The sequence below is a fragment of the Streptomyces poonensis genome (assembly GCF_014650915.1).
Lineage (GTDB): Bacteria > Actinomycetota > Actinomycetes > Streptomycetales > Streptomycetaceae > Streptomyces > Streptomyces poonensis.
On sequence record NZ_BMVW01000002.1, the window covers coordinates 1 to 115,343 of the forward strand.

The 115,343-nt window shown below is 70.7% G+C and carries 83 protein-coding genes and 12 pseudogenes (1 of these 95 running past the window's edge); 49 read left to right on the top strand and 46 right to left on the bottom strand.

Annotated elements, in window-relative coordinates; translation table 11 throughout:
* The 4 genes and pseudogenes from IE242_RS39530 to IE242_RS37405 all read left to right on the top strand — a co-directional run.
* Window positions 1-168, top strand: a pseudogene (locus IE242_RS39530) (DUF4097 family beta strand repeat-containing protein); the annotation flags it as partial.
* Between the two features lie 168 nt (window positions 169-336).
* Window positions 337-753, top strand: coding sequence for a serine hydrolase domain-containing protein (locus IE242_RS37395; RefSeq protein WP_229858364.1), 417 nt, complete (start codon window positions 337-339; stop codon window positions 751-753).
* 1 nt (window position 754) lies between these two features.
* A complete protein-coding gene (locus IE242_RS37400) occupies window positions 755-961 on the top strand; it encodes a hypothetical protein (RefSeq protein WP_308436757.1) in 207 nt (68 codons plus the stop codon).
* Entirely contained in the window at window positions 961-1,104 is a 144-nt protein-coding gene (locus tag IE242_RS37405; protein ID WP_229858368.1) for a hypothetical protein, read from the top strand. Before IE242_RS37400 ends, IE242_RS37405 begins: the two co-directional genes overlap by 1 nt.
* Before the next feature lie 265 nt (window positions 1,105-1,369).
* Here IE242_RS37405 and IE242_RS07015 read toward each other — a convergent pair whose 3' ends face one another.
* The gene (locus IE242_RS07015) at window positions 1,370-2,473 is read right to left on the bottom strand and encodes a serine hydrolase domain-containing protein (protein WP_189856518.1); all 1,104 of its coding nucleotides are present in this window, start codon (window positions 2,471-2,473) and stop codon (window positions 1,370-1,372) included.
* Between the two features lie 301 nt (window positions 2,474-2,774).
* Window positions 2,775-3,806 (bottom strand): saccharopine dehydrogenase family protein, encoded by a 1,032-nt coding sequence (locus IE242_RS07020; protein WP_189856520.1) that lies wholly within the window; start codon window positions 3,804-3,806, stop codon window positions 2,775-2,777.
* Between the two features lie 109 nt (window positions 3,807-3,915).
* Between IE242_RS07020 and IE242_RS07025 the strand changes: the two genes are divergently transcribed.
* The gene (locus tag IE242_RS07025; protein WP_189856521.1) at window positions 3,916-4,989 is read left to right on the top strand and encodes a GlxA family transcriptional regulator; all 1,074 of its coding nucleotides are present in this window, start codon (window positions 3,916-3,918) and stop codon (window positions 4,987-4,989) included.
* A gap of 465 nt (window positions 4,990-5,454) precedes the next feature.
* On the opposite strand, the gene IE242_RS07030 is transcribed toward IE242_RS07025, so the two are convergent.
* On the bottom strand, window positions 5,455-6,186 hold the full coding sequence (locus IE242_RS07030) for a dienelactone hydrolase family protein (RefSeq protein ID WP_189856523.1): 732 nt from the start codon (window positions 6,184-6,186) through the stop codon (window positions 5,455-5,457).
* A gap of 145 nt (window positions 6,187-6,331) precedes the next feature.
* On the bottom strand, window positions 6,332-7,165 hold the full coding sequence (locus IE242_RS07035) for an ABC transporter ATP-binding protein (protein ID WP_189856525.1): 834 nt from the start codon (window positions 7,163-7,165) through the stop codon (window positions 6,332-6,334).
* A gap of 304 nt (window positions 7,166-7,469) precedes the next feature.
* Here IE242_RS07035 and IE242_RS07040 point away from each other — a divergent pair, with 304 nt between their 5' ends.
* Genes IE242_RS07040 through IE242_RS07050 form a run of 3 tightly spaced genes read left to right on the top strand, consistent with a single transcriptional unit; the run spans window position 7,470 to window position 14,627 of the window.
* Entirely contained in the window at window positions 7,470-10,853 is a 3,384-nt protein-coding gene (locus IE242_RS07040) for an ABC transporter permease (RefSeq protein ID WP_189856527.1), read from the top strand.
* 1 nt (window position 10,854) lies between these two features.
* On the top strand, window positions 10,855-13,653 hold the full coding sequence (locus IE242_RS07045) for an FtsX-like permease family protein (protein ID WP_189856529.1): 2,799 nt from the start codon (window positions 10,855-10,857) through the stop codon (window positions 13,651-13,653).
* Window positions 13,650-14,627, top strand: coding sequence for an ABC transporter ATP-binding protein (locus IE242_RS07050; RefSeq protein WP_189856531.1), 978 nt, complete (start codon window positions 13,650-13,652; stop codon window positions 14,625-14,627). Before IE242_RS07045 ends, IE242_RS07050 begins: the two co-directional genes overlap by 4 nt.
* A 509-nt stretch (window positions 14,628-15,136) precedes the next feature.
* Here IE242_RS07050 and IE242_RS07055 read toward each other — a convergent pair.
* The gene (locus IE242_RS07055; RefSeq protein WP_189856533.1) at window positions 15,137-15,871 is read right to left on the bottom strand and encodes an alpha/beta hydrolase; all 735 of its coding nucleotides are present in this window, start codon (window positions 15,869-15,871) and stop codon (window positions 15,137-15,139) included.
* A gap of 98 nt (window positions 15,872-15,969) precedes the next feature.
* Here IE242_RS07055 and IE242_RS07060 point away from each other — a divergent pair, with 98 nt between their 5' ends.
* On the top strand, window positions 15,970-16,944 hold the full coding sequence (locus IE242_RS07060) for a helix-turn-helix transcriptional regulator (protein ID WP_189856535.1): 975 nt from the start codon (window positions 15,970-15,972) through the stop codon (window positions 16,942-16,944).
* 85 nt (window positions 16,945-17,029) lie between these two features.
* On the opposite strand, the gene IE242_RS07065 is transcribed toward IE242_RS07060, so the two are convergent.
* Both IE242_RS07065 and IE242_RS07070 read right to left on the bottom strand, forming a co-directional pair.
* Window positions 17,030-17,764, bottom strand: a complete 735-nt coding sequence (locus IE242_RS07065) for a DUF6461 domain-containing protein (protein WP_229858371.1) — start codon at window positions 17,762-17,764, stop codon at window positions 17,030-17,032.
* A gap of 410 nt (window positions 17,765-18,174) precedes the next feature.
* A complete protein-coding gene (locus IE242_RS07070; protein WP_189856537.1) occupies window positions 18,175-19,695 on the bottom strand; it encodes an MFS transporter in 1,521 nt (506 codons plus the stop codon).
* 854 nt (window positions 19,696-20,549) lie between these two features.
* On the opposite strand from IE242_RS07070, the gene IE242_RS07075 reads away from it, so the two are divergent.
* The gene (locus IE242_RS07075; RefSeq protein ID WP_229858375.1) at window positions 20,550-21,605 is read left to right on the top strand and encodes a pentapeptide repeat-containing protein; all 1,056 of its coding nucleotides are present in this window, start codon (window positions 20,550-20,552) and stop codon (window positions 21,603-21,605) included.
* A gap of 223 nt (window positions 21,606-21,828) precedes the next feature.
* The gene (locus IE242_RS07080; protein WP_189856541.1) at window positions 21,829-22,134 is read left to right on the top strand and encodes a DUF1330 domain-containing protein; all 306 of its coding nucleotides are present in this window, start codon (window positions 21,829-21,831) and stop codon (window positions 22,132-22,134) included.
* A gap of 123 nt (window positions 22,135-22,257) precedes the next feature.
* On the opposite strand, the gene IE242_RS07085 is transcribed toward IE242_RS07080, so the two are convergent.
* The 7 genes from IE242_RS07085 to IE242_RS07115 form a co-directional block, all read right to left on the bottom strand.
* Window positions 22,258-23,481 carry an ATP-grasp domain-containing protein gene (locus IE242_RS07085; RefSeq protein ID WP_189856543.1) on the bottom strand — a complete coding sequence of 408 codons (1,224 nt, stop codon included), beginning with the start codon at window positions 23,479-23,481 and terminating at the stop codon, window positions 22,258-22,260.
* Window positions 23,478-24,515: a DMT family transporter gene (locus tag IE242_RS07090; RefSeq protein WP_229858378.1), complete on the bottom strand. Its 1,038-nt coding sequence runs from the start codon at window positions 24,513-24,515 to the stop codon at window positions 23,478-23,480. The genes IE242_RS07085 and IE242_RS07090 overlap by 4 nt, the downstream gene beginning before the upstream one ends.
* A 41-nt stretch (window positions 24,516-24,556) precedes the next feature.
* Window positions 24,557-25,717, bottom strand: coding sequence for a saccharopine dehydrogenase family protein (locus IE242_RS07095; RefSeq protein WP_189856545.1), 1,161 nt, complete (start codon window positions 25,715-25,717; stop codon window positions 24,557-24,559).
* Window positions 25,718-25,723: 6 nt separating this feature from the next.
* Window positions 25,724-26,761 (bottom strand): saccharopine dehydrogenase, encoded by a 1,038-nt coding sequence (locus tag IE242_RS07100; protein WP_229858648.1) that lies wholly within the window; start codon window positions 26,759-26,761, stop codon window positions 25,724-25,726.
* 88 nt (window positions 26,762-26,849) lie between these two features.
* Window positions 26,850-28,595, bottom strand: coding sequence for a thiamine pyrophosphate-binding protein (locus IE242_RS07105; RefSeq protein ID WP_189856550.1), 1,746 nt, complete (start codon window positions 28,593-28,595; stop codon window positions 26,850-26,852).
* Between the two features lie 29 nt (window positions 28,596-28,624).
* Window positions 28,625-29,383 carry a class I SAM-dependent methyltransferase gene (locus tag IE242_RS07110; RefSeq protein ID WP_189856552.1) on the bottom strand — a complete coding sequence of 253 codons (759 nt, stop codon included), beginning with the start codon at window positions 29,381-29,383 and terminating at the stop codon, window positions 28,625-28,627.
* 851 nt (window positions 29,384-30,234) lie between these two features.
* Window positions 30,235-31,230: an aldo/keto reductase gene (locus IE242_RS07115; RefSeq protein ID WP_189856554.1), complete on the bottom strand. Its 996-nt coding sequence runs from the start codon at window positions 31,228-31,230 to the stop codon at window positions 30,235-30,237.
* 597 nt (window positions 31,231-31,827) lie between these two features.
* On the opposite strand from IE242_RS07115, the gene IE242_RS07120 reads away from it, so the two are divergent.
* The 8 genes from IE242_RS07120 to IE242_RS07155 all read left to right on the top strand — a co-directional run bounded on the left by IE242_RS07120 (window position 31,828) and on the right by IE242_RS07155 (window position 40,382).
* On the top strand, window positions 31,828-32,865 hold the full coding sequence (locus IE242_RS07120; RefSeq protein WP_229858381.1) for an NAD-dependent epimerase/dehydratase family protein: 1,038 nt from the start codon (window positions 31,828-31,830) through the stop codon (window positions 32,863-32,865).
* Between the two features lie 69 nt (window positions 32,866-32,934).
* Entirely contained in the window at window positions 32,935-34,002 is a 1,068-nt protein-coding gene (locus tag IE242_RS07125) for a UbiA prenyltransferase family protein (protein ID WP_229858384.1), read from the top strand.
* 201 nt (window positions 34,003-34,203) lie between these two features.
* The gene (locus tag IE242_RS07130; RefSeq protein ID WP_189856559.1) at window positions 34,204-35,232 is read left to right on the top strand and encodes a glycosyltransferase family 2 protein; all 1,029 of its coding nucleotides are present in this window, start codon (window positions 34,204-34,206) and stop codon (window positions 35,230-35,232) included.
* Window positions 35,229-36,578 (top strand): endonuclease/exonuclease/phosphatase family protein, encoded by a 1,350-nt coding sequence (locus IE242_RS07135; RefSeq protein ID WP_189856561.1) that lies wholly within the window; start codon window positions 35,229-35,231, stop codon window positions 36,576-36,578. The genes IE242_RS07130 and IE242_RS07135 overlap by 4 nt, the downstream gene beginning before the upstream one ends.
* Window positions 36,575-37,720, top strand: a complete 1,146-nt coding sequence (locus tag IE242_RS07140; RefSeq protein ID WP_229858386.1) for a glycosyltransferase family 2 protein — start codon at window positions 36,575-36,577, stop codon at window positions 37,718-37,720. Before IE242_RS07135 ends, IE242_RS07140 begins: the two co-directional genes overlap by 4 nt.
* Window positions 37,717-38,808: a lysylphosphatidylglycerol synthase domain-containing protein gene (locus IE242_RS07145; RefSeq protein ID WP_189856563.1), complete on the top strand. Its 1,092-nt coding sequence runs from the start codon at window positions 37,717-37,719 to the stop codon at window positions 38,806-38,808. The genes IE242_RS07140 and IE242_RS07145 overlap by 4 nt, the downstream gene beginning before the upstream one ends.
* Complete coding sequence (locus tag IE242_RS07150) at window positions 38,798-39,583, top strand: polysaccharide deacetylase family protein (protein WP_189856565.1); 786 nt, start codon at window positions 38,798-38,800, stop codon at window positions 39,581-39,583. Before IE242_RS07145 ends, IE242_RS07150 begins: the two co-directional genes overlap by 11 nt.
* Before the next feature lie 184 nt (window positions 39,584-39,767).
* Complete coding sequence (locus IE242_RS07155) at window positions 39,768-40,382, top strand: COG1361 family protein (RefSeq protein ID WP_189856567.1); 615 nt, start codon at window positions 39,768-39,770, stop codon at window positions 40,380-40,382.
* An 86-nt stretch (window positions 40,383-40,468) separates the two neighbouring features.
* Here IE242_RS07155 and IE242_RS07160 read toward each other — a convergent pair whose 3' ends face one another.
* Window positions 40,469-42,637 carry an MMPL family transporter gene (locus tag IE242_RS07160; RefSeq protein ID WP_189856569.1) on the bottom strand — a complete coding sequence of 723 codons (2,169 nt, stop codon included), beginning with the start codon at window positions 42,635-42,637 and terminating at the stop codon, window positions 40,469-40,471.
* A gap of 26 nt (window positions 42,638-42,663) precedes the next feature.
* A complete protein-coding gene (locus IE242_RS07165; protein ID WP_189856571.1) occupies window positions 42,664-43,212 on the bottom strand; it encodes a TetR/AcrR family transcriptional regulator in 549 nt (182 codons plus the stop codon).
* Window positions 43,213-43,555: 343 nt separating this feature from the next.
* Here IE242_RS07165 and IE242_RS07170 point away from each other — a divergent pair, with 343 nt between their 5' ends.
* The 4 genes from IE242_RS07170 (at window position 43,556) to IE242_RS07185 (ending at window position 50,497) form a co-directional block, all read left to right on the top strand.
* The gene (locus IE242_RS07170; RefSeq protein WP_189856573.1) at window positions 43,556-46,564 is read left to right on the top strand and encodes a 3-keto-alpha-glucoside-1,2-lyase-like domain-containing protein; all 3,009 of its coding nucleotides are present in this window, start codon (window positions 43,556-43,558) and stop codon (window positions 46,562-46,564) included.
* Between the two features lie 284 nt (window positions 46,565-46,848).
* The gene (locus IE242_RS07175) at window positions 46,849-47,544 is read left to right on the top strand and encodes a Crp/Fnr family transcriptional regulator (protein WP_189856575.1); all 696 of its coding nucleotides are present in this window, start codon (window positions 46,849-46,851) and stop codon (window positions 47,542-47,544) included.
* A gap of 149 nt (window positions 47,545-47,693) precedes the next feature.
* A complete protein-coding gene (gene hcp, locus IE242_RS07180) occupies window positions 47,694-49,361 on the top strand; it encodes a hydroxylamine reductase (protein ID WP_189856577.1) in 1,668 nt (555 codons plus the stop codon).
* Between the two features lie 107 nt (window positions 49,362-49,468).
* On the top strand, window positions 49,469-50,497 hold the full coding sequence (locus IE242_RS07185; RefSeq protein WP_229858388.1) for an FAD-binding oxidoreductase: 1,029 nt from the start codon (window positions 49,469-49,471) through the stop codon (window positions 50,495-50,497).
* A gap of 160 nt (window positions 50,498-50,657) precedes the next feature.
* Here IE242_RS07185 and IE242_RS39065 read toward each other — a convergent pair.
* Window positions 50,658-50,753 (bottom strand): annotated as a pseudogene (locus IE242_RS39065) (VOC family protein); the annotation flags it as partial.
* A gap of 254 nt (window positions 50,754-51,007) precedes the next feature.
* Window positions 51,008-51,508 carry a GtrA family protein gene (locus IE242_RS07190; protein ID WP_229858390.1) on the bottom strand — a complete coding sequence of 167 codons (501 nt, stop codon included), beginning with the start codon at window positions 51,506-51,508 and terminating at the stop codon, window positions 51,008-51,010.
* 283 nt (window positions 51,509-51,791) lie between these two features.
* On the opposite strand from IE242_RS07190, the gene IE242_RS07195 reads away from it, so the two are divergent.
* Together IE242_RS07195 and IE242_RS07200 are read left to right on the top strand one after the other, a co-directional pair.
* Window positions 51,792-52,094: an ArsR/SmtB family transcription factor gene (locus IE242_RS07195; protein ID WP_189856581.1), complete on the top strand. Its 303-nt coding sequence runs from the start codon at window positions 51,792-51,794 to the stop codon at window positions 52,092-52,094.
* Window positions 52,091-52,483 (top strand): VOC family protein, encoded by a 393-nt coding sequence (locus tag IE242_RS07200; RefSeq protein WP_189856583.1) that lies wholly within the window; start codon window positions 52,091-52,093, stop codon window positions 52,481-52,483. Before IE242_RS07195 ends, IE242_RS07200 begins: the two co-directional genes overlap by 4 nt.
* 150 nt (window positions 52,484-52,633) lie before the next feature.
* Here the strand turns inward: IE242_RS07200 and IE242_RS07205 are convergent, their stop codons facing one another.
* The 3 genes from IE242_RS07205 to IE242_RS07215 are packed head-to-tail and all read right to left on the bottom strand — an operon-like array spanning window position 52,634 to window position 55,207.
* Window positions 52,634-53,674, bottom strand: coding sequence for an NAD(P)-dependent alcohol dehydrogenase (locus tag IE242_RS07205; RefSeq protein WP_189856585.1), 1,041 nt, complete (start codon window positions 53,672-53,674; stop codon window positions 52,634-52,636).
* Window positions 53,675-53,721: 47 nt separating this feature from the next.
* Complete coding sequence (locus IE242_RS07210) at window positions 53,722-54,516, bottom strand: SDR family NAD(P)-dependent oxidoreductase (RefSeq protein WP_189856587.1); 795 nt, start codon at window positions 54,514-54,516, stop codon at window positions 53,722-53,724.
* Window positions 54,517-54,523: 7 nt separating this feature from the next.
* On the bottom strand, window positions 54,524-55,207 hold the full coding sequence (locus tag IE242_RS07215; RefSeq protein WP_189856589.1) for a TetR/AcrR family transcriptional regulator: 684 nt from the start codon (window positions 55,205-55,207) through the stop codon (window positions 54,524-54,526).
* 210 nt (window positions 55,208-55,417) lie between these two features.
* Here IE242_RS07215 and IE242_RS07220 point away from each other — a divergent pair, with 210 nt between their 5' ends.
* Together IE242_RS07220 and IE242_RS07225 are read left to right on the top strand one after the other, a co-directional pair.
* Window positions 55,418-56,404: a TIGR01777 family oxidoreductase gene (locus tag IE242_RS07220; RefSeq protein ID WP_189856591.1), complete on the top strand. Its 987-nt coding sequence runs from the start codon at window positions 55,418-55,420 to the stop codon at window positions 56,402-56,404.
* A gap of 567 nt (window positions 56,405-56,971) precedes the next feature.
* Window positions 56,972-58,597 (top strand): phosphodiester glycosidase family protein, encoded by a 1,626-nt coding sequence (locus IE242_RS07225; protein WP_189856593.1) that lies wholly within the window; start codon window positions 56,972-56,974, stop codon window positions 58,595-58,597.
* Window positions 58,598-58,819: 222 nt separating this feature from the next.
* Here IE242_RS07225 and IE242_RS07230 read toward each other — a convergent pair whose 3' ends face one another.
* From IE242_RS07230 to IE242_RS07245, 4 genes are all read right to left on the bottom strand, one after another.
* A complete protein-coding gene (locus tag IE242_RS07230) occupies window positions 58,820-60,907 on the bottom strand; it encodes a cellulose binding domain-containing protein (protein ID WP_189856595.1) in 2,088 nt (695 codons plus the stop codon).
* On the bottom strand, window positions 60,907-61,428 hold the full coding sequence (locus IE242_RS39070) for a hypothetical protein (protein WP_373299474.1): 522 nt from the start codon (window positions 61,426-61,428) through the stop codon (window positions 60,907-60,909). The genes IE242_RS07230 and IE242_RS39070 overlap by 1 nt, the downstream gene beginning before the upstream one ends.
* A gap of 117 nt (window positions 61,429-61,545) precedes the next feature.
* Window positions 61,546-62,181: a response regulator gene (locus tag IE242_RS07240; RefSeq protein ID WP_506417243.1), complete on the bottom strand. Its 636-nt coding sequence runs from the start codon at window positions 62,179-62,181 to the stop codon at window positions 61,546-61,548.
* Window positions 62,175-63,455 (bottom strand): sensor histidine kinase, encoded by a 1,281-nt coding sequence (locus IE242_RS07245; RefSeq protein WP_189857511.1) that lies wholly within the window; start codon window positions 63,453-63,455, stop codon window positions 62,175-62,177. The genes IE242_RS07240 and IE242_RS07245 overlap by 7 nt, the downstream gene beginning before the upstream one ends.
* Window positions 63,456-63,840: 385 nt before the next feature.
* On the opposite strand from IE242_RS07245, the gene IE242_RS07250 reads away from it, so the two are divergent.
* Together IE242_RS07250 and IE242_RS07255 are read left to right on the top strand one after the other, a co-directional pair.
* Window positions 63,841-64,422 (top strand): GlcG/HbpS family heme-binding protein, encoded by a 582-nt coding sequence (locus IE242_RS07250; RefSeq protein WP_189857513.1) that lies wholly within the window; start codon window positions 63,841-63,843, stop codon window positions 64,420-64,422.
* A 257-nt stretch (window positions 64,423-64,679) separates the two neighbouring features.
* Window positions 64,680-65,960, top strand: coding sequence for a YncE family protein (locus tag IE242_RS07255; RefSeq protein WP_373299475.1), 1,281 nt, complete (start codon window positions 64,680-64,682; stop codon window positions 65,958-65,960).
* Window positions 65,961-66,894: 934 nt separating this feature from the next.
* Here the strand turns inward: IE242_RS07255 and IE242_RS07260 are convergent.
* The 4 genes and pseudogenes from IE242_RS07260 to IE242_RS07275 form a co-directional block, all read right to left on the bottom strand.
* Window positions 66,895-67,065 (bottom strand): annotated as a pseudogene (locus IE242_RS07260) (AbfB domain-containing protein); the annotation flags it as partial.
* Between the two features lie 35 nt (window positions 67,066-67,100).
* Window positions 67,101-68,795, bottom strand: coding sequence for a sensor histidine kinase (locus IE242_RS07265; protein ID WP_189856600.1), 1,695 nt, complete (start codon window positions 68,793-68,795; stop codon window positions 67,101-67,103).
* A 130-nt stretch (window positions 68,796-68,925) separates the two neighbouring features.
* Entirely contained in the window at window positions 68,926-69,744 is an 819-nt protein-coding gene (locus IE242_RS07270) for an ABC transporter permease (protein WP_189856602.1), read from the bottom strand.
* The gene (locus IE242_RS07275) at window positions 69,741-70,712 is read right to left on the bottom strand and encodes an ATP-binding cassette domain-containing protein (RefSeq protein ID WP_189856604.1); all 972 of its coding nucleotides are present in this window, start codon (window positions 70,710-70,712) and stop codon (window positions 69,741-69,743) included. Before IE242_RS07275 ends, IE242_RS07270 begins: the two co-directional genes overlap by 4 nt.
* A gap of 278 nt (window positions 70,713-70,990) precedes the next feature.
* Here IE242_RS07275 and IE242_RS07280 point away from each other — a divergent pair, with 278 nt between their 5' ends.
* Together IE242_RS07280 and IE242_RS38555 are read left to right on the top strand one after the other, a co-directional pair.
* On the top strand, window positions 70,991-71,671 hold the full coding sequence (locus IE242_RS07280) for a response regulator (RefSeq protein ID WP_189856606.1): 681 nt from the start codon (window positions 70,991-70,993) through the stop codon (window positions 71,669-71,671).
* 144 nt (window positions 71,672-71,815) lie between these two features.
* Window positions 71,816-71,947: a hypothetical protein gene (locus tag IE242_RS38555; RefSeq protein ID WP_268249431.1), complete on the top strand. Its 132-nt coding sequence runs from the start codon at window positions 71,816-71,818 to the stop codon at window positions 71,945-71,947.
* 29 nt (window positions 71,948-71,976) lie between these two features.
* On the opposite strand, the pseudogene IE242_RS39075 reads toward IE242_RS38555, so the two are convergent.
* Both IE242_RS39075 and IE242_RS07290 read right to left on the bottom strand, forming a co-directional pair.
* Window positions 71,977-72,210: pseudogene (locus IE242_RS39075) on the bottom strand (Tn3 family transposase); the annotation flags it as partial.
* Window positions 72,122-72,397: a hypothetical protein gene (locus IE242_RS07290; RefSeq protein ID WP_189856608.1), complete on the bottom strand. Its 276-nt coding sequence runs from the start codon at window positions 72,395-72,397 to the stop codon at window positions 72,122-72,124. The pseudogene IE242_RS39075 and the gene IE242_RS07290, both read right to left, overlap by 89 nt.
* Before the next feature lie 170 nt (window positions 72,398-72,567).
* Here IE242_RS07290 and IE242_RS07295 point away from each other — a divergent pair, with 170 nt between their 5' ends.
* From IE242_RS07295 to lplAB, 5 genes and pseudogenes are all read left to right on the top strand, one after another.
* Window positions 72,568-73,401 carry an ABC transporter ATP-binding protein gene (locus IE242_RS07295; protein WP_189856610.1) on the top strand — a complete coding sequence of 278 codons (834 nt, stop codon included), beginning with the start codon at window positions 72,568-72,570 and terminating at the stop codon, window positions 73,399-73,401.
* 107 nt (window positions 73,402-73,508) lie between these two features.
* Window positions 73,509-74,054: pseudogene (gene lplB / locus IE242_RS07300) on the top strand (lipoate-protein ligase small subunit); the annotation flags it as partial.
* Window positions 74,055-74,185: 131 nt separating this feature from the next.
* Window positions 74,186-75,535, top strand: a complete 1,350-nt coding sequence (locus IE242_RS07305) for a recombinase family protein (protein WP_189856612.1) — start codon at window positions 74,186-74,188, stop codon at window positions 75,533-75,535.
* Window positions 75,532-75,879 carry a hypothetical protein gene (locus tag IE242_RS07310; RefSeq protein WP_189856613.1) on the top strand — a complete coding sequence of 116 codons (348 nt, stop codon included), beginning with the start codon at window positions 75,532-75,534 and terminating at the stop codon, window positions 75,877-75,879. Before IE242_RS07305 ends, IE242_RS07310 begins: the two co-directional genes overlap by 4 nt.
* Before the next feature lie 423 nt (window positions 75,880-76,302).
* A complete protein-coding gene (gene lplAB, locus IE242_RS07315; protein ID WP_189856614.1) occupies window positions 76,303-77,367 on the top strand; it encodes a lipoate-protein ligase LplAB in 1,065 nt (354 codons plus the stop codon).
* A 109-nt stretch (window positions 77,368-77,476) separates the two neighbouring features.
* On the opposite strand, the gene IE242_RS07320 is transcribed toward lplAB, so the two are convergent.
* The 3 genes and pseudogenes from IE242_RS07320 to IE242_RS37410 form a co-directional block, all read right to left on the bottom strand.
* Window positions 77,477-79,390 carry a UvrD-helicase domain-containing protein gene (locus IE242_RS07320; protein WP_189856615.1) on the bottom strand — a complete coding sequence of 638 codons (1,914 nt, stop codon included), beginning with the start codon at window positions 79,388-79,390 and terminating at the stop codon, window positions 77,477-77,479.
* 3 nt (window positions 79,391-79,393) lie between these two features.
* On the bottom strand, window positions 79,394-81,274 hold the full coding sequence (locus tag IE242_RS07325; protein WP_189856616.1) for an ATP-dependent nuclease: 1,881 nt from the start codon (window positions 81,272-81,274) through the stop codon (window positions 79,394-79,396).
* Between the two features lie 345 nt (window positions 81,275-81,619).
* Window positions 81,620-82,358, bottom strand: a pseudogene (locus IE242_RS37410) (DNA-methyltransferase).
* Window positions 82,359-83,026: 668 nt separating this feature from the next.
* On the opposite strand from IE242_RS37410, the gene IE242_RS37415 reads away from it, so the two are divergent.
* From IE242_RS37415 to IE242_RS07345, 5 genes and pseudogenes are all read left to right on the top strand, one after another.
* Window positions 83,027-83,593, top strand: coding sequence for a hypothetical protein (locus tag IE242_RS37415; RefSeq protein WP_229858393.1), 567 nt, complete (start codon window positions 83,027-83,029; stop codon window positions 83,591-83,593).
* Window positions 83,594-83,623: 30 nt separating this feature from the next.
* A pseudogene (locus IE242_RS07335) lies at window positions 83,624-84,992 on the top strand (SCO6881 family protein).
* A 90-nt stretch (window positions 84,993-85,082) separates the two neighbouring features.
* Window positions 85,083-85,448, top strand: a pseudogene (locus IE242_RS37420) (SCO6880 family protein); the annotation flags it as partial.
* A gap of 1 nt (window position 85,449) precedes the next feature.
* Window positions 85,450-85,686: pseudogene (locus IE242_RS07340) on the top strand (DUF6238 family protein); the annotation flags it as partial.
* 19 nt (window positions 85,687-85,705) lie between these two features.
* Window positions 85,706-87,210: pseudogene (locus tag IE242_RS07345) on the top strand (putative type IV secretion/conjugal transfer ATPase).
* A gap of 476 nt (window positions 87,211-87,686) precedes the next feature.
* Here IE242_RS07345 and IE242_RS07350 read toward each other — a convergent pair.
* The 5 genes from IE242_RS07350 to IE242_RS37430 all read right to left on the bottom strand — a co-directional run bounded on the left by IE242_RS07350 (window position 87,687) and on the right by IE242_RS37430 (window position 95,642).
* The gene (locus IE242_RS07350) at window positions 87,687-88,106 is read right to left on the bottom strand and encodes a DUF7919 family protein (protein ID WP_189856617.1); all 420 of its coding nucleotides are present in this window, start codon (window positions 88,104-88,106) and stop codon (window positions 87,687-87,689) included.
* 10 nt (window positions 88,107-88,116) lie between these two features.
* Complete coding sequence (locus IE242_RS07355) at window positions 88,117-93,282, bottom strand: DUF6531 domain-containing protein (protein ID WP_229858654.1); 5,166 nt, start codon at window positions 93,280-93,282, stop codon at window positions 88,117-88,119.
* Between the two features lie 499 nt (window positions 93,283-93,781).
* Window positions 93,782-94,003 (bottom strand): recombinase family protein, encoded by a 222-nt coding sequence (locus IE242_RS37425; RefSeq protein WP_229858399.1) that lies wholly within the window; start codon window positions 94,001-94,003, stop codon window positions 93,782-93,784.
* A gap of 572 nt (window positions 94,004-94,575) precedes the next feature.
* The gene (locus IE242_RS07365) at window positions 94,576-95,436 is read right to left on the bottom strand and encodes an IS110 family RNA-guided transposase (protein ID WP_229858408.1); all 861 of its coding nucleotides are present in this window, start codon (window positions 95,434-95,436) and stop codon (window positions 94,576-94,578) included.
* A complete protein-coding gene (locus tag IE242_RS37430; protein WP_229858411.1) occupies window positions 95,421-95,642 on the bottom strand; it encodes a hypothetical protein in 222 nt (73 codons plus the stop codon). Before IE242_RS37430 ends, IE242_RS07365 begins: the two co-directional genes overlap by 16 nt.
* Before the next feature lie 466 nt (window positions 95,643-96,108).
* On the opposite strand from IE242_RS37430, the pseudogene IE242_RS07370 reads away from it, so the two are divergent.
* Window positions 96,109-97,492, top strand: a pseudogene (locus IE242_RS07370) (IS1380 family transposase).
* Window positions 97,493-97,944: 452 nt separating this feature from the next.
* The gene (locus IE242_RS07375; RefSeq protein ID WP_189856619.1) at window positions 97,945-100,743 is read left to right on the top strand and encodes a TIR domain-containing protein; all 2,799 of its coding nucleotides are present in this window, start codon (window positions 97,945-97,947) and stop codon (window positions 100,741-100,743) included.
* A gap of 83 nt (window positions 100,744-100,826) precedes the next feature.
* On the opposite strand, the gene IE242_RS07380 is transcribed toward IE242_RS07375, so the two are convergent.
* Window positions 100,827-101,375, bottom strand: coding sequence for an NUDIX domain-containing protein (locus IE242_RS07380; protein ID WP_189856620.1), 549 nt, complete (start codon window positions 101,373-101,375; stop codon window positions 100,827-100,829).
* A 163-nt stretch (window positions 101,376-101,538) separates the two neighbouring features.
* Here IE242_RS07380 and IE242_RS07385 point away from each other — a divergent pair, with 163 nt between their 5' ends.
* Window positions 101,539-102,246, top strand: coding sequence for a hypothetical protein (locus IE242_RS07385; RefSeq protein WP_229858414.1), 708 nt, complete (start codon window positions 101,539-101,541; stop codon window positions 102,244-102,246).
* Between the two features lie 274 nt (window positions 102,247-102,520).
* Window positions 102,521-103,051: pseudogene (locus IE242_RS07390) on the top strand (lipoate--protein ligase family protein); the annotation flags it as partial.
* Between the two features lie 121 nt (window positions 103,052-103,172).
* Here IE242_RS07390 and IE242_RS07395 read toward each other — a convergent pair.
* Window positions 103,173-104,666 carry an MFS transporter gene (locus IE242_RS07395; protein WP_189856622.1) on the bottom strand — a complete coding sequence of 498 codons (1,494 nt, stop codon included), beginning with the start codon at window positions 104,664-104,666 and terminating at the stop codon, window positions 103,173-103,175.
* A 248-nt stretch (window positions 104,667-104,914) separates the two neighbouring features.
* Here IE242_RS07395 and IE242_RS07400 point away from each other — a divergent pair, with 248 nt between their 5' ends.
* The 3 genes from IE242_RS07400 (at window position 104,915) to IE242_RS07410 (ending at window position 109,554) form a co-directional block, all read left to right on the top strand.
* The gene (locus IE242_RS07400; RefSeq protein ID WP_189856624.1) at window positions 104,915-105,538 is read left to right on the top strand and encodes a TetR/AcrR family transcriptional regulator; all 624 of its coding nucleotides are present in this window, start codon (window positions 104,915-104,917) and stop codon (window positions 105,536-105,538) included.
* A 287-nt stretch (window positions 105,539-105,825) separates the two neighbouring features.
* Window positions 105,826-108,126 carry a family 78 glycoside hydrolase catalytic domain gene (locus IE242_RS07405; protein WP_189856626.1) on the top strand — a complete coding sequence of 767 codons (2,301 nt, stop codon included), beginning with the start codon at window positions 105,826-105,828 and terminating at the stop codon, window positions 108,124-108,126.
* A gap of 147 nt (window positions 108,127-108,273) precedes the next feature.
* Window positions 108,274-109,554, top strand: coding sequence for a family 1 glycosylhydrolase (locus IE242_RS07410; protein ID WP_189856628.1), 1,281 nt, complete (start codon window positions 108,274-108,276; stop codon window positions 109,552-109,554).
* 13 nt (window positions 109,555-109,567) lie between these two features.
* Here IE242_RS07410 and IE242_RS07415 read toward each other — a convergent pair whose 3' ends face one another.
* The 5 genes from IE242_RS07415 to IE242_RS07435 all read right to left on the bottom strand — a co-directional run bounded on the left by IE242_RS07415 (window position 109,568) and on the right by IE242_RS07435 (window position 114,353).
* A complete protein-coding gene (locus IE242_RS07415; protein WP_189856630.1) occupies window positions 109,568-111,085 on the bottom strand; it encodes a discoidin domain-containing protein in 1,518 nt (505 codons plus the stop codon).
* Window positions 111,086-111,417: 332 nt separating this feature from the next.
* Window positions 111,418-111,903, bottom strand: a complete 486-nt coding sequence (locus IE242_RS07420) for an NUDIX hydrolase (protein ID WP_189856632.1) — start codon at window positions 111,901-111,903, stop codon at window positions 111,418-111,420.
* Window positions 111,900-113,234: an MAB_1171c family putative transporter gene (locus tag IE242_RS07425; RefSeq protein ID WP_189856634.1), complete on the bottom strand. Its 1,335-nt coding sequence runs from the start codon at window positions 113,232-113,234 to the stop codon at window positions 111,900-111,902. Before IE242_RS07425 ends, IE242_RS07420 begins: the two co-directional genes overlap by 4 nt.
* On the bottom strand, window positions 113,231-113,782 hold the full coding sequence (locus tag IE242_RS07430) for a toxin (RefSeq protein WP_189856636.1): 552 nt from the start codon (window positions 113,780-113,782) through the stop codon (window positions 113,231-113,233). Before IE242_RS07430 ends, IE242_RS07425 begins: the two co-directional genes overlap by 4 nt.
* 100 nt (window positions 113,783-113,882) lie before the next feature.
* Window positions 113,883-114,353: a hypothetical protein gene (locus tag IE242_RS07435; protein WP_189856638.1), complete on the bottom strand. Its 471-nt coding sequence runs from the start codon at window positions 114,351-114,353 to the stop codon at window positions 113,883-113,885.
* A gap of 591 nt (window positions 114,354-114,944) precedes the next feature.
* Between IE242_RS07435 and IE242_RS07440 the strand changes: the two genes are divergently transcribed.
* On the top strand, window positions 114,945-115,343 hold the 5' portion of the coding sequence (locus IE242_RS07440; RefSeq protein WP_189856640.1) for an esterase/lipase family protein. It continues 429 nt past the right edge of the window; only the first 399 of its 828 coding nucleotides appear in the window; it begins with the start codon at window positions 114,945-114,947; its stop codon lies off the right edge, out of view.

The window sequence follows — 115,343 nt, forward strand, 5'->3', positions numbered from 1 at the left end:
ATGGGCGACGTGTCGATCGGCGCCGCCCACGGAGTCTCCGCCGCCCTCGACGCCGGCACCGGCTATGGCCGCATCCACAACTCGCTCAACAACACCGACGGCGACGCCGCCGGCCTGACCATCCGCGCGACCACCACCCACGGCGACATCACCGCCCGCAGCCTGTAGAACCCGCAGCCTGTAAAGCCCAAAACCTGTAAAGCCCAGAGCCTGTAGAGCCCAGAGCCTGTAGGACCCGCAGAGAAGACGAGGAATGACCAGTGACCACGAGTGAATCCCCGGAACTGCAGAAGGCCATCCAGGAGTTCGGTCGATTCCGGTTTCGCCGGGGTGCAGATGCGTGTGCACGACGACCGGGGCGAGTGGGTCGGCAGCGCCGGGGTGCGCAAGCTGGGCGAGGCCGCTGAGCCGCCGACGAACGGGCAGTTCTGGGTGGGCAGTTCCACCAAGACCTTCACCGCGACCCTGGTGCTGCAACTGGTGGCCGACCACATGATCGGGCTGGACGCCCCGGTGGCCGACCACCTGCCCCAGCTCGGTCTCGACGAGCGGATCACGGTACGAATGCTGCTGCAGCACACCAGCGGGCTGTACAACTACACCGGCGAGCTCGACTCCGACGGGTCGTTCGTGCCGGGGCTCCCCGCGGCGGGCAAGGAGTGGGTGGGCAAGGAGTGGGTGGACAACCGGCTCCACACCTACCGGCCGGAGGAGCTCCCGCCAGAACCTCTCCCTCCTGGTCGGCGCCGGTGACATGATCTCGACCACCCAGGATCTCCACACGTTCTTCTCCGCGCTGCTGGGCGGCGAGCTCCTGCCGCCTCCGCTGCTGGCCGAGATGCGCAAGCCGTACGGGAAGCTCGGTTACGGCCTGGGGCTGTTCGTGCAGGACTTGGGCACGGACTCCGGCGGCACCGCGTCCACCACAACGGCGGCGCACCGGGGGGCTACGGGGCGCTGATGATCAGCACGCCCGACGGCAGCAAGACCCTGACCGCCGGGCTGACCACGGGCGACGGCGCGATCGACCCGGCGCAGGAGTTCCCGAAGGCGCTGGACAGGCTCATCCGGGCGGTGTTCAGCGGCGGGCAGGCCGCGGGCTGACGGAGCCGATCCGGCACAGTCGACGGGCCGAGCGGCCGCGCTGGATTCGGCGTGGCCGGTCCGCGTGTCCGGGGAACGGGCCGAGCAGGCTGGCGTACAAGGTCGCACTTCAAGCCCGTACTCCCGGCCGCGCCGCCTTCCGCAGGGCGCCGACCCGCGCGCGTCGCACTTCGCACGATGTACGTCGCACGTCGCACGTCGCACGTTCCGCGATGCCTCAGACGGTTCCGGGCCAGGCATGCGAAACCGGCTTCCGGCGGAGCGCTCAGCGGCCCTTCGCGCACAGGGCCGCGTCCACCGCCCCCTGGAGATGCCGCAGGCTCGCCCCCTCGGCCGCCCAGGTAGTGGTGTAGACGGTGACGGTACCGCGGCCGGCCGTGGCCCGGCCGCCGCCCACCGAGTCGCCGGGCAGGTCCCCGCCATGGCCCCAGTAGACGCCGCCGCAGCTGAGCGGGATCGAGGCGACGCCGTATCCGTAGCGGCTGCCCGCCGGGTAGGTGTCGCGGCCGCCGACGTCGGTGGTGTCCCGGGTCATCAGGTGCAGCGCCCAGCCGGGCAGGAGGCGGCCGCCGAACAGGCCGTTCCAGAACGCGTTGAGGTCCTCGGGTGTGGAGACCAGCCCTCCGGACGCGCCGAACTCGTACCCGGGCAGCTCGGTCACATCCACCTGGCCGGCTTCCGGTCGGGCCGGGTTGACACCGTAGTTGCGGGCGTGCGGTCCCCGCAGGGACAGCTCGCCGGGCGCGGGCCAGTAGGTGTCGTCCAGGTGCAGTGGGCGCAGGATCGTGTGCTCGATGTAGGTGCGGAAGTCAGTCCCCGAGGCCTTGTCGATCACCATGCCGAGCACCAGGTAGTTGGTGTTGGAGTAGTCCCAGCCGGTGCCCGGCTCGAAGAGGGGCTTCTTCCCGAGCGCGAGGGCCAGATAGTCCTCGGACGTGCCGGGCTGCCCGTTCCAGTCGACCAGCGCGGTGTACTCGGGCAGTCCGCTCTTCTGCTTGAGCAACTGGCGTACGGTGACGGTGTGTTCCGCGAGTTGCGGGACGTAGCTGCCGGCGCGGTCGTCCAGCCGTATCCGCCCGTCCGCCACCAGGCGCATCACGGCTGTCGCGGTGAACGCCTTGGTGTAGCTGGCCAGCCGGAACCTGCCCTGCTCGTCGACCATCGGACGGCCCGACTCCAGGTCCGCGACACCGGCGGTACGCGTCATTCTGCCGTCGAACGCGAGCGCCCCCGGCACTCCGTCGCGGTCGACGAGCAGGTCCAACTGCCGCTGGACGGGGTCGGTCTGACGAGCTGCCGCGACGGGGGCGCAGACCCCGGTGAGAGTTGCGGCGAGCAGGACTGCTGCGGCGAGGCGTCGACGATGCATGGATCTCCCCCTGATGGTGGTCCGGCGTGCGCGGACCGGTCTGTGGCTCATCGGCAACCCTGCCAGGATCCCGTCGCGAGATCATGACGACCGACCCCCGTATCCGGGGTGCAGCTCACCCCCTTGACAGGACAGGCAGGCCGACTGTCGCGCGGCGCGTGGTCATGACGGCCACCACCGGTGCGAAGCTCCGGACCGGGCCAGGGCCAGGCCTGGGCCGAGCCTGAAGCCTGGGCGAGAACCGGGCCTGAAGCCTGTGCGAGAACCGGGCCTGGAGCATGCGCCGCGAGTGGCCCTCTGGCTACGGGCGCAGCTCGAAGGTGATGTGCGGGGACAGCGAGCGGAGAAAGTCGGGGGCGTCGAAGATCTCGCCGGCGGAGGCGACGCCGACGGTCCTGGTCCGTCCGGTGAGGATACGGTCGACCGCTTCCACCACGAGCGGCGCGGTGACGGCGTAGATGTCCCGTCCGCTCGCCACAGCGCGCCGTTCACTGCCGCCGGAGCGCACCACGGCATCGACGAGGAAGGTCTGCGCGGACCGTCCGCGCTCGTCGGCCGGGGCCGGCGCCGGGGTGTCGGGGGCCGACACGTCCCTGGCCGCTTCGACCGACATGTACGTGCGCACCTCCGGGATGCGCAGGTGACTGGGGACGGTGACGACGTCGGCCATCGTGAACTCCCCGATGACCGGCCGGGGGCCCATCGGGTCGGGGAAGGGCCACTCCAGGGTGGGCAGCTCGTCGTGGTGGTACTCCAGCCGCCCGTTGGTGTAGCGGACCGCCCGGCCGTCCCGTCGCTGCCGGGAGACCGCGCCCGCGGCCCGCGTGCCGGCGGTGGGGTGCCAGTTGCTCAGCCCGTACGCGATGTGCGCCTCGTCGGCCGTCGTCCAGTCACCCATCGCGGCGGTGGCCAGCAGGTCGCCGAGACCGCCGTAGAAGGCCATCGCGGGGACGATGACCGCTCCCGCGGCACGGGCGCGGTCCGCGAAGTGCGCGAACGTATCGACATTGGCCTCGATCTCGGCCGCCACGTCCACATACGGGATCCCGGCCCGCAGGGCCGCCTCGATCACGGGGGCGGCCGTCGTGGCGAAGGGGCCGGCACAGTTGATCACGGCGGCCGCGCCGGCCAGCGCGCGGTCGAGCGAGGCCGGGTCGTCGGCCGACGCGAGGCGGGCGTCCAGTCCGTCCTCGGACGCCGCCAGCGCCTTCAGCTTGTCGGCGTCACGCCCGGCGAGGACCGGGACGAACCCGCGATCCCTCAGCTGGTCCACCACGAAGCGCCCGGTGTGCCCGTACGCGCCGAACACCGCCACCGTAAGCCCCGATCCCATGACTTCTCCCCTGCACTCGATGATCTGTTGCGATCTGTCATGGACATCCTGTCGAGGGCGCACGCCCTGCACTAGTGTCCGGAACGCCATGACCCATACAATTCCGGACGTGAAAACTGTCTCCCTGGCCGTCACCGACGGAATGCTGCACCTCGAACTGGCCCTGGCCTGTGAGGTCTTCGGCTCCGCCCCCGCCGGCGTAGCAGGCCCGTGGTACGACCTCGCCGTCTGCGGGCCGGGCCCCGTGCGGGCCGGCCGGTTCCTGCTCGAACCCGACCACGGCCTCGACCGGCTCGCGCGCGCCGACACCGTGATCGTCCCGGGCTGGGCCGACATCGACGAGGAACCCCCCGACGACCTGGTCGACGCGGTGCGCACGGCCCACGAGGCAGGCGCACGGGTGGCCTCCCTGTGCACGGGCGCGTTCGTGCTGGCCGCCGCCGGCCTGCTGGACGGGCTCCGCGCGACCACGCACTGGGCCCACACCCGGGCCCTGGCCGCCCGCCATCCCCGGGTGGAGGTGGATCCGGACGTCCTGTACGTGGACAACGGCAGCGTGCTCACCTCCGCCGGCAAGGCCGCCGCCATGGACCTGTGCCTGCACCTCGTCCGCCTCGACCACGGCTCGTCCGTCGCCAACGCGGTCGCCCGCCGTCTGGTCGTCCCGCCCCACCGGGACGGCGGTCAGGCGCAGTTCGTCACCACCCCGGTCCCCGCCCCGGACAACCATCCCCTCGCCGCACTGCTCCCCTGGGTCCTCGAACGGCTCGACCAGCCACTGACCGTGGAGGACCTCGCCCGTCAGGCAGGGATGAGCTCACGCCACCTCGGCCGCCACTTCAAGGCCGCGACCGGCACCACCCCGCTGCAATGGCTGCTCACTCAGCGGATCCGGCACGCCCAGGAGTTGCTGGAGCAGACCGACGACGGCATCGACACCATCGCGGTGGCCACCGGCATGGGCACCGCCACGACGCTGCGCCGGCACTTCAACCGCACCGTCGGCGTGCCCCCGGACACCTACCGCCGCACCTTCCGCGCGCGGACCCGCCCCAGCCCGACGGCAGCCGGCCCGGTGTCATCGCCTGTGCCCCTGAGGGGTGAGGAGGAGTCCTTCGGCGGCTCACTCGTGGTCGGCCGGCAGACCGGTGCGGCCGGCCCGGTGTGGTCGCGCAGCCGCTGAGGGATCCCGGCTCCGGGCTCGGCGCCGAGCCCGGAGCCGGGTTCGTGGAGGATCAGCGGGTCGGCGTGACCGCGCCGGAGCGACCGGGCCAGGACGAGACGGTGCCACTGCCGCGGGACAGGACGATGCCCGTGCCCGCCCGGCAGAACGAAGCCCGTGCCCGCCGGACAGGACGATGCCGGTGCCCGGGTCGTCGCCGCGGCGAGCAGCGCGGCCGGCACCAGGAGCGCGTCGAGCCCGCTGCCCGCGGCCGACCGGTCGAGCACCGCTGACTCCTCGGCCACCTGCCTCCTCGGCCACCTGCTCGCTCCCGGCGTGCCCGTCCGGCCCGCCCGCGACGACGAGCACCGGTGTCCGAGCGCCTGTCCGGGACGCTGTCCGGCACCGGCGACCGACCGTGTGCGCCGGACGCGCCGACCGGAGAGCGCATGCCGATCGGCGTGTCGCGGACTGACGACGGCGGTGTCAGGCGAGGTGCCGGGAGAAGAACCTCAGTGTGCTGTCCAGCTCGAAGGCCGGGATCTCCCCGTGTTTGCCGGGGTTGGCGTGCAGCGTCTTCTCGGCCGACGCCAGCGCGTCGAAGAGCGCCAGGCCCTGGTCACGCGGCACCCGCTCGTCGTCCCACTGCACCAGGAATTCCACCGGGACGGTGATCCGCGCGGCGTCCTCGGCCGAGGCGAGCGCCCCGCCCAGGCCCAGCACCGCGGCGCGGACCCGGGGTTCGGCGGCGACGAACGGAACGCCCAGTCCACACCCCAGCGAGACCCCCCAGTAGCCGACCGGACCGGCGCCGACCTGCTCGAGTTCCTGCACCGCGTCCAGGACCGACCGCCACTCCGGGACGGTCCGGCGGGCCACGAGCGCCTGGAAACCGGCGATCAGCGGACCCAGCTCCTCCCCCGCCTGCACACGGGCCTGGTTCTCGGTCGCGATCCGGTCGTACTCCTCGTCCTTCGGCCGGTCGCCGTGGCCGGGCACGTCGACCGCCACCACCGCGAAACCGCACTCGGTAACGAAGCGGCGCGCACGGGCCAGGATGCCGGGAGCCTTCTTGTGCTGACCGCCGCCGTGTCCCATCACGATCAGGGGACGAGGACCGGCGGCACCGTCCGGCGTCCACAGCACGCCGGGTATCTCATCGAGGGAGAAGAGCTGTTCGCGGACACCGTCGGACGATGTCCCGGAGGAGAAGCGCATAGCGTCTCGAGCCTTTCGGGATGCCTTCTGCGGGCACTCCCCGGGCCATGCGGGGGAGGGAGGCCCGACCTGTCACAGCGTTGATCGGTCTCACCTCCTCGGTTCACAACAGCGCACGGCGACACCGAAGTTACCACGAAGGCTTTCAGCCGCGGTCCGGCCGAAGAGGCCGTCGGGCCGCCTCGTGCGAACCCGAACCCGAACCCGGACCCGGGCCTTCCGACGGAGCGGGCACGTTCGCATCCTGCTGCAGCACCGTGCCGTCGCTCAGTTCGAGAACCCGGTCGGCGAGCCCCAGGAGCTGGGGGTCGTGGGTGGCCACCAGGACCGTGACCCCCTCGCTGCGCACCACCGCGCGCAGGAGTTCCATCATCGCCAGGCCGGTCTCGGCGTCCAGCTGGCCGGTCGGCTCGTCCGCGATGACGAGTGCGGGCCGGTTGGCGAGGGCCCTGGCGATGGCCACGCGCTGGCGCTGCCCGCCGGACAGCTCACCCGGGCGCTGTGCGGCGTGTTCGCCCAGGCCGACCAGGGAGAGCAGGAGCGCGACACGTTCCTCGCGCTCGCGTGCGCCGGTCCTGCGCAGCCGCAGCGGCACCCCGACGTTCTCCGCGGCGGTGAGGATCGGGATGAGGCCGAAGGACTGGAAGACGAAGCCGATCCGGTCCCGGCGCAGTTCCAGCAGTCCGTCCTCGTCCAGTGCGGACAGGTCGGTGCCGTCGACGACGACCCGTCCCTCGTCGGGGGTGTCGAGGCCGCCGACGAGGTTGAGCAGGGTCGTCTTGCCGGAGCCGGAGCGTCCCTTGACGGCGACCAGTTCGCCGCGCGGGACGTCGAAGGACACGCCCCGCAGCACCCGGACCTGCGACGCGCCCGTGCCGTGGGAACGGTGCAGGTTCTCGACCCGGACCATGGGTGGGCCGGTGTGCGCGTCCGCGGCGGCCGGACCGCCAGTGCTGCCGGGCGTGGTGCTCTGTGTCATGGGACCCCCCGTGGTGGAGCGGTGTCGCGGCGGTCGGTGAGTGCTGTCGGCGGACCTGTGGTGCCGGTGGCCAGAAGCACGGCAGCCGGATCGTACGACACCCGCGCCGTGCCGGTGGCCGTCCACGACATGCCGACCGCACAGGCCTCGGACGTCGGCATATGCGGCTTCGGCGGCGGGTCCGACGGACCCCGTCACGATCTCGTGACGTTTCCCCCGGGTCGATTCTTCGTTCGGATCGGGCGATGTAGCTTCCGCGAGTGGTTGTGGGGGCCACTTGTTGTGTGAGACGAACGAGGCACGGGTGACACTTTTCTTATTACTGCGGCTCAGGGCGCACTGGGTGCTCGTGGGCGCCGCCTTCCTCGTCGTCCTGCTGACCACGACCGTGCTCGCCACTCTCGCCCTGTTCTCCGGCGCCGTGGGCGACGCCGCGCTCAGACAGACACTCGGCGGTCGCGCCGCCGCGTCCGCCTCGCTCGTGATCAGCGCGAAGGTTCCCCCGGGCGGGGAGGAGGCCGCCCGGCAGGCCGTCCTCCGGGGCGCCGAAGACACCTTCGACGGACTGCCCGTGACGGTGCGGAGGCTGGAGCAGTCCGGGTCCTACGCGCTTCCGGCCGGCTCCCGGGCCCCGTCCGCGCAGCCGGAGGAGCCGGACCTCACACACTTCGCGGCCCTCGACCGCTCCCGGATCCGTCTCGTCTCCGGTGAGCTGCCCGGCCCAGGCCTCTCCGGCGCCGGCCCGGGTCCCGTGCCGGTCGCCGTCCCCCAGGCCGCCGCCGAGCGGCTGGACATGCGGACCGGCGCCCGTCTCACCCTCGTCGACAGACTGGACGGGCAGCGGCTGGACGTCCGTGTCACCGGCGTCTACCGCCCCTTGGACACCACCGATCCCTACTGGCTGGCGGACCAGCTCGCGGGGCGCGGTGTCCGTACGCTCTCCTTCACCACCTACGGCCCGCTGCTCGCGGACCCTTCCGTCCTCTCCTCGGGCCGTACGTCGGCAGGCCCGACCGGCTGGGTCGCCCGCGCCGACCACCGCGCCCTGACGACCGAGCGGCTCGGCGCGCTGCGGGACGCGGCGGCACGGGGTCTCGCCGGACTGCGCGAGGACCCGGCCCTGGGCGGCGGACAGCAGGTGACGACCGCGCTGCCGGCCGTACTCGACCAGTTCTCCAGGTCACTGCTGGTGGCCCGTTCGACGCTGCTGGTCTTCGCCGTGCAGTTGGTCCTGGTGGCGGCCGGTGCGCTGCTGCTGGTGGGCCGGCTCCTCGGCGCGGAGCGGGCCGCGCAGACCGACCTGCTGCGTGCCCGCGGTGGTTCACGACGCCGGATCACCGCCCTGGCCTGGGCCGAGGCACTGGTCCTGGTGGTTCCCGCCGCGGCCTGCGCCCCGCTGCTGGCCGGACCGCTGGCCCGGCTGCTCGAGGAGCACTCCGCACTCGGCCGCCTCGGGCTGCGGCTCGACGGGACGGTCACGCCCGCCCTCTGGCTGGTCTGCGGGCTGGTCGCGCTGGGCTGCGCCGCGGCGATCGTGCCGGGGGTGGGCACCGGCCGCCGCGGCCGGTCGAAGGCGCTGCCCGCTTTCCTGCGGGCCGGGGCGGACATCGGCCTGCTGGCCGTCGCCGCGGTGGCGTACTGGCAGTTGAGCCGTCAGGCCTCGACCGCCGGTGGCGGAGTTCTCGGCACGGACGCGGACGGGCGGCTGGGGATCGACCCCGTACTGGCCGCCGCGCCCGCGCTGGCGCTGCTGGCGGGCACGGTCCTGGTGCTGCGCCTCGTCCCCGTGGCCGCGCGGCTCGGCGAACGCCGGGCGGCGCGCGGGCGTTCGCTGTCGGCGGCCCTCACCGCGTGGCAGTTCGGCAGGCGTCCGCGTCAGGGGGCCGGTCCCGCGCTGCTGCTGGTCCTCGCGGTCGCGCTGGGCGTCCTGGCCGTCGGGCAGAGTTCCTCGTGGGACCGTTCGCAGCGTGACCAGGCGGACTTCCTCGCCGGCGCCTCCGTACGCGTCCTGGCCTACGGTGCCGCCGCTCCCGGGGACGCCGACCGGTACGCCTCCCTGCCCGGGGTCCGGGCCGCCGCCCCCGCCCACCGCGCGTCCCTGCCCCTGCCGGACGGCCGCACCGCGACCGTGCTGGCGCTCGACACCGCACGGGCGGACCAGCGGCTGATGCTGCGTCAGGACCTCGCCCGCAAGGACGCCGACGCGCTGCTGGCCGCCGTCCGTCCGAAGAGCGCCGGGGTCCGCGCGGGCCTCGTCCTGCCCACGCGGACCAGCAGCCTGACCCTGCGCGTACGTCTCGAGGACGGGCGTACGGGCGCGGCGCCCCGGGAGTTCGAGCCGGCCCTCACCGTGGAGGTCGAGGACGCCTACGGAGTGACCCACCGGCTGCCCGCGGGAACGCTCGCCGACGACGCCGCGTCCCACGACGTCGTCGTACGCCTCGACGAGACCGCCGGAGGCGGGCGCGTCACTCCCTGGGGGCCGCTGACCGTCACCGGTCTGCGGCTGAGCGGCCGGGTGCCTCCCGGCTCGGACCCGGATCTCCGCCTCGCCGTCGAGCGGGTACGGGCCCGGAGCGACGGCGCGGCCACCCTCCGCGCGGTCGGCGTCCCCGACGGGCTGCGCTGGCAGGGCACCGCCACGGCCGCCGTGGACGGCGCCACCGGGGCACCGGCGACGCTGCGCCCCTCCGCCACCGCGGAACGGCCGCTGTCCGTCGCCCATCGCGTCGCCTCCACGGTGGACCCGGACGCGCCGGACCCGCCGGCGGAGACGGTGACACTGCGGCTGTGGGCCCAGCGACCCGCCCCGCCGGGCCAGGTGGCCGGGACAGCCACGGACGACTTCCTGCGGGCGGTGGGCGCACGGCGTGGACAGACCCTCGACGTCACCGTGGCCGGCACGGACGTACGGGTGCGGATCGTGGACACCGCCCGGCAGCTGCCGACCACCGGCGCCGAGGCCGGAGCCGTCGTCCGGGGCGGGACCGGTCCCGCCCCGGACGATGCCACCCCGGACAATGCCGCGGCGGACGCCCGGGCCACCGACGGCGGCGCCCTGCTGCTGGATCTCCGGGCCGTCAACGAGGTGTTGGCGAGAAGCGCCGACGCTCCGCTCGCCCCCACCGAATGGTGGCTGAGCACGGACCCGGGAGAGGCCGGGCCGGTCGCCGCGGCGCTGCGTGAGCGGCCCGACACGGATCCGGCCGACGTACTGGTGCGCGACGAGATCGCCACCGCGCTGCTCGACGACCCGCTGGGCGCGGCGCCCCGTGCGGCGCCGCCGGCCGCGGTGGCGGCGGCCGCGGTCCTCGCCGCGGTCGGGTTCGCGGTCGGTGTGCTCGCCTCGCTGCGCGAACGCCGTGCCGAGCACGCGGTGCTGCACGCCCTGGGCGCCTCCCGGAGCACGCTCGCCCGGCAGACGGCCGTCGAGCAGAGTGTGCTGATCGCCGTGGCCCTGGTGGCCGGCACGGTCCTGGGCACGGCACTCACCCGCGCCGTCGTCCCCCTGACCGTCCTCACCGCACGTGGCACCCGCCCCGTCCCGGACGTGCTGGCCGCCCTGCCCCCGCACCAGGTGGCACTGCTGCTCGCGGGGATCGCCTGGCTGCCCCTGACGGCTGTCGCCGTCCTCGCCCCGCGCCGCACCCGGACCGCGGAGCTGCTGCGCCACCAGGGAGACAGCTGACGTGAACACCCGCCCACGCCCCCGGCGCACCGGCCGTCCGCGACCGGTCGCTCCCTGGACGCGGACCCGCCTGCGCACCGCTCCCGGCGCCTCGCTCGCCTTCGGGGCACTCGTCCTGCTCACCTCCTTCCTCGCCGCCGCCTTCCCCCGTGCCGTCGAGGCCAACGAGACCCGGAGTCTGCGGGAGGCGGTCACCGCCGCCGAGCCGTCCCGCAGCGTGCTGGAACTGCGCCTCCCCCTGCCCGGTCTCGTACCGTCGTCGTCCGCCCGTGAGAACGCGCTGCGCCCGTCGGCGGTCGCGGACACCTACCGTGACGTCCTGGCGGCCGTGCCCGCCCCCGTGCGGGTGGACAGGGCGCAGTCCTCGTACGGGGTGCGCACGGCCCAGCCCCTGACCGGCCTGGACCACTGGCTGCCGCGGCCCGAAGGGGTGCCGCCCCGGTTCACGGTCGCCGCACAGGCCGGCCTGGCCGCCCATGCCACCGTGCGCGAGGGCCGGCTGCCCCGCGCGCGGGCCGGTACGACGGAGGGCACGCGGCAGATCGAGGCGGCGGTGACGACGGCGACCGCCGGGAAGCTGCGACTGGGCGTCGGTTCCGTCGTGCATGTCGACGGCGCGACGGAGGGCCGGACTCTCGCGCTGCGCGTCACCGGCATCGTCGAACCGCGCGCGCCCGAGGGCGCCTACTGGTCCGCCGAACAGCTGCTGCGCACCCCCAGCATCGCCTTCACGCCCTCGCGTCCGCCCCTCTCCTACTGGCAGGCGGGCCTCCTGGTGCCTCCCGCCGCGGCGCCCGCCCTGCTGGGCACCCGCGGCGAACCGGAGCCCTACTGGCGGCTCGCGCCCGATCCCGAGGCGCTCACCGCGCGGCGGCTGCCGGCGTTCGCGGACCGGATCGCCTCGCTCGAGAGCGGCCCGGGGCTGCTCCGCCTCAGGGACGTGGCCGGTCAGGACGCCGTCCTGACCACCGAGATGGACTCCATACTCTCCGCGCACCGGTCCCAGGACGCCGCCGTCACCCCCGTGTTGACGGTGGCCGCCACCGGCACCGCCGTCGTCGCGGCGGTGACCCTCGCCATGACCGCGGGGCTGACGGCCGCGCGGCGCGGCGCGGAACTCGCCCTGCTGCGGGCCCGCGGCGGGTCACTCGGCGGCATCGCGGGCCGGCTGCTCGCCGAGTCCGCCGCCGTCGCGCTGCCGGCCGACGCGGCGGGTCTGACGGCCGCGGTGCTGCTGGTGGGCGAAGCGGCCCTGGCACCGGCGATCGCGGCCGCCGCGGCGGTCACGGTGTTCGCCTGCGCCGCCCTGCCCGTCCGCGCGATCGTCGCCCACCGCGGTGTCCGCGCCGAGCACGAGCGTGCGGACCTGATCCGCACGCGGCCTGGCAGACGCCGTACGGTCGCCGAGCTGACCCTTCTCGTGCCGGCCGTCGCCTCGGTCACGGCTCTGCGGCTGCGCGGCACGACCGGTGACGGTGATCTCCTGGCCGGCGCCGCGCCCGTGCTGGCCGCCCTGGTCGCCGCGCTGGTCCTGGCACGGCTGTATCCGCTGCCCCTGCGCCCGCTCGTCCGGTGGTCCGCACGGCTGCGGGGCGCGGTCGGGTTCCTCTCGCTCGCCCGGGCCGGGCGGGGTTCCCCGGCCGGCCCGCTGTCCGTGCTCGTGCTGCTGGTGGCCCTGACCACGGCGTCGTTCGGGGGAGCCGTGCTGACCGGTGTCGCCGACGCACGCGACCGGGCGGCGCTGACAGCGACGGGAGCGGACACGCGGGTGTCCGGTGCGGGCGGGACCACGGTCCTCCCGGACGGCGTCGAGCGGGCGGTGCGCGACGTTCCCGGCGTCCGTGCCGTCGCCCCCGTCATGATCGACTCGATCGACCTGTCCGCCGAGTCGTCGGCCGGAGACCGCCTCTCCCCGGCCCTGATCGCCGTCGACCCCCCGTCCTACGCACGGTTCCTGCACGAACAGGGACTCGGCGGCTTCCCGGTCCGGATCCCCCGGGCCGGCGGGGAACGGGACGACGACGGCGCCGTCGTGGACGCGGTCGCCTCGCCGGGCGTCGCCGCGGCGCTCGGCCGCGCACCGCGCCGGACAGCCTCGCCGGCCGGGACCTTCACCGTCCGGGTCACCGAGGTGCTCACCCGCACACCCGTGCTACCCACCTCGGCCTCGGAGTTCCTGCTGGTCGACGCCTCCGCACTGCCCCGCCGGGCCACCAACACCCTGCTGGTCTCTGGCCCGGACGCGGACCCGGAGGCGCTGCGGAAGGCCGCGCGCACCGGGGGCGGCCAGGTCGAGGTGCGTCTGCGCAGCGAGGAACGCGCCGCGTACGCCGACCCGCCCCTCCAGTCGGGCGCCGAGCTGCTCTTCGGCGCGGCCGTCCTCGCGAGCTCGGGCTTCGCCGCACTGGCGCTGCTCATGTCCTTCCTCACGACCGCCCCGGAACGCACCGCCCTGCTGGCCCGGCTGCGCACCATGGGCCTCACCCGTCGGCAGGGGCGCCGGCTGCTGCTCCTGGAAACCCTGCCGCAGACCCTGCCGGCAGCGGTGGGAGGAGTCCTCGCGGGCTGGGCGACCGTATGGCTGCTCGGTCCCGGGCTGGACCTGACCCCTCTGGCGTTCGCCGCCGCCGGCTCCGGCCCCGTACCTCAGGTCGAAGCCTCGCTGCGCACCGACCCGTGGTCGCTGCTGGTGCCCGCCGCCGGCGTGGTGGCGCTGACCGCGGCGGTGGCCGCCGCGCAGGCCTGGTGGGTGGCGCGGGCCGGATCGATCACCGAACTCAGGGCAGGAGACGCACCATGACCGACCCCGCACTCGCGACCGACCCGACACTCGCCGACCTCGAACGGCGCGCGATGGCGCACCGCGACACCCCGGCCCACGGGGTCGACGCCCTGGTCGTCTGCGACCGGCTGGTGCGGATCTTCAGCGAGGACGGGGTGGAGGTGCAGGCACTGCAGGGCCTGGACCTGCTCGTACGCGAGGGAGAGCTGATGGCCCTGGTGGGCGCCTCCGGAAGCGGCAAGTCGACACTGATGAACATCCTCGCCGGCCTCGACGTCCCGTCCGCCGGCACGGCGCGGGTCGGCGGCCACGACCTGCTCACGATGAGCGCCAGGGACCGGCTCCGCCACCGCCGCGACGTGGTCGGCTTCGTCCGGCAGCAGACGGCCCGCAATCTGCTGCCCTTCCTGACCGCCGCGCAGAACGTCGCCCTGCCGATGCAGTTGCGCGGCGGCAGCCGCTTCGCCGGGCGCCGGCAGGCGGAACGCGCCGGGGAACTGCTGGCGATGCTGGACGCCGCCGAGTGCCACGACCGCCTGCCGCGGCAGATGTCGGGCGGCCAGCAGCAGCGGGTGGCGATCGCCGTGGCGCTCGCCAACTCCCCGTCCCTCCTGCTCGCCGACGAACCGACCGGCGAACTGGACGCGGCCACCGGTGAGCAGGTGTTCGCGGCGTTCCGCAGGGCCAACGAGGAACTGGGGGCGACCATCATGATCGTCACCCATGACCAGGCCGTCGCGGCCGAGGTCGAGCGCACGGTCGCGATCCGCGACGGCCGTACCTCCTCGGAGGTGGTGCGCCGCACCGAGATCGGCGAGGACGGCCGGGAGTCGGTGACGGCACGCGAGTTCGTGACACTGGACCGGGCCGGACGGCTGCAGCTGCCCGCCGCCTACACGGCCGCTCTCGGCCTGCGCGACCGGGCGCTGCTGGAGCTGGAACAGGACCACGTCAAGGTCCGGCCGGACAGGGACACCGGCGAGGGCCACTGATCGCGGCGCCGGGCGGGATTCCGGGACCGTCGGCGCCCTGCCGGCCCCTCCTCCGCCACCCTGCGGACCAGTGCGGTCGCCGGGTCACGTCCTGGTCGGTCCGCGCCCTGCCGCCCCGGCCCGGGACCGCCGACGCACATCATGTCAACGCCTTCACCACATAGCGCGCAGCGTCTCAAGGATCCACTGGCTGCATAGGCGTCCCAGGGCCGTCCGCGCAGAGGGACGGCGGCCGCGACGGCAGTGCCCGGTCCTGCGGGTCCGTGGCGTTTCCGCACGGACCTGTGCGGCGATCCGTCGTGCCGGGGACCAGCGCATGTGGCCCGACGCTGTCGCTGATGCGCTCGCCCGGTTCGAGTGGGCCTTCGAAGCAGCCCGGACGGTATCTGGACGCCTCCGAGGTCCGGCAGCCCGGGCTGAAGGTGGAGGATGCCGGTGACGCTCTGGAGGAGACCGTCGACGCCGGTGGACGGGCCGGGCCGGGCCGATACGGACGATGCTTCCCTCGGTCAGGAGACGGCCGTGGCCAGGGTGTCGGCGAGTTCGGTGGGCGCCGACAGCATCGGCCAGTGTCCCGTCGGCAGGTCGAAGCGTCGCCACGGCGGCTGGTTCAGGAAGGCCAGCATCGGCACCCCGGCATCCAGCAGGCCCGTGAAGTCATGGCAGGCGATCAGCACACGGTCCACATCGGGACCGGGTTCGGCCGGGCCGGCGAGACGCTGGGTGTAGGTGCCGAACGGGTGAGGGGTGGCCCGCGTGCGCAGAACGTCCCGCCGGTCCTCGTCGAGCCCGTCAAGGCTGCTGTCCAGACCCAGGACCTCGAAGGGCGGCATCGCCAGCCGCCATCCGTCACCGGAAGCGGATACCTGGTGACGCAACTGGTCGGCTTCCTGCGGTGGCATCAGGTCCAGCACGCACATGTCCACGGCGAACGGGGCGCTGTCCACGTAGACCACGCGCGCCACCCGGTCACCGAGACGTCCGGCTGCCCCGGTCACCGGAGCAGCCGCATAGCTGTGGGCGACCAGTGTGACGTCGCGCAGATCGTTCCGTTCGACGAATCCGGTGACATCCGCGATGTGCGTGTCCAGGTCGGTCTGTGGTCCGCCCTGGTCGGCCCGCTCGGCCAGGCCCGTCAACGTCAGGGGCAGCGCCGTGTGGCCGCGCTCGCGCAGGACGTGGACCGTGTCTTCCCAGGCCCACGCCCCGAGCCAGGCGCCGGGAACGAGTACGAAGGTGGCCATGTGATCTCCCTGGAGTCCGGAAGTGAGGTGCTGTGGGGAGCGTAGAATCAATACAGGACAGATTCCGCCCTGTTACGCACTGTCAAGCGGAGTGATCTATGTCGCATCCTCTGACCCGTGTGCTGACCCTCCTGGAACTCCTCCAGTCGAACCCCCGGCTCACCGGGACAGAGCTGGCCGGCCGCCTGGACACCGATGTCCGTACGGTGCGCCGGTACACCGCCCACCTGCGGGAACTGGGCATCCCCGTGGAGGCCGAACGCGGACGTCACGGCGGCTACCGACTGGCACGGGGATACCGGATGCCACCCTTGGTCCTCGCCAACGACGAGGCTCTCGCCGTCGTCCTCGGCCTGCTCGCAGCGGAACGTCTGGGCATGGGCACGGCCGCACCGGCCGGCGCCGGTGCCCTGGCCAAGATCGAGCGGGTGCTCCCGCACGCCCTGCGCGAACCACTGGCCGCCATGCGGGAGACCCTGTCCTTCACCGCCAACGCCGTGACAGGACAGGCACCCGGAACGGACGTTCTTCTGGCCCTGGGCCAGGCCTCCCGCGCACGCACGACCGTCGGCATCAGCCACGAGTCCTGGCGCCAGGAGCACACCGAACGCGACATCGACCCCTACGGCGTGGTCTTCCACACCGGCCGCTGGTACGTCGTCGGCCATGACCACCTCCGCGACAGCCTGCGGACCTTCCGCATCGACCGCATCACCTCCGTCACTCCCCGGCCCCACCGGTTCACCGCCCCCGACGGCTTCGACCCCGTCACCCACCTGACCTCGACCCTGGCCCAGGGGTCGTACCGGTGGCAGGTCGAGGTGACCGTCCACGGTCCCCTCGACGCGATCGCCCGCCGACTGCCTCACTCAGCGGTGACCCTCACCGACCACCCCACCGGCGTCCTCCTGCACGCACAGGCGGAACGGCTGGACGGCATGGCGCGCCTCCTCGCTTCCCTGGAATGGCCCTTCACCATCCACCACCCCGACGAACTGCGGCGAGCCCTCAAGGACCTCGCCGACCAGCTCACCGCGGCCGCCCGACGGGAACCGGGAGAACCACCGCGGTGAAGACCGGCCTACCGGCCCTCGCCCCTGCTCGGGGCAGGCGTGGGCAAGGCCGACGCCTACGGCGGCAGGACCGCTGCCCGCACTCCTACGCACGCGGGGTACGGCGCTGCTCCATGCCCTGCTCGATCTGCTCCCTGGTGAACTCTCTGTAGAAGCGCTCACCATGGGCATCGGTGATGTCGATGACGACGCCGGTCCACTCCTCGCTGGGCAGCTCGACGATGCCGGTGGTGTAGAGGGCGTTGTCGAGCACGTCGGCGGTCACGCGAACCCCGGTGAGCTCCTCGGCGAGAGCGAGACTCATCGCCACGTCCGACCCGCCGTCGACCAGATCGAATCCCACCCGGGCCATCACCTCGGTGAGCTCGTCGGGAGTACTGCCGGAGCGATGCAGAGGGCTTTCGAACGCCGTGCGCAGCACGCCGTCCTCCCACCAGCGGAACAGGCGCAGCGCATTGATGTTGCGGAAGTGGGAGACGATCCTGGTGCCCGCGGACACCACTGTCATCAGACGATCGTCGGTACCGATCGACCCGTCGAACTCCACGGCCAGCGTCCACGGACCACCATGGCCGGGAACGGACGTCGCACCGACAGACATGCAGTCCCCGTAGCAGCCCGGCTCCTGACTGTCCTGCAACTCCACATCGCGCTCGGCGAAGGCATCGAACCCGGCGAACTCCCCCTGCGGGTCCGCACCGAGCCGCGCCAGGAACTCGGCCGGCGCCAACCCCTGGACCAACGTCATGCAGTACATCTCGTACAGCGATCCCCGACGGTAGTCGCCGAACCATGCGTAATCAGCAGTGGTAGCAGTCATGGCGGGCCACGATAGCCAGCATCCGCCCGAAGATCAGTCGGCAGCGGTTGCGGCAGCGGCAGACCGACGCGGCGCAATCCAGACCCGCGCTTCCTGTCCCGGCGCCACGTCCGCGCGTTGCACGGATGCACACGAGGGCGCCGGACACAGGACGCAACACACCACCACACACCACCACCAGCGGCGTCGCCGTACGCGCTCACTGGTGGAGGCGGACGGGAAGCCGGAGGCGGACAAGCGCCTGCGCGGGCGGTCGACGCCGGCCCTCTCCCCCCGTTGCACCCGTCCGGCAACACCGAATGCGGTCACGCGGCGCACCACCGGACAGCATCCGCAACACCTGGCGCCGAAGGGGCGGCGCCCTGCTCACCGGTCGAGCGTCTGGTCCCGTCCCCTTCGCTCCCCCGGCGTCAGAACCTCGGCGCCGGGGCCTGCGCCTCCACCATGGCCGCCGCCTCCGCCTCGCTCTGCACCGAGGGCGGCGAGCCCTCCAGCGGCTGCCGCGCCGTCTCCCTCATGCAGGCCACCGCGACGATGCCGACCAGGGCGGCGGCCATCGAGTAGTAGGCGGGCATCATCTCCGAGCCGGTCGCGCCGATGAGCGCGGTGATGACCAGTGGTGTGGTACCGCCGAACAGGGAGGTCGCCAGGTTGTAGCCGACCGAGAGGGAGCCGTAGCGGACCGAGGTGGGGAACATCGCGGGCAGCGCCGCCGACATCGTTCCCAGCAGGCACACCAGTGACAGGCCGAGCATCAGCATGCCGCCCGCGACGGCGGCCAGACTGCCCTGCTGCACCAGCAGGAACGCCGGCGCGGAGAGCACGAGGAAGCCCACCATGCCGGTCATCAGGAGGGGCTTGCGGCCGTACCGGTCGGACAGCCGGCCCACCTGGTTGATGATCAGCATCAGCACCACCATGGTGACCACCAGGATCAGCAGCCCGTGGGTCTCGGAGTAGTGCAGCTCGTCCGAGAGGTACGTCGGCATGTACGACAGCAGCATGTAGTCGGTGATGTTGTACGCGCCGACCAGGGCGACGCACAGCACCAGCGTCCGCCAGTGGGTCCGGAAAATCTTGGCGAGGTCGCCCCGGGCGGTGGTCTCCACCGAGTCCGCCGCCTCCGAGACGTGTACGTTGCCCTCCTCCAGCTTCAGGTAGGCCGGGGTGTCGTCCAGCCTCATCCGCAGGTACAGCCCGACGATGCCGAGCGGGCCGGCGACCAGGAACGGGATGCGCCAGCCCCAGGCGTCCATGGTGTCCGTGCCCAGCCAGGCGGTGAGCGCGGTCACCAGGCCCGCCGCGCCGGTGTACCCGGCGAGCGTCCCCAGCTCCAGGAAGCTGCCGAAGAAACCGCGCCGCTTGTCCGGCGCGTACTCCGCGATGAACGTGGAGGCACCGCCGTACTCGCCGCCGGTGGAGAAGCCCTGGAGCAGCCGGAACAGGATCAGCAGCAGCGGTGCCCAGAAACCGACCGCGGCGTACGTCGGCAGCAGCCCGATCGCGAACGTGCCGATCGCCATCAGGATCATCGTCAGCGCGAGCACCTTCTTGCGGCCGACCTTGTCGCCCATCGGCCCGAAGACCATGCCGCCGATCGGACGCACCAGGAAGGCGACGGCGAACGTGGCGAAGGACGACAGCAGCTGCGCGGTGTCACTCCCGGACGGGAAGAAGACCCGGCCGATGGTGCCGGCCAGGTATGCGTAGATACCGAAGTCGAACCACTCCATGGCGTTGCCGAGCGAAGCCGCCTTCACCGCTCGCTTGACCGCCCGCTCGTCCGTCACCGTGATGTCCGACCGGCGCAACCGGGGGTTGCGCCGACGCCGGACGGCACGGAAGAGGGCGCGGTGACGCTTGATCGCTGCGGAATCGGGCACGGGCCCGTTGTCGCTGGAGGACGTGGCTGGCTCCCTTTCCCCGGACATATAACTCCAAATGGAGCCTATGCTCGCTTCAAATGACTTCTCCGCAGAACCTGCCACGAAATTCCGAGTTCAGTCATATCTGTTGATCTCGTCACATATCGTAAGCGGGCGATGGGCCGGGGGCAGCTTCGCGCCGTCGCGCACCTGCCGATGGCCACCTGGGTTTCCCGCTGTGCGCCGACGTACTTGTGCGGTCGTACGGTCGTGCGGTCGGAGCGAGCGACGCGCGACGCGCGACGCGGCCACCGGTTCGGCCGACCAGACGATGGTGCGCTGCCTGTGCTGCCGGACCGGCCGGCATCCTCGACGTGATCCGCTCGACGCGTTCCGGACCGATCACCACAGCACGCGGGCGCCGAGGACGATCAGGCCGGCCGTCAGCCAGAGGTTGTCGTGTGCTGAAGGGTGTAGGCCGGCGGAATGAGCAGAGCGGTGCCGATGCCCTCGTGGAGTGCGCACTGACGCCCGCGGGCGTACGGCAGTCCGCGCCGTGCTGAGCACGAGGCCGCATGCACGCTGAGGAAGTCGGTGGAGCTCGTACCGCTTCGGAACCACCGCACTGCTGCTGGTCTCGAACGATGTGACGATCTCGCTGACAGGCGCCGAACCACTGCGAGGACCGCAGTGACAGCGGTCGAATGACTTCCATGTCTCACCGACGCAGCCAGCAACTCCGCCGAGCCGCCGAACGGGCGTCGCGAGGGCGGCCCGCCTCTTCCGCCGCCCGCCGCCGGCCGGCCGTACGACGGCGCCGGGCACCGGCGGTGGCAGTCCTCCCGACCGTACCCGGGCGAGCGTCAGCCGGGCCGGAAGGGCAGGGGCTGGATTGGGCCCGCCGCATCGAACTGAGTGCGGTGGTGGTCGGCGTCCTTCTCTCCTCGCTCATCGCGGCTGCCGGTATCTGGTATTCCAACAACCAAGTCCGCGACCAGTTGAAGATCAGCAGCGAGGAGGTGCGTCTCACCCGGGAAGGACAGATCACCGACCGTTACACCAAAGCTGTGGAAGCTGCGGGGAACGACGCCATGGACGTTCGCCTCGGCGGCGTCTACGCCCTCCAGCGCATCATGGAGGACTCCCCCCGCGACCACCCCACTATCGCCAACGTCTTGGCCGCCTATGTGCGCACCCACGCCAGTGACCCGCTCGGGGAAGACGAAGACGTACCGGCCGACGTGCAGGCGGCCCTGACCGTCCTCGTCCACCGCGACACCGACCACGACGGCTCTTTCTTCCTCGACTTGAGGCGCACCAACCTGGTCGGCGTTGACCCGCAGAACGGCAGAAGAACCGTGAACCTGACCGATGCCGATCTGTCGGGCGCCGACCTGTCGCAGGCCGACCTGGGCGCCGGAACACTGCGCGGCGCGGGCCTGATCTCCACGAGACTGACCGGCGCGAACCTACGCGCAGCAGACCTACGCGACGTGGTGATGCAAGGGGGTGACCTCTCCCATGCGCACCTGGACGACGCGGATCTCCGCAACACGGAGCTGCACGGCGTGGATCTGGCTGATACGGACCTGACCGGTGCGGACCTGCGCGGCGCGGGCCTCTACGCCGTGGATCTGCACGGCGCGAAACTGTCTGACGCGGACCTCGGCTGCGGCCTCGGCTGCACGAGCCTACCCGGCGTGAACCTGCGCGACGCGGACCTGGCCGGTGCGAACCTGCACGGCGCGAACCTGCCCAGTGCGGACCTGCGTGGCGCGCATCTGCGCGATACGAACCTGCGAGGAGCGGATCTGCGCGGAGCGGACCTGCGCGGAGCGACGGACCTGTCAGCGGCAGCGGTGGACGACGCTCTGCTCGACTCGGCTACCAAGCTCCCTCCTCGTCTGGCCGAAGACCCTTCTGTCAAGGCACGGATCACCGAACTCGAAGAACAGACCGCCGGCGCTCACGGCTGAGCCGGAGGACTGCCCCTACCTGATCTGGACCGCGGTGTCCCTCTTGTGCGGGTAGGCACATGCCCGCATCCCTAGCCGCAGACCCGTGCGGTCATACGACGCGGTCTCAGACCCTGCGGGCCGTCCGCGGCCGGCTGACCACTCGATCCCTACCTGCCCCACCCCGACAGAAGACCGGTAACTCGGCCACGGGCAGCGCGAGTTGGTGTGCCATCATGACCGCGTGACTGCATATGTGATAGCCGAAGCGAAGCACCTGGACACCCCGGAGGTGCGGAGGTACCGAGAGCTGGCCCAGGCTTCCATCGCCCTGTACGGCGGCCGTTATCTCGTGCGCGGCGCCCTGCCGGACGCCCTCGAAGGGGACTGGCCGGACGGCAACCGCATGACGGTCATCGAGTTCCCCAGTCTGGAGCAGGCGAAGACCTGGTACGCCTCTCCGGAGTACGAGCAGGCCCGCGCGACACGGTCCGACCTCAGCGGTCGCCGCATGCTGTTCATCGAAGGCCTCGCCCAGCAGCCGGACTAGGCCTCGGACGGCGGGGCGGCGGCAGGGCGGGAGGCGATACCGCTGCGCCCCCGCCCCCGCCGCCGGAGGGCGGGTGTGCCGTCGCATCAGACGGCACGGTCGCCCGCTCACCCGCTCACCCGCTCACCCGTCGTACAGCCCGTCGAGTTCCAGGTCCCGCAGCGTGCGGTAGTCCGCCTCCAGGGATGCCGGGTCATCGGCGACGAGGTAGGCCGTTCCGGGGCAGGTCGCCATGTCGATGGTCCGTGACAGGCGGCTGCCGGCCGGCGCGTTCATCACCCGGTGTGCGAAGGAGGGCAGCGCCTCGATCTCGCCCCAGCCGTCCTCTGCCGGGACGGTGCCCTCCCCCGGCGAGATCAGGTTCACGCACCGCAGACGGCTCTTGAGCCGGTACGGCGCGTCCGCCTCGGCGACGAAGCTCTCCGGGTCCGCGAGCGAGTAGGCCAGGCTGTTCACCTGGTCGGCGCCCACGCACCGGGTCAGCAGCTCCGGCACCTGTCCCCCGCCCAGTCGCGCTCCGCACTCGATCAGGACGGGGCCGGTGTCGGTCAGCATGACCTCGGTGTGACCCGCGCCGTTGCGGACGCCCAGCGCGTCGAGCACCGAGCGGACGTAGCTCACGATCTCCTGGACACCCGGTTCGTCGAGGGCGAGGAGGTCCTCGTAGTCGTACACGGACTGACCGTCCACGAGCCGCTTGTGGTAGCGCCACACCTCGACGATGCGGTGCACGCCGTCGCGGCTGACGCTGTTCACGTAGTGCTCCGTGCCGGAGAGGAACTGCTGGGCGAGCACCACCTCGTTGGGCTGCCCGTACCGGTCGACCGAGGCCATGATCCGGGCGTGGGCGGCGGCCACCTCCTCGAGGGTGTGGCAGATGAGCACGTTGTCGGTACCCGCGCTCAGCACCGGCTTCAGGACGACCGGCCACCGGTCCTGCCCGACGGCCCACCGGGTGATGTCGCCGAGCGAGGAGGAGCGGAGGCCGGCCGCCGAGGCCAGCCCCGCGGCGCGGACGGCCTCCTGCATCGCGAACTTGTTGCGTCGCGCCGACGACAGCTCCAGGTCGTTGCCCGGAACGCCGAGGGCCGCGGAGAGTTCGTCGGCGAGCAGGACGCCCGACTCGGCGGCCGCGACCACCGAGTCCACCCGCAGTTCGCGCAACTGCCGTACGGTGTCCGCGAGTTCGCCGGTGTGCTGGATGTCCACCGCGAAGTCCTCGGGACGGTAGGCCAGGCGTGTGTCGGGGAACGGCGAGCGCACATGGACGAAGTCGACGCCGCGCAGCCGCAGTGCGTCGGGCAGGAGCCGTCCCGCGCCGTAGGCGTCCACAAGGGCAACGGTCATGGTCGTGATCCTCCGCGCTCGTCGCTGGCAGGTCGGTCGTGCGGTTCCGGCGGCCCTGTCACCATGCCCGCCGTCGGCTCGGCCGCCACGGCCGCGGGTTCCTCCGGCTTCCTGCCCCGGACCACCACCCCCACGGCCACGAGGACGACCACACCGAGTACGCACCCGAGGGTGAACAGGGAGAAGCGCAGCCGGCCGTCGGCGAGCTGCATGGCGATGGCGAACAGCGGTGACAGGGACACCAGCAGGGACGTGGTGATCGGTTCGGTGTAGCGGATACCGATCTGCAGCACGTAGATCGGCAGCCCGACACCGATGACCGCCACGACGGCCCCCGGCAGGAGCGCCGCGGTCAGGTCGGGATCGTCCTCCAGCGCCACCAGGATCCATGCCACCACGCTCATCAGGACGAACCTGACGGCGAGCACGGTACCGGGGTCGCAGCCGACGTCGTCGAGCCGTTTCATGTAGATGATGTTGACGGCCGAACCGGCCGCGCAGATCAGCGTGAAGACCAGACCGAGCGCGGCGTCCCGCGGCGGTAGGTCCCCGAGTCCGCTCCGCCCGCTGAACGCACCCCACACCAGGGCGGTGAGCAGGACGCCGATGGCCACCGAGACCACGATCTCCGTGGCCATGACGGTGCTGTGTCGCCGGAGCAGCGGACCGGCGAGGGTCATGACCATGGGGCCGAGGGCGAGACCGATGACGTTCACGATCGCCGGTTCCAGGTACTCCAGGGCGTAGAACGTCGACAGCCAGGTCAGCGCCGTCGTGATGTTGATCGCCACGAGGTCGCGGCGGTGCCTGGTGACCACGCCCAGTTGCGACAGCCCGCGCCGCCGCACCTCGGTCCCGGTGAAGAAGACCATGGTGAGCGTGAAGGAGACGGCGGCGATGCTCGCCGGGCTCACCACGTCGAAACGGTTGCCCGCGTACACGTCCATGGCGGCGGTGAGCACCGCGTAGGCGAGCAGCGGCGTCACGCCTCTGCGGAGGTGGGTCACCGGCGTGGCCACGGTACCGTCACTCACCGCGTTCCCTCCGCTGCCCCGCACGGCTCACGGCACTCGGCTCACGCACCCGTTCCTCCGGTGGCCGAGAAGGCGGTCGTGATGCCGTGGTCGCGCAGGAACGCCAGCCACCGCCCGATCGTCTCCGGGCTGTCGGCGGCCTGGTGCAGGCCGGGCGCCGTCCGGCCCGCGGCGACGTCGAGGATGCCGCACGCCAGGGGCACGGAGACCAGACGGGCGGTCACGCTCTCCTGCTCGTCACCCACGGCGTCGAGCACGTACTCGCCGCTCCAGGCCGTCCCGGCGTCCGTCCGTACCTCCAGCTTCACCGACATCACCACCCGGTCGTGGTCGGTGGCCGTGGTGGGGTGGCGGGCCGCCAGCTCCGCCGCGAGATCGGTGATCCGGTCGTCGCCAACCTCGGCCAGTTCGGCGAAGACCGGCTTCCACGCCTCGCTCCACCCGTCCAGGCGCAGCGTGCCGCGTACGAAGGTCTCCACGTCCCAATGGGCGGGGAAGGCGTAGGTGTCGAGGAAGGGGACGCTGTCCCGGTTGGGGTAGACCTCGAAGGACTCGTCGCCGACGAACCGCGACGTGACCGCCTCCCACGGGCGGGCGACCTCCTTCTCGGCTCCGCCGTCGATCAGGCGGGCGGGTGTCAGAAGGGCGGTCAGCACTCCTCGGGGCGCCCAGCTGAACCGGTAACGGAAGTCGTTGGGCTCGGCGGGGTTGCTGCCGCAGTACGACGTGAAGCGCACCGTCGCGGGCCGGTCCCCGGTCGCCGCCCTGGCCTTGCGGACCAGTTCGTGGGCGAGGAGGTGGTCGATTCCCGGGTCGAGCCCGATCTCGGTGAGCAGTACCGAGCCGCGTTCGGCGGCGGCGTCGGCATGCGCTCTGATGCCCGGGCTGACGTAGCTGGAGCACACGAAGTGCGCGTCGTTGTCCAGCGCGAGCTCCACCAGCGCGGGGTGCATGGTCGCCGGGAGCATGGACACCACGATGTCGCCGGCGGCGAGCTCGGCGGCCAGCGCGGAGGTGTCGTACGCGCGGGTCTCGGCCTTGCCCTCGAGACCGAGCCGGGCCAGGCAGGCCTCGGCCTTCTCGCTGGTGCGGCCCCACAGGACGGTCGACGTGCCCTCGCAGACGAGACCCAGTCCGCTGCCGGTGGACATCCCGGTCCCGATCCAGTGCACGCGTCCGGTCGGGGTGGTCGGTTCAGTCATGTGTCCTCACTTCTCGGCGGCGGGGCGGGCGTGGTGGAAGTGCTCCGCGCAGCGACTCCAGATCGCACCCCCGTGGGGGAGAGCGGAAAGATGCGGCAGGAGGCCCGCGGAGAACGCCGTACTCGACTCCCTGGGCAGCAGCGACGGCAGGTTGTCGACGGCGATCAGATCCAGTCGCGGCGGTCCGGGGTGGAGGCGGCGGACCGGCTCGGCCCAGTCGGTCACCCGGTCGTAGACGGGCAGGCGGTTGCAGGCCGAGGTCACGTCGCAGGTGACGTCGGAGACCACCGTCAGGGTGCGGTCGTCGCGCTCCAGGTCGGCCGTGGTGAGGAAGGGCGTGCCCGGTTCGACGGCGAACACCGTGTTGACGAGGAGGTCGTGGTCCAGGAGGGCGGCCCGGTCGAGGTCCCGGGTCTCCTCGACGTCCCACCGGGTCGTCGGTACGCCGGCCACGGCGAGCGCCTCGCACGCGCCGCGTCCGGACCTGCCGAGCGCCCCGATGACCAGCGCCCTCGCCGCGCCCTGCTCGGCCCGGAGTTCGGCGTCGAGTTCGGGCCGGGTGAGCGAGCGCAGCGGCGCCGTGAGCCGGCCCCGGTGGTGCAGCACCGCCAGCGCGGCACCCACGTACCCCGCCCAGAAGCCGAAGGCGACCACCCTGCGGCCTGCCTCGTCCGTCAGGTACTCCAGGTCGAGCAGGGTGCCGCCGCCCAGGGCGAAGCGCCGCAGCAGCGCCGGGCCGCCCTCCTGGCCCTTGTAGGCGTGGCCGAAGAAGACGTGTCGGTGAGTCAGCGGCACCGAGGCCGACGAGGGTTCCTTCAGACCGAGGACGACCTCGGTGGGCGGTGCGTCCGGCCAGGTGTCGGCGGGGACCACACGGCAGCCCGCCGCGGCGTAGTCGTCGATCGGGAAGGCGCGGTGCGCGGACTCCTCGACGGTGACGGGTATGCCCTCCGCCAACAGTTTGGCCGCGTCGCCGGGGACGAGCGGGGTGCGCTGCTCGTTCGGCGCGGCCTCGCTGCGCAGCCAGATTCCGGTGCTGCTCACCATTTCGGGTATGTCTCCTGCTGGTGTCGGTCGGTTGTCGACCGCTGGTGCCGGTCCGTTGCCGGCGCTGAGCGGTCGACGTGTGCGGTCAGTGGATCGGGCGGCTCGACGACTCGCCCGAGAGCGCCGCCTGCCACACCGGGACCGGCGGCGGTACGTCCATGTGCTCGGGCACGGCGACGTGGATGAGCGAGGGGCCGTCCTGGTCGGCGGCCTTCTTGGCCAGGTCGGCGAACTCGTCCAGGGAGCGGGCGCGCGCCCCGGACAGTCCCATGCCGAGCCCGAGCTGGACGGGGTCGAGGGGGCCGGGGTCGACCGCGAAGTACCGGCCGCCCGCGTAGAGGTGCTGGATCATCTTGATCCACGCCATCGACCTGTTGTCGAGCACCACATAGGTCACCGGGAGGCCGAGCCGTTTCGCGGTCTCCCACTCGCCGACGGCCATCGCGACGCTGTTCTCCGTGGTGAGGCAGAGCACGCGCTCCCCCGGGTGGGCGACGGCGACGCCGATCGAGGCGGGGACGGCGTACCCCAGCGGGCCGTGGCCGCGGGGAATCACCACGCGCCAGCCGTCGCCGGGCGCCTCCCAGTAGCACGCCAGGTAGGGCGTCGGCGTGCCCGCGTCGGCCACGACCCAGGTGTTCCGCCCGAACGCGTCGCCCAGGACCCGTACGAGGTCACGGGGGAAGAGGACTTCGGGTGCCAGTGCGGCGGTGCTCTCCGCACCGTCCCGCGCCCACCGGGCTCGCGCCGCGGCCAGTCGCCGGGCCCGGTCGGCGCGGACGGAGTCGGGTACGGCGGGCACCTGCGCCCGGAGCTGTCCGAGCACCGTCGTCGCGTCCCCGACGAGGGCGACGCTGCCCGGGTAGTTGCGCCCGGCGCGCTCGGTGTCGGTCTCGATGTGCAGGATCGCCGGACCGTTGCGGGCGGGCGTGGTGAAGCCCAGCGTGTCGGTGGCGTTGGCCCGTGTGCCCACGAACAGGACCAGGTCGCTCTCCGCGACCCAGGCGTTCGCGTAGTCCCGGGCCCCGTTGCTCCCCACGACGCCCAGGGCGAACGGGTGCGCCTCGTCGATGATTCCCTTGCCGTGGATGGAGGTGCCGACGGGCATGCCCAGGTGATCGGCGAGCCGCACCAGTTCGGCACCCGCCCCGGAGAGATGGGCGCCGCCTCCCGCCACCACGACGGGACGCTCGGCCGCGGCGAGTCGTGCGGCGGCCTGCCGTACCGGCTCGGCCGGTGCGGCGTCGCGGCGGCCGGGTACGACGGTGACTGCCGCCGCCTCCGGCGCGGGCTCCGTCTCCCCCGGCACAGGGGCCGTGTCCTCCGGTGCCCCTTCCAGGACGTCCTCGGGAAGGATCAGCACGACCGGGCCGGGCCGGCCCTGTGTGGCGGCCGCGATCGCCTCCCCGACCAGGGCGGGGATGTCGCTCGTGCGGGTGGCGCTGCGGCGCCACTTCGTGCAGGCCGCGAACAGCTGCTCCTGGTCGACCTCACTGATCGGTGCGGTTCCGTGGCTGCGCCGGTTGTTGTCCGTGGTGATCGCCAGCACCGGGATGCTGGAGGCGAAGGCCTCGGCCAGTCCGCTCGCCAGGTAGACCGCTCCCGCACCGCTGGGCGCCTCACATACGCCGATCCTCCGGGTGGTGCGGGTGTACGCGTCGGCCGCGAACCCCGCATGCCGCTCGTCCCTGGTGAGGACGTGCCGGATTTCGTCGGCCCGCCGTGCGAGGACGTCGTAGAAAGCGATGCTGGTGTCCCCGGGATACCCGAAAACGGTGTCCACACCGTGCCGCACCAGCGCGTCGACGAGCAGTTCCGCGCCGTTCCTCATCGTTGCCCCACTCATTGTCGCCGGCTCGCTCAACGTGCCACGTATCCGTTCATGACGGCTCTGACCCGTTCCCCGGAAACCGGGCGGTGGTAGCGGAATTCATCGGTCTTCGCGTCGTCGAATCCGGCCGCCAGAGCCTGGTCCCGCAGATAGTCGGCCGAGAGCCAGTAGAAGCCGTTCACCCGCGGCGCCTTCTGAAAGGTTTCGCCGTTGTTGGGTGCGTCGTTGGACGCGACGAGCGTGGCGACGCCGGAACGTGCGTCGGTGCGCGGCGCCAGCCAGGAACGTATGCGCCGCAGCACCGGGGTCAGGCCGTTCTGCTCGTCGTGCAGATGTCCCAGCACGCCGTCGATGTAAATGACCGACCACGGCTCGTCCGGCTCCCATGCGTAAATGTCCGCACACAGGGCCTCCAGCCCTTTCTTGCGGGCCAGTTCCACGGCCTCCTCCATCGCGTCGACGGCCAGCACCCGGAAGCCCCGCTCCGCCACCTGGGCCTCGACGGCGGCGTTTCCGCAGCCCAGGCTGAGCAGGCCGCCTCCGTTGCGCTCCAGCTCGGCGACCAGCCGGTCGCACATCCAGTCCCGGTACTCCGAGCTGTAGGTCGACGGAGTGACCGAGTCGTCGCGACTGCCGCCGTCCTCCCAGATTTCGAAAATGCTGGGGTTCTCGGCGCCGTCCGCCCGGTAGAATCGCACCAGATCGTCGTGATTCCGCGCCTTGATGCTTGCCACTGTTCCCCCTGGAACTTCACGCACGCGTAGGACATCGCATGCGGTTGACCGCATGCGATGGCGCCATCTCATGTCAGGTGATGAATGCGGTGGCAGACAGCTGCGTACCGCAGGGCAATCAGGTCCTTCGAAGCGCTGAGCGTATGTGCGCGCCACACCCGGGCAGTTCGGTGGACGGCATGGATTTACAGTGCATGTGCAGTGCATGGAGAATCGCCGGTGCGGTGCGACAGACAGCTCGCTTCCGGTCAGAGCAAGCATGGGCACACTCGATCCGGGATGCGACCGAGGTACTCCCTCTGTATTGCGCTTCCACTCCGGCAGGCCTCTTTCCGAGACCTTCATGATTAAACCGACGTCAGTCTGCGTTCCCTCTCGCGGCGGGTCAAGAATTACTGTGGCCAGAAGCACCACTCTGGCGAGATAGCGATGGTGACTTGCGTCACACGTGGAACCTTGTCACTCACCCGCAATACGCCGGTCATGCGCAGCAGGTCGCCCGGTCACCACTCCGGTACTCCGGTGTCGCTCCCAGCTGATGCGTTACCGGCCCCGAGGTACGCAACGGCCGCGTTCCGCACGAGCGGCGGCCGGGCTCGGACGGGGCACATCGAGGCCCCGTCCGTCCGGTCGGCCGCCCGTGACAGGGCACCGGGCACCGGGCACCGGGCGCCCCAAGAACGGCCGGTGGGTGCCAGAGGCGCCGAAGAGAAGCAACCGGCTGTCTCCCACGGCCGGGCGGGACTTCATGCCGCGGGACGCGGGTGCCGGCGCTTCCGTACCCGTTCGGAAGCGCCTCCGTCCAGTGCTCCGACCGTGAAGGTTCACCGGGTTGGCGGGCCAGGGCATGCCCGCCGTCGCGCGCGAGCCGCCATGCCGGCCCACTCATCCGACGCGCGCGGCCGTCAGCCGTTCAGCAGCACCTCGATCTCTTTCATCCCATCCTCACCGAGCGGCCCGTACGTCAGGGCTCCCGCGTTCTCCTCGGCCTGGGCCACCGAGCGGAAACCGGGGATCGGCAGACTGTGCGGGCTGCGCGCCCACAGCCAGGCCAGTGCGCCCTGGGCCAGCGTGCGTCCGTCACTGGTCAGCACCTCCCGGACGGCCGCCACCCGCTCCGCCCAGACAGGAGCGGGCACTCCGCCCTCGCCGTACCACGTGAGCCAGGCCGGGGGCACGGCGCGGATGTCGCCGGCACCGACGCGTCCGCCGCCTCCCTGCGCCCTCCTGGCCAGCAGTCCCATCGCCAGAGGACTGCGGTTGATGCTCGTGAGGTCCCGGTCGGCGCAGAGCCCGAACATCTCCGGCGCGTCCTGCAGCACGTTGGCCGCGTGCTGGACGGCGACGCAGTGCGGGCCGTCGGCGAACAGCGCGGCGCGCCGCGGGTCGTCCGTGCTCCACGCGTAGCCGCGTATCAGCCCCTCCCCCACCAACTCCTCGCAGGCGTCCCGCAGTTCGAGGGCCCGGTCGAGAGGCGTGTCGGACAGGTGGAGCTGGTAGAGGTCCACGTGGTCGGTGCCGAGACGTGCCAGGGAGGCCGTGAGCGCCCGGCGGACGTAGCCGGGCGAGTCGTCGGTGCCCGTGAGGGTCCGGGTGTGCTCGTCGAACGTGTTGCCCCACTTGGTCGCGATGACGACCTCGTCCCGTCGCCCCCGCAGAGCGCGTCCGAGGACACGTTCGCTGTGACCGGCACCGTAGGTGTCGGCCGTGTCGAAGAAGGTGATGCCGAGGTCCAGTGCCCGGTGCACCGCGGCGACGGACTCGTCGTCGTCGACCGTGCCCCACCCGAGCGGATTGCCCTCGGGATCCTGCCACTCACCACCGATCGCCCAGCACCCGAATCCCAGTGCTCCGGCCTCGATGTCGCTGTGTCCCAGCTTTCTGCGCTGCAAGGCGTTCATGCGAGGGCACGTTAGGGGTTCGGCGGCACTGCCGCACAAGACCACCATCACCCCCAGTGATCACATAGACCCGTTCCGGTCACTTCTTGCGCGCCCGGCACAGGGTCTTGACATGCGTTCTTCCTGTCGGCATCGACACAGCGCGCCGACATCGTTGTCCATCAAAACGGACGAAATCATGGGAGCGCTCCCACGCTTGACGCAAACCTGACACCCTCGCGTCGCCCACGCGACGCCCGTTCGGCACGGCCGACGGGGGCTCGACATTGACCGCATACTTTCCCTGACGGTTCGTCAGATCTCGATGCTCCTTCACTCGCCACCTAACTCCATGTCATCGTTCCGGTTGCACGGCCCACCAGCGCCGACGGCTGCCCCGTTCCGGCGCTCACCGGCCTCTTCGCACGATGCAACGAACGGAATCAGCGTGAAACAGTTCTCCTCCACATGCATGCTCTTGGCGTGGTCATATGCCGGAGTCATGTGCCATCGCGTTGCCGCGGCCGGCGCACCGACGCTGCCGGAGGTGTCGTCCCCCGTCGTGAGCCACGGTGTGAACCACCACCTCCTCCGCGCCACCAGGACGGAGGTGCCGACGTGCTTACCCGCGTAGTGGTCACGGGCAGCAGCGGCATGCTCGGCACCGCGCTGGTGCGGCGGCTGGCCGAGAACGGCTGCGAGGTCGTCGGACTCGATCTGGCGCACCGTACCGGCTCACCCGCCGCCCGGCTGGTCACGGGCGACATCCGCGACGCCGCCCTGATGCGGCAGACCGTCAGGGGCGCCGACCTGGTGGTGCACAGCGCCTCGGCCCTGCCCAGCTACCCCTCGGCCCAGATCGACTCCATCGTCGTCGGGGGAACGCGCACGGTGCTCGCCGCGGCGGCGAGCGAGGACGTGCCGCGCGTCGTCCATCTGTCGACGGGGTCCGTGTACGGGCTGCCCACCCAGGTGCCGACGCCGGAGACCCACCCCCGCCGGCCGATCGATCCCTACGGCACGGCGAAGGCGCGGGCGGAGGAGCTGGTGGAGAAGGCCCGCGCCGACGGCATGGTCGTCCCCGTGCTCCGCCCGAAGACGTTCCTGGGCCCGGGACGTCTCGGCATCTTCGCGATGCTCTTCGAGTGGGCCGACGAGGGTCACCACTTCCCCGTGCTCGGCGACGGCCGCGTACGCAGCCAGATGCTGGACGTCGAGGACCTCATCGACGTCGTCCTGCTGGCCGCCGAGGCCCCCGCGGAGGCGGTCAACACGGAGTTCAACGTGGGGTCCGCGGAGTTCGGCACCCTGCGGGAGGACTTCCAGACCGTGCTCGACGCCGCCGGGCACGGCAAGCGCGTCGTCGGACTGCCGATGAGACCCGCCGTGGCGGCCCTGGAGGTGCTCGCCCGGGCCCGTCTCTCCCCCGTCTACACGCGGCTCATCCACAAGCTGCGCATGGACTCCTACATGGACATCACCCGCCTGCGCGAGCGACTCGGCTTCACGCCGCGTCACTCCAACCGCGAGGCCATCCTGCGCAGTTTCACGTGGTGGCGGACACAGTCACGCCTCGGTGGTGCCGGAGCGGGCGGCAGGACCAGTCGCGATCCCTGGAGTCAGGGAGCACTCAGACTGGCGAAGGCGGTCCTCTGAACCGTTGCGAGACCGGCTCGACAGCATCCGCGCACGTCCCGCCCCTCACAACGGTTTCCGAGGAGAGTCATGCCCGGCGTCAACTCCACGGCGTCCCCCCTCCCTTCGTCCTCCGCCCCCGCCTCGTCCGTACCCGTCGGCATCCCTGTTCCCGACGTGCCCGTTCCCGGCGCCCCCGCCGTCACGGCGTCCGCCCCCTCCGTGGTTCTCCCGGTGCCTGCCGCGCACAGCGCTCCCCCGGTGGCGCGACCGCCCTCCGGCCCCCTGCGCCGCGTGCTGCGCGTCCCCCGTGCGCTGCTGCGCCTGTCACGGCCCTACCAGTGGGCGAAGAACCCGGTGGTCATCGCCCTGCCGGCGGTGATCCTGCACCGGGGTACGGCACAGACGGCGCTCGCGGTGCTGTGGGCCACGGCCCTGTTCACCCTGGCCTCGATAGCCGTCTATGTGCTCAACGACCTCCTCGACCGGGAGCGCGACCGCCTCAACCCCGCCAAGAGTCACCGCCCGCTGGCCTCCGGTGAACTGGCCCCGGGTGCGGCATGGACCTACCTGGCCGTGGTCTGCGCCGCCCTCGCGGCGGGCGTCGCGCTGGCCTCCCTGGAACGGGCCTGGCCGGTGCTGGTGTATCTGGCGCTCAACCTGGCCTACAGCTACCGGCTGAAGCACGTGTCGCTCGTCGACGCCTTCGTGGTCGCCGTGGGCTTCGTCCTGCGCGCCGTCCAGGGCTATCTGGCGCTGGGCGCCGGACCGTCGTCCTGGCTGCTGCTGACGGTACTGACCGGCTGTCTGCTGCTGGCGCTCGGCAAGCGCCGCAGGGAGCTCCTCGATGTCGGCGGCGAGCACCGGCCGGCGCTCCGCGGGTATTCGGTGCAGTTCATCGACTACCTCACCCTGGTCAGCGCCACCTTGTCCGCGGTGACCCTCGGGATCTTCCTGACGGCCGCTCCCGACGAGAGCCCCGAGGCCACGGCTCTCGTCTTCCTGACGCTGGGCACCTCGGTGTTCGCCGTCTTCCGCTATCTGCAGTTGCTGCTCGTGGGCGGCGGCGGCGCCGACCCGGTGCGCACGCTGTTCCGGGACCGGCTGATGGTCGGCTGCGGCATCGTGTGGGCCGGCGTCTTCACGCTGCTGTCCTGAGGCCCGTACGACGAGCCCCTCACGAGCGGCACCACCCGCCGCCGCGCCGACCGGGCCGGAGCCTCCGCCGCTCCTTCCGCGCGCAACCGGCACTTCGCGTGTGTCCCCCTGCCCCGACCGCCTTCGGCTGTGCCCGGACGGCCGCGAGGCCTCCTCGTAGTCGGCGGCACGCACCACGAGAGTTCAGAGAGAAGGACATCCATGCAAGAACCACTGGTCTCCCTGATCATCCCCAACTACAACTATGGGCGCTCCCTGGGCCTGTGCATCCAGTCCGCCAAGGACCAGGACTACCCGAACCTGGAGATCATCGTCGTCGACGACTGCAGCACGGACGGCTCCGAGGACATCGCGCGGTCCCACGGTGTGACCGTGGTGAGCACCGGCACCAACAGCGGTGTCGCCGTCGCCCGGAACACCGGGGCCGCCCGGGCCCGCGGCAGCGTCCTCTTCTTCCTCGACTCGGACGTGGCGCTGAGTCCCGGCGCCGTCCGGGCCGCCGTCGAACTGCTGCGGGACAACCCGGGCATCGGCGCGGTGTGCGGCATGTACGAGCCCGAGCCGCTGATCCGGGACAGCCTCGTCGAGGAGTGCCGCTGCCTCCAGGCGTACTACTGGCGGACCAGTTCCGAGGGCACGGTGAGCTTCCTGATCTCCGCCATGTGCGCCATGCGCGTGGAGGTCTTCGAGGAGATCGGCCCGTTCAACCCGAATCTGCGGCAGACCGAGGAGGTCGACTACGGGCAGCGGCTCAGCCAGCGCTACGACCTGCTGCTCACCCCGGCCGTCCGGGGCGCGCACGACGACGACCACGAGATGTGGCCGCTGGTGCGGAAGATCTTCACCCGGGGGCGGCTGCGCGTCCCGCTCTACGCCCGCCGCAAGCGGTTCGCCAAGGGCTTCGAGACGGCTTCCCGCTCCTGGGCGAGCCTCGCGTCGGCGCTGGCGGTGGTGTCGCCGGCGGTACCGGTCGTGCTGGGGCCGGTCTGGTGGGCGCTGCCGGCCCTGCTGTTCGGCGCCGTCATCGGTCTCGACTTCGGCATGTACCGTTTCGTCGCCGCCCGGCGCGGACCGCTGTTCATGCCCGCCTTCGTCGGCGTCCAACTGGCCTTCAACCTCACCGTGGTGGCGGGAGTGGCCTTCGGCACGGTGCACTGGCTGCTCTCCCCGTCGTTCCGCAGGCTGTACGACCGCGACCACGCGGTCCCGTCCACCGCGGCCGCCCTGTGACCGTCTTCCACGGGCCGGCTCCCCGGGACACCGTCCTGGAGCGACCCGGCCCGGACGGCGGTGAACGGTCCCGTACGGTCCGGGTCCGCGTCCGGCAGGGACGCGCGGTCCGCGTCCTGGTGACCCTGGCCGTGCTGTGGGCCTGTTACACGGTGCTGCAGCGGCTGATCAGCGGCCGGTGGTGGGTCATGCTGGTGCCCGATCTGCTGCCGCCCGTCGCCTTCCTGCTGGTGCCGGTGCTGCTGATCGCGGCGGCCTGTGCCCTGGCGCTGCGGCGGAGGAGGCGTACCGGGGGAGCCGGTGTCCCGGTCGCGGACGGGAACGGGACCGGGACCGGGGAGGGTTCCGGCACGTCCGGCGGCGACCTCCCGGCCGGCGCCGGCACATCGGCCTCCGGTCCCGTCGCTCGCTCCGTGCGCCGCGGACGTACGGTGCCGGGGCGCCGCCCGCGCGGTACGGCGCTGCTCCTGGTGTGCTGCCTGGCCGTGCTCTCGGCGGCGGTGAGCTGGCCCCGTAACGGGGTACGGCTTTCCGCGCTGACCCACCAGGCCTCGTCCGCCACCGGTGACCTGCGCATCGTCTCCTGGAACACCACCTGGTGGGGTCAGGACGTCGACACCGACCGGTTCTGGGCGACGCTGCGGGCCCAGCGGGCGGACGTCTACCTGCTCCAGGAGTACGTGCACGGGATCGACCACCGGCAGGAGAACCTGAGGCCGGTCGACGACCTGGAGCGTATCCGCCGCGAGTTCCCCGACTACCACGTCGTCTCCCGGGGCGAGTTGATCACGCTGTCCCGGTTCCCGGTGACCGGACACGAGCTGGTGGGCCCGGGCAGCGCGGTCGCCGGCCGGCCCGACGCGCCGTGGCTGGAGGTGTACCGCGCGGTGAAGACGCTCCGCGTCGACATCCGGGTGAACGGCCGTCCCCTGTCCCTGTACAACGTCCACATCCCCGTGCAGATCGACCCCGGACCGCACCTCGTCTCCCCCTCGTTCTTCGGCATGCTGCGGGAGCGGCAGCGGAGCCGGACAGCACAGTTCGAAGGGCTCGAGGCGGAGTTGCGCGAGCAGCGCGGGCGCGGTGCCGCCGCCGTGATCGCGGGGGACTTCAACAGCAGCCCCGTGATGGGAGAGATGGACGAACTGCGCGCCACCCTGCGCGACGCGGCGGACAGCGGCGGCGGTCTCTATCCCCGTACCTGGAACGAACTCGTCCCGGTGCTCGGGCTGTGGCGGCTGGACTGGGCGTTCTCCACCGGACCGGTCACCGTCGACAGCTACCGCCTCGACGCCATGAACAGCCTGTCCGATCACCGAGCACAGATCCTGGAGGTGTCCCTGTGACCGGCTCCGGCACCGGCCCCGACCCCGCGGCGGCAGCCGTTCCCGGCGACGGCGTGAGCGATGCCGGCGGCGCGCCCGTCCGGGTGTCCGTCGTCATCCCCAACTACAACTACGCCGAGACGCTGGAGCTGTGTCTGGCCTCCCTGCACCGGCAGACCCTCCGGCCGTTCGAGATCATCGTGTCGGACGACGCGAGCACCGACGGCTCCGTCGCCGTCGCGGAGCGCTTCGGCTGCCGGGTCGTGCGCGCCGACACCAACCGCGGTGTCTCCGCCGCCCGCAACGCCGGGGCCGCCGCCGCGCGGGGCGACATCCTGTTCTTCCTCGACTCCGACCAGGCCCTGTCGTCCGACTCGCTGGAGAACGCCGTACGGCTGCTGCGGTCCGACCCGGAGCTCGGCTGTGTGCACGGCATCATCGCCCCCGAACCCCTGGTGGACCACGGGCCGGTCGAGTGGTACCGCACCCTGCACGCCCATCACTGGCGGCTGAAGGGAGTGGGCCCGACCCCCACCGCGTTCTTCGCCGCGGCGGCCGTGCCCCGCCGGGTCTTCGAGGAAATCGGTCCCTTCCACCCCGCGCTGCGCGACAGCGAGGACGTGGAGTACAGCGAACGGCTCTCCGCCCGGTACCGCATCCTGCTCACCGACCGGGTGGTCGCCGCCCACGACGAGGAGCACCGGCTCGGTCCGATGCTGCGTGAGCAGTTCCGGCGGGCCCAGTACCTGCTGCCGTTCGCCGCCGCTCACCGCCGCCGTCCCGGAGCGCTGCGGGCGAACAGCATGGCGGGGGTGGCTGCGGCCACGTTCACCGTCGTCACCGTGCCGGCCACCGTCGTCGCCGCGCCCCTCGCCGTGCTTCCCGTACTCGGGGTCCTGGCGTTCGCCTGCGCCGACCCGTCCCTGCTGCGCTTCGTACGGCGCCGGCGGGGGCTCGGCTTCCTGCCGCTGTTCGTCGCCCTGCATCTGCTGGTCAACCTGCAGATCGCGCTCGGCGCCGGCACGGGCTGGCTGCGCAGCAGGTTCGACCGCGACTTCGGCAGGGTCGCCGGCCGCCCTCCTCACGGCGCGGACCTCCCGGCGGGGTCCGGTGCCGGCGTGGGCGTCGGCGGGCCCGACGCGCTGGAAGGACGAACGGGATGACCGGAGCCGTGCGCAACACCACCGAACCCGTGCGGGACGCCAGGGATGCGCCCGTCATCCCCCGCGATGCCCCGGACGATGATGGTGGAACGCCGGCGCGCAGGCGCGGCTGGACCGCGCTGCTCCGGCCCCTCCTGGCGGCGGCGCTGATCGGCGGTGCCGGGTACGGGATGTGGCGGGCCCTCGGGGGCAGCGGTCCCGTCATCGGGGAACTGCTCGCCCGTGACGGCGCCGCCCCCTGGCTGGTCGGCTCGGCACTGGTCAACCTGGCGGGGCTGGCCCTCAGCATGGCCTCCTGGCGCAGTACGGTCACCGGTCTGGGGAGCCCGCTGCCCTGGGGGCCCACGTTCCAGATCTTCGGCGCGACGGTCCTCGGGAAGTACCTGCCCGGCCCTTTCTGGAGCGCCTTGGCCGGGGTGCATCTCGGGCGCCGCCACGGAGTCACCGCGCAGCGCATGGTCACGGCCTACGTCCTCAACTCCGTGGTGGTGCTGCTGACCGCCGCGGTGGTGGGCGCCCTGGCGGCCCCGCGCGTGATGGGCGACGGCGCGTGGTGGCTGCTGCCGGTGGCCGTCGCCCTGGCGGCACTGCTGCGGAGGCCGGGCGTCGTCGTACGGGCGGCCGGCCGGGCGGCCCGGCTGCTGCGCCGACCCGCACCGGACCTGCGGGTCGCGGACGGCGACCTGCGCCGTGCGATCGTCTGGGAAGTGCTGTCCTGGCTCGTGGGCGGTGCGCACCTGTGGATGATCGCGGTGGTGCTCGGGGCGCCCGTGGCGGGCTCCCTCGCGCTGTGCGTGGGGGGGTTCGCCCTGGCCGCGGCGGCGGGAGCGGCCGCCCTGGTGGTCCCCGGCGGCGCGGGCGTACGCGAGGTCGTCCTGATGGTGGTCCTGACGGCCGATCTGCCCTGGGCGCAGGCCGGAGCGGCGGCCCTGGCCAGCCGGGTGTGCTGCACGGTAACGGAGATCGTCGGCGCGGGCGCGGCCCTGCTCGCCGTCCGGTGGGCGCGGAACGGCCGCGACCGTGCTGCGGCCGGGGGCGTGGCCGGGGCCGGGGCCGGGGCCGCCAAGGAGGTGTCCAGTGGCGCGTGACACGCGCGCCGCGGCCCTGCGCGCCCTGAGCTCGCAGGTGGCGTGGAGCATCGTCCGCCGCGCCGAGGCGCTGCGCACCGGGAAGGCCGGCCGCGACGGGCGGGGGCCGCTCCTCGCGCACGGCCCGGTGTTCCGTGTGCCGCGCGCGGACGCGGTCGTGAGGGCGGTCCCCGGCAGGGAGCCGGGAACGCCCGTCGGCGCCGGTGAGCCGTGGGACGTGGCGGCGCCCGTCGCTCTCACCGTCGACGACGGTCCCGATCCCACGTGGACCCCGGCCCTGCTCGACGTGCTCGCCGCCCAAGGGGTACGGGCCACGTTCTTCGTGGTCGGCGAGCGCGCCCGGCAACACCCCGAACTGCTGCGGCGTGTCCTGGCGGACGGCCATCACCTGGGCAACCACTCCTACTCGCACGTCCAGCCGTTCGCCGCGCTGCCGGCGGCGGCCGTCGCCCGGGAGATGGGCGAGACCCAGCGGGTGGTGACCGGCGAGACCGGCGTCAGGCCAACTCTGTTCAGGGCTCCGGCCGGAGGGTGGTCGCGTTCCGTGCTGGCGGCCTCGCGCCACCACGGACTGACGCCCGTGGACTGGACGGTCGATCCCAAGGACTGGCGGGAGCCGCCCGCGGACCGTATCGCCCAGCGGGTGGCGCGGGCCCGCCCGGGCGACATCGTCCTCTGTCATGACGGCGGCGGCGACCGGTCCCGCACGGTGCAGGCGCTGGACCTGGCGCTCACCCGGCTGCGCGAACGCGGCACCCTCTTCACCGCGCTGTGACGTCCGCGCCCGGCGTCGCCGGAGCCCATCAGGCCGGTACCCGGTCGCGCCGTGCGTGCGGACGCCGCCACGCCCCGTACGGCCTTCACCGTTCCTCGATCGTCCAACGTGCGGGCCCGGAGATCCCGGCGCGTCTTCCCGACCGGCCACCGCGTGGCAGTCGAGCGGTGACGAGTACGCGCCGATGAAGTACGCCACCTGTTCCTTCGACCAGGTGCTGGCTCCGGGCGACTCCTTCGAGCTGCCCGCGCCCCTGACGGCGCGGCTCGCCGGACACGCGCTGAACGAACGGCTCGACATCAGCGTCGAGCCGGGCGGCGGCGTCGAGGACCTCGACTCCGGAGAGAACTACGTGGCGCTGGAGATCGGCACCGACAACACCGCGGACTTCTCGGTGACGGGCGACACGGTCTCCGGTGCGCAGGGCGAGACGGTCACGGCCCGGCTCACGTTCAGGAACAACGGCCCGGGCTGGCTCGGCAACCTTGGCTCCGGGGACCCGGTCGCCAACGTCCGGCTGATCGTCCCCGCGGGCACCACGGTCACCGGCGTCCCGTCCGGCTGTGCTCCGCGCACCCTCTCCGGCGGCTGCTGCCCGCGGCAGACGGGCGCCCCGCGCTACGACTGCGACCTGCCGTACTGGGTGCTGGAGGACACGGAGCGTTCGTACGACTTCTCGCTGCGGATCGACACCGTGGTGCCCGGTACGACCGGTGCCGTCAGCATCCACCCCGACTTCGGCGAGTTCACCTTCGACCCGGACGCCGGCAACAACACGGCGGTTATGGCCGTCAGCTGACCCGCTGACACCTGACTCCGGGAGGACGGGACCGCTGTACGGGTACCGTCCTCCCGGAGTCGCGGTCCGTCCGACCGGCGCACGGGTCAGACCGAGACGGGCTCCTCGCTGCGCGTCTCCGCGGCCAGCTGCCGGTTCAGTTTCTCGCCCTCGATGTCGAGGTCGGGCAGGGCCTTGTCGACGGGCTTCGGCAGCCACCAGGCGGCACGGCCGAGCAGTGACATCACCGCCGGGACCAGCGTCATGCGGACGACGAAGGCGTCGATGACCACGCCGACGGCGAGGGCGAACCCGATGGACTTGATGATCGGGTCGTCCATCAGCACGAAGCCCCCGAACACGGACGTCATGATGAGCGCGGCGGCCGTGACGACGCGGGCGTTGTGGCCCATGCCGCTGACCATGGCCGCCTGCGGGTCCGCGCCGTGGACGAAGTCCTCGCGCATGCGGGAGACGAGGAAGACCTCGTAGTCCATGGCGAGGCCGAACAGGATGCCGATGAGCAGGATCGGCAGGAAGCTCACCAGCGGACCGGGGGTGTCGACGCCCACCAGGCCGGCGAGGTGGCCCTCCTGGAAGATGCCGACGGTGATGCCGAAGGTCGCGCCCACGGTGAGCAGGAAGCCCAGGGCCGCCTTCAGCGGTACCAGGACCGACCGGAAGACCAGCATCAGCAGCAGGACGGACAGGCCCACCACCAGGAGCAGATAGACCGGCAGGGCGTCGGAGAGCTTCTCCGAGACGTCGATGCCGAGGGCGGTCGCGCCGGTGAGGGCGATGTCGGCGAACTCGATCTCCGCGACCCGGTCGCGGATGGCGTGGACGGCGTCCTCGGTGGCGGCGGCGGTCGGGCCGGCCTCGGGGATGATGGTCAGCAGGGCGGTGGTGCCCTGCTCGTTGAGCTGTGCCGGGGCGACGGTCAGGATGCCGTCGGTGTCCTGGATGACGTTGGCGGCCAGCCTGGTGGCCGACTTGGTGGATTCCGCGTCCTCAGCGTTGACGACGGCGATGAGACGGCCGTTGAAGCCCTCGCCGAAGCCCTCGGAGGTCAGGTCGTACGCCTCGCGAGCGGGGGATCCCTCGGCGGCGGTGCCCGCGTCCGGCAGGGCCAGGCGCATGTCCTGCGCCGGGAGGGTGAGCGCGCCCAGCCCGAGGATGCCGACGACCAGGAACGGGACGCGCAGCTTGGTGACGAGCCGGCCCCAGGTGAAGCCGAAGCCCTCGGCCACGGCGCCGTTCGCGGCGGTGTCCCCGTCCGCGCGGCGCTGCTTGCGCGGCAGGATCCTCCTCCCGGCGAAGGAGAGGAAGGCCGGCAGCAGGGTGAGGGCGACCAGCACGGCGACGGCGACGGTGCCCGCCGCGGCCAGGCCCATCACGCTCAGGAACGGGATGCCGACGACGGAGAGGCCGGCCAGGGCGATGACGACGGTGGCACCGGCGAAGACGACGGCGGAGCCGGCGGTGCCGGTCGCGCGGCCGGCGGCCTCCTCGGGCCGGAGGCCCTCGGCGAGGTACTGGCGGTAGCGGGAGGTGATGAAGAGCGAGTAGTCGATGCCGACGGCCAGGCCCAGCATCAGCGCCAGGATCGGCGCGGTGGAGGTCAGCTCGATGACACTGGTCAGGGAGAAGAGGCCGGCCATGCCGACCGCGACGCCGATCAGCGCGTTCAGCAGGGTCATGCCGGCGGCGACCAGCGAGCCGAAGGTGATGACCAGGACCACCGCGGCGACCAGGACGCCGAGCGCCTCGGTGGAGCCGACCTCCACCTCACCGCCCATGACCTCGCCGCCGTGCTCGACCCGGAGCCCGTCGATGTCGGAGCCGACGGCCTCGTACGCCGACTTCGCCTCGTCGGTGACCTCGTCGGCGGCCTTGTCGAACTGGACCTGGACCAGGGCGTAGCGGCCGTCCTGGGAGACGGAGCCGGCCTGGAACGGGTCCACGGCGGCGGTGACGCCATCGATCCCGGAGGCTTCCTTCACCACGGGTGCCACCGCGGCGGGGTCCAGCTTCTCGCCCTCGGGTGCGGCGACGACGATGGTGCCGGTGGCTCCGCCCGCCTGCGGGAACTGCCGTTCGAGGTCGTCCAGCGCCTGCTGGGACTCGGTGCCCGGCATGGAGAACTTGTCGCTGGTCGGGCCCATCAGGGTGGCGGCGCCGACACCCAGCAGGACCAGCAGGAGCAGCCAGACCGCGGCTATTCGGCCTCTTCTGCGGAAGGAGAACCGGCCGAGCCGGTACAGCAAGGTCGCCATGGAGGAAGGGTCTTTCCTGTGAGGGATCAGCTGGGGGTGTGGTCAAGCGTCCGCAGCGCACTGCGGATCATTTCGGCACGCAGCACCTCGTCCGGCGCCACCTCGTCATCGGTGGCGCTGGTGATGAAGACGGCGCCCAGCACCATCCACGCGGCCACCCGGGCCGGTGCCTGTTGCGAGCGGCCGGCCAGCGCGTCCAGCAGCCCGTCCGCCAACTCCAGGACGCCCAGGTCCTGGTGGCAGGACATCTCGGCGATGTCCTCGAAGAGCAGCCGGATCTCGCGGCGGTACCGCAGCGCCAGGTCGACGTACCCGGTGACGGCCTCCTCCACCAGCCGGCCGCCCGCCAGCCCGGCCACCCGGTCGAGCAGCGTGGCAAGGGCGTCCCGGGCCGGGGTCAGCAGCTCGGTGAGGATCTTCTCCTTGCCGGCGAAGTGGTAGAGGAGCGACGCCTTCGAGCAGCCCGCGTCGGAGGCGATGTCCTGCAACGAGGTACCGCGGAAGCCGTGCACGGCGAACAGCCGCAGTGCCGACTCCAGGATCTGACCGCGCAGGGCGGAGGCGGAGCGTGCCATGCCCCCACCATAACTGTCCGATCGGTCAGTTCTGACCGATCGGACAGCGTGTTGCCGTGACCTGCATCACCGTTCACGCCCGGGCTTGTACGGCACGCGTGCGGCCGATGCCGGCTTGGCTGCTGCAACCGGGCTGCGTGCCAGGTCCATGCCCCGCCGGGCAGCACTGATCAGGCTCATGAGACCGGCTCTGCACCGCACACGACCGTACTTTGAACTCTCCGCTGACAAAGTATGGACATGTCAAGCAGAAGCCCTCTACCTTGACGGCGGAACTGCAGCCATACCGCATGAGACCGGAGCGAAATCCGGCACGGTCCGGTCCCCACGACCCGGAGGACCAATGCGCCAACGCCTGTTATCGCGTGCCCGAAGACGCCTCGTCGTCCTGTTGACCTCGAGCATTCTCACCGGCGGCGTCTGGGCCGCCCCGACCTCCTCGGCCGCTTCCGCGGAGATCCCTCCCCAGGAGCCCGGCATCACACTGCGCGTGTTCGACGTGCAGACGCCGTTGAGCAAGCTGTGCACCCTGAAGCCGGCACAGACCCCCAACCACGACGCACTGATGCCGACGGTCGACTGGTCCACACCCGCCGACTTCGGCGGGTTCTCCGACAACTTCGTGACGGAGGCGACCGGTTACCTGGTCGCGCCACGCGACGGCAGCTATGTGTTGCGCCTCACCAGCGACGACGGCTCACGACTGACCATCGACGGCACCACGGTGATCGACCACGACGGGCTGCACGGCGCGGAGCCCAAGGACGGCACGGTCCACCTCACCGCCGGGTCGCACCCCCTGCGCATCGAGCACTTCGAACGCGACGGCGGGCAGCAGCTGCAGCTCTCCTGGAGGCCGCCCGGTGCGAGCGACTTCACCGTCGTACCGCGTGAGGCGCTGAGCACCGACGCCGGCGTCGTCCGGGTGACGGCACCGGGCCGCAAGGAGTGCGAGGCGAGCGGGGACTCTCCCGGCGACGGCCTGCCGCTGACCGACGTACGCCCCGACCTCACCCTCACCGACCTCCGCCCCGACGGCTTCGAACCGCAGGTCAGCGGCATGGACTGGCTGCCCGACGGGCGGCTCGCGATCAGTACGTGGGGCGGCAGCGACAACGTTGCCGGAGAGGTGTACCTGCTGGACAACGTCACCGGCGCGACCAGCCGGGAGAAGGTCACCGTCAAGAAGGTGGCGGACGGGCTGCGCGAGCCCATGGGCATCAAGTACGTCGACGGTTCCCTGTACGTCTCGCAGAAGCACGAGCTGACCCGGCTCGTCGACCGGGACGGCGACGACGTGACAGACGAGTACCGCACGGTCGCCACGTGGCCGTACGGAGGGAACTTCCACGAGTTCGCGTTCGGCCTGCTCCACCGCGACGGCCACTTCTACGTGAACCTCTCCGTCGCCATCGACCTCGGTGGCGCGACCACCGTTCCGCAGCCCGCGCCCGGCCGCGGAACCACGTACAAGGTGAACGCGAAGACCGGCCGGATCACCCCGATCGCGGGCGGTCTGCGCACGCCCAACGGACTCGGCTGGGGGCCCGACGGCGGTCTCTTCGCCACCGACAACCAGGGCGGATGGCTTCCCGCGTCGAAGCTCGTGCACATCAAGCAGGACCGCTTCTTCAACCACTACACGGAACCCGCGGGATCCTTCGAGGACTCCCCTGTCACCGAACCGGTGCTGTGGCTCCCGCAGAACGAGATCGGCAACTCCCCCTCCACTCCCCTGCTGCTGAGGAAGGGTCAGTTCGCGGGTCAGATGCTGATCGGCGACGTCACCTACGGCGGTCTCCAGCGCGCCTACCTGGAGAAGGTGAAGGGGCAGTACCAGGGCGCCGTCTTCCGCTACACCCAGGGCCTGGAGGCCGGGGTCAACCGGATCACCCTCGGTCCCGACGGCGCGATCTACGCCGGCGGCCTGGGCGCCGACGGCAACTGGGGCCAGGAGGGCAAGCTGCGGTTCGGCCTGCAGAAGCTGACGCCCAACGGCGGCAACACCTTCGACATCAGGACCATGCGCGCCGTGCCGGGCGGCTTCGACCTGACCTACACCCAGCCCGTCTCCGCCGAGACCGCCTCGCAGCTCGCCGAGCGGTACCAGGCCGAGCAATGGCGCTACACGCCGACCGCCGACTACGGCGGTCCGAAGATCGCCGAGGAAGAGCTCGCCGTGCGCTCGGCGACCCTTTCGAAGGACGGCCGTACCGTCCGGCTGCGGCTGGACGGCCTGAAGCCGGACCGCGTGGTGCACGTGCGCTCCCCGCGCCCCTTCACCTCGGCGTCCGGTGAGACGCTGTGGAACACCGAGGCCTGGTACACGCTCAACGCCATGCCCGGCAAGCAGCCGCCCGCCGCGACCCTGTACGAGGCCGAGGAGGCACGCCTCACCGGAAAGGCCGGGATCAACACCGACCACACCGGCTACTCCGGCAGCGGGTTCGTCGACCGCTACGCGACCGAGGGCAAGGTCGCCACGACCTTCGACGTGACCGTCCCGAAGGCGGGCGCCTATGACGTCAACCTGCGGTACTCCAACGGCCCGAACCCGTTCCAGGGCACCAAGTCCCTCTCCCTGTACGCCGACGGGAAGAAGGTGCGGCAGACCCAGCTCCCCTCCACCGGCGACTGGGACACCTGGTCCACCAGGACCGAACGCCTGAACCTGCGCGCCGGACACAACTCGATCTCCTACCGGTACGACCCCGGCGACACCGGCCATGTCAACCTCGACCTGATCACCGTCCACCCCCACGGCGCCCGGGTCACCCTCTTCGACGGGACCGACGCCTCGCAGGACCAGTGGCAGCACACGGACGGACGGCCGGTGGCATGGCCCACGGCCGAGGAGAAGTCGATGGAGGTGTGCTGCGGTGACATCCGCACCAAGGACGCCTACCAGGACTTCAAGCTGCATGTGGAGTTCCGCGTCCCGTTGCTGCCCCCTGAGGTGACCGGACAGGACCGCGGCAACAGCGGCATCTTCCTCCAGGACCGCTACGAACTCCAGATCCTGGACTCCTACGGTGACACCTCACTGAACACCGACGAGGCCGGGGCGATCTATCTGAAGAAGGCGCCCGACGTGAACGCGGCGACCGCACCGGAGACCTGGCAGACGTACGACATCGTCTTCCGCGCGGCCCGCTTTGACGACAGCGGCGAGAAGACGGCCGACGCCCGGGTGACCGTGATGTGGAACGGCAAGAAGATCCACGACGATGTCGCCCTCGACGGACCCACCGCGTCCGGCCGCTCCGAGACGCCGGCCGCGGGAGCGATCCGGTTGCAGGACCACGGGAACAAGGTCCGGTTCCGCAACATCCAGGTGCAACCGCTGATGTGATCCTCAGCCGAGTCCGGTGAGCGGCCCGGGACGAGCGCGTCCGCGTTCGCGCCCGGGCCGCTCACTTCTTCGGCACGGACGACGTGGCACCTCAGACGAACCGCGCGCCTCTGGTGCCGGTCGAAACAGTCCGGGATGAGCCGATGCGGGCGGCGGAGGAGGGTCGTTCGGCCCCGGGGCACGGCCCCGTGGTCCCTGCCCCGGCCGGTCCTTCCCCGGCGACCCTGAAACCACAGGGTCCGCCGGAAAGTGTGCGGGCACCGATTCGGGGAGGACTCCGGCGCATGAGGCCCAGCACCTCCAGTGTGTCCGAACTGCTTCCGCGGCTCCCGCTGTTCGCCGGGCTGACCTGGGAACAGCTCACCGTCATCTCCTCGGGTTCACACGTCCGGACGGTGGGCCGGGGCTCGGTCCTGTTCCACCAGGGCGACCCCGTGCGCGGCTTCTTCTTCGTCCTGCGCGGCCAGGTGCAGCTCACGGTGTCGGCGGCCGACGGTGCGGAGAAGGTGCTGGAGATCGTCCAGGCCGGGGAGAGCTTCGGTGAGGCAGTGGTGTTCGAAGGGATCAGCTATCCGGTCACCGCCACCGTCCTGGTCGGCACCGAGCTGCTGTCGGTGTCCGGCACGGCCGTCCTCGCGCTGCTCGACCGTGACCCGTCCTTCGCCCGCCGCATGCTCGCCAACATGGCGGTACGGCTGCGGCGCCTGGTGGGTGACGTGGAGTCGTACTCGTTGCGCACCAGCGAGCAGCAGGTCATCGGGTATCTGCTGCACCGCACGGACGAGGAGACGGACGGCCGCGTGCGGGAGATCGTCCTGCCCGCGGCGAAACACACTCTCGCCTCCCGCCTCAACCTGACCCCCGAGACGTTCTCCCGCACCCTGCAGGGACTGTCCGCCGACGGGCTGATCAGCGTCCGGGGCCGGCGCATCACCCTGCACGACACGGTCCGGCTCGCGGCCCGGCTGGAGTGGCGGTGACGCCCGTCACAAGCGCGTCTTGATCTGCGTCAAGGATCCGCACGCACCCGCTCCGTAGCGTCCGTGACATCACCAGCGACGGCTTCCGACTTCCGACTTCCGACTTCCGACTTCCGACTTCCGACTTCCGACTTCCGAGGAGTATCCGCATGTTCTGTTACCAGTGCGAACAGGCCGACCGTACGGGCGCGGTCCCCGGCTGCGCCGGCCCACTGGGCAACTGCGGCAAGGATCCCGCCACCGCCGACGTGCAGGATCTGCTGATCCACTCGGTGAAGGGCATCGCCCAGTACGCGAGCCGGGCCCGGGCACTGGGCGCCGGGAACGACGAGGCGGCCGGGTTCATCCTGTACTCCGTGTTCACCACGCTCACCAACGTGAACTTCAACCCGACCCGCTTCGTCGCCCTCCTCCAGGAGGCCTCGGACATACGGGACCGGGTGCGGGCCCGCTACGAGGAGGCGGCACGCGGGCGCGGGCTGGAGCCCGAGCGGCTCACGGGACCGGCCGAGTGGCAGCCGGCGCCGGACCTGGACGGGCTGCTGGCCCAGGCCCCGGCCTTCCGCGTGGACGCCGGTCTCGACCTGGTCGGCCCCGACGTGGTCGGACTGCGCTCACTGCACCTGTACGCCCTCAAGGGCATCTGCGCCTACGCCCACCACGCCCACGTCCTCGGCCGGCACAGCACCGAGGTGTTCGGCGGCGTGGAGGACGGACTGGCGTACCTGGCGGGCGAGCCCGCGGACGTCGACGAGCTGCTGGACCGGGCGATCGGCCTCGGCCGCCTCAACCTCGCGGTGATGGAACTGCTCGACGCCGCCAACACCGGCACGTACGGCCCCCAGCGGCCGACCGCCGTCCGTACCACCCCCGTGGCGGGCAAGGCGATCCTGGTCAGCGGCCACGACCTGCGTGACCTGGCCGCTCTCCTGGAGCAGACCAAGGACAGCGGCATCAACGTCTACACGCACGGCGAGATGCTGCCCGCACACGCCTACCCGCTGCTGAAGGCCTACCCGCACCTGGCCGGCAACTACGGCGGTGCCTGGCAGGACCAGCAGCGCGAGTTCGCCAGGTTCCCCGGCCCGATCCTGATGACGTCGAACTGCATCATCGAGCCCTACCCCGCCTACCGCCGGCGCATCTTCACCACCGGCCCGGTCGGCTGGCCGGGCGTCCGGCACCTCGCGGACGGCGACTTCTCCCCCGTGGTGCAGGCGGCGAAGGCGATGCCCGGCTACCGGACGGAAGGCCCGGAGCGGTTCATCACCGTCGGTTTCGGGCACGACGCGCTGCTGGCCGCCGCGGACCAGGTGGTCGACGCGGTACGGCGGGGCGCCATCCGGCACTTCTTCCTGGTCGGCGGCTGCGACGGGCCCACGGTCGGCCGCGACTACTACCGCGATGTCGCCCTCGGCGCTCCCGACGACGCGGTCGTCCTCACGCTCGGCTGCGCCAAGTACCGCTTCAACCAGCACGACTTCGGCGCCATCGACGGCATCCCCCGGCTGCTGGACCTCGGACAGTGCAACGACGCCCACTCCGCCGTCAGGATCGCCCAGGCGCTGGCCGACGCCTTCGGCTGCGGCATCGATGAACTGCCCCTGACACTGGCCCTGTCCTGGACCGAGCAGAAGGCGGTGGCCGTGCTGCTGAGCCTGCTGGCGCTGGGCATCCGGGGCATCCACCTCGGCCCGTCCCTGCCCGCCTATCTCACGCCGGGCCTGGTGGCCGTGCTGGTCGACCGGTTCGGGCTGCGCACCATCGGTGACCCGAAGACGGACATCGCGGCGGCGCTGGAGAGGGCCGGCGCATGACCACCTCACCAATCGAAGCAACCGATGCAACCGATGCAACCGATGCAACCGATGCAACCAGTACGATCGACACAACCGGCACAACCAATGCAACCGAAGTGAGCCCGGTGACTCTGACCACCTCCGACGGGGAGCACCTCGACTTCGGGTGCGCGCCGGGGCAGACCGTCCTCGAGGCCGCCGCCGCGTGGGGCGCCGCCCTGCCCGCCGCGTGCCGCCGGGGCACCTGCGGCTCCTGCCGGGCCACCGTCACCGACGGCGTGTACGACCTGGACACCCACAGCCCCCAGGCGCTGCCGCCCGGCGAACGCGACGGGGGAGCCGTCCTGCTGTGCCGCACCCGCCCGCACGGGCCGTTGACGGCCGACCTGCCCTACGACAACTCCCGCATCCTGTACGGCGGCATCCCGGTGCGCGAGGGCACGGTCACCGCGCTGAAGCCGGTCGCGCGCGACACCGTACGCCTGGAGCTGCTGCTGGACGAGGACGAGGAGCAGGGCGCCGGGTTCCAGTTCGACGCGGGTCAGTTCGTCGAGGTGCGGGTGCCCGGCCGGGAGGAGAGGCGGGCCTACTCGCTCGCCAACACCGGCAACTGGGACGGCCGCGTGGAGCTCTTCGTGCGGCTGCGGCCGGGCGGGCTGTTCTCCTCCTACCTGCGCGACCGGGCCCGCATCGGCGACCGGCTGACGGTGTACGGCCCGCAGGGCGCCTTCGGCCTGCGCGAGACGGGAACGCGGCCGCGCTGGTTCGTGGCCGGCGGCACGGGACTGGCACCGCTGCTGTCGATGGCCCGGCAGATGGCGGAGTGGCAGGAGCCCCAGCCCGCCCGCTTCTTCTTCGGGGTCAATGAGGCGGAGGACGTCTTCGCCGAGACCGAACTCGAGGCGGTGGCGGTCGAGGCGAGGGCCTTCACCTACGAGGTCTGCGTGTGGCGGCCCGGCACCGGGTGGCGGGGGGCGGCCGGTACGCCCGCCGACCGGGTCGCCGACGCACTGCGGACGGTGGACGCGGCGGGCGAACTCCCGGACGTCTACGTGTGCGGGCCGCCTCCCCTCGTCGAGACGGTGGCGACCGCAGCCGTCGCGGGTGGGGTCCCGCCGGACCGCGTGTTCCGGGAGCGCTTCCTGCCGACGTAGGCGGTGCCGTCACATCGTGCCGGGCGCGATCCGGGCGCCTAGCACCGACCGTACGGGCCCCGTACGGGGCCCGTACGGGGCCGAACCGGCTCCGGACCGGCTCCAGTCCGGGGTCAGACCGGCTCCGGACCGGGGTCAGACCGGCTCTGCGATCCTTTGCTCAGCCGGCCGGTGGGGGTTCTTCCCCGAATACCCAGGGGGCCAGTACGAGGAGCCAGCCGTCCGGGTCCTCGAAGAGGACGGCACCGTGCTGTGGCCAGTAGGGGTTCGCCGCGGGAACCGGGCCGTGCCCGTGCTTCGTCGTACTTCGCGTTCGGCCGGGCGAAGCGGACCGCGCCTACGTCCAGGTGACTGGGCCATGAATGAGACATGGGGCGATAGGTGACAGCGCCCAAGAGGATCCGGATCGGGCTCCGGACCCGGACTTCGGACCTACGACCGGCGGTGCGAGTGCAGCGTGCCGGCGCCCCGGCGCCGGATCGCGGTCACCTCTCTTCCACACGGACGCCGTCAGCGGGTGCGGGCGCGGAACACCGAGGTACGCAGGACGGTGAACCGCAGGGCGGTGACGACCACGGACGCGCAGGCGAGAACGAGCGTCTCCGCGGCCGGCGAAGCCTGCGGGTCGGCGTTCTTGAACCACAGCACCGCGCCGGAGGTCATGAGGTAGCCCAGCACGAACAGGGCACCGGCACCGAGGTGCGCCCGGGCCGGTGAGGCGGTGGTGTGCCGGAAGGTGAGACGGCGGTTCGCCTCGGTGTTCAGCACGGTGAGCACCACCAGGGAGACGAGGTTGGCGACCGCGGGCGGCCACCACCCGCGCAGCAGCCAGTAGAGCAGGGCCTGTCCCGCGGTGGAGGCGATGCCGATGGCGACGAAGCAGGCCAGCTCCCACGACAGTACGGCCCGCTTGCCCGAGGACGCGAGGACGGCGTCCGGGTGCTCGGCCGTCGGCGCCGGCCGGCGGGGCAGCGGCACCCGGGCGGTGCCCGAGGCCTTGGGTCGTGCCATGCGTCGCAGTCCCTTCAGGTCGTCGGTGGCCGTGCCGATCACGTCCACACGCGCAACCCATTGTGCTCGGCGAGCACAGGACTCCCGTGTCGGAGATCCCGGAGATCCGGGCGTCGTCGCGGGTGAGCTTGGGCAGCGGCCCGAGCACCCGGGTCGGGCGGCCCGGACGCCGCACTGAGCGTCGGTGAAGCGCACCCCCTGGGTGAGCGGTGAGCCGCATGATGCCATCCAAGCAGCGCACCTCGACTTGATAGGCAAGTGAGCGATTGCCTATCCTGCGGTCGTGGCCGACGACCTCTTCAAAGCCTTGGCCGACCCCACCCGCCGCACCATCCTCGACGAGCTCACGGAGAGATCCGGACAGACACTGTTCGAGATCTGCTCGCGACTGAGCATGAAGCATCAGCTCGGCATCTCGCGCCAGGGGGTCTCCCAGCACCTCGCCGTGCTGGAGGCCGCCGGGCTCGTCGAGACCAGGCGGGAGGGCCGCTACAAGTTCCACGACCTGAACACGGCCCCGCTGCGGCAGATAACCGAACGATGGCCCGTGCCCCACCCATCCGGACCGGAGGACAGCACCCCGTGAAGATCCATATGACCAGCGTCTTCGTCGACGACCAGGCCAAGGCCGAGCAGTTCTACACCGAGATCCTCGGCTTCGTGAAGAAGCACGACGTCCCGGTGGGCGAGCAGGACCGGTGGCTGACCGTCGTCTCGCCCGACGAGCCCGACGGCACGGAACTCCTCCTCGAACCCGCCGGCCACCCGGCCGCCAGGACCTACCGCGACACGCTCGTGCAGGACGGCATCCCGCTCGCCCAGTTCGCCGTCGACGACGTGCAGGCGGAGTACGAGCGCCTGCGCGGCCTCGGCGTCCGCTTCACCCAGGAGCCCCTGGAGATGGGCGACGTCACCACCGCCGTCTTCGACGACACCTGCGGCAACCTGATCCAGATCGCGACAGAGCCGCAGTAGGCGGTCGACCGCGTACGGGGCACGGTGGTGGCGACGCCGGCCCCTCGCCATGGACGGACTTCGCCGGCGCCGGGCCGAGCGGCACCGTACGCGTGCGGCGGCGGCACGGGACCCGTGGTGGGACCCCGTGCCGCCGCCGGACGCGTACGGTCAGCCGTTCGGCAGGATCACCGCACGGCCGTTGATCTTCCCCTCGTGGAGCAGCTCGTAGGCGCGAGGTGCCTCGTCGAGGGAGAACGTCTCCGTGTGCACGGAGACGGCGCCGGACCGGGCCAGGGCCAGGACCTCGGCGAGCTCGCTCCGGCTGCCCCAGTAGGGGCTGTACACCGACACCTCGAAGGGGAGGCTGCCGAAGCCGACGGGCAGCGTGGCGCCGCCGATGCCGACGATGGCGATCTCGCCCTCGACGGCCGCGACGGCCGCCGCGGTGGCGAGGGTGGGCTCGACGCCGACGAAGTCGAAGACCGCCTCGGCCCCGACGCCACCGGTGAGCTCCCGCACGGCCCCGGCGGCGCGGGCGTCCGACAGGACGGCCTCGTGCGCCCCGACCTCACGGGCCAGCCGCAGCTTGTCCTCACTCACGTCCAGGGCGACCACCCGGGCCGGCGTCAGGGCGCGCAGCAGCTGGATGGCGACGTGGCCGAGACCGCCGGTGCCGATGACCACCGCGGTCGACCCGGCGACCAGCCTGGGCAGCGCACGCTTGATCGCGTGGTACGGGGTGAGGCCGGCGTCCGTCAGCGGTACCGCGGCGACCGGGTCCAACCCGTCCAGCGGCACCAGGTGCCGCGCGTCGTCGACGAGCATGTACTCGGCCATCGAGCCCGGCGCGCCGAGGCCCGGCGGCCGGATGCCCAGCTCGTCGGCGCGCAGGCAGTAGTTCTCCTTGCCCTCGGCGCACTTGGCGCACCGGCCGCAGCCCTGCGGCCCGTACACCGCGACCGCCTCGCCCTCCGACAGCCCGGTCACTCCGGCGCCGAGCGCGGCGACCGTGCCGACGCCCTCGTGGCCCAGGGTGAGGGGAAGCGGGTAGGGGAAGTTCTCGGCCGGCCAGCTCATCACCGCGATGTCGGAGTGACATACACCGGCGGCGGTGACCTTGAGCAGGACCTGTCCGGGGCCGGGCTCGGGGTCGGGGACGGTCACCACTTCCGGTGCGGCGCCGATGGTGCGGTATTGCAGTGCCTTCATGTTCTCAATCCTTCGTCGAAAAGCCGTTCGCCTGCCACCGGAGCCGCTCAGACAGCGGTGTAGGCGCCGTCGACCAGGTGGTAGCTGCCGTGCACGAAGGAGGCGCGGTCGGAGAGCAGGAAGGCGACGAGTTCGGCGACCTCTTCACTGCGGCCGAGACGGCCGACCGGGTGCCGCCCCTCCAGGGCCTTGAACGCGTCCTCGTCCATGCCGCTGCGCACCAGCGGGGTGTCGATGAAGCCGGGGCCGACGGCGTTGACGCGGATCCCCTTGGCGGCGTACTCGGCAGCGGCGGTCTTGGTCAGGCCGACGACGCCGTGCTTGGCGGCGACGTAGGCGGGCGAGCCGGCGAAGGCGACCGAGCCGAGGATGGAGGCCACGTTGACGATCGCGCCGCCCTTGCCGGCCGCCTCGATGACGGGCAGCTCGTAGCGCATCGAGTAGAAGACGCCGTCCAGGTTGGTGCGCACGACCCGCTGGTAGGCCTCGATGTCGTACGCGCCCGTCGGTGCGCTCGGGCCGCCGATACCGGCGTTGTTGACGGCCAGGTCGAGCCCGCCGAAGGTGTCGACGGCGAACGTCACCGCCGCCTCGACGGACTCCGGGCTGGTGACATCCAGGGCGACGGCGGCCGCGGCCCGGCCCTCCGCCTTCAGCTCGGCGGCGGCCTTCTCGGCGCCCTCGGCGTTGTAGTCGGCGATGACGACGTTCGCGCCGCCCGCGGCCAGGCGCCGGGCGACGGCCAGGCCGATGCCCGAGGCGGCGCCGGTGACCAGCGCGGTGCGGCCGGCGAACTCGGTCGCGTAGTCGGTGACGGGGGTGGTGGCAGGGGTGGTGCTCATGTTGTGCTCACTCTTCGGTTGTGCTCTCGGCGACCGCGGTTGCGGCCTCCGTGGCCAGGGCGTCGTAGGCCCGCTCGACCAGCGAGGCGAGCTCCGCGGCGTCCGCGGCGTGACCCGCCGTGCCACGCGCCCACAGGCGCAGGGCGGCGGTGAGGACTCCGGCGGCGGCGTCGACGACCACGGCGGGGCGCACGTCGCGCTCGTCGTCGGCGATGCCGAGCCGGTCGGCGATGATCCGGGCCGACTCCTCCTGGGCGTCGACCCGGATGCGCTGGTAGGCGGCGAACAGGTCGGGCTCGCGGTCCACGAGGACCAGCAGGCGCCGCATGTCCGGGCGCAGGTGCGAGGCCGGGTTGTCCTGGTCGGACAGCCAGCCCCGGACAGCGCGGCGGTAGGCCGACAGGGGCGCTTCGCCCGCCGGACGGGCCCGCAGCAGGGCGTTGATGCGTTCGCCGTCGCCGCGGACGAAGTCCAGGGCCGCGTCCTCCTTGCCGGTGAAGTACCGGCTGAACGTGCGGCGTGTGACGTCGGCGCGCTCCGCGATCGCCTCCACCGTCGTGCCGGCCAGACCGCGCTCGAGGATCAGTTCCAGGGCCGCGGCCGCCAGGGCGTCGCGGGTCTGTCGCGCCTTGCGACGCCGGCGGTCCTCACCTGGACCGGCCGGCCTGCTGGGAGGCTCCGTTGCCGTCATGGTTTCACCGTACACCTGTTATGTCCCAGTGGGACAAGTGTCCCACTGGGACTTTTTTCCAGGGCGCGCCGGGCCGTCGCGTCCCGTTGACGGGGCGTGACCTCCCGTCGAGAGGCACCCCGGCCACCGGCCACCGGTCAACCCACACCTGGTTGAACGCGTTCAAAAAAAGAGGGTTACGCTGAGGCCGAGCGAAGCCGAGGGGGTTCGATGAAGGTAGTGCTGCCCGGGGGAACCGGACAGGTGGGCACGATTCTCGACCGTGCGCTGACAGCGGCCGGCCACGAGGTCACGGTGGTGACCCGGCGTCCCGTGCGGGCGCACCACATCGGCTGGGACGGAGCCACGCTCGGCCGCTGGGCCGCGGCGATCGACGGCTGCGATGCCGTGATCAACCTGGCGGGGCGCAGCGTCTCCTGCCGTTACACCGCCGAGAACCTGCGGGCCATGATGGATTCCCGGGTGGATTCGGCGCGGGTGGTCGGCGAGGCGATCGCCGCCGCCGCGCGGCCACCGCGCGTCTGGCTGCAGATGAGTACGGCGACGGTCTACGCCCACCGTTTCGACGCGGCCCACGACGAGGCGACCGGGGTGATCGGCGGCGCGGAGGCCGGGGTGCCGGACTACTGGGCGTACAGCGTCGAGATCGCGAAGAACTGGGAGCGGGCGCAGGCCGAGGCACCCACTCCCGCGACCCGCAAGGTGGCGCTGCGCTCGGCGATGGTCATGAGCCCGGACCGGGGCGGTGTGTTCGGCGTACTGTCGTGGCTGGCGCGTCTCGGGCTGGGCGGTCCGGTGGCCGGCGGCGCGCAGTACGTCTCCTGGATCCATGACGACGACTTCGTACGGGCGGTGGAGTTCCTGATCGGCCGGGACGACCTGGAGGGACCGGTGAACCTCGCCTCGCCCGCCCCGCTTCCGCACCGTGACTTCATGCGGGCGCTGCGCACGGCCTGGGGTGTCCCGGTGGGGCTGCCGGCGACCCGCTGGATGGCCGAGCTGGGCGCGTTCGCGCTGCGCTCGGACACGGAGCTGCTGCTCAAGAGCCGTCGAGTGGTGCCGGGTCGGCTGCGCGCGGCCGGGTTCGCCTTCGGGTACCCCGAGTGGGACAGGGCCGCCATGTCCCTCGTACAGCGGGCCAGGCTGATGCGTGCGGCGCAGGGTCGAGTCCACCGGTCGAACGGTTACGCCGCGTAGACGGCCAGGAAGGGACCGGAGCCCGGACACGGGCAGCAGATGTACAGCACTTCGGGCGGTGGCCGGCGCCGGCGGACGGACTCCGAGCACGCCCGCACGCAGACAGCGGTGGTGCCGGCGGGCTCCGTCCCGGCATGCTCGCCGGGGGCGCGCCGCCGGTCCTGTGCAGGCGGTGGAGGGACACCGTCCCGGAGTCTTTCGACCCGAGAGGCCCTCATCGACGCTCCGCCCACCGGCACCGATCGCCTTACGCCGTGCAGTCGTTGCGGTGGCCGGACACCCGGCTGACCCGGACAGTGCGACAGGCCCGCTCGACGTGCCGACGCGGGCCGGTTACGGCGGCCTCTCGCCGGGGAGTTCACAGGACGCGTCTCGACTGTTTCTTGCACTGTCGCCACGATGCATGTGTGCCTTCCCCTGTCTCCAGCAGAGTTGTTCGCCGATTGTTCCGTGCACTGTCGCTTCGGGGCATGCACGCCGCTCCACAGGCCAGCTGAGATCGCCTGCGGACAGTGGCTGAAAGACCGGTACGTGCGTGGTCGCTCGCCGCGAGAACGAGAGGAAACCATGATTCTCAAGTACACCCGGTCCGCCGCACGGGCACGTGTTCTGATGGGCTCCGCAGCCGCGTTGGCTGTCATCACCTCGGGCGGGATCGCGGAGACGGCGCAGGCCACCGCGACCACGTCCACGACTGCCGTCCAGGCCGCAGGCGCCCCCTCCTGGACGACGCGGACGATCGCGCCGGGCGTGCAGGTGCGCAGCGCCACCATAGTCAACTCCGCCGCCAAGCCCTCCTGGACGATCACCGTCCAGGCCCCGGCCACCGGGCACCTCAGCGGCGCCGCGACATGGGCGGCGGTGGGATCGCAGGACTGGGCCGACACCACCAGGAAGCAGTTGCTGGCCGGCGGCTTCGAACCGCGGGTGGAGACGGTGCGCTGGCCCCGCTACACCGACACCCCGCGGGGCACCATGGGTGTGCGGGTGAGGATCGGCTCGTACGCCACCCAGGCGGAGGCACGCACCGCCGCGCAGGCGGTCACGGCGGCGGGCTTCCGCACCGCGGTCGACTGGACGGGCTACGACGCCGAGCAGCCCGCCGACCGCCAGAACGTGCACGTCACGGTCGTCGATCCGCGTGTCTTCAAGGGCACTGTCGAGGGCACCCACGGCGGCAACGCCGCGGATCGGGTGACCACGTCGTCGGTCGCCACGAAGCTCGGTTCCCTGGTCGGCGTCAACGCCGGGTTCTTCGTCACCTCCAACGCCGACGGTGTCCAGGGCACGACGGCGGGCCTCAGCGCGGACCGTGGCCGGCTGGAGTCGATGGCCGCCGGATCGCGGGCGGCGCTGATCATCGGGGACGGCGGCCGGCGTGTGCGGGTGGCGGACCTGACGACGACCGTCACCGTGCGCGCGGGCGCGGCCCGTCACCAGGCCCAGGGCATCAACCGCGTGCCCGGTCTCATCCGCAACTGCGGGCGACCGGGGGCGACCCCGAGCGAGCGGCCCTGGCAGGACGTCACCTGCCGGACGCCGAACGACCTGGTGCTGTTCACCGACAAGTTCGGGGCGTCACTGCCCACCGGTACCGGCTCGCAGGTCGTGCTGGACGACGCCGGACGTGTGGTGTCGGTGGGTGAGCGCGGGGGCACGGTCCCGGCCGACGGAACCGTGCTCCAGGGCATCGGATCGGCCGCCGACTGGCTGACCGCGCACGCCCGCACCGGACAGCGGATCGGCGTGTCGGACGTCATCCGCGACACCAAGGGCCGGCAGGTGCGGCTCGACGGCGACGACAGCATCGTGAGCGCCGCCCCCACCCTCGTACGTGACGGCCGGATCAGCATCGACGCGGCGACCGAGGGTGTCCTCGCCCCGTCCGACCTGTCCTACGGCTACGCATGGGCGAACGCCCGCCAGCCTCGCACCATGGCCGGCGTGGATGCCAAGGGCCGGCTGATCCTGGCCACGGTGGACGGTCGCCTGTCCGGCGGCAGCGAAGGTTTCACCCTCCAGGAGGCCGCCGCTTTCATGCGCTCGCTCGGCGCCGTGAACGCACTCAACCTCGACGGCGGCGGCTCGACCGCCATGGCCGTCAACGGGGTCCTGGTCAACAGGCCCTCCGACGCCGCGGGTGAGCGGGCGGTCGGCGACACCATCCAGGTGCTGCCCCGCCGGGCCGGCTGACGCGTGTCACACCGACAGCTCCCCGCGATCGCGATTCCCACCGTGGTCGCGGGGAGCTGTCCGTCTCTCGGCGGCTGGGCGTGGCCCCGCCCGCACACCGACCGCTTCCCGCTCGGCGACGCACCACGTCAGCCGAGGACATGTCAGTCGAGGACACGGCGGGCGGGGAGACGGCCCGGCCGGCAGGGGTGCCGGCCGGGGACGTCGCGTCGGCAGACCTGCTCAGGCGGTGCGGCAGACGGTGCCGTTGAGGGTGAAGGTGGTGGGAGCGGGGTTCGCCCCTTCGTTGGCGCCGACGAATCCGAAGGTGGCCGTCGAGCCGCCGTCGGGCGCCAGGACCGCGTTCTGACCGTTGTCGGTAACGTGGACCCGCTTTCCGTCACTGGTGACCTTCGCGTTCCAGAAGCTCTGGACCGACTGGCCGGTGGAGGGCCAGCTGAAGCCGAGAGTCCATCCGTCGACCGGGGTGTCGGCGAGGTTGGAGACGGTCACCGAGGCGACGAAGCCGCTGCTCCAGCTGGTGTCCACGTGGTAGGTCACCAGGCAGGTGCTGTCCCGTGGTGAGGTCGTGGTGAAGGTCAGTGGTGCGGAGGGCCGGGACAGCCGGCCGTCGGCGTCCCGGGCGACGACATTGACGGTGTGCTCGGACCCCGGGGGCAGGTTGCGCAGGGTCACCGAGGTGGAGGTCGAGTCGGCCAGCAGCTGGGCGTTGGCGCCGAGCTGCTCGTAGACCTCATAGCGCACCGGCGTGCCGCGGGTGCTCGCGGACCAGGTGAGGGTGGCCGTGGAACTGTCCACCGCGGTGAGTCTCGGGGCGCCCGGCGCGCCGGCGGCCGCCTCTCCGGTGCGTGGGGAGACGGTGACGGTGGTGATCGAATAGGGCGGCAGGACCTGGGAGCCGTCCGCGGGCGCGGGAACCCGTGTGACGTCGGTGTCGCCGCGGGCGTAGCGGTGGACGACCGGTGTTCCGGAGCCCGGGGCGTAGCCGGCGTACTCGATGTCCACCGGGTAGGAGTGGTCGGGGTCCTTGTTGATCATCATGACGCTCAGGTCGCCGTCGGCCTGGTGCACGGCGTGGACCGAGACCTGGTCGCTGTCGGACGCGGAGGCCACCATGGTGTCGCCCGGGCCGCCGAGCGCGGTGAGGGACTTGATGCCGTAGTAGGGGTGGAACGGCGTGTTGACCGGCGGCTGGCAGACCTCCCCGACGCAACCGCCGCTGGAGAGCAGGCCGAAGTCGTTGAAGTCGGTCTCGCCGTCCACCGTGCTCACTTGGGTCGGCCCGTTGTGGGTGTTCCACCAGTCGACGTTGAAGACGCCGTTCTCCAGGGCGGTCATGTAGACGTCCGCGGCGAACAGGCCGTTGGGCCGGCTGTTCTGCTGGACGTTGGAGTTGACCTCGGTCAGTGCGATGCCGATCTCGGCGGAGCGCTCCCCGGCGTAGCGGTCGATCTGCCGGCGGACCTCGCGCAGTTGCCCCGGCATGCGGGCGACTCGGTCCAGGGCCTCGTCCGCGGTGGCGCCGCCGGGGTACGAGTGCACGACGGCGAAGTCGATGGTGCCGGCGACCGTGGACAGCACGGTGTGGTTCCAGTCGGCGGAGTCGCCGGGGCCGGTGATTCCGTCGGGCCAGTCCCCCGGTGTGGTCAGAACGGCGCCGATCTTGATGGTCGGGTCGACCGCCTTCATCGCCTTGGCGTAGGCGAGGACGTTGCGCGCGTACTCCCGCGGGCTCTTGTCCGGGTGGTCGTCGGCTTCCCAGCCGCTGCCGTAGTGGCCGTTGCCGTAGATCTCGTTGCCGATCTCCCAGTACTTGGCGCCGTAGTCGCGGGTGACGTTCGCGTACCGGACCCAGTCCGCGGCCTCCTCCGGGGTGCCGGTGCCGTAGTTGGCGATGATCAGCGGCTGTGAGCCGGTGGCCCGTACCGTGCCCATGAACTTGTCGAACTCGGTGTTCGGTGCGACATAGCCGCCGGGGGCGGTGTGGTCCTTCCAGTGGTAGATGTCGCCGTAGGAGCCGCCGGGGTAGCGCATCATCCCGATCCCGGCGTCGTCCAGCAGCGTCGCGACCTCGGGATCGTTCATGTGCGAGTCCCAGATCGCGTGGTTGACTCCGAAGGCCGCCTCGTCGATCGTCCCCAGCCCCAGCGTGGCGTTCACCGAGACCTCGACGGCCGGTTCCTCGGCCGGATCGGCCGCAGCCGGCGTCCGGGCGGTCACCGCTGTGGCCAAGGCCGCAGCGCAGGCCAGCGCGGCGGCCAGGGACCGGACGGGTCTGGACCGGCCGGGCAGACGGTGTGCGAGCAGCATCAGCGTGTCCCCTCTGCGAAGCGAATGAGCACGAACCCGTGCATGAAGCCGGGCATGGCCCCGGGCACGAATCCGGGCATGAATCCGGGCATGGATCCGGTCTGGAGAGCCCACCGCCCGGCGGCAGTCCTCCCGTGTACGGTCGCGCACTCCCACGGCGCCCTTCTGGGAGCGCTCCCACGATGATGAGCAGCCGCCATGTTCAGGTCAATGGCCGTGCGTGACCGTCCCTGCTTCCGCGGGAGTCGCCCGGCTGGTCCCGGCCACCTGGAAACGCCTTCGAGACCGGGGGGCCGGGGGCCGAAGTCACGAATGCTGTTCTGGAATCCGCCGCCGCCGACCAGGAAGTGGACCATCGCACCGGTGTAGTTCACAGGTAGACCGGTGTAGTTCACAGGTAGACCGGTGTAGTTCACAGGTAGACCGGTGTCGTTCCACAGATAGACCGGTGTCGTTCCACAGATGAAGGGGGCGTACTGGTTGACCGGCGAGCCGTCGATGCCGCGTTCGCGGATGACCACGCGGTGCGTGCTACGTGTGGGGAGGTGGGACACGCGGGGTCAGCATGGGCCCGCGGTAATCCCGCGGTACGGCTGGGGACCCGTCAGGCTGTCCAGCTGTCGGCGGGGACGCCGGTCTCAGGCCAGCAGCCGCTGTTCCTTGGCCACCGCGACCGCCCCCGCGCGTGTCTCCACGCCCAGCTTGTCGTAGATGCGGCGGAGGTGGGTCTTGACCGTGGCCTCACTGATGAACAGGGCGCGGGCGATCTCGCGGTTGCCCAGGCCTTGGGTGAGCTGCGCCAGGATGTCCCGCTCGCGGGTGGTGAGGGAGGGCCGGGGACTGCGCATCCGGGCCATGACGCGGTCGGCGACCGGCGGCGAGAGCGTCGGCCGTCCCCGGGCGGCGGCATGGACCGCGGCGAACAGTTCCTCGGGGCGCTCCGCCTTCAGCAGGTAGCCGGTGGCTCCGGCCTCGACGGCGCGGGTGATGTCCGCGTCCGTGTCGTACGTGGTGAGGACCAGGACGCGCGGGGCGTCCGGCGCCGCGGTGATGAGGCGGGTGGCCTCCGCGCCGTCCATGCCCGCGCCGAGCTGGAGATCCATCAGGACGACGTCGGGGGCCAGCTTCGTGGCAAGCGCGACCGCCTCCTCCCCGCTGCCGGCCTCCCCCGCCACCTCGATGCCGGGTGCGCTGCCGAGCAGGGCCAGGAGGCCGGCGCGTACGACGGCGTGGTCGTCGCAGACCAGGAGACGGACGGCGGGCGGGTTCACGATTCCTCCAGTACGGTGTCCGGCCGGGCGGCGGCATCCGGCTGCCGCGCGGGGTGGGGCCGGGCCCGGTCGGTGGCGGCGCGCTCCGTTCCGCGCGGTCCGCGTGCGGGGAGCGACACGGACAGGACCGTGCCGTCGCCCGGAGCGGACTCCACGGTGAGCGTGCCGCCGAGCTGCCGCGCACGGGCGCGGATCGCGGGCAGGCCGTGTCCGCGCACCCCGGCGGGCCGGGCCCGCGCACCGGGGACGAAGCCCCGGCCGTCGTCGGCGATGTCGAGGACGACCTCGTCGCCGAGGCGGGTGAGAGTGACCGCGGCCGTGCGCGCTCCGGCGTGTTCGCGGACGTTGGCGAGGGCACCCTGCGCGATACGCAGCAGGGCGGCCTGTACCCGGTCGGGCAGCGGCGTGCTCGTGCCTTCGGCGTGGAAACGGACGGTGAGGGCCGGCCCGGACTCACGGGCGGCGAGTGCGCGCAGCGCCTCCTCGACGCCGCCGGCCGCCGCGAGGTCGGCGGGTGCCAGGTCGTGGACGAAGCGGCGCGCCTCGGCGAGGCCGTGCCCGGTGACCGACTCGGCGGTGCGGAGGTGTGCGCGGGCCCTCTCTGGATCGGTGTCCCACACCAGGTCGGCCGCCTGGAGCAGCATCTGCTGGCTGGACAGGCTCTGCGCGAGCGTGTCGTGGATCTCCATCGACAGTCGCTGCCGTTCGGCGAGGGCGCCCGCGCGGCGTTCGGTGGCGGCCAGCTCCCGCCGGGTCCGGACCAGGTCGTCGATGAGCCCGGCCTGCCGGGCGGCCTGACCCTCCATGTGGGCGAACACGCTGGTGGCCAGGGCCGCGACGGCCGCGGGACCGATGACGAGGTCCAGGTCGGGACGCGGGGCGAGCCGGAGCTGGGCGAGGACGACGAACGCGGTGAGCAGCCCCACGAGGACGTACGCGGCGCGCGACGGCAGCGTACGCAGGGCCGTGTAGACGAGGGGTACGGCACACCACGAGAAGCTGGGCGCCAGGGCCACCAGGACGGCCCAGACGGTGACGACCGAGCCGAGCCACAGCGGACGGCGGACGGCGGGTACGGACAGCCGCGACGCGCCGGGCGCCGCCCGCGTGCCGGCGCGGGAGGCGTACGACGGGTGCCCGAGGGCCGGACCGAGCACGTACAGCAGGGCGAGGGCCGCGGCGAGACCCAGCACGAGGGGCAGCCGCGGCTCCTGTCCGTGACGCTGGACGAACCTGACCGCGGCGGCGCCGAGCAGCAGGAAGAACACGACGTGCATGACAGCGGCGAGCCGTCGCGCCCCCGTGTCGTCGGCGAGCGCGGCCTTCGCACCGCCCGCCACGGGCTCCGTGCGGCCGGGACGGGGGGTCTGCACCGTGCTTCCGCCTTCCTCATCGAACCGAGCTGAACTGGGAACACCGCCATTTTCGTCCCTCCTGGGCGGTCCGGGGTCAACCGATCGGATGACACAGGCCTCGGCCGACCAGCACGGCGTGTGCAGCCGCTCGGCCGACGGGCCGACGCCGTCCCCGCCACCACGATGGATCACGGCCGCCGAGGGGCCACCTGCTCCCGGCACACCCGGCACACCGAACACCCGGAGGCCCACCTCCGGGCGCCGGAGCACACCTGCCCGACCCACTACAGGAGTCGACGTGAAGCACATCAACCTCAACGCCTTCAGCGATGTCTCGAAGCGCACCCGTGTCATCGCCGGCAGCGCCGCCGCGATCCTCGCCGCCGGCACCATCGGCGCCGTGTCCGCCAGCGCCGCCGCGCCCGCCGCGCCCGCCGCCGGAACCGTGCCGGCCTCCGTACGGGCCGATGCCGCGCCCCGCGACCTGGTCAGCACCACGCACCTGGACATCGACGCCGCGACCCGGGCCGCGCGGGCCGCCCTCGACGCGGCCGAGAGGGAAGGCCAGCGCGTTTCCGTGGCCGTGGTGGACCGCAACGGGAACACCCTCGTCACGCTGCGCGGCGACGGCGCGGGGCCGCAGTCGTACGAGTCGGCCGAGCAGAAGGCCTTCACGGCCGTCTCCTGGAACGCGCCGACCTCCGAACTCGTCGAGCGCCTGAAGAGTGCGCCGAATCTGAAGGACATCCCCGGCACCCTCTTCCTCGCGGGCGGCGCCCCCGTCGCCGTCAAGGGCGCACCGGTCGCGGGCATCGGCGTCGCGGGCGCCCCCAGCGGCGACCTGGACGAGAAGTTCGCCCGGGCCGGCGTCACCGCGCTGAGCCGCTGACCCGCGTGCGCCCTCCGCCGGGCTCCCGACGGGCCCGGCGGAGGGCGCCCGTCCGTCAAGCCCGACCACGCCGGCACTACGGACAGATCCCGATCACGTCGGCCATACGGACAGATTCCGGCCGCGACGTCCATACGGACAGATCCCGGCCGCAACGTCCATACGGACGACCCCCAGTTCCCACGTCCACTTGGATGAACTCCGACCGGCAACGCCCACACGGAACAACACCGCGCACAACAAGAGGGAGGACCGTCGTGAACGCCCACGACCCCGGACTTCCGGAGGCCGCCGGAGCCGGCGGCACCGCCGCCGTACGCCGCGCAACGAGGCTTCCCCCACGGCGCGGAGCTGCCGGCGGCCGGGGCACGAGGGCGCGCACGGCCCTGCTGGGGCTGACCGCCGCGGCTCTTTTCGCGGGATGCGCGGGACCTACACATACCGGCGGAGGCACGGGAGCGGCACCGGCCGACCGGCGAAGCGGCCCGGCCGGAGCAGGGGCGACGATCTCCCCGGGCGCCCCACAGGTGAGCCTGCTGGTCACGGATTTCGCCGCCGACACCGTCACCTTCGTCGATCCCGGACGGGGGCCGACCGGTTCGGTGGTGGTCGGCACCGCCCCGTACGGCCTGGCGGTGGGGAAGGACGGCCGTGCGTGGGTGGCCACGGCGGACGCGGTCGCCGTCGTCGACACGCACACCCGCCGCCTGACCGCCCGTGTCCCGTACGCGACTCCCGAGGACCGCCTCGGCCCGGTGACGCACGGCGAGTACCGCGGCGGCGGCATGGGCATCGCCCTCTCGCCCGACGGCCGTCACGTCCACGTCGGGGTCAACGTACCCGGGGGACCGGGTGTGCTGGAGACCATCGACACCCGTACTCGGAAGGTGATCCGCACCGCCCCGGTCGGCCGCCGCCCCATGGACGTCGACGTCTCGCGCGACGGGCGCGAGGTGTACGCCACGGGACACGACTCCTTCGACGTCACGGTGGTTCCCACGGACGGCGGGCGGCCACGCCGCGTAGAGGTGGCGCCCTACGGAACCGAAGGCGGTCTCGGCTCCTGGCTCAAGCCGCACCACACGGTCGTGCGTCCCTCGGACGGCAGACTGCTGCTGCCCTTCGAGGGCGAGCGGCTCGCCGTGGCCGACCCGCGCAGCGGGCGGGTGACCACGGAGAGGATGACCGCGAACACCCACCAGCACGGCGCGGAGGCCGGTGCCGACGGCACCCTGTTCGTCGTCGGCACGGGTGCTGTCGATCCGGCGTCCGACGCGGGCCCCTCCCTCACGGTCAGGCGCCGGAACGGCGACGAGCAGGTGATCCCGCTGCAGGGAGCCCATGAGGACGTGGCGGTGTCCCGGGACGGCCGCACGGCCTATGTCACCGGGGGCTTCACGCGGGACGGTCACTGGAACGGCCTGACGGTCGTCGACGTCGCGACGGGCACCACGCGTCGGCTGTCCGCGGGGCGGCGCCCGCTGGACGTCGCCGTCCTGGGGCCACACGGGTCCGGCGGCGCAGCGGGTTCGGGGTGACCTGAGGCCACAGCCGGGGATCCGCCCCGGCACCCGTCCGCTTCGGCTCCGGTCAGCCTTCCTGCTAGAGTGGATCTTGAGCACGCCGCTGAACGACAGGCGGTGGGCCGTGCGTTGGTGGTCCAAGGAAAGACGCCCCGCTTCCTGCGGGGAGATGCAGGTGCAAGGCCTGCCCGGCGCTCTGATACGACCCCGCTTCCGGAACACGGGAAGCGGGGTCTCTTCGTACGCGGACGGGTTTGCCGGGACGGGTTCGCCGGGACGGGTTTGCCGGGCGACCTGCCGTCGGAGAGGATGCTCGGCATGACGACTTGAAGAGCATCGGCCGGGCGGCAGCACTGGCTCAAGGCCGGGTCCTGGGACACGGTTCCCGACGGGGATCGACGGCTCTGCGCCGCCTGCGGAACGCCCGTCCGCGCGTACCAGTACCGCTTTCACTCGCCTGAGTCCCCCATGTTCGAGCGGTGCGTCGGGCTCGCCTGGTGTTCCGGCTGTCGGATCTACACCGGCACCATGGTGCACATCCCTCGGACGCGGGTCCTCGTCGACGCCCTGGCCGCGCTCCCCTGTGATCGACGCGAACAGCTTCTGCGTTCGGAAACACGTCTGATCGAGTTCCTGGACGGAACCGACCGTTCGGCACCCTGTGATCCGAGCTCGTCACCGAGGGAACGGACATCGTCAGCCGGCTGCCCGCCGGCCAGAGCACCACACTCGCCCACGAGGATCTCCTCGACGACCCCGCGCAAGAACTGACCCGCCTGGCCGGCTTCATCGGCGTCGGCCCCCTCCCGCCCCGGCTGCTCAGCGCATCCGCGCTGCTCGACCACGGGCGACGCGGCTCCGCCACGGGACGCCGGCTGTGTGACGAGCGGCGGCGTCCGCCGTACGCAGCGGGGTCCGGAAGCCGGTGCCGCGCACGGCGGTGAGGGGATCAGCAGCCGACCGAGAAGGTGGCGTCGGCCCGGTCGGTGGCTGTGGTGATCGTGTCGATCCGCAGGACGTGGTCGGAGTGCCGGACGTAGCGGGTGGGGTAGTTGTGGGAGCGGAAGGAGGCCCAGGAGGCGTCGGCCAGGCCGGCGACCCGGTGGAAGGTGGCGTCCTGTTCGATCAGCCACGGTTCGGGCAGATGACACGGGGTCAGGGCCGGCTCGCGGGCACGGTGTCCTTCGTCACCAGCGTGTCGCCGGACCAGCAGAGCCGGTAGAGGTCGACCTCGCCCAACAGGTCGCGGCCGGAACGGTAGAACTCGCAACGGGTGCCGGACGGCCGGGGTGCGGAACGGGCGTGGTCGGGCGGGTAGGGGTACGCGCGGGCGGGCAGCAGGGGGGCGAGTTCGGCACGCGGTCGGCCGGTGGTCAGCTCGTCGAACCGGGAGGGCGGCAGCACGCTCGTCGTCAGTTGCCAGGCCAGGTAGACGGCGGCGGGCACGAAGAAGGCGGCTGCGACGACCGGCGCCGCGAAGGCGGCGACGGAGCGGCGGCGAGCGGCGCTCCGTACGGAGGCGAGCCGCTTGGCGCTCTCCGGTGTGACGGCGTCCGTGTTGAGGGCTTGAGGGGGAACGGTCTGGGACGGCACCGCGGACTCGGTGTGCCGCCCGGGGGTCCTGGCCTGTGTGGGGGGCGCAGTCCCGGGTTCCGGCGCCGATGTCCTCAGGCGGGCCGTGGCCTGGTGCGGGAGGACGGCGGTGACGTGGAACCCGTCTCGATACGGACCGCTCCACAAAGAGCCGCCGAGAACCGTCACCCGCTCCCGGAGTCCCGTCAGGCCGCGGCGGCCGACGCCGGATGCCGGGCCTGCGGCCGCGTGCGCCGGCCCGTCAGCCGGTGGAGCGGCGTTCACGACGCTCACGCGGGTACGGGCCGCCTCGTGGATGATCCGCACTTGGATCGCACTGGCCGGTGCGTGTTTCACGGCGTTGGTGAGGGCCTCCTGCACCACCCGGTACAGCCCCCGCTCGACCAGGGGGGACAGCGTGGACGCCGTCCCGCGCTGCTCCCAGCGCACCGGTACTCCGGAGGCGACCGCCCGCGCGAGGAGGTCCTCGACGGTGTCGTTGACGGGCAGGCCCGCGCCCGTTTCCGTGCCGGGTGGATCGTGCAGGACGGCGACGGTCTCCCGTAGTTGCTCCACGGCGTCCGCGATCGTCCCGCGCAGCTCGGCGAGGTCGGTGCGGTCCCGGTCGGTGAGGTCGGGGGAGAGTTCCAGGGCCCCGGCGCGCAGGGCCACCAGGCTCAGGGCGTGACCGAGGGAGTCGTGCATGTCGGCCGCGATGTCCGCGCGTTCGGTCAGCCGCGCCCGCTCCGCGACCAGGTGCTGCCGCTCCTCCAGGCTCCGGGCCAGCCGCCAGCCCTCCCGGACGAGTTCGCGTCGGCCGCGCCAGTGCCGTCCGGCCAGCCAGGGCAGCAGGAGGGCGGCGGGCAGCATGGTGAGCGCGTAGAACCACCACACGGCCTGTGCCCGCAGTACCGCGCACGTCGCGAGATCGACCGCGAGGCATCCGGCGAGCAGCAGGAGCGGGCGCCGTGCCGCGGTGACCCGGACGCCCAGCAGGCAGCTCAGGGCGGCCAGCGACAGGACGTGGGCGTTGGCGGGCGTCGCGGAGTCGGCCATGCCCAGCGCGCACAGCCCGTTGACCAGGACGACCGCGGTCCCCGGCCGACGGCGGGACAGCGGCACGGCCACCGCCAGGACGGACAGCGGGAGGAGCAGGTCCCAGACCGGCGAGGCCGTGCCCGCGTCCCGGAACCCGTAGCCGGTGGCGGCGGCGAGCACGCCCCACAGGGCCACGTCGCCGAGCACGGATCTGGCCGGGAGTGTGCGTGTGTGCGGCATGGCGCGTCGGCCGTCCTTCCGATGGTGTCCTCACCTGCTTGGGTCGATTCTGTGGGACGGGCCCGGACGCCCGGCGAGGGGTGGGCAGGAGGAGGGTGCCCGGGCTGGTCCCGACGTGTGGTCCGCAGGGTCAGGCGTCCCGGCGCCGCAGCACGCAGAGGCCGATCAGGTGTGCGGTCGCGGCCCACGCCGCCACGATCAGGACCGCCGTCGCCGGCGTGTACGGGGCCTCGGCACCGAGGCGCATGAGGTGGTCCCCGGATCCGTGCGGCAGATGGTCGTTGACGTCCGCCAGCGCCGGGCCTCCGAGCCCCAGAAGCACACTCGGCAGCGCCCACAGGAGGGTGACGAGGACGGAGAGCGCGCCTGCCGGGTGTCGCGTGGCGAACGCCACCCCGACGGTCAGCACGGCGACCAGCGCCTGGTACAGACCGATCGCCAGGACCTGCAGGAGGCTCGGGCCGGCCTCGAAGGAAGCACGTCCGTCGAACGCCACCCAGGCCACCGCCGTGCCCACGACGGCGAACGTGGTGCCGGCGACGAACGCGACCACGGCCGCCACCAGTGCCTTCGCCGCCTGGATCACATGCCGCCGGGGCACCGACAGCAGGGAGACCCGCACGCTTCCCGTCGAGTACTCGGAGGTGACCGCGACCGTGGCCAGGACGACGACGGCGAACTGGACCAGGACGGCGGAGGAGGCCGCCGCGTTCCCGACGGGCTGGACCGGATGCTCGTTGATGCGGGCGATCGAGGCGTAGTAGTAGGTGAAGACGCCCGTGATCGCGAGGCCCGCCAGAAGGCAGAGATACGACGCTCGGACGGAGAACAGTTTGGTCCATTCGGAGGCGATCGCCCCGGCGAGGCCACCGGGTGTGCCCCGGCCAGGGGTGTCGGGCACGGTCCGGGCCGGGTTCGCCCGCTCGCCGGGCGTCGTCAGGATGGTCATGGTCGTGCCCCTTCGTTCGGTACCGCGGCCGCGGCGGTCGTGTCCGCGCCGCTGCCGCCCGTCGTGTACTCGACGCTGCGTGCGGTGAGGTCCATGTACGCCTGCTCCAGCGAGACCCGGACGTCGCTCAACCGGTGCAGCCGGACCCGGCAGTGGTGGGCCAGGTCGCCGATCTCGGCGGCGGTGCGGCCCTCGACGGTGAGTTCGCCGGACGGAGACGTCTCGACGCTCACCCCTTCAGCCGTCACCAGACGACGCACCAGTGCCGCCCTCTCCTCGGGGTCGGGCACCACGGCGCGCGCCGACGCGGGAGAGGCGGCGGCGAGGAAGTCCGTCATGGAGGTGTCGCTCAGCAGCCGGCCCCGGCCGATGACGACGAGATGGTCGGCCGTCAGCTGCATTTCGCTCATCAGATGGCTGGAGAGGAACACGGTGCGTCCCTCCGCCGCCTGGTCCCGGACCAGCCGGCGGATCCACCGCACGCCGTCCGGGTCGAGGCCGTTGACCGGCTCGTCCAGGACGAGCACCGGCGGATCGCCGAGCAGGGCGCCCGCCACCCCGAGTCGCCCGCTCATGCCGAGCGAGTACGTGCCCGCCGGCCGGCGGGCAGCCTTGGCCAGGCCCACCCTCTCCAGCACCTCGTCCACGCGGCGTACCGGAATGCCGTTGGCCCGGGCCTGGGCGACGAGGTGCGTGCGGCCGGAACGGGCCGGGTGGACGGCCCGGGCGTCCAGCATCGCGCCGACCGCGCACAGCGGCCGGCGCAGGTCCGCGTAGGGCCGGCCGGCGATCAGGGCCCGCCCGCGCGTGGGATGGTCCAGGCCCAGGATCATGCGCATCGTGGTGGACTTCCCGGCCCCGTTGGGGCCGAGGAAGCCGGTCACACGGCCGGCCTGGACGTCGAATGTCAGCTCGTCCACGGCGAGGGTGCCGCCATAGCGTTTGGTGAGTCCTTCGAGGGTAATCACACAGTTCCTTCTCGGTCGCGGACCGCGGACAGCGGGACACAGCACGCGGAAGCCGACGGTGACGCGCACCGAACGACCCGTGCCGGGCCCGGCCCGGGGCGGGGCGGGGCGGCCGCCTCGATTCCCGGACGAGAGCGACGCTAGAAGTCCGCGGCGCCGGCGCCCATTGGTCGAACGGCAGCGGCGTCCTGCCCTTCGTCGGGGGTGTGCCCCGACCCGGGGCGGATCTGCGAGGACTCACCGTTCGCACGGCGGTGCGCCGCCCGTAGGCTCGCCGCGTGGAGAAGACGACACCCAGCAGCCGACCGGTCCGGGTCCTGGTGGCCGACGACGAGGCGATGGTCCGGGCGGGTGTGCGGGCCATCCTGGCCAGGGACCCGCACGTCGAGGTGGTCGCCGAGGCGAGTGACGGGCACGAGGCCATCGCGCTCACCCGTCGGCACCGGCCGGACGTGGTCCTGCTGGACATCCAGATGCCCCACCTGGACGGGCTGACAGCGGTGGCGCGACTCCACCGCGAGCTCACGGCGGTCGGTGTGATCATGCTGACGACCTTCGGCCAGGACGAATACGTCACCCGCGCCCTGGAGGAGGGCGCCGACGGCTTTCTGCTGAAGGCGGACGACCCGAGGGAACTGCTCAACGGGGTACGGGCGGTGGGCGCCGGCGGGGCCTATCTGTCCCCGCGGGTCGCCGGCCGGGTCATCGCCGGGCTGCGCGCACACCGGGCGGCACACCCGCACCGCTCACTGGAGCGGCTCACGCAACGGGAGCGCGAGGTGCTGGCCGGACTCGGGGCGGGGCTGTCCAACGCGGAGATCGCGAGCCGGTTGCACCTGGTCGAGGGCACGGTGAAGGCGCACGTCAGCGCGGTGCTCGGGAAGCTGGGCGCGCGTAACCGGGTGGAGGCGGCCATCGCCGCGTACGAAGCCGGCCTGGTCCCGCCACGCCGTGGCTGACCCGGTGCCGGCACCCCGCCACGTGCCGATCGGTCCTCGGCCCCCTGTCTCCGGTGTTCTGGTCCCATGTCCGGCCCCACGGTGAGGTGGACCTGGATATGGGCGCCCGCCTCGACCTCGCCGTGGCCTCCGTACCGGGACCCTGTGAACCTGCGCCCGTACGGCGCTGCGAGCGGGCCGCGCCGACGTCTCGCGTGGCGCGACATCGACACCTGGCTGCCCCGTGCCCACAGCACGAACATCTGGGCACGGCCGGCCTCCGGCATCGCCGCGTAGGTGGGGTGGGTGAAGCGGCGCAGGATCGCCTCGGTGGACGCTGTCCGGGTCCTTGATCTCATCTGGTCGTACTGCTGGGCGATGAGTTCCCGGCGGATCGGGCGGGTCAGTGCCGGAGCCGGCCACAGGTAGGAGTCGGGCTCGCCGGCCACCGGCCGGTACAGCTTCACCTCGTTATTTCGCTTGATCCTGGGCAGCAGGCAGAAGTTCAGCGACCTCGTGATGCCGAACCCGATCTCCGACTGGCCGTGCGCCCCACGAATCGGTGCTGCGGGCGGCGAAGGTGGCGTTCGCCATGTTCACGGCGATGACGCGGGCGACCTCTGCGGGCAGGTAGCGGCGCCGCACGTAGCGCGGTTCGTTCTCGGTGTGGCCGTGGCCGCCGGAGGCAACGGCTTCGATTCCGATGCTCGTGCCGTAGGCGTTGCCGCGCGGCGATGTCCTGCGCACGGTCCGAAAAGATCCGTCTCACCGCCCAGCGGTCGCCGGTTCCACCGTAGCCATCGCCCGAAGGCCGGGTGCGCTGCCGCCGTTCCGTCCACGGGATGGACACCCGGGCAACAATATGTGCGATGCATCTAGTGTGCCCGGGTGTCCTGTGCGTAGAAGGGGGCCCGGACATGACCGAGCGGCCGACCGAGCCGATACCGAACGGTCAGAACGTGGTCGTCGCCCTGAGCGATGTCGCCGTCCGCCGCCATACGAATGGCCAGGTGATCCTCTCGGAGGTCGACTGGACGGTTCGGGCCGGGGAGCACTGGGCCCTGCTCGGGGCCAACGGTGCCGGAAAGACCACCTTGCTGCGGCTGCTGGGCGCCCTGATGCATCCGACGTCCGGGAGCGTCGAGGTGCTGGGCTGCCGGCTCGGCCGGGTCGACGTACGTGATCTGCGGGCCCGTATCGGCCATGTGAGCTCCGCCCAGCGCGTGCCGCAGGACGCCGACGCGCACACCGTCGTTCTGACCGGCCACAGCGGCACGGTGCAACCGCTGTGGCGTACGTACGACGACGAGGTGCGCCGACGCGCCCACGCGCTCCTCGCGGAGCTCGGCATCAAGGAGCTGGCCGACCGTCCCTTCGGGGTGTGCTCCGGCGGGCAGCGAGCGCGCATCCTGATCGCCAGGGCGCTGATGGCGGCGCCGCCCCTGCTGCTGCTCGACGAGCCGTTCAACGCGCTGGACCTGCCCTCCCGGGAGGACCTCGTGGAGGCGCTGCAGCGGCTGGCCGAGAGCCGCCCGGAGCTGGCCACCGTGACGGTGACGCACCATCTGGAGGAGCTGTCCCCGGCGGTCGGTCACGCGCTGCTGCTGCGGGAGGGGCGGGTGCTCGCCGCGGGACCGGTCGACGAGGTGCTGACCGGCCCGTGGCTGACGGAATGCTTCGGCCGCCCCGTCACCGTGGTCCGGCACGACGGCCGGTGGGCGGCCTACTCCGGCCGCCTCACGGCCGGCTGAGACCCGCAGGCCCCGCAGGTACCGTTTCCCGGGCCGGTTCGTCCATGGCCGGGAACACCGCGACCGCCTCGGATGTTGGTCTTTGCGGCAGAAACGGAGGCCAGGCAGTGCACGGTGAGTACAAGGTGCCCGGCGGCAAGCTCGTCGTCGTGGACGTGGAGGTCGAGGACGGCGTGCTGCGGCACCCGCGCGTGGCAGGGGACTTCTTCCTCGAACCGGACGAGGCGCTGGACGCCGTGAACCGCGCCCTGGAAGGGGCTCCGGCCGGTACCGACGCGACCGGGCTGGCCGCACGGATCGACGCGGCCCTGCCCGAGGGCACGGTGATGTACGGGCTGACCTCGCAGGGCGTGGGCGTCGCCGTACGCCGGGCCCTGGCGCAGGCCGCCGACTGGGCGGACTACGAATGGCAGCTGATCCACGACGGCCCGCAGTCGCCTGCCCTGCACATGGCACTGGACGAGGTGCTCACCGCCGAGGTGGCCGCGGGGCTGCGGCCGCCGACGCTGCGGGTGTGGGAGTGGGGCGCCCCGGCAGTGATCATCGGCAGCTTCCAGTCGCTGCGCAACGAGGTCGACGCCGAGGCCGCCGCCCGGCACGGCATCGAGGTGGTGCGCCGGATCTCCGGCGGCGGCGCGATGTTGGTCGCACCGCGAGGGCACTACGTGCTGTCCGCGTAGCCGTCACCGCGCGGTCCCGCACCGCACGGCACCGTCTCCACCTGCGCCAACGCCCTCGCACGCGAACTAGGTCGGGCCGAGAGTCCGTCCTAGCCTCCGCGATTGTGAGTGCCACCGTGATCCAGGCACCGCTCCGGCTACGCCCCGAGGAAGACCGGCTGGAAGCCGGCACCCGCCGCAAACGCGGTCTCATCTACGTCCGTGTCTCCAAGGCCCGCGCCGACATGATCAGTCCGGAGCTGCAGGTCGGACACACCCGGGCCCTCGCCACAGCCGAGAACATCGACGTCGTCCACGAACCGATCATGGACCTCGGTGAATCCGGGCGCGAGTTCGAGGAGCGCCGGATCGAAGAGATCAAACAGATGGCACGGGACAAGAAGTTCGACGTGCTCATCCTGTGGATCTGGTCGCGCTTCGGCCGCAACCTCCGCGAGTCCCTTCAGCACCTCGACGCACTCATGGACTACGGCATCGAAGTCCGGGCTGCCAAGGAGGATTTCGACGGCAAGACGACCATCGGGCGCTTCGCCATCGCCCAGATGCTCAACATCGCCGAACTGGAGTCGAACCAGAAGAGCGACTCCTGGCGCGACACTTTCGAACGTCGTCGCAACAAGGGGCTACCTCACTCCAACCGTGGCCGATTCGGGTACTACCGCTGCGACACCTGCCCGAAGTGGGAGGCCGGGGAGAAAGTGGAGACCTGCCCGAAGTGCCGTTCCGGCATCCTGAACATCGACCCCGTCACGGGTCCGGTACTGGCCCAGCTCTACCGCGACTACGCATTGGGCGTGTCGGTCCGGCAGCTCGTGGTCAGTCTGAACCGGCGAGGGATCACGACCTTCGCCGGTAAGCCGTTCACGTCCGGTGACCTGCACGCCGTACTGGACAGCGGATTCGGCCTCGGTTTCGTCCGGTACGTCATTCCCGAGCTGGCACATACCGTCGTCACTCGCCCGGACGGTACGACGAAGAAGAAGCGCGCGAACCGACAGCGCGACATCACGGCCTACCTCTACTACCAGGGCGTACATCAGGCAGTAATCGCAGACCCCGTCGAATGCGAGCGGATCTGGGATGCATACACCAAGCGACGCATCGCACAGAGCAAACGCGGATTCTTCTCGAACCAGGCGCGCTATTCGCTTTCCACCGTGCTTCGGTGCTCCGGCTGCGGCGGACGTATGCAGACGGCGCTGCGCAACAAGAAGTACCGCCGCCCGTTGGTCGACGGACTGCCCAACCCACTGGATGTCACCTTCCGCTGCGCCAACCACATCGACAACAAGTCCCGTCCTGCGAACGGGACGTACGTTTCTCTCGCCGTGGCGGAGAAGTGGTTCCTGGCCTGGCTCGAAGCCGAAGTGAGGATGGACGACGAGACCGCGGAAGCCGTTCGGGCCAAGATGGCACAGCTCACGAACAAGGCACCGACGATATCGTCCCCTTGAAGGCACGGCTGACAGAAATGGAGGGGCGACTGAAGGGTCTGCAGACGCAGGAAGACAAGCTCACCGATGCTGTGCTCGCGGAGTTGGTGTCCGAAGAATCAGCCCGCCGTAAGCAGGCCGAACTCAAGACACAGAAGGCGGCCCTTCTCGAAGAGCAGGCGGAGATTCGCTCCAAGCTGGGTGAAGCCACTCATGAGATACGCCCGCGTCCGGACAAGGAACGACTGCTCAACGCCCGCAGGATCTACGACTCGGCCGGCCAGGCCGACCGCCGTGAACTGGTATCGCGACTCGTTCGCGAGATACGTGTACAGAAAGGAAAGAGCAGTCCGGAAAAGATCTAGGTCTACCCGCTCTGGGTCCCGCCCCCGTCGCGACCGGACTTGGCCCTGTCTGCCTGACTGTCTTCCTGACTCTCCTCCCCGAATCCGAGCCCATACCGTAGGGCCAAGACTGCGGCGAGATCCCAGAACTCCCTGAGGCACTCCTCACGGGAATGGACTTCGGCGATGACCACGTGACTCCTCACATCGTGCACCGGCCCTCTCTCCAGAGGGCCGGTTGCATGCGGGCTCCATCGTGTCCTTCGCAGACAGCTTGGCCACGCCGTGAGCGCTTGGTATGTGGGCTCCGACCCTCATTCTCGCGACCGCCGACTTCGCAGCGCGTCCGCTGTTTCAGTGACACGGACAACCGCGCTCACCCGTGCGGACGGACGGTCGGCGGTGCGAGTTACCGTTGATCCGGAAACGGCACATGGAGGAAAGATGCACGGGGAGTACAAGGTCCCGGGTGGCAAGCTGGTCGTTGTCGACCTTGACGTAGCCGACGGCGCGCTTCTGAACGTCCGAGTGTCGGGCGACTTCTTCTTGGAGCCCGACGAAGCCCTGCTCGCCATCGACCAGGCACTCGAAGGCGCCGCAGCCGAGACGGATGCCGCCGGCCTCGCCGCCCGCATCGATGCCGCCTTGCCCGAGGGCACCGTCATGTACGGCCTCACTGCGGAGGGCGTGGCCGTGGCTGTGCGCCGCGCATTGGCCAAGGCGACGGACTGGACCGACTACGACTGGCAGCTCATCCACGACGACCCCCAGTCCCCCGCCCTGCACATGGCCCTAGACGAGGTTCTCACTGCCGAGGTCGCGGCCGGCCGCCGCGGCCCCACCCTCCGGGTATGGGAATGGGCGCAGCCGTCGGTCATCATCGGCAGCTTCCAGTCCCTGCGCAACGAGGTCGACCCGGAGGGCGCCGCCCGCCACGACATCACCGTGGTGCGCCGCATCTCTGGTGGCGGCGCCATGTTCGTGGAGGTCGGGAACAGCATCACCTATTCCCTGTCCGTGCCTGCGCCCCTCGTCTCCGGCCTCTCCTTCGCCGAGTCCTACGCCTACCTCGACGACTGGGTTCTCGGCGCCTTCGCCGACATGGGCATCAAGGCCTGGTACCAGCCGCTCAACGACATCGCCACCGAGGCCGGCAAGATCGGCGGCGCCGCCCAGAAGCGCATGGTCGCCACCGACGGCGGCCCCGGCGCCGTCCTCCACCACGTCACCATGAGCTATGACATCGACGCCGACAAGATGCTCGAAGTTCTCCGCATCGGCAAGGAGAAGATGTCCGACAAGGGCACCAAGAGCGCGAAGAAGCGCGTCGACCCCCTCCGCCGCCAGACCGGCCTCCCCCGCGAAGCCGTCATCGAGCGGATGCTCGCTTCCTTCCACAGCCGCTACGGTCTGGCCGAAGGCCATGTCACCGACGAGGAGATGACCCGCGCGAAGGAACTCGCCGAGACCAAGTTCAGCGATCCCGAGTGGACCGCCCGGGTTCCCTGACCGCCGGACGACGCGCAGTACTTCGGAAGTCAGCCACCAACATGTCGGTGACCTCTCTGGGACCACCTGCATCATGGCTAGAAAGTGGTGTCACCAACCTCCAGCCCTCCTACAGATAGAGGGCGTGGATGTCGTGGACAGACCAGCCGCGGGCCGTCATAGCCTCGGTATACGGCTCGGCTCGTTTGCGGTGCGCGGCGAAGGCGAGCAGGTGGGTGGGGCGGGTGGCGCCCACGAAGACGAGTTGCGCCGCGCGCTGAATCGTAACCAGGGCCTTGGAGGCGTCCTGCTGTCGGCTCAGGAGTCCGAGGACCTCGTGTACGTCGTACTTCTTGCCGCTGCGTTCCAGGCATTCGAGGATGAGTGTAGCCGCGTGGGTTTCGCCCTTGGCGCTCTGGATCGATCCCGCAACCGACGCCACCACACTCTGATCCGCATCAGCCGACGCATCGGGCACGGGCGCTGGCTGGGTGACGTACGGGATATGAGCGAGGGGGTCTGCGAGGCGAGTGACACCCTTCAAAGGGCTGTGAGTCAGGTCCGGCAGCAGCCGCAGAAACCTGCCAGTGAAAACTGCCCATTCGACGTGGCTGTCGAGCGGGCTCGTCAGCATGTCGTGCACGAGCAGGCGTGCCCGGCCTCCGGCGGTGGCCAGGTCGCGGTCCAGTCTCCTTAGCGGGGGCGAGCCGCTGGAACTGGCGAGTCGAGCCACGTCACGGATTGCGTTCCACAGGAGCGTGACGGCTGCATGGTTGTCGCCAGATCGCCGAAGCGCTTGGGCGGTGCGGGCCGCGGTAATGAGACTGCCGGTTGTCTGGACAGGCGTGATGGTGAAGCCGGGTACGTAGCAGGAAAGGGATTGCGGGAAGGCCTTGGCGCTTCCCCGCGTGAGGCGGGCTCCCAGTACGCGGGGTGGGTTGTCCAGCAGCAGCTGGCGGGGGACCGTAGCCGCCGCCATCCGTTCGAAGGCCGGTACGACGTCGGCGACGGTGTCGTCGTCGAAGAGCAGGAGGGCGACGGTCCCGTCGTGGCCGGCGCCGTCGATGCGCTGGCGGCGATGGACCGTGAGATCGCTGGCGAGTGCCGCGATCTTGCTGCCGAACCGGCGGCTGACGGGAAGTTGGGCGGCGTGGGGCAGGGGGAACGACGAGGGCTGCGCGGCATCCGGTGCGTCGGCGAAGATGCGCTGGTTGATGTCACCCACTCGCTGGACGACCGTGCTCGGCGAGCCGAAGACCTTGTCGAGCAGGCGTTGCTGGAGGTCGCTGGTGTCCTGCATCTCGTCCAGGAGGACGAAGGGGAAGCGGTGAGCAGCGGCCAGCGCGAACTGGGGGTGATGGAAGAGGTGGTGCTCAGCGAGGGCGAACATGTCGTGGTAGCGGAAGACGCCTCGCTCGGTGAGCGTTTCCTTGAGAGCGGCGAATTGTTGGCCACTGTCACTGGACGCCTTGAAGGGAGGAGTGCCGTCAGGCCCTGTCGCGATCAGGTCTCCGGCGTCGCAGACGTAGCGGGCCTCGGCGACGAGTGCGGGGCCGTTCGTGCGGTGCCCGAGTGCGGTGTTGAGTTTCCGGAAGCGGGGGTGACGTTCGAGCAGCCGGAGGGCTTCGTCCGCGTAAGCGTCGTCGTCTACGGTCTGGACTTCGATGCCCCGGGATCGTAGGGCCGGCAGGGCGAGGAAGGTGTTGGTGAAGGCCTGGATCGTGCCTATGAAGTGCGGGTACTGCAGGAGGCGGCGTCCCGCCGGTGTGGCGGTGAGGCGGTGGGTGATCTCATCCTTGGCCGTGTTGGTGTGGGACAAGACGCAGATGCCGCGTGTGGGCGAGGCCCATGCCTGCCCCAGGAGGGAGAGCTTGAGGCCGATCAAGCTGGTCTTGCCCGAGCCTGGGGCTGCCTGGAGGTCCAGGGATTCCGCGCTCTGGATGAAGTTCCACTGTTCCTGATGCGGCAGGTCGAGGCCGAGTTGCTGGGCGAGGGCTTCGACCTTGTCTTTGATGAAGGCGTCGGGCGCGTAGATGGGTGTCATCGCTCAGACCTCGCTACACAGGTACGTGAAGGCGGCCACGAGGTAGGACGGCAGGTCCTCATCGGTCACAGGCGTGGTCTGCAGGAGCCGGGCGGCGTGCTGGGCAGCGATCGGTTTGTTGGCCCGGCTCATACGCAGGGGTTCGTAGATGTCCAAGGCCACCTTTTCCAGCGGTACCTCGTTCTCGCGCCATTCCTTGACCTGTTCCTGGGCGGAGCGGTCCAGATCGGCGAGTCTGTCCGCGGTGGGCCAAGTGGTCTTGGAGGCGACGGCGGCACGGATGGCCTGGTGCATGAGGGTCGCCATGGTCCAGGAGGCGGCGGCCAGGTCGTACTCCAGGGTCCAGTGGTCGGAGACGAAGGTGCGCACGTGGCCGCTGTCCCTCTCCTTCAGCCCGGCAACGTGCTCGGCGATCTGCTGTTGGGTCATCTCCGCTGAGCACTTGAGCTCCTTCCGCATCCCTGCAGAAGTACCGGCGGGCACCAGATCCCGGTCCCGGATGCAGGCCACCGCAACCGGGATCTGCTCGCCCTCGCGCTGGAAGATCCGGCTGTAACGGAAGAGACCGACGCCGCCGACATTGACGACGCTGACGCCGCATTCGCTGAACGACCGGCCGACCGCCTGGGCGAGGGCGGGCAGGAGAATGGCTTCGGCGTCGCCTTCGACAATGGCGACGCCGCGGGCGAAGAACAGGTTGGCCTTGGTCACGTCCAGGAAGCGGGTGAGGAAGGCATAGTCGCCCTCTTCGAGCCGGGTCAGCCCCGGGGCCAGGCGGAAGGTGGATCCGCGGGCGACGAGAGTGAGGTGTTCTACCGGGATGGCCGAGGCCAGGTTCGGGCTGTGGGTGGTGAGGATGACCTGGACCGGCGGTCTCCCAGCCGTTGTGGCGGCCTCGGCGCGTTCCCGCAGGAGGTCCATGATGCGGGTCTGAAGCTGCGGGTGGAGGTGTGCTTCGGGTTCCTCGATCAGCAGCAGGGGCGCGAAGGCGCTGTTCCCGAGCAGAAGCAGTTCGGCCGCCATGAACAGAGCGTTGTTGTAGCCCAGGCCGTGCCGGGTCCACTCCCCCGTGCCCGCGAACAGGGTCAACTCGAGCCGCTCCAGGGCACGGGCCAGGGTTGCGTCGCCGGCGACTCCGATCTCGCCGCGCAGGACGTCGGAGCCGATGGAGAATTTCTGCAGGTAGCCGGTGTTGATGTCGTTCCGGGCCGCGGCCACCGCCTCGTTGTCGCTGATGTGGTGTTCCGCGCGGCGCAGGATGCCGACCAGGGTGCTGGCGCTGTCACTCTCCTCGTCGTAGTCGTCCTCGCCCTGGGCGCGCATGGCCGGGTAGCCGGCGAGAATCTGCGACAGCCGCGATCCCCGGCCGGAGCGCAACTCTGCCTCGGCGTCCCGCAACGGCCGCAGGTAAGTGGCTTTCAACAGTTCGCGCGCAGCACCATCCAGGGCCGGCCCCTGCCCGTCGCGGCCGGTGCGCGTGGTCACCGAGACGCGGTGGGGACGCAGCGGGTCCATCAGCTCCGCCTTGACGGTGACGTAGAGGGCGACGTTGCCGTCATCGTCGGTGGTGAGCAGTTCCAGGAAGACCGCTTGTTCTTCCGTCGTCAGGTCCTTGAAACCACAGGTGATCTTGAAGCTGCCCGCGCGCCCGTCCGGGCCGACATGGAAGTCATCACGCGTGATGCGGCAGAAGTCAGCTGCCGTCGTCAGCAGGCACAGCCGGATCGCATCGATGATGGCCGTCTTGCCGCTGTCGTTCTCGCCGACGAGGACATTCGTGGTGGGACCGAACTCCAGACACAGGCTGGCGTCTGCGTCACCGTTCTTCCTCGGCGTCGAGCCGAAGATCCGAAAGTTCTCCGCGTACAGACCAGCCAGGTACAAAGACGCCCCCGAGAGCTTGATGCCCGCGCCCTCGACGACACAGGCGGTTGCAACCGCCTCAAGTTCCCCACCCGCACGCGGTTCTGACGCATCATACGATCACTTGCGACACTTGCATCCCGCGAACGACATACACCCCCACTGCTAGAGTCCGTCTTCAGAGAATCGCTGAGCGATGGATCATGGTGGGGTGATACGCCGCCATGAACTCACTGACCACAAGTGGGACCAGCGAGCATCGACGTGGCGTAACTACACAGGCGTTGAAGGGTGGCTGTTCCACCGCTCTGGTGGAACAGCCACCCTCCTCTATGTTCCGCGCCCGCTGTCTGGGGCTTATCGCTCTCACTCCCCTGGCCCGGCGAGTGCGAAGTCACTCTGGAACAAGGCGCCCCGCAGCCGGCGCTCAGCAATGTCGGCGTAGTACTCGGAGAGCTCAACCTCGATGAACTCACGGCCCTCGGGCAGTGCCGCGACGCTGATCGTGCCGGAGCCGGCGAAGGGGGTTGAGGACCGTCCGCCCGGCGGGCAGATCCTGCATGACCTCCACGGGCTTTTGCGTGATGTGCACGCGGTATTTCCTGGGCTGGCTCGCGGTGTAGAGGCCGGGCAGGTACACGGGGTTCCGGTCGAGTCGACCGGGCCCTTGGTGCCCCAGACGATGTACTCGCAGGACTGCTTGAGCCGCCCTTCTGCGGTCGGGAGACCGGCTTGTGCCACGATGCGATGCCGCGCCAGGTCCAGCCGGCGGCCTGGAACGCGTCGGTCGTGGTGGGCAGTTGCGTCCAGCCGGTGAAGACGAGCGCGGCGCCCGACTCGACGGTCGCCCGGTAGGACTCCGTGAGTAAGAGGGTGAGCCAGAAGCCGTACGAACGCTGGTCACGGTTCTCGCCGGGGAAGTTGGCGAGGCTGTGCTCGGCGTCGCGCCCGAGGTGTACTTCGCGCGGGCACTGCGGCCGGTTCGTTCGCTGCTGGTTCGGCCACCGCTGTTGTAGGGCGGGTCGGTGATCACGGCATCGACGCTGTTGTCGGGGATGCCGGCGAGGGCGGTCAGCGCGTCGCCTCGGTGCAGGGTGTACGGCATTGCGCGGTTCTCTCTTTCCGCAGAGACGGTCGTGCGCATGATTCCGCGTTCCGGAATGCTGCACACATCAGCGTTGAGTCGCTCGCGACGGCCGCAGAAGCAACCACCAGAGAGAGCGATGGGCTGGAGGTTAACCGTCATCTCCGGCCGCACCTAATAACCCTCTGCCGTCAGATCGCGGGTCCAAGCCGCCAGGCGAGGCGATGTTTGGTGCGGCCGGGAATCATCCCTACAGTCTCGTCGTGTTCGACGGACGAGGCGCAGCTCTTGCCCTTCTGAACTGTGCTGATGCCTGTCGCCCTGTCCCGATGGCGCCACGGACGGCACCCACGAAACGGCCTGATATTGCGGCGGAGACATTCTCCATGTGGCGTGTGAGATTACGAGTGCGGCTGGCTGCCGCTTCCCAGTGAAGCAGTTCTCGGAGGGCGGGAGTTAGCTGCTCCCAACCTCCGGGCTCCATTCCCTGATCTCAGGCGTTGTGAATTGCCGACCAGTGCGGGCGCCAGTGACCTTATCGGCGAGAACGCTGGTGCTGTGCTGCCCACGAGTAAGGAGTTGCTTATGCAGAGTGCCCAGGCGCGCCCTTCTCCGGAGCCCGGCTCCTGTCCCCACCTCTCGGCGGACGGCCCGCGACTGTGAAGGCGGGCGCGGCGGTAGTCGGGACCGTGGTGCTCGGCCCGTTGCTGCTGATCGCCCCGCTCGTCATGGCTCTGGCCGGTGCCGGCAGCGCTCAAGCCGCCTGCGCGGGCAGCGACGCACAGGCCGTGGATACCACAGAGGTGGCCGAGCAGGTGGAGTCCGTCCTGGAGGGCGGCGGCAAGGCCACGGTGTCGGTCCCGGGTCTGAACGATCCCGCGGAGCAGATCCCGAACGCCAGGACGATCCAGGCCACCGGCGTCGCCATGAAGGTCCCGGCCCGGGGACAGATCGTTGCCCTGGCCACGGCCCTGCAGGAGTCGGAACTGCGAAATCTGATGCACGACAACGGGCAGCACGCCGGCGCCACGGTCGGTGAGGGCCACTTCCCGCAGGCGTTCAGGACCGCCCTGGCCCAGGACCCCGGCGCGATCACCGAGGCGTACGTCTACGCCGTCACGGTCACCGGCAAGCAGTCGATCGCCTGGAAGGGCTCCGGTGCCGGAGCCGAGTCCCGCTCGACGACCCTCGCCGTCCAGTGCCGGCCGCACCAGGACTGCGCCCTCGTCGGGGTCCTGCCGAACGTCGCGCCGTGATCGCCCTCAACTGCGAAAGGAGGTGCCCTCATGGGCGCTTGTGACCTTCCTCTGATGAGCACCGTCTGCGACACCGTCGACGGTGTGGTCGGTGCGACCGGCGAAGCGGTCACCGACGGCATCGGCGCCTGGATCGCCAAGTCGATGGGCGAGATGGCCCAGGCCGCGGCGGACCTGGCCTCGAAGGCCGTCGACAGGACGACCGCCATCGATCTCAACGCCGAGTGGTTCAAGAGCAACTACGAGCTCATCCTGCCCATCGGCCTCGTCCTGACCGTGGGCACGTTCTGCCTGCAGCTCACTCGCGCCGCCTGGCGCCGGGGCGAACGCGCCCTGGTCCAGGCGGTGTACGGAACGGTGGCCGGCGTCCTGTTCGCCTTCGCCGCCATCGCCTGACCGTCGCGATCACTGTGGTCGACGCGCTCAGCGCCGGCCTCTTCAAGGCGGCCGACAGCTCCGTCGACGACGCGGTACGCCGCATCATCAAGGTCAACGAGCTGGGGGCGATGTACGGCCTGGGCTGGGGCGTCCCCGCCCTCGTCGCGCTCGGCTGCGCGGTGGGCGCCTTCCTCTACTGGGCGGTGATGGTCGCCCGCAAGGTCGGCATCCTGGTGCTGGTCACGCTGGCCGTGTTCGCCGGGGCCGGCGGCGGCTGGGAGGTCGCGCGGCGCTGGCGGCGTGGCTGGATCGAGGCGACCAGCACCCTCATCGTCTCCAAGCTCCTGATGACCATCGTGTTCCTGCTGGGCGTCTCGGCCATGGGCAAGACCGACGCGAACGACGGACTCGCCGCCCTGTCGGACGCGATCGCGGGCATCGTCGTGATGGTTATGGTGCTGCTCTGTCCCTACGCCACGTACAAGTTCGTGCACTGGGCAGCCGACGGCGGCGGCCATGACGATCTGCACCGCACCGGTGTCGCGGGCATGGCGGTCGCCGCGGGTGCGGCGAAGACCGCGGGGCAGCTCGCGGTCCAGGCCGGTACGGGGATGCGCGCTCCGCAGGGGCCGGCGAAGGTGCCGGGCCAGGGCTCGGGCGGTGTCGCCTCCGGGATCGACCCGGAGGTGGATCCGGTGGTGACACCAAGTCCAAGCAGACCCACTTCCGCTTCGGTGAGGACCCCGGCGCAACCGGGGACAAGGGCCGGGCGCTGATCCGCCGCCCTCCCACGGACGGTGACCGCGGAGTCCCGCTCATCCAGCGCCCCGGTGGTGCTAGCCAGGCCGCCGACTCCGCACCGGTCGTCTCCGGGCCGACGGCGCAGGGCGCCTCGGTCGCGCCACCGCAGGTCACCCACCTGGATCCGCCGGCACCACGGCGCAGCGGTCCTCCTCCGCAGGGTGGCGCCACCCCGCAGCGGTGGATCTATCCCGGACCAGCGGATCGATCGGACTCGTAGCCCGCAGCTGACGGGGCGGGTCGAGGCCCCGCCCGGACCGCCCCGTCCTCCTCTTCTTCCTTCTCTCCACGCTCCAAGAACGGCTTCGCCATGCTCCCTGACGCTCCGCATTCCGATGGTCCGGCCATCGTCAAGTTCCCGCACCGCTCGCGCCGGGGCGTGCTGCTCGGTCTCTCCGTCCCTCAACTGGTCGTCGTCGCGGTCGGCGGGCTGCTCCTGCTCGGGGTGCTGCTCACCTCCGGTGTGACCGGAGCGCTCCAGCTCGTACCGCTGTGGGCCGTCGTCCTTACGGCGGTCGTCGTCCGCCACCGCGGGCGCGCGCTCGCCGACTGGGCGCCGATCGCCGCCCGGTACGCGTTCCGCCGCTTTCGAGGCCAGTTGGTCTGGCTCGCCCGTCCGTCCACCCGTGCGCAGCGGGAGGGCCTGCTCCACCTGCCCGGCACGGCCGCGTCCCTGGAGGGCCTGCCGCATCCGGCTGTGGCAGGCAGCCGAGCACCTCCACACCGCCTACCACGCGGCCCCGCAGCGAGTCACCGGCCGCCTCCCGTCACGGGAGGCGTGCCGAGCCCGCCTTCCCGAGGGCGCCCCCGACCTCACCGTGTGCCAGCGCCACCTGGCCACCGCCACCCGCGTTCGCCGTGACCACACCCCGGCCGACCTGCGCGATCCCTTCACCGGCCTCACCCGCCACTGACCACCGGAGCACCATCACCATGCCCACTCGAACCACCCGCGCCAGCGCCAGTCCGCTGTTCGTCCCCCGCAAGACCGACCGCCGCACGGCCCGCGCCGCTCGCGACCAGTTCGCCGCTGCCCAGGACAAGGCCCGCCACGCCGCCCCGCCCGAAGCCCGCCGTACCGAGACCGGCACCGATCCCGAGCTACGCGCCGGCTACCCGGCCACCGGCCGCCCCGGTCCCGCCTCCGCCCGCGGCGGCCGTCTCAAGCTCCCCGCCCACCGGATGACCACCGCCACCGCGTCCGGCGCCTACCCCTTCCTCGCCGAGGGCGGCCTGGGCGCCCAGGGCATCTACGTGGGCCGCGACGTGCACGCGGAGGCCGCCTTCACCTACGACCCGTTCGCGCTGTACGGGCGGCTCGACGGCTTCACCAACCCGAACATCCTGCTCGCCGGGATCATCGGCATGGGCAAGTCCGCCCTGGCCAAGTCCCTCGCCGTGCGCGCCGTGGCCTTCGGCTACCGCATCTACGTACCGTGCGACCCCAGGGGCGAATGGACCGTGGTCGCCCAGGCGCTGGGCGGGCAGACCATCGCCCTCGGCCCCGGACTTCCCGGCCGGCTGAATCCGTTGGACGCCCCCGCCCGGCCGTTCGGCGTCAGCGAGAACGACTGGGCGGGCGAGGTCCGCAAGCGGCGCCTGCTTCTCCTCGGCTCGCTCGCGAAGACGGTTCTGCGGCGCGACCTCCGCCCGATGGAGCACACCGCCCTGGACGTGGCACTCGACCAGGCAGTCGTACGCGCGGAAGCAGCCGGGACCACCCCGTTGCTCGGTGACGTGGCGTACGTACTGGGCTCGCCCGAGCGGCTCGACGCCGCACTCGGTGACCTGTCCGGACGCCTGGGAGGAGCGGCCGAGGACCTGGCCCACGCACTGCGGCGCCTCGTGCACGGCGACCTGGCCGGAATGTTCGACGCGCCGAGCACCGTGGCCTTCGATCCGGCTGCGCCGATGCTCTCCATCGACCTGTCCCGGCTCGGGGGTGCCGGCGACGACACCGCACTCGTCCTCGCGATGACCTGTGCCTCCGCCTGGATGGAGTCCGCGCTCGCCGACCCCGCCGGCGGACGACGCTGGGTGATCTACGACGAGGCATGGCGCGTAATGCGGCACGTCGCCCTGCTGGAACGCATGCAGAGCCAGTGGAAGCTCACCGAGGACTCGGCATCGCCAACATGATGGTCATCCACCGCCTCAGCGACCTGCTCACCGCGGGCGACGCCGGCTCCCGAGGCCGCGCGCTCGCCGAGGGCCTGCTCACCGACTGCTCCACCCGCGTCATCTACCGCCAGGAAGCCGACCAACTCGGCTCCGCAGCTGCCCTGCTGGGCCTCACCGGCGTCGAGACCCAGGCCGTCTCCGCCCTCACCAAGGGGCGCGGCCTGTGGAAGGTCGCAGGCCGGTCATTCATTACTCAACATCTGCTCCACCCGCGCGAACGGGAGCTGTTCGACACCGACGCCCGGATGCACGGCTGAGCCGTCTGCTCGCAATCAAGGACTTCCAGGGGGCCGACGCATCGCCTCAGCTCCCATCTTCACCCGTTGCACCACGCCCTGGTACAGCAAGCCACGCTTATGCACCTGAAGCGCACGATCCGCCGCGGCCTGCTCTATGACGACGCCGCCCGGTCCACCACTGCGTCAAGGTTCGAGGGCCCAAAGGCCGCTGCATTCCCCGGCCTCGACTGCCCCGGACCCTGCCAGGCCCTCCAGGTCGTACGCTGGTGCAAGGGACTGACCAGCGGAGAAGAGATTTTTCTGTATTTCGTGGACGGCCCGCAGACGACGGCCTCTGGACGACCACCGGCTACGAAGATCTTGTATGAGGCATGAGGCACACCCGTGTCCGTCGGCTGCGGCACCTCTCACCGCGAGGAACCCGCCGTGCGCCCTTGGGCGACGGCCCGCAGCAGGGTCGCTGCGGGCCGCCTCTTCCCAGTCTCCGCCGGCGTTCACTCGGCCAGGGTCAGCGCTCCGGCCGTTTCGATGCCTGCCGTCCCGACCGCCGCGCGGCAAAACTCCTCAGGTGGGCAGTACTGGTGCTGCGTGATGTAGTGAATCACCAGGTTCGGTGCCGCGTAGAGCGTGCCGTCCGCTCCCCGCACCCGAATCTCCGCCGATCCGAGCCACACTTCGGTATCCATGGCGGGACCACCGAGGACGACGGGCCGGTCGGTGTCGCAGAATTCACAGTGGTGTACGCCGCGCATCTGGTTGTCGTACGAGGCGCTCAGAACCTTCAAGGCGGTCACCACACGCTCATCGACAACCCCTGTGCAGTAGGAGTGATCGGGCGCCAGCCATCCGACGTTGAGCATCTCCTGGTCCGACTCGTCGTAGGAGTAGCGGGTCAGGTCGGGATAGTGGGTCATGCGTCGCCCCTTAACGCCGTGGGTCACAGTGCTTGCGACAGATTGCCAGGTGCACAGGGCCCATGTTCGGTTTAAGGATTTCGCTAAGCAGGGTGTCCTTGCTCACCGTGATCGATCCGTTCATCATCTTGAGGTCGTTGCCCGGAGCCACGGTGTAGTTGGGGAGCGTCTTGCCGGGACCGACGATCTCCGTGGGTTTGATTTTCTTTCCCTGCTCCACCGCGAGTCCGACGGACTGTCGAAGACCTATACCGTCCTCGACGTAGAAGTAGCCCCACGTTCCGCTCGGCATCTGTGTGTCTCCGGTGCCGCGGACGTACCAGCCGTGGCCTGCGATGACGGCTTGACCATCCGGGCGCCCGCCTGGTAGCCGTTCAGCGGCTGGACCGACGCCCTTCCCGTGCGTGGGGATATCGTGTCCGCGCACCTCGGGCGTTACAGCCGTGCGCCGCCACCCGGTGAGGCCGCCGATCCCGACGAGGGCGATCTGCTGGGTCAGTTCCTCCGCTGCCTCGGCATAGGTGTCCGCCAGCGCGTCGCAGCCCTGCTGGCGCAGCATGTTCTCGGCGCGGTAGAGGCGGTAGGCGGGGCGGATGGGGAGGTACTTGTCGACGAAGGCTCCGGCTCCGCCGTTCTGGCCGGTTACGCCGTCGTAGGCGTCGCCGAGGAATTCGAAGGGCATCGTCAACCCATCGATGAAGCCGTCGCCGAAAATCTTCAGGCCTTCGCCCAGGCTGTCCACACGGTCGTTGTTGGGGTCGTCGGGGGTGAGGCCGCTGCGGTCGGTGAGTAGCGTGGGAACGTTGTCCGCGTAGGCGTAGGCCGATACTGACGGGGTCGACTGGCCGCGGGTCACGGGATCGGGGCTGGTGAAGCGGCCCGTGCTGGTGTTGTACTGGCGGGCGTGCAGGTCCAGGTTGCCGGTGCTGGCTTCGTAGCGGGCACCGGTGAAGGACGGCGTGCTCGCGGGGGCGCCACTGGCCGTGGTGTTGAGAACGCGCGTGCCGAACGGGTCGTAGGCCCAGCGCTGATGCAGTGTGCCGGTGCTGCTGGAGACGTCGACCGGGGAGCCTTGAGTGTCGTGGTGGTAGTAGAAGACGGCACCGGATCCGGTCTTCGTGGCCGCCGGCTGGCCCAGCGGGTCATAGCGGTAGGACTGCTTGATCGTCCATGCGCTGTCGTACTCCGTGGCCAGAATCGGCAGCGGCGCGTTGGGATCCCACTGGGTGCGGTCGGTCACCGTACCGTTCTTGGCAACGGTGACCTGGTTACCGCTGGCGTCGTGGTCGTAGGTGTAGCTCGCGCCCGCGACAGTAGCGGCGGAGATTCGCCCGGCCAGGTTGTAGGTGTAGGTGTCGGCGCCTGCCTTGATCTGGTTGCCGTCCGCGTCGTACTCGTAGGCGGTGGTCGTGTTGCCGATCGTGGTCGACGTGAGCTGGTCGGCCGCGTCGTAGGTGTAGCTCGTCGCGGTGGTGCCGAGGGTGGAGGTGCGGCGGTTGCCGACCTTGTCGTAGGTGTAGGACGTGGTGCGGCCGGCGGCGCAGCCGGTGACCCAGGGCTGCGGGAAACAGCCGGAGGTGAGGCGGCCCGCCGTGTCGTAGGTCAGGTCGTAGCCGTCGGTGCCGACACCGGCCCGGGTGACGTCGACGCGGGTGGGCAGCCCGGCGGCGGAAAGGGTGAGTGCGGTGTTGGTGACCGTCGTGCCCGACTTCGAGGACGTGACGGACGTCAGGCGGCCCGCTCGGTCGTGGGCGCGTTCCTCGGTCTCGGTGTTGGGCAGTGCCGACTTGATGAGGTTGCTGCCGGCATCCCAAGTGTAGGTGGTGGTCTTGCCGTCGGCCGTCATGGTGGAGGTGCGGCCGTCATTGTCGTAGGTGTAGGAGATGGTGTTGCCGTCGGAGTACTTGCGTGTCAGCATCTGCCCGGCAGCGTCGTAGGTGTAGGCGAAGCCGCGGGTCTTGGTGAGATTGCCGACCGGGTCGTAGACGAAGTCCTCGGAGATTTTCGAGTTGACACGGGCGGTCATCTGTCCGGCGTCGTCGTAGCCGAAGGTTACGTCCGGTGTGCTGTCCGAGTAGTCAATCTTGGTGAGCAGGCCGCGCGGGTCGAAAGTGTGACTGCTGGAGCCCCGGGGCGTGGTCTTCTTGGTCAGGTTGCCGTCGGCGTCGTACGCGTACGACGTCACCCGGTCCAGCGGGTCGGTCACTGAGGTCAGGCGGCGGGCCGGGTCGTAGCCGTATGCGGTGACGTGATCGTTGGCGTCGGTGCGCTGAGTGACGTTGCCGACCTTGTCATAGCTGTAGGTGGTGACCGCGTCACCGGGAGCGGTGACCGTGGTCAGGTGGTCGCGCTTGTCATAGCCGTACGTGGTGACGCGCTTGTCGGCATCGGTTCGCTTGATGACGTTGCCCACCGCATCGTAGGCCGTAGTGGTCACACCGCCGAGCGGATCAGTGATTTTCAAGAGATTGCCCGCTGGGTCGTAGCCGTAGGTAGTGGTGTACTGGGCAGGGTCGGCGCCGGTGGCGTTGCCGCGTGGGTCGACTGCAGTGGCCTGGCGGCCGTCGCCGTCGTAGGTCCAGCTCTCTTTGTGGCCCAGCGGGGAGGTGCGGCTGAGCAGATTGCCGTCGGCGTCGTAGGCGTACTTCGTGGTCTTGCCGAGCTGGTTGGTGCTCTCGGCGAGCCGATTGTTTTTGTCGTAGACGGAGGTGACCGTCGTGCCTGTGGCGTCCGTGAGCTTGGTGACGTTGTCGTTGGCGTCGTAGGTGTAGCCGGTGGTGCGCCCCAGTGGGTCGGTGACCAGCAGCGGCCGGTTGATCGCGTCGTAGGTCGTGGTGGTGGATGCACCGGTGGGGCCGGTGACCCCGGTGCGGTTGCCGGCCGCATCGTAGGTGTAGCTCGTGGTGTAGGCGGCCGGATCGGCTCCGGCGGCATTGCCGCGCGGCGAGACCCGGGTGAGCAGGCGGCCCACCTTGTCGTAGGTGTAAGTGGTCTTGTTGCCGACAGCGTCGGTCTCGGAGACGAGGCGTCCGCTCGCGTCGTAGGTGCGGGTGACGGATTCGCCTGTGACGTCGGTCGTCCGGGTCAGGTGTCCGGCGTCGTCGTAGGCGTACGTGGTCGTGTTGCCCGCCGGGTCCTGCGCGGATGTCAGCTGCTCGGCGCCGTTGTACTTGTAGGTCGTCGTATGGCCCAACGCGTCGGTGGCCGAGCTGAGCAGCCCTCGTCCGTCGTAGGTGTAGTTCGTCGTGTAGGCAGCGGGGTCGGCGTCGGCGACGTTGCCACGCGGGTCCGTCTTGGACAGGATCCGTCCGGCCTTGTCGTACGTGAACGTCGTCTTCTCACCCAGCGGGGTGGTGACCGACGTCCGGTTGCCCGCGGTGTCGTATCCGTAGGTGGTGACCTTGCCGCGTGGCGTCGTCACGGTTTCGATGGCGCCCAGCGTGGTGTACGTGTAGGCGGTCTTGCCGCCCATCGGGTCCGTGACTGTGGTCAGCCGGTTCGACGTGTTGTATGTGTAGGCCGTCTTGTTGCCGCGGCCGTCGGTGTGACTGGTGATGTTGCCTGCGCTGTCATAGGTCCAGCTTTCCGAGTAGCCAGGCGCGGAGGGCGCGCTGCGGGTGAGCATCCGCCCGGCGCCGTCGTACGTCATCTCCGTGGTGTTGCCGCGCTGGTCGGTGATGGCGACGGGCCGCAGATAGCGGTCGTAGTCGTAGGTGATGCTCTTGCCGTACGGGTCGATGGTCTCCATCAGAACGTTGCCGGCATACACGTCGGTCCACACGCCGCCGTCCGGCGCCGTGGTGTGTGACTCGCTGTTGCCGTCCCAGGTGAAGATGGTCGTCTTGTCGTTCTGGTCGGTCTGGGACTTGATGCGGCCCGTGCTGTCGTAGTCGTTGGTGACCTTGCCGCCCGCCGGGTCTGTGTAGGACGACAGCCGCTTGTCTGCGCCGTACGTGTACGACGACGTCCTGCCGGCCGGGTCGGTCACCGAAGTCAGCAGACCGTTGGTGTAGCCGTACGACACCGACGTCGCGTCCGGCAGACTCACCTTGGACAGCAGCCCGTCGGTGCCCGAGGTGAAGGTGCTGGTGCGGCCAGCCGCGTCCTTGATGGAGGTGAGCTTGCCGGACGCGTACGTCAGGCTCAGCCCCCTCCCAGCGGTATCGACCACGGAGGTGAGCTGACCACTGCTGTTAAAAGTTCGCTTGGTGTGGTCCGGTGTGGTGACCGTGTAGTTACTGCCGCTTTTGACCAACTTGGCCGCAGACCCTGCCGGAGCTGTGTACGTGCCGTCGCTCGCCTGAGTGAAGACGAACGACGCTCCGTCGTCCGTCCGGTACGTCACCTTTCCCGTCCCCACAGTCAGCGCTGCATCAAACGGAGTTGACCATCCGCGCCCCAGCAGGCCCGCGGCAGTCGAATCGGAACGGTAGGTACGCTCAAGGGCCAGCGGCACGCCGGGACCGACCAGCGAGGCGTCGGTGAGCTGCTCATAGAACACGCCCGTCGCGGTGTTGACCGGATCGGCGCGATGCGCCTGTGCGTAGCAGGTGCAGATGCCCGCCTGTGCGCCGGGAATGCCCGGTGTATAGAAGGCTTCCACCAGCGGGGAGGTGGTGCCGTACGGCCCCCAAGTTCCGTCAACGCCCTGCACGAAGATCCAGGCGTAATACTTCTTGCCGTCTTCGAGGTGTCCGCCAAGCGGACTGCTGCTCCACCAGAAACACTGGTCGACCGGGTACTGATTGCTCGCCCACCAGTCGTAGCACCAGGCACCGCTCGTCATGTCGTCCCGGCCGACTGGATCATCCGTGGCCCTTTTGATCTCCTGCTGATGGACGTAATTGCCCGCTTCGTCGCGAATGTAGAACCACATTCCGGTGTACGACGACCCTCTGCCTGCGGCGAACTTCAAATGTCCGCCGATATTGATGCTGTCCGGGTAGGCGCTGTTGTAGGCCGTTACCCACGCCGCATCCGGGGTAGCGGCCGCGGCTCGAGCCCCAGGCGTCGCAGTTCCCCCGGCGGCGGCAGGACCGCGTTCTGCGCCGCCCTTGTCCGGCCGGCCGTGTGGCTTGCCCTTCGGCTTCCTCTCGGGTGCGTCCATGTAGTCGCGCATCGGCGACCGTTCATGCCGGTTCTTTTTCACCTGCTGGCGGCGTTCGGCGAGCGTCATGGCCTTGGGCGGCTTGGGCAGATCTGCCGCTGTCCTGACCTTCGCCTGCGTGACGGCCGTTGAGGCGGTCGAGGGCGGCCAGTCTTGGGCCGATGCCCATGACGGGGCGACACCCGCGATCACCAAGACGGCCAGGGCCAGAGCAACTGTGACAAGTCTTCGCGCTTGTGCGCGCATATGCATCACCTATGAGGCAGCAGCGAAAAGGGCCGGGAGGATCTTTGATCCGCGCAGCGTATGAACTAACACGCTGCGTGGAACACGGCTCGAATGCGATCACGGCTCAGGGGAATTTCGACTGCCTGCTTCCTGGTCAGGCGATCACAGGAACCGACCCGGCCATTCGGTTTGGCGTGAACACGTTCGCGTGGCCAGGGCGGTGCACATGAACGGCTCACCGACGACGAGCCAACAAAAAGTCGCAGCTCGGTATCCAGAACGAGCAGCCCTCGCGCGGTCACGGCAGGCATCGCAGGCCACGACGGCCTTCCGGCGCTGACTACAGGCAGCTTGAGCCCGAGGAGCGTGCGGTCGTTGTGCTCGGCCGGGTCATAGATGCGTCCGGGTCGGCGAGGAGGGCCCCGGCCAGCGCGCACAGCTCCAGGAGCTGGTGCCATTCGGGCCCGTTGCGGGCCAGCCGGGAGATCTCGATTCCGAAGACCAGGCCCACGTGCTCCAGGCCGACCTCGGAGACCAGTCGCCGGAAGCCGGGGCGGCCCACCAGACCGGACGCCGACTGCCCCAGAGACCGGACGCCGACTGCCCCAGATCTTCGTCGATCACCAGAACCCGCGAGGGGGCCCAGCCCAGGTCGACGGCCGCTGGGTGAGTCCGTACTGCAGCCGAGCCGACTCCGCGTGGTCGAGGACCTGCTGAGGTGTCGACTGGCGGACATCGACGACCGCAAGGCGGTCGAGATGCCAGGGCTGGATCTTGCCCTCAAGCCGTTCCCACGGAGCCGACGTCGTCACCGTCACGGGGATTACCCCCGTCCCGTCCAGCCGTGATCGTCCGGGTCATCAGCTCGGCCAGCAGCCGCACCACCAGCTGTCGGCTCAGTTCCGGAACCGTCTCCCACCAGGGGACCTGGGGAGTTCCGCGACGACGTCGCGTGACACCGCGACTCACCGTCCTCGACCTCATCGGCTTGTCGCTCCCGCAACCGCCGCACGACAGTAGCGGCCTGGAGCAAGCCATCCGCACCGACGACCGCGGTATTTCCCTTTCCGAAATCGTCTATGTGCGCATTATGGCTTGCTCCTTGAGCGGTGCATTAACTGGCACCCCTCTGTGTCAAGCGGCTTGGGAAGAGCACGTGTTCCGGCAGTCGCGCACGAGTTGGCGATAGATGACGTCGGCCAGGCGGCGTTTGAGGCAGCGCATGGCTTCCTTGCGGCTCTTGCCTTCCAAGCGTTTGCGCTCGTAGTAGGCCTGCGCGGGTAGGTGCACACGTCGTTGCGTCACGGCCATGGTCTGGATGGCGTAGTTGAGCTGGCGGTCCCCGGCGCGCGACAAACGGTGCCTGGTCCTGTCTCCTGAGGAGACCTCGATGGGGGCGGTGCCGCAGTAGGCCGCGAAGGCGGCCGCGGTTGCGAAGCGGCGCACGTCGATGACGCGGCCCAGGATCTTGGCGGCGGTCAGATGCGAGATGCCGACCAGGTCGGTGAGCGTGCTGCCGACCGCCTCGACGTCTCGGGTGATCTGCTGGTTGATCAACGCGATGCGCTCGGAGACGGCAGCTATCTCGGCAAGCAGGTCTTCGGCAAGGAGCAGACGAGTCTGATCGGCCTTGCCGGCGGGGCGGCACTCCAGGAGGAGCCGGGACGCGGCGGTCGGCGACAGCTTTCCGTGACACCGGCCGGGGGCCAGCGCCGCGGTGAGCACGTGTAGGCGGTTGACGGCCTGGGTGCGCTGGCGGACCAGTTCGTCGCGCCGATCGCTGAGCAGGCGCAGGGAGGTGATGCCGCTCTCTTCCAGCGGAACGTGCAGGCCCGCAGTGTGCACGGCGGCGGTCGCGACCGCTCGGGCGTCGGCCGGATCGGTCTTGCGCGGGTGACCATGGCTGAGCAGACGCACTCGGGTGGACAGCTTGGCCGGCACATCGACGATCTCCTCGTGCTGCTGCAGAAGCCTTTGTGTCAGGTCCCGTCCCATGCCCGGGCGTTCTCGATCGCCCACCGGTGCCGCGGCCACCGGCGTGACCAGCGCAGCAGGCGCCGGAAGCCGTCGTCGGTGACGTCGACGCGGACCGGCGCCGTCACGGGATTGCCCTGCCGGTCCACGGCGACCGCCGTCCAGGAGAACTTATGGGGGTCGATCCCGATGGTGATCAGTTCGAAGCGGTGCTCGTGCTGGTTCATTGCTGCCTCCCTGAGAAGCGGCGTTCATGAGGAACGGGGAGGACAGTCCAACGTCAAGCACGGCAGGCCTCTCTGGAGTCACCCTCCGGCACACGGGCCCCGGGCAGGCGCATGCCGGTTGCGGGCCAGCCATCGAGGCGGCATCTGAAGCACAAGCGACCTGCTCGGGGCCCAGGACCGGCAGTCTGCAGTACTCCAGTCCCAACCGATAGCCAACACGTTGGCTGAAGCAGTGGCGAGGCATCGCCACCCGCTATGAGAAGACCGCGACCATCTACCTGGCCGGGCTTCACGTCGCAGGCATCCTTCTCTGATCCGCCGGATGATCAAACGAAAGTCCCTAGCCTCGTGCTTTCACAAAGCGGGCTGTCCGACTGGTGATCGGAAAAGCGGAAAGTGCCTCTGACCAGCGAGAATGAGGATCGCTGAGGTCCTTGTTCCCGCCACCGCCGGAGGCACTTCCCAGGTGAAGAAGCGTATCGGGTCCTATCCGCGTGTCCGCGTCGAGGGCGGCGGCCGGTCGGTGGTCATCCCAGGCCGGGGCCGTGCTGCTGGTGAAGACGGTCCGTAAGACCGGCCTGGACCAGGCGATATCCGCGGCCCTGAGGCCGTGGCGCAAGAGCCGGGCCGTGCACGATCCGGGAAAGATCCTGCTGGATGTGGCGCTCGCGGTGGCGCTGGGCGGGGACTGCCTGTCCGATGTCGCCATGCTGCGAGCCGAGCCGGCCGTGTTCGGGCCGGTCGCCTCCGACCCCACCGTCTCCCGGCTCATCGACACTCTCGCCGCTGGCGGGGCGCGGGCCCTGACCGCCATCCGCGCCGCCCGGGCCGACGTGCGCGAGCATGTGTGGAAGCTGGCCGGTGACGCGGCGCCGGACGCCGGCGGGCAGGTGGTCGTGGACCTGGACGGCGTCCTCGTCCTGGCCCACTCCGACAAACAGGACGCGGCGGCGACCTGGAAGAGGTCCTTCGGCCACCATCCGCTGCTGGGCTTCGTCGACCACGGCCGCGGCGGCTCCGGCGAGCCGGTCGCGGGCCTGCTGCGGCCGGGCAACGCCGGCTCCAACACCGCCGCCGACCACATCGAGGCCGCGCGGCTGGCCCTGGCCCAGCTGCCCAGGCAGTACCGGCGCGGACGGCAGACTTTGCTCCGCACCGATTCAGGCGGCGGCACTCACGCGTTCGTGGCCTGGCTCGCGAAGCGGGGACGGTGGCTGTCGCACTCGGTCGGAATGACCATCACCGACGCCCTTCATGCCGCCGTGCTGAACGTCCCGGCCTCGGCCTGGACACCGGCTGTCGAACCCGACGGCGGCATCCGCGACGGCGCCTGGGTCGCCGAGATCGACGCTGGCAGCGACTGCCTGGTCGGCTGGCCGACGGGGCTGCGGCTGATCGTGCGCAAGGAACGCCCGCACCCCGGCGCCCAGTTGCGCTTCACCGACGCCGACGGGCATCGCCTCACCTGCTTCGCCACCAAAACGGCCAGCGAGGCGATCGCCGCCCTTGAACTGCGTCACCGGCAGCGGGCCCGCGCCGAGGACCGCATCCGCGCGGCCCGGGCCACCGGCCTGCGCAACCTGCCCCTGCACGACACCGCGCAGAACCAGGTGCGGCTGGAGATCGTGCAAATCGCCCTCGATCTACTGGCCTGGATGCCGATGCTCGCCCTGACCTGCAAAGCCCGGCTCTGGGAACCGCGCCGTCTGCGATTTCGCCTGTTCTCCGCAGCGGCCCAGCTCGTCACCACCGGCCGCCGCATCATCCTTCGTATGGCCAGGCACTGGCCCTGGACCGACGTGATCACCGGCGCCCTGGACCGGCTCCAAACCCTTCCGAACCCCGGCTGACCAGCACTTCCCCGTCCCTGCGAGCAGCACCAGCCCACCGGAGTCGTGGAACCCGGCGCACACCCGACGCGACAGACGGGCACTCGGCCTGCACAACATCAGACACAGAACGCCGCACGGTCTGCCCACTCCGTCTGCAGACCGTCATGAAAGGCCGAGGTTAACGATCTGCAAGCCCTTGGCGCACCACGAGCAAAGCTTTAGGCGAAATGGTACCGATTACAGCAGAACAGCACCTCCATCAAAACTCAGGGATTATCAAGACGCTCACCACTCACTCCCTCACCGTTTCCTGATCGATTCGCCTCAGGCGATCAAAGGTACCGGATTCGGTAAAATCCGGTGGCAGTCGGCGACCGATGCGAGTAGCTTCCTGAGCGAAACTCACCCCAGGGAACCGGGTTGGCAGTGGGTCCTGCAAACCGGGCGAAGCTTGGGAAGAGGAGTTACCAGTGGTTGCCAAGAGAGCTTTCCTTCCGCAAGTTTCGAAAAAGTCGACGGGAGTTGATTCCTATCGAGCATTCATCTCCTACAGTCACGCGGCGGACAACAAGTTGGCACCACGTCTTCAGCGGGGGCTGCACCAGCTGGCCAAACCTTGGTACCGGGCCCCGAGCTTCCGTGTCTTCCGCGATGAGACGAGCCTGACCGCCACACCCGCAATGTGGTCCTCCATCGAAAGGGCTCTCAGCGCGTCGGAGTTTTTCATCCTGCTGGCATCGCCGGACTCCGCGCGATCAAAGTGGGTGGATCGCGAAGTCGCATGGTGGCTGGCCCACAGGTCGCCTCAGCAGATCCTGATCGGCCTGACAAACGGTGAGCTGACATGGGACGACAGAACAGGTGACTTCGTCCAGGATCCTGCGGCGCCCACGCTCCCGAAACGCCTGCAAGGAGTCTTCACCGAGGAACCGCGGGTAATCCGGCTATCCTGGGCACGTACGGAGAATCACGTGTCGTTGCGCAATGGACGGTTCCGTGACGCGGTTGCCGAATTCGCCGCACCATTGCATGGGAGAAGCAAAGAAGATTTGGTAGGAGAAGACCTCCGTCAGCAGCGGCGAATGACTTGGTGGCGTAATGCTGCAATCGGCTCCCTAACCATACTCGCGCTGGTAGCCAGTGTATCGTCCGTGCAGTTCTTTGCACAGCGCAATACGGCTCGGGAACAGCGAGACTTGGCGGTCTCGCGTCAACTCGCGGCCGAATCTACCCGAATTGTCGACACCCAGCCCGAGAATGCCATTTTGGTCGGCCTGGAGAGCCTCAACGCAGCCGGAAAGGAGCACCGCAATCCGCCGACGGGCCTGGTGACAGGGTTGGCTCGACTCCAGCATGCCTCCGAGCGGTATTCGATCGCCCACACTCTCAGTGTTTCCTACAGCTCCGACGGCAGGAAGTTGGCCCTGGGGGAGGAAAGCGGAACCATCCGGCTCACCGATCCCCGAACGCCGGACCGCTCGGATCAGACACTGCGTGGCCACACCAGCGGCATCCGCAACATGGCGTTCAGCAAAGACGGCAGGCTCCTGGCTTCGACAGGAGATAACTCCGTCCGACTGTGGAGCGTGGCAACAGGACGCCCGTACGGTGCGGCAATCAAGCTCAGCGAGCCGGGCAACGGGGTGGCGTTCAGCCCGGACGGCAAGCTGGTGGCGTCTGGAGGCGTCGACAAGGCGATACGGCTCTGGGACGTCGCCACCGGCAAACCCCGCGGCAAACCGCTCCAAGGCCACACCGACGCGGTCACCGATGTCGCGTTCAGTCCCGATGGAAGGCTACTAGGCTCCGCCGGCGCCGACGAGACGGTCCGGCTCTGGGACGTCACTACCGGCAAACCCCGCGGCAAACCGCTTCAAGGCCACACCGATGACGTACAGGATGTGGAATTCACTCCCGACCGGAAGATACTGGCCTCAGCGAGCATGGACAAGACAGTCCGCCTCTGGGACGTCACCACCGGCAAACCCCGCGGCAAAGCGCTTCAAAGCCACGTCAACACAGTGAACGCGCTGGCGATAAGTCCCGATGGGAAAACACTGGCGTCAGCCGGTGGCGACATGGTGCATCTATGGGACACGGACACCGGCCGTCCTCAGGGCCTCCCTCTGGTCGGTCACACCGACAACATATGGTCCCTGGCGTTCCGCCCCGACGGCAAGCAGATCGCCACCGTCAGTGGTGACAAGGCGCTGCGCCTGTGGGAGACGGCCGTGACGCCGTCAATCAGTCAGGCACTCACCGGTCACACCGGTGAAGTGTTCGACGCAGAGTTCAGCCGCGACGGGAAACGACTTGCCACGGCCAGCGGCGATGGGACGGTTCGGCTGTGGGATCCCCTCACTAGGCGCCCCCTCGGCAAGCCGTTGCACGGCCACACAGGCTGGGTCATCGGCGTGGCCTTCAGCCCTGACGGGTCACTGGTGGCCTCGGCCGGGGAGGACCGCACGGTACGCCTGTGGAACGTCGCGACCGGGCGGCCGCACGGGAAGCCGCTGATCGGCCACATGAACTGGACTACACGGGTTGATTTCAGTCCCGACGGACGGCTTCTCGCCAGTGCCAGTAACGACAAGATAGTGCGATTGTGGGATGTCGCTACTGGGCGCCCATTCGGCTCTCCTCTGCGGCATGATCGAGGAGTTCTCGGTGTCGCGTTCAGCCCGGACGGCAAGACACTCGCCTCGGCGGACAACACCGTACGGCTGTGGGACGTCGCCTCCGGCCGACAGATCCGCGAGCCTCTCAACAGCAATGCCCAGTCGGTGAACTCGGTGGCCTTCAGCCCGGACAGCAAGATGATCGCCTCGGCGGACAACACCGTACGGCTGTGGGACGTCGCCTCCGGCCGACAGATCCGCGAGCCTCTCGAAGGCCACACCGGAACGGTGGCGGACGTCACTTTCAGTCCGGACGGCAAGTTGCTTGCCTCCTCCGGGATCGACGGCACCGCCCGCATGTGGGAAGTTCCTTCCGGCCAACCCGTCGGCCCCCCGCTGACCGGACATGAAACTACGACATCACAGGTAGAAGGGTATGCGGGAGCGGTCAATCAGGTTGTCTTCAGCCCGAACGGCAAACAGCTCGCCACTGCTGGGGACGACACCACGGTGCGGCTGTGGAACCCGGAATTCAGTGGGTGGGCCGACTACGGTTGCGAGATCGTCAACCGCAACTTGTCCCGTGCCGAGTGGCGGCATCTCGCCGAAGGGCTCCCCTACCACCGGACGTGCCCGGAAGCAGGCAGGTGATGCCCCCACGTCCGATGCTCCTGGCATCGCGTGCGATCGCGGGATCCGACCAGCTTCTGGCACCGGGTTTGGAACCCAGTCACTCACAGGTCCCCATCCCGTCCGAGAACGATGGCACGGATCAACGCCACGCTGGTCGCACAAGGCAGACGCCCCTCGCGCACGGCCTGCGCGGCTGTTCGCAGCGATACGCGACGCAGCCGGAGGTCCGCCTCCGCAGGGTCCGGAGCCGCGTCACCAAGGACCAAGTGCTCGGCTCTCCACAGATGCACCCGTGCCGGTGTCAGGCCGGGCAACGGGTTGACCGCTCCATAACTCGTCCAGAGCCCTCCCTTGTAACCGGTCTCCTCCCTCAGTTCCCGCTGCGCGGCAGCGAGCGGATCCCGGTCGCTCGGATCGACACTGCCACCGGGGAGCTGCCACATCAGTCCTGTGAGGTAGTGGAACTGTTCCGCTACCAGCAAGTCCCCGTCGACCAGTGCAGCGACCCTCACCATGTCGGGTACCGCCACCCAGTCATAGGTGCCGTCCATGCCGTCGGGCCGGATCACTTCGTCACGAAACACCGCCAAGTGCTCAGAGGTATACACCTGATGTCGACCGCGCCGTGCCCAGGCATGGGAGCTCTCCACATTCGTCACGGTAGAACACGCGGGACTTCCGCGGCACCCCTCGCGGAGTCATCACAATTCCGCCGGGTTCCGGAGCACCTCTGCGGAAGCTGTGGCCTTCGTGTCCCGGATACCCGTTCGCGGCTGCCGGATAGGAACCCCGCATTCTCTGTCAGGGGTAACCATGCATTGGACGCTTAGGCAGGCGGGCTTGCTGAACCGGTGGGGGCGCGGGCGACTTGCGCGCGTTCTTGCCGCAGCACTCGTCGGCGCCCTGACGGGACTCGCGCTGTTCAGCGTCACACAGGTGACTGGGCGCAGCCTCTTCGTCATCACCGGCGGCGTCGCGGGTATGGCAGTGGCTTTCGCGATAGAGGCATATGGGCGTGCGGCCCGCCTGACAGAAGTAAGAGTCACTGTCCCGCAAATAAGCGAGTTCACCTTTGTGGTGAACAACGATGCCCGTCAGGTGGCGTGGCAATTGTTCGTCGAGACAGTGACACGAGTCTCGACACAACCGTTGGCCGGCGATGAGGGGCATCTCCGCGAAGCCCTCAATTCCTTGTACGGTTTGTTCGCCACCACGCGAGAGACCCTCAGGGCGAGTCGCCCCTCCATCGCTGTCTCGGGCGGACAGACGGTTGAGTACCTGGCCGTAACGATGCTTAACCGCGAACTACGTCCTTTCCTGTCCGCCTGGCATCCTCGGCTCAGCGCCTACGAACGTGACCATCCCGCGGCGCCCGAGTCGAACTGGCCGGGCAACGCCGCGTGCCGGGAGGCACTTCGTGTCGTACAGAACGACCTCCATTCCTACGCCCTGGGCTTCGCTCGTCTGGCCGGTGTACGGGGCGCTGAAGCCTTGCTCGGCGGTAATGGCCCGTCGTCGTAGTCTGACTGACTACCCGTTCCCGACCTGCAGCGCCGGTCGGGCGGTTGCCCTGACAGGCAGGTGAAGAACCTGATGGACAGGCTTCCTCATCGACTTTCATGTACTTGAGCCGCGCTCCGGATATTGGATGGGCTCAAGGAAGCCAAGTGATGCGGCAGTCGTGTGATGCAACGGGCCTGCGACGTCGCGCGCACAGCGGATTCGCGCCCTGCGGCCTGCCGCGGTGAGGTTGGACAGGACCAGCCGACGATCGTAGTGTCTTGTCCGTCCGACCTTCGTGGAACCCGGCAACACCATCACGTACTCGCTGTCGGTGCCGGAGGCGCTGGTGCAGGGACTGTCCTTCCAGGACAGCTACGCCTATCTGGACGACTGGGTGCTCGGTGCGCTCGCGGACATGGGAATCCGGGCCTGGTACCAGCCGCTGAACGACATCGCCACCGAGGCCGGGAAGATCGCGGGCGCGGCCCAGAAGCGTCTCGTCGGCCCGGACGGCGGCCCGGGCGCGGTGCTGCACCACGTGACGATGTCCTACGACATCGATGCCGGCAAGATGCTGGAAGTGCTGCGCATCGGTAAGGAAAAGCTGTCCGACAAGGGCACCAAGAGCGCCGGGAAGCGTGTCGACCCACTGCGCCGGCAGACGGGGCTGACCCGCGAGACCGTGATCGACAACATGATCGCCTCGTTCCGGAGCCGCTACGGGCTCGCTCCGGGCAAGGTCACGGACGAGGAGATGACCCGCGCGCAGGAGTTGATCCGGAGCAAGTTCGCCACGCAGGAGTGGACCGCCCGGGTGCCGTAGCCGCGCGGTGGCGTCACCCAGTAGGCATCGCCATCGGCTGAGCCGCGAAGCCGGCGACGACGGCGCCGAGTTCGTTCGAGGGTCCCGCCGCCTTCCTCGGGAGGCAGCGGGACCCTTCCCGTCATGGCCCGCGATGTCCGGTCGGTGTGCCGGACGGTGAGTCCTCGTCGGCCGGTTCCCGCAGCGGCGGAATGAACAGGGAGAGCAGGAGGGCCGCCAGCGTGACCAGGGCGCCGAGCCAGAAGATCCAGGAGTAGCCGGTGTCGAGGTAGAAGGCGGTGCCCTCGACGACGGTGCTGTCCGAGGCGAGGACCGCGTAGGCGCCGGCGGTGAGGATGGCACCGAACAGGCTGATGAGCATGTTGAGCATCCCGCTGCCCAGGCCTTGCTCGTCACGTGAGACCACGCCGACCACGAGCGCCGGTGCTCCCGCGACGACGACACCGGCACCGATGTTGGCGAGGCAGGAGGTGAGGATGAGTTCGAGTTCACCGCTGTGGTAGAAGCCGACCAGGGCGTAGCCGACGGCCATCACCGCCAGACCGGCGCACCAGATCTTGCGTGCGTCCAGGTGACGCAGACAGCGGCTGACGAGCAGGCCGGTGCCGAACATCACCAGGTTCCAGCTCACGCTGACGACGGCGTTGTGGTGGGCCGTCCAGCCCAGGCCGGCCGACACACCGGGGATGTGGGGGTAGAGGGCGAGCAGGATGGCGAGGCCCGGCATCGTGAAGGCGACCGTCTGGGCGAGGCCGCCCGCGGTGAGCGCGAGGGCCACCGGGCGGCGGCGCAGGACCCGCAGGTCCAGGATGGGGTGGGCGCTGGAGCGCTCCACGAACAGGAAGGCGGTCAGTGCGACGGCACCCGCTCCGAGCCAGCCGAGGGTCCGCGTGTCCGACCAGCCCCAGCTCTGCCCCTGGCCGACGGCGTAGACCACGGACGTCAGACCACCGCCGAGGACCAGGCCGCCCAGCCAGTCGAAGCCGGAGCCGGAGGCGTGCCGCGGCGTCTCCGGGACCAGCAGCGCGACCAGTGTGAAGGCGACGGCGGTGGCGGCGGCGAGGAACCACAGGGCGCCGCGGTAGCCCCAGTTGTCGACCAGCCAGCCCGCCAGGAACGGGGAGACGAGGGCCACCAGGCCGACGCTGCTGCCCATGATGCCGCTGGCCTGCTTGACCAGGCGGGGCGGGAAGGCGTCCCGCACCGCGGCGTACGACAGAGCGCCGAACGGCCCGTAGAACCCGGCGATCGCCCGGCCCGCCAGAACGAGCCAGAAACTGCCGGCCAGGGCTGCCAGGGCTTCACCGAGAGCACCCAGGGCCGTCATGACGAGCATGACGCGCTTCCGTCCGTACAGGTCCCCCAGCTTGATCGCGAAGGGGGTGAGCAGGGTGGACACCAGAGTCAGTGTCAGCCCGAACCACACCACCTGGGTGGTGTGGAACGCCTGCGCGACGCCCGCGGTGGCATTGGCACCGAGGATGCCGCCCGCGGCCAGCAACTGGGTCGGCCAGGCGAGCGCGATCAGCAGCAGGACGAGACGGGGAGTCCACCGTCCGTCCGTGCCGGAGCGTCCTGCGAGGTCGAGTGAGGGGCTTGATGACATCGGCGTCATGCCAGCCCTCCTTTCACGGAGGTGCCGAGGGAAGGGGGAGCGCGGGGGGTGGCGCGCGGAAGAGGCGCGGCGGAACACGTCGGTCGCTCACAAGGACGTGCCGGCGCGGCAACCCGTCGTCGCGTGACGTCGATGATGACCCGAACACCTAGTGACTGCTAGGTGTCGAGATTATGACCCACGTCACACAGGAGCCTCATGGGTGACCGGCATCCAGGGGCCGCGCACCCCGCCGGTACTGTTCTGGCATGGCGACACCCAGGGGGCCGCGCGGCCCCTACACGGCGGGCCGGGCGCGGCGCACACAGATCCTGGAGGCGGCTCTGCTGCGCTTCGGGCAGGACGGCTACCGGAAGACCTCTCTCGCCCGCATCGCGCGCGACGCCGAGATCACCGATGCCGGACTGCTCCACCACTTCCGCGACAAGCAGCAGTTGCTGCTCGCGGTCGTCGAGTACTGGCACGAGCGCATGGACGTACGGTGGGAACGCGTCTCGGACTCGGTACGGGACGCGTTCCGCTGCCACCTGGAGGACACGGCCGAGACGCTCACCATGCCGGGCATGATCGAGCTGGCGGTCGTCCTCACCGCCGAGGCCACCGCGCCCGACCATCCGGCACACGACCACTTCACCACCTGGCAGGAGAAGGGCGTGAAGGAACTCGCCGACCGGCTGCGGGCCGGCAGCCGGAACGGCGAACTGCGGCCCGACCTGGACCACGAAGGCATCGCGCGCGAGTGCGCGGCCATGGACGCGGGACTGCTGCAGCAGTGGCTGGCCGGGGGCCGGTCCTTCGACCTCGTCGCCGTCATGCGCGGCCACCTCGACCGCCTGATGCGGGCCGTCTCCACCGACGGGCAGGGACTGTAGGGGATCGCACGCGGCTGCCGCCGGCCGCGCCCGGCGGGGCTGCGGTACGCAACCTCCCGATCCGCGTGCGCTGTCAGCTGAGCTGTTTCTGTTGTGCGTGCGCTGTCAGCTGAGCTGTTTCTGTTGTCATGCACCTGACAGACAGACAAGGGGCGACGACCGGAGACATCGACACCTCACCCCTCTCGACCGGCCATGTGTCGCACGTCACGCTCGAACACCTAGTTTTCACTAGGTGTTGGTCGCATGATCGTGCCAGCTCACCGCCGACGCCGGGAAAGGCCGCCATGCACCACCACTGGACCGCACGGGTCATCAGTCCCCGCTCCCCTGACCCCGCGCCCGCCGAGGGAGCCCGCCCGGCCGTGCTGCTGCGCAACGAGTTCACCGCGCGGGCAGCCGTGCGGTCGGCCAGACTCCTGGTCACGGCCCTCGGCGTCTACGAACTCGAACTCAACGGCACCGTGGTGGGCGACCACGTCCTGGCGCCCGGCTGGACGAGCTACCGCCACCGCCACCGCTACCAGTCCTTCGACGTCACCGCCCTGGTCCGGGAGGGGCGCAACGCCTGGGGCGCCCACCTGGCCGACGGCTGGTACCGGGGCCTGCTCGGCTTCAACGGCGGCACCCGGGACATCTACGGCGAGCACACCGGGCTCCTCGCCGAACTGCACCTCGGGTACGTCGACGGCTCCACCGAGATCATCGCCACCGGCGACGGCTGGCGCTGGAGTCCCGGCCCCGTCCTGGCCGCCGGTCTGTACGAGGGCGAGGAGTACGACGCCCGCCAGGAGCGCGCAGGCTTCAGTGAACCCGGCCACGACGACTCGGCGTGGCGGCCCGTCGGGATCCTGGAGGGCTTCGACACCGCCGTCCTCTTCCCGGCCGACAGCCCGCCGGTGCGCCGTACCGAACACGTCGCACCCGTCGCGGTGACCACCTCACCCACCGGCCGTACGATCCTCGACTTCGGCCAGAACCTCGTCGGGCGGCTGCGTATCCGCGTCCGCGGCGACGCGGGCCGCACGATCACTCTCCGCCATGCCGAGGTCCTGCAGGACGGCGAACTCTGCACCCGTCCGCTGCGGCACGCCACCGCCACCGACCGCTACGTCCTGCGCGGCGACCCGGCGGGCGAGGAGTGGGAGCCCCGCTTCACCTTCCACGGCTTCCGCTACGCCGAGGTCGAGGGCTGGCCCGGCGGCCTGGATCCCGCCGACGTCACCGCCGTGGTCCTCCACAGCGACCTCAGCCGCACGGGCTGGTTCGCCAGTTCGGACGACGCCCTGAACCGCCTGCACGAGAACGTCGTGCGGGGCATGCGCGGCAACTTCGTCGACATCCCCACCGACTGCCCGCAACGCGACGAGCGCCTCGGCTGGACCGGCGACGTCCAGGTCTTCGCCCCCACCGCGGCCTTCCTCTACGACGTCCGCGGCTTCCTGCGCTCCTGGCTGCGCGACCTCGCCGCCGACCAGGGCGACGACGAGCGGGGCGTACCGCCGGTGTTCAGCCCCGACATCCCGGTGATCACGCCGGTGCCGATCCCGGCCGGCAACCCGCCGATGGCCGGCTGGTGCGACGCCGCCGTCATCGTCCCCTGGGTGCTGTACGAGCGCTACGGCGACACCGAGGCGCTGCGCGCCCAGTACCCGTCGATGCGCGCCTGGGTCGACGCCGTCGACCGTCTCGCCGGGCCGGACCGGGGCTGGGGCGAGGGATTCCAGTTCGGCGACTGGCTGGACCCGACGGCGCCGGCGGACGACCCCGGCCGTGCGATGACGTCGTCCGCCCTGGTCGCCACGGCCTATTTCGCGCGCTCCTCACTGCTGCTGGCCCGCACCGCCCAGATCCTGGACGAGAAGGACGACGCCGCGCGCTACCACGCCCTGGCCGACGCGGTCCGCGACGCCTTCCTCGCCCGCTTCCACGTGGGCGGCGGGCAGCTGGCGGAAGAGACCCAGACCGCGTACGCCCTCGCCCTGTGCTTCCACCTCCTCCAGGACGACGCCGAGCGCGCCGAGGCCGGACGCCGGCTGGCGGACCTGGTCGCCGGACGTGGCCACCGCATCGGCACCGGCTTCCTCGGCACTCCCCTGGTGTGTGACGCCCTGACCGACACCGGGCACGTGGACACCGCCTACCGGCTGCTGATGCAGCGGTCCTGCCCCTCGTGGCTCTACCAGGTCGACATGGGCGCCACGACCGTGTGGGAGCGCTGGGACAGCATGCTGCCCGACGGGAGTGTCAACCCCGGTGAGATGACCTCCTTCAACCACTACGCGCTCGGAGCGGTCGCCGACTGGATCCACCGCACCGTCGCCGGCCTGGCCCCCGCCGAGCCGGGCTACCGGCGGCTGCTGATCCGGCCCCGCCCCGGAGGCGGCCTCACCTGGGCCCGGGCCGAGCACGACACACCGTACGGCCGGGCCGAGGCCGGATGGCGCCGGGAGGGGAGCACGCTGCACGTCGACCTCCTCGTGCCACCCCACGTCACCGCACTCGTCGATCTGCCGGGCACGGAGCCCGTGGAGATCGGACCCGGGCGGCACTCCTTCCTCATCCCGTTTCCCGCGACCACGGGGTGACGCCCGCGGGTCCGGCCCCGCCCCTGGGCGACCCGCTCACCGACTCACCGAGTCACTGACCCACCGCCCCGCCGATCGACTCACCGACTCAGCGCAAGAAACCGGAACGCCCGGTCCAGCGCAAGGAGCAAGGAGCAAGGAGCACACATGACACACACCAGCCTGCCCGGCACCTTCCTCTGGGGCGTCGCCACCGCCGGACACCAGAACGAGGGTGACAACAGCAGCAGCGACACATGGTTCCTGGAGCACACGGCGCCCTCACTGTTCCGCGAGCCGAGCGGACCGGCCTGCCAGGGCTACCAGCAGTGGGAGACGGACCTGGATCTGGTCGCCGGACTCGGGCTCAACGCCTTCCGGTTCTCGGTGGAATGGGCCCGCGTCGAACCCGAGCGCGGCGTTGTCTCCGCCGAGGCCCTCGATCACTACGAACACATGGTCGACGGCTGCCTGGAGCGTGGTCTCTCGCCCATCGTGACGTTCAGCCACTTCACCGCACCCCACTGGTTCGCGGCAGCCGGTTCCTGGACCGCCGCCGACGCCCCGGCACGGTTCGCCGAGCAGTGCGACCGCGTCATGGCACGCTTCGGTGACCGCATCGCGTACGGCGTCACCCTCAACGAACCCAACCTCGAGCAGCTGCTCCAGGCGGGCGCGAAACTCCCGGCCGAGGCGGAGACGCTCAAGACGCGGATGCTCGCGGCCGCCGCACGCGCCGCCGGAAGCGACACCTACGCCAGCGCGAACGTCATCCCGGCCCACCGGCAGGACGAGTTCCAGGCGGCGTTCACCCGCGCCCACCGCACCGCCCGCGACGCGATCAAGGCCCGCCGCGGCGACCTGCCCGTCGGCGTCTCCATCGCCATCGCCGACGAGGTGGCGATCCCCGGCGGCGAGGAGCGCCGGGACGCCAAGCGGGCCGCCGTCTACGACCACTGGCTGCGCGAGGCGCGCCACGACGACTTCATCGGGGTGCAGAACTACGAGCGCATCGTCCATGGTCCCGACGGCGAGGTCACCCTCGACGGCGAGCTCAACGGCATGGGCACGGTCATCGCCCCCGGCTCCCTCGCCGGCGCCGTGCGCTACGCCCACGAGGTGTCGGGGGTGCCGGTCCTCGTGACCGAGCACGGCATCCAGACCCCGGACGACGCGCAACGCGCCGCCTTCGTCCCCGCCGCCGTGCACCAGCTCGCAGCCGAGGTCCGCACGGGCACACCCGTCCTCGGCTACTGCCACTGGACGCTCATGGACAACTTCGAGTGGATCTTCGGATACGGCGCCCAGCTCGGGCTCCACGAGGTCGACCGCGAGACGTTCCAGCGCCGTCCGAAGCCCAGCGCGAAGGCGTACGCGGACGTGGTGCGGAGCTACCGAGGAGGGCTCACCGACAGCGGCAGCGGCAGCAGAAACAACAACGGCAACTGAAACGAGGGGACGCTCAGGGATTGGCCCACACCGTGACACGCTTCGTGACGGTGTGCTTCGTGACGGCGTGCTCCGTGACGATGTCCTCGGTGACGGCGACGGGTCTCCCCCGGTAGCCGGCGGTGGGGCCGTGCTCGTGCCGGAGGATGCCGGAGAACTCCCTGGGGGCGGGGAACCGGCCGCCGTTCTTCGCCGCCAGCAACTGCACCCGGTTCAGCTGGATCTCGCCGACGCCTTCCGCGTTGGCGGTGATGTGCAGCCGGTACCGGGAGTACGGCGTCGCGTTGGCCATGGTGAATTCGCGCACCAGGAAGCGCTCGGAGAAGGTCTCCTCGGCCCGTCGGTCGAGGGTCACCCAGGTGCTTCCGTCGTGGGACCCCTGCATCACCCAGTTCTTCGGGTCCCGCGAGCAGTGGTCGTTGGCGGAGGTCAGTGCGTAGGCCGTGACGGCGGTCGGCTCGGGGAGGGCGAACTCCAGCCAGGCCGCCCGGCCGAAGGCGAGCCACTTGCCCTCGCCGGCGTGCAGCACATTGGCCGCGATCTCACCGGCGTACGAGTACTCGCTGCTGGCCATGACCCGGGAGACGGGCACGGGCGTGGCGACGAGCTCGGGCTCCTCCGTGGTGAGCAACTCGACCCGGCTCAGCTGAGTCTCGGGCAGCCGCCCCCAGTTGCGGCCGATGTCGAGCCGGTACCGGGAGTACGCCGTGGAGTTGGACACGGCGTACTCCCGGCTCTGGTGCCGCCGGGGGAAGGCCTGCTCCACCCGCACATCGAGTGTGTACCAGGTGGTGCCGTCCATCGACCCCTGGAGCATCCAGTCCTGGGGGTCGCGGTCCCGGTAGTCGTTCCCCGAGGTGAGCCGGTAGGCGGTCACGGCGGTCGGCTCGGACAGGACGAAGTCCAGGGTCGCGGTCCTCCCGAACGAGAGCCACTTGTGCCGCCCCGGGGTGAGGAGATGCCCGGCGACCTCACCGGCCGCCGCGTTCTCGTCGTCGGCCACGACCTCCGTCACCTCCACCGGTACGGTGCCGCGGACGGCGGGCCCGGTCCGCAGGGCGACCGACACGAAGGTGCCCCGCTCCTCGCGCCAGGTGACCCGCTCGACGGGGCCCCGGCCGTCGTCCAGCACCAGACGCAGCATGCCGCTGGCCGGCCGGCCGTCGTCCCGGTCCTCCTCGGTGGCGAAGGTCTGCACCGGGCAGTCCTCCGTCTCCTCCATCTCCTCGGGGTCCGGCCGGCGCCCGCGCTCGGTGCCGCGGTACTCCCGCAGCGAGCCGTCGGCGGAGCGCCGGTGTCCGCGGAAGGCCTTCATTCCGGCGTCGAACGCGATCACGGCCTCCGCTCCGCTCTCGGACCGCCAGGCCAGTTCCACCACCTCGGACGGTTCTCCCCGGTCCAGGTGGACCGTCAGCCGTGGGGCCTCCTCCCACCGGTCTCCGGTACGCACCTCGGTGTCGTAGACGACGACCGGGACACCGGGGAGGTCCCCGGCCCGCCCGATCGGCCGGAAGCCGGTCTGGTCATGCATGCGGTGCTCCGTGAATCGCTCGACAGGTTCTGCAGGTCGGACTGGTTCGCTCTGCTCCGCCCGCCCGCCCGGCCGTGATGTCCGGCCGCACCGGCTGACACGAAGCACTCTTGCACAGGGGTCCGACAATCGGCCGGGCAGCGACCCACGGGGGCAACAGCCCAGTACAGGTACCACTCCCGACCGGCCGGTGCGCGCCGCAGTCCAGCGGACAGCTCGAAGGGCCCCAGGTCGGAAACCTGGGGCCCTTCGGTGTGCGGGTCGGCGCCTGCCCCACCCCCGTGGGGGCTGGAGCCGGCCCGCGGCTCACCGGCCGAACGTACGGCGCTGCGTCATGGCGTAGGGAGTGCGGTGGCCGCCGGACTCACTGTCCGGGGCTCGAGACCGGCGCCGAAGACGCTCAATCCGCCCCGTACGGCGAGATAGCCGCGCAGCCCTGCGGCGGAGTAGTCCATGAGGGGCGTCGGCATCCCGTCGAGGGGGAACCAGCGGAGCGCCGCGCACTTGCCGGGCTCGCGGTTGGCCGGAGTGCCCGTCCACGTGTGGGCCTCGAAGAAGATCCCGAGGTGGTCCGTCGTGCCGTGCCGGGCGTGGACAGTCTGCCCGACGAGCAGGTCGGCCGGGGCGAGGATGATGCCGAGTTCCTCGTGCGCTTCGCGTACGGCGGCGTCCACGACGGATTCCCCGGGGTCGACCTTGCCGCAGGGCAGGGCCCATTCGCCACTGCCGTAGGAGGCTCCGCTCCGCAGGGCGAGGAGGACGTCCTCGCCCTGCCGGAGGATGATGTGGACGTCGAGATCGGCGGACGCGGCGGTCATACGGCGGCCTCCTGAGGGTCGGTGACGAGTTCCCGGACGGCGGCGCCGGCGTCGCGGTAGTGGGCGGCGACCTGCTGGAGCCAGGGCACTTCGCTGTCGTAGTCGCCGCCGGAAGCCGAGGTGAAGGGTGCCGGTATCCGGCCGGGGGCGTCGCCGCGCGCCTTGTGCGTGAGGGCCGCCTTCGTCCAGTAGGCCTCTGCCGCCGCCGCGGTGTTCCTGTCCGGGGAGTTCCCGCCCGGGGAGTTCCCGCCCGGGAAGTTCCCGTTCGGGGAGTTCCCGTTCGGGGAGTTTCCGTCGGCGGTGTGCAGCTGTGCGTACCGCTCCGCACGGTCGAAGAGGTCGGCGGGGGCGTAGTACTGCAGATCCGCGATGGCGTCGCGGATCTCGGTGACGTAGCGGGCCAGACGGTCGTGGACGGGCTGGTCCGGGCGGAAGACGTCACGTATGCGGTCGACGGGTCCGGACAGCGGGCCCAGCTTGGTCCGTACGGGCTTGACCATGATCTTCTCGGGCACGGCGACGGCGAGGTCGCGCCACAGCGGCCACAGCCGGGAGAGCGCCGTGAACGCGCGGACGCGATCGACGAGCGTCCGGGCGGCCGGCACGGACAGGCCGAGCAACAGCAGCGGGAACAGGGCGGTCGAGAGGGATTCGGTGATGTTCTCCTGGAGTTCCGCGACGCGGTCGGTGGGGACGACCGCCGTGGCGTAGAAGACGTACGCGGTGCGGAGCAGGGCGTACAGGACCGCCAGGCCCATGGAGGCGCACATCAGGCCGAGCGCTACGCGCATGAGGCCGCTCGTCGTACGGCGGACGGCGCTGCCCCACTGGTAGGCGGCGACGGCTGAGGCGCCCGCCATGTAGAGGTAGACGAGCGTCATGTAGGCGGTCATGCCGAGTTCGCCGGCGTGGCCGGTGACGAAGTGCTCGGTGGGCTCACTGCGGTCGATGGCGAACGCGAACAGCAGGACCAGGACGGCGGCGGTGGCGACGGACGTCTTCAGCGCCACCCTGGACACGGCTCGGGAGACGCGGACGTAGCGCTCGTCGGAGGACGCGTCCTGGCTGCCGTACATCGCGAGGACATAGCTGAGCAGGGAGTAGATCCCGCCGATCGCGAGAACGTGCTTGACGACGCTGGACAGGTCGTTGATGCCGCTGTGGTCCATGCCGTGGTCCACGAGCGGCGTCTTCAGTGTCCAGACCGCGGCGAAGGCGACGACCATGCCCCACAGGGCCCGGCGGCGGTGGTCGCCCCAGAGGGCCGAGGACATGCGCCAGAAGGCGCCTGCCCAGAACAGCAGGGCGACGACGTAAGGAGCGACACTCACGGGCTCTTCCTCCTGCGCCTGCGCGAGGCAAGGGGGTGGGACAGGCTCTCCGTCAGCCGGCCGACCAGGTCGTCGGTGGCCTTGCTGTTGCGTGCGGCGAGGTCGCGGATGATGCCCGCGGACACCTCGGTGGCCAGTTCCTGCTCCGACTCGTAGTCGGTGCGAGCCGCCATGGGCGTGTTCCGGAGGAAGCGGCCGATCAGGTTCGTCCCCAGGTGCGGGGTCATCCGCTGGAACTCCTCCGGGCTGACGGTCCCGCCGTGGTCGAACCACTCGTGGACGAGTTCGTGCAGGAGGACGTGCTCCTGGTGGAACGGTGTGCTGCGCAGGGGGAACAGGACGAGGCTTGCCTTGTCGCCCATCTTGACGCGGAGGCCGCAGGCGGAACCGGGCGCGGTGAGCGCGGGCGGCATGGGCCGCAGGACGATGCGGCGGCCGAGCCGGGCTTCCATCGCACGGACCAGCGCGGGAATGCTGAACGGCTGGGGAATGGGGAAGCCGTCCAGTTCTTCTTCGCACTGCTTGCGCAACCGGCGCAAGGAGGACATGGGCACCTCGGTGGGGGGTGGCGCGGGATTCCCTCCCGCTCTCAAGACGCTGATCAGGACATGCTGTGTCGGTACGGGTATCGGTACGGAGTACGGCCCTCTACGACGCTGTGGTCTCGTCGTCGGTGAACTCCGCGGTCACCTCGTTGAGGTAGGCGAGGAGCTCGGCCGACAGGCCTGTGGTCACCCCCCGGCCGGCGATGCCCTGGACGTCGCCGCGGTGGACGGCACGCAGGAAGTCCAGCGACTCGACGACCCGTTTCGCGACCTCTTGCTGGTCCTCGAAGAACAGCGGGTCCACGTCGAAGAACTCGGCGACGGCGTCGATGATCGGCTGCCCCGGGATGTAAGGCGCGCCGGTGTCCGGGCTGATCTCCCCCGACCGCATCTTCCCCAGGGTGACGTGTGAGATGACCTTCCGCCGGTGGAAGCCGTTGACGGCGTCCGCGACAGCACGGTCGGACGCCCGGCTCCCCCACGGAGCCTCACCCGGGGGAAAGGCGTGCCGGATCAAGTACTCGGTCTTCTCTGCGAGCGTCCGCGGCTCGTGCTCGGCCTCTCTGCCGTCCATCGCGCTCCCCACCGACAACCGGTCCCCTCCCCCGACGGCACACAGACTTGGCTCCCTGGCCCCTGGTGCCCGACTCACCTGTTCCGCAGGGGACTTCCCCCATGGCCGGACGGGCGTCGTCGCCGCAGGTCGAAATGGCGGCTCCCTGACAGCCGCCCGAACACGTGAGCAAGTAACGCGATCACCCTACGCCACTGTTAAATCGATTTTCCACACCGGAACACCGTACGCACAAGCCGCTCAGGCTACTTACACCGCCGATCCTCCACACCGATTGATCGGTGCGGGGCGGAGGGTTGCCCGTCATTCCCGTCAGGACTCCGCGATCACGACCGGCCTGCCGCCCCGGAGCGACACCCTTGATTCGCGGGGCGAAATGAGGTGCGCATCAACGCACCGGACGCTGCACTTGATGTCTGTCAGCATCGCCGCGGTGCGGAGACCGATGCAGCCCGGACCGACCGATCGACAGACCTGCAGATCGGCAGACCGGCAGACCGACGGACCTGCAGATGGGCAGACCGAAGTGTTGCCGGAGCTTCGCGCGAGCGGCGCAGACCAACGGGGGAGCGCATGCACACCATCAGTTCCGTGCCCGTGTCCCAAGGGTTGCGGGCGCGCGCCCACGCCGTCGTCCAGGACCTCGGTGCCATGGCCCGGCTCGCTGCTCAGGTACCCCGTGCGGTGGGACACTGCCACCCGGAGACGATCGCCGTCCCGCCACCGGCGCCCTCGTCGCGGCAGTCGGGCCCCGTCCGCCCCACGGACACTCCCGTCCTGCTGGTCCACGGCTACCTGAACACCGAGCAGTGCTGGACGCCACTGCTGCGCCGACTGCACCGGGCGGGCTTCCACGACACGAGCTGCCTGCGCTACAACACCCTCACCACCGGCATCCCGCAGATCGCCGCCGCCCTCACCGACGCGGCCCGGGCAGCCATGGACCGCACCGCGTCCGGCAACGTCCACCTCATCGGCTACAGCCTCGGC

Coding starts and splice junctions, on each gene's coding strand:
- IE242_RS37395 (WP_229858364.1), top strand. CDS start 337: ATGCGTGTGCACGACGACCGGGGCGAGTGGGTCGGCAGCGCCGGGGTG.
- IE242_RS37400 (WP_308436757.1), top strand. CDS start 755: ATGATCTCGACCACCCAGGATCTCCACACGTTCTTCTCCGCGCTGCTG.
- IE242_RS37405 (WP_229858368.1), top strand. CDS start 961: ATGATCAGCACGCCCGACGGCAGCAAGACCCTGACCGCCGGGCTGACC.
- IE242_RS07015 (WP_189856518.1), bottom strand. CDS start 2,473: ATGCATCGTCGACGCCTCGCCGCAGCAGTCCTGCTCGCCGCAACTCTC.
- IE242_RS07020 (WP_189856520.1), bottom strand. CDS start 3,806: ATGGGATCGGGGCTTACGGTGGCGGTGTTCGGCGCGTACGGGCACACC.
- IE242_RS07030 (WP_189856523.1), bottom strand. CDS start 6,186: ATGCGCTTCTCCTCCGGGACATCGTCCGACGGTGTCCGCGAACAGCTC.
- IE242_RS07035 (WP_189856525.1), bottom strand. CDS start 7,165: ATGACACAGAGCACCACGCCCGGCAGCACTGGCGGTCCGGCCGCCGCG.
- IE242_RS07050 (WP_189856531.1), top strand. CDS start 13,650: ATGACCGACCCCGCACTCGCGACCGACCCGACACTCGCCGACCTCGAA.
- IE242_RS07055 (WP_189856533.1), bottom strand. CDS start 15,871: ATGGCCACCTTCGTACTCGTTCCCGGCGCCTGGCTCGGGGCGTGGGCC.
- IE242_RS07060 (WP_189856535.1), top strand. CDS start 15,970: ATGTCGCATCCTCTGACCCGTGTGCTGACCCTCCTGGAACTCCTCCAG.
- IE242_RS07065 (WP_229858371.1), bottom strand. CDS start 17,764: ATGACTGCTACCACTGCTGATTACGCATGGTTCGGCGACTACCGTCGG.
- IE242_RS07070 (WP_189856537.1), bottom strand. CDS start 19,695: ATGTCCGGGGAAAGGGAGCCAGCCACGTCCTCCAGCGACAACGGGCCC.
- IE242_RS07085 (WP_189856543.1), bottom strand. CDS start 23,481: ATGACCGTTGCCCTTGTGGACGCCTACGGCGCGGGACGGCTCCTGCCC.
- IE242_RS07095 (WP_189856545.1), bottom strand. CDS start 25,717: ATGACTGAACCGACCACCCCGACCGGACGCGTGCACTGGATCGGGACC.
- IE242_RS07105 (WP_189856550.1), bottom strand. CDS start 28,595: ATGAGGAACGGCGCGGAACTGCTCGTCGACGCGCTGGTGCGGCACGGT.
- IE242_RS07110 (WP_189856552.1), bottom strand. CDS start 29,383: ATGCGGTCAACCGCATGCGATGTCCTACGCGTGCGTGAAGTTCCAGGG.
- IE242_RS07115 (WP_189856554.1), bottom strand. CDS start 31,230: ATGAACGCCTTGCAGCGCAGAAAGCTGGGACACAGCGACATCGAGGCC.
- IE242_RS07125 (WP_229858384.1), top strand. CDS start 32,935: ATGCCCGGCGTCAACTCCACGGCGTCCCCCCTCCCTTCGTCCTCCGCC.
- IE242_RS07130 (WP_189856559.1), top strand. CDS start 34,204: ATGCAAGAACCACTGGTCTCCCTGATCATCCCCAACTACAACTATGGG.
- IE242_RS07145 (WP_189856563.1), top strand. CDS start 37,717: ATGACCGGAGCCGTGCGCAACACCACCGAACCCGTGCGGGACGCCAGG.
- IE242_RS07155 (WP_189856567.1), top strand. CDS start 39,768: ATGAAGTACGCCACCTGTTCCTTCGACCAGGTGCTGGCTCCGGGCGAC.
- IE242_RS07160 (WP_189856569.1), bottom strand. CDS start 42,637: ATGGCGACCTTGCTGTACCGGCTCGGCCGGTTCTCCTTCCGCAGAAGA.
- IE242_RS07165 (WP_189856571.1), bottom strand. CDS start 43,212: ATGGCACGCTCCGCCTCCGCCCTGCGCGGTCAGATCCTGGAGTCGGCA.
- IE242_RS07170 (WP_189856573.1), top strand. CDS start 43,556: ATGCGCCAACGCCTGTTATCGCGTGCCCGAAGACGCCTCGTCGTCCTG.
- IE242_RS07175 (WP_189856575.1), top strand. CDS start 46,849: ATGAGGCCCAGCACCTCCAGTGTGTCCGAACTGCTTCCGCGGCTCCCG.
- hcp (WP_189856577.1), top strand. CDS start 47,694: ATGTTCTGTTACCAGTGCGAACAGGCCGACCGTACGGGCGCGGTCCCC.
- IE242_RS07190 (WP_229858390.1), bottom strand. CDS start 51,508: ATGGCACGACCCAAGGCCTCGGGCACCGCCCGGGTGCCGCTGCCCCGC.
- IE242_RS07205 (WP_189856585.1), bottom strand. CDS start 53,674: ATGAAGGCACTGCAATACCGCACCATCGGCGCCGCACCGGAAGTGGTG.
- IE242_RS07210 (WP_189856587.1), bottom strand. CDS start 54,516: ATGAGCACCACCCCTGCCACCACCCCCGTCACCGACTACGCGACCGAG.
- IE242_RS07215 (WP_189856589.1), bottom strand. CDS start 55,207: ATGACGGCAACGGAGCCTCCCAGCAGGCCGGCCGGTCCAGGTGAGGAC.
- IE242_RS07220 (WP_189856591.1), top strand. CDS start 55,418: ATGAAGGTAGTGCTGCCCGGGGGAACCGGACAGGTGGGCACGATTCTC.
- IE242_RS07225 (WP_189856593.1), top strand. CDS start 56,972: ATGATTCTCAAGTACACCCGGTCCGCCGCACGGGCACGTGTTCTGATG.
- IE242_RS07230 (WP_189856595.1), bottom strand. CDS start 60,907: ATGCTGCTCGCACACCGTCTGCCCGGCCGGTCCAGACCCGTCCGGTCC.
- IE242_RS07245 (WP_189857511.1), bottom strand. CDS start 63,455: ATGCACGTCGTGTTCTTCCTGCTGCTCGGCGCCGCCGCGGTCAGGTTC.
- IE242_RS07265 (WP_189856600.1), bottom strand. CDS start 68,795: ATGCCGCACACACGCACACTCCCGGCCAGATCCGTGCTCGGCGACGTG.
- IE242_RS07270 (WP_189856602.1), bottom strand. CDS start 69,744: ATGACCATCCTGACGACGCCCGGCGAGCGGGCGAACCCGGCCCGGACC.
- IE242_RS07295 (WP_189856610.1), top strand. CDS start 72,568: ATGACCGAGCGGCCGACCGAGCCGATACCGAACGGTCAGAACGTGGTC.
- lplAB (WP_189856614.1), top strand. CDS start 76,303: ATGCACGGGGAGTACAAGGTCCCGGGTGGCAAGCTGGTCGTTGTCGAC.
- IE242_RS07320 (WP_189856615.1), bottom strand. CDS start 79,390: ATGACACCCATCTACGCGCCCGACGCCTTCATCAAAGACAAGGTCGAA.
- IE242_RS07350 (WP_189856617.1), bottom strand. CDS start 88,106: ATGACCCACTATCCCGACCTGACCCGCTACTCCTACGACGAGTCGGAC.
- IE242_RS07355 (WP_229858654.1), bottom strand. CDS start 93,282: ATGACGCTCGCCGAACGCCGCCAGCAGGTGAAAAAGAACCGGCATGAA.
- IE242_RS07365 (WP_229858408.1), bottom strand. CDS start 95,436: ATGGGACGGGACCTGACACAAAGGCTTCTGCAGCAGCACGAGGAGATC.
- IE242_RS37430 (WP_229858411.1), bottom strand. CDS start 95,642: ATGAACCAGCACGAGCACCGCTTCGAACTGATCACCATCGGGATCGAC.
- IE242_RS07385 (WP_229858414.1), top strand. CDS start 101,539: ATGCATTGGACGCTTAGGCAGGCGGGCTTGCTGAACCGGTGGGGGCGC.
- IE242_RS07395 (WP_189856622.1), bottom strand. CDS start 104,666: ATGACGCCGATGTCATCAAGCCCCTCACTCGACCTCGCAGGACGCTCC.
- IE242_RS07400 (WP_189856624.1), top strand. CDS start 104,915: ATGGCGACACCCAGGGGGCCGCGCGGCCCCTACACGGCGGGCCGGGCG.
- IE242_RS07405 (WP_189856626.1), top strand. CDS start 105,826: ATGCACCACCACTGGACCGCACGGGTCATCAGTCCCCGCTCCCCTGAC.
- IE242_RS07410 (WP_189856628.1), top strand. CDS start 108,274: ATGACACACACCAGCCTGCCCGGCACCTTCCTCTGGGGCGTCGCCACC.
- IE242_RS07415 (WP_189856630.1), bottom strand. CDS start 111,085: ATGCATGACCAGACCGGCTTCCGGCCGATCGGGCGGGCCGGGGACCTC.
- IE242_RS07420 (WP_189856632.1), bottom strand. CDS start 111,903: ATGACCGCCGCGTCCGCCGATCTCGACGTCCACATCATCCTCCGGCAG.
- IE242_RS07430 (WP_189856636.1), bottom strand. CDS start 113,782: ATGTCCTCCTTGCGCCGGTTGCGCAAGCAGTGCGAAGAAGAACTGGAC.
- IE242_RS07435 (WP_189856638.1), bottom strand. CDS start 114,353: ATGGACGGCAGAGAGGCCGAGCACGAGCCGCGGACGCTCGCAGAGAAG.